This window comes from Bacillus sp. HU-1818, assembly GCF_022695965.1.
GTDB lineage: Bacteria > Bacillota > Bacilli > Bacillales > Bacillaceae > Bacillus > Bacillus atrophaeus.
The window spans coordinates 1-111,515 of sequence record NZ_JAAPBE010000006.1 but is presented as its reverse complement, the minus strand read 5'-3'; the positions used below and the strand labels follow the sequence as shown (position 1 = coordinate 111,515).

General features: G+C 38.3%; 145 protein-coding genes, 1 other RNA gene and 10 pseudogenes (1 of these 156 running past the window's edge). 28 read left to right on the top strand and 128 right to left on the bottom strand.

Going from position 1 to position 111,515, the window contains the following annotated elements; genetic code table 11:
* On the top strand, positions 1-288 hold the 3' end of the coding sequence (locus GXP75_RS19680; protein ID WP_242557682.1) for a sensor histidine kinase. It extends 849 nt beyond the left edge of the window; the window shows 288 of its 1,137 coding nt (coding positions 850-1,137); the start codon falls outside the window, past its left edge; its stop codon occupies positions 286-288.
* Positions 285-884, top strand: a complete 600-nt coding sequence (desR, locus tag GXP75_RS19675; protein WP_003325811.1) for a two-component system response regulator DesR — start codon at positions 285-287, stop codon at positions 882-884. Before GXP75_RS19680 ends, desR begins: the two co-directional genes overlap by 4 nt.
* A gap of 281 nt (positions 885-1,165) precedes the next feature.
* On the opposite strand, the gene GXP75_RS19670 is transcribed toward desR, so the two are convergent.
* The 9 genes from GXP75_RS19670 to GXP75_RS19630 all read right to left on the bottom strand — a co-directional run bounded on the left by GXP75_RS19670 (position 1,166) and on the right by GXP75_RS19630 (position 8,844).
* Positions 1,166-2,755, bottom strand: coding sequence for a solute:sodium symporter family transporter (locus tag GXP75_RS19670; RefSeq protein WP_242557681.1), 1,590 nt, complete (start codon positions 2,753-2,755; stop codon positions 1,166-1,168).
* A gap of 179 nt (positions 2,756-2,934) precedes the next feature.
* Positions 2,935-3,786, bottom strand: a complete 852-nt coding sequence (locus GXP75_RS19665) for a LysM peptidoglycan-binding and 3D domain-containing protein (protein ID WP_242557680.1) — start codon at positions 3,784-3,786, stop codon at positions 2,935-2,937.
* 246 nt (positions 3,787-4,032) lie between these two features.
* Positions 4,033-5,811, bottom strand: coding sequence for a DNA helicase RecQ (gene recQ / locus GXP75_RS19660; protein WP_242557679.1), 1,779 nt, complete (start codon positions 5,809-5,811; stop codon positions 4,033-4,035).
* Between the two features lie 132 nt (positions 5,812-5,943).
* A non-coding RNA gene (gene ssrS, locus GXP75_RS19655) (6S RNA) lies at positions 5,944-6,130 on the bottom strand.
* Between the two features lie 204 nt (positions 6,131-6,334).
* Entirely contained in the window at positions 6,335-6,961 is a 627-nt protein-coding gene (locus GXP75_RS19650; RefSeq protein ID WP_003325805.1) for an FMN-dependent NADH-azoreductase, read from the bottom strand.
* A gap of 154 nt (positions 6,962-7,115) precedes the next feature.
* On the bottom strand, positions 7,116-7,607 hold the full coding sequence (locus tag GXP75_RS19645; protein WP_061573109.1) for a TraR/DksA family transcriptional regulator: 492 nt from the start codon (positions 7,605-7,607) through the stop codon (positions 7,116-7,118).
* A gap of 141 nt (positions 7,608-7,748) precedes the next feature.
* Positions 7,749-8,093 (bottom strand): PH domain-containing protein, encoded by a 345-nt coding sequence (locus GXP75_RS19640; RefSeq protein WP_088117378.1) that lies wholly within the window; start codon positions 8,091-8,093, stop codon positions 7,749-7,751.
* Between the two features lie 334 nt (positions 8,094-8,427).
* Positions 8,428-8,571 carry a DUF4025 domain-containing protein gene (locus tag GXP75_RS19635; RefSeq protein WP_117588374.1) on the bottom strand — a complete coding sequence of 48 codons (144 nt, stop codon included), beginning with the start codon at positions 8,569-8,571 and terminating at the stop codon, positions 8,428-8,430.
* Positions 8,572-8,640: 69 nt separating this feature from the next.
* Entirely contained in the window at positions 8,641-8,844 is a 204-nt protein-coding gene (locus tag GXP75_RS19630) for a DUF6501 family protein (RefSeq protein ID WP_003325801.1), read from the bottom strand.
* A 231-nt stretch (positions 8,845-9,075) separates the two neighbouring features.
* Between GXP75_RS19630 and GXP75_RS19625 the strand changes: the two genes are divergently transcribed.
* The 3 genes from GXP75_RS19625 to GXP75_RS19615 all read left to right on the top strand — a co-directional run bounded on the left by GXP75_RS19625 (position 9,076) and on the right by GXP75_RS19615 (position 13,404).
* Positions 9,076-10,563, top strand: coding sequence for an aldehyde dehydrogenase family protein (locus tag GXP75_RS19625; RefSeq protein ID WP_242557678.1), 1,488 nt, complete (start codon positions 9,076-9,078; stop codon positions 10,561-10,563).
* Positions 10,564-10,672: 109 nt separating this feature from the next.
* Complete coding sequence (locus tag GXP75_RS19620; protein ID WP_242557677.1) at positions 10,673-12,562, top strand: terpene cyclase/mutase family protein; 1,890 nt, start codon at positions 10,673-10,675, stop codon at positions 12,560-12,562.
* Positions 12,559-13,404: a superoxide dismutase gene (locus tag GXP75_RS19615; RefSeq protein ID WP_214918510.1), complete on the top strand. Its 846-nt coding sequence runs from the start codon at positions 12,559-12,561 to the stop codon at positions 13,402-13,404. Before GXP75_RS19620 ends, GXP75_RS19615 begins: the two co-directional genes overlap by 4 nt.
* A 31-nt stretch (positions 13,405-13,435) precedes the next feature.
* Here GXP75_RS19615 and GXP75_RS19610 read toward each other — a convergent pair whose 3' ends face one another.
* A complete protein-coding gene (locus GXP75_RS19610; RefSeq protein WP_061573105.1) occupies positions 13,436-14,773 on the bottom strand; it encodes a sodium-dependent transporter in 1,338 nt (445 codons plus the stop codon).
* A gap of 257 nt (positions 14,774-15,030) precedes the next feature.
* Here GXP75_RS19610 and GXP75_RS19605 point away from each other — a divergent pair, with 257 nt between their 5' ends.
* Entirely contained in the window at positions 15,031-15,996 is a 966-nt protein-coding gene (locus GXP75_RS19605) for a bile acid:sodium symporter family transporter (protein ID WP_242557676.1), read from the top strand.
* 41 nt (positions 15,997-16,037) lie between these two features.
* On the opposite strand, the gene odhB is transcribed toward GXP75_RS19605, so the two are convergent.
* From odhB to cdaS, 8 genes are all read right to left on the bottom strand, one after another.
* Positions 16,038-17,291: a 2-oxoglutarate dehydrogenase complex dihydrolipoyllysine-residue succinyltransferase gene (gene odhB, locus GXP75_RS19600; RefSeq protein WP_242557675.1), complete on the bottom strand. Its 1,254-nt coding sequence runs from the start codon at positions 17,289-17,291 to the stop codon at positions 16,038-16,040.
* Between the two features lie 15 nt (positions 17,292-17,306).
* The gene (gene sucA / locus GXP75_RS19595; protein ID WP_242557674.1) at positions 17,307-20,147 is read right to left on the bottom strand and encodes a 2-oxoglutarate dehydrogenase E1 component; all 2,841 of its coding nucleotides are present in this window, start codon (positions 20,145-20,147) and stop codon (positions 17,307-17,309) included.
* Positions 20,148-20,374: 227 nt separating this feature from the next.
* The gene (locus GXP75_RS19590) at positions 20,375-22,291 is read right to left on the bottom strand and encodes a vWA domain-containing protein (RefSeq protein WP_242557673.1); all 1,917 of its coding nucleotides are present in this window, start codon (positions 22,289-22,291) and stop codon (positions 20,375-20,377) included.
* A 10-nt stretch (positions 22,292-22,301) separates the two neighbouring features.
* On the bottom strand, positions 22,302-23,216 hold the full coding sequence (locus GXP75_RS19585; protein WP_214918501.1) for an AAA family ATPase: 915 nt from the start codon (positions 23,214-23,216) through the stop codon (positions 22,302-22,304).
* Positions 23,217-23,277: 61 nt separating this feature from the next.
* A complete protein-coding gene (locus tag GXP75_RS19580; protein ID WP_061573100.1) occupies positions 23,278-23,868 on the bottom strand; it encodes a superoxide dismutase family protein in 591 nt (196 codons plus the stop codon).
* An 81-nt stretch (positions 23,869-23,949) separates the two neighbouring features.
* Positions 23,950-25,206 (bottom strand): C40 family peptidase, encoded by a 1,257-nt coding sequence (locus GXP75_RS19575; RefSeq protein ID WP_242557672.1) that lies wholly within the window; start codon positions 25,204-25,206, stop codon positions 23,950-23,952.
* Positions 25,207-25,632: 426 nt separating this feature from the next.
* Positions 25,633-26,850, bottom strand: coding sequence for a macrolide family glycosyltransferase (locus GXP75_RS19570; RefSeq protein ID WP_214918497.1), 1,218 nt, complete (start codon positions 26,848-26,850; stop codon positions 25,633-25,635).
* Between the two features lie 246 nt (positions 26,851-27,096).
* Positions 27,097-27,708, bottom strand: coding sequence for a sporulation-specific diadenylate cyclase CdaS (gene cdaS, locus GXP75_RS19565; RefSeq protein WP_396022498.1), 612 nt, complete (start codon positions 27,706-27,708; stop codon positions 27,097-27,099).
* Between the two features lie 279 nt (positions 27,709-27,987).
* Between cdaS and GXP75_RS19560 the strand changes: the two genes are divergently transcribed.
* A complete protein-coding gene (locus tag GXP75_RS19560) occupies positions 27,988-29,346 on the top strand; it encodes an MATE family efflux transporter (RefSeq protein WP_242557671.1) in 1,359 nt (452 codons plus the stop codon).
* A gap of 25 nt (positions 29,347-29,371) precedes the next feature.
* Complete coding sequence (locus tag GXP75_RS19555; protein ID WP_214918493.1) at positions 29,372-30,214, top strand: STAS domain-containing protein; 843 nt, start codon at positions 29,372-29,374, stop codon at positions 30,212-30,214.
* A gap of 63 nt (positions 30,215-30,277) precedes the next feature.
* Here GXP75_RS19555 and GXP75_RS19550 read toward each other — a convergent pair.
* From GXP75_RS19550 to xylA, 3 genes and pseudogenes are all read right to left on the bottom strand, one after another.
* Positions 30,278-30,881, bottom strand: a pseudogene (locus GXP75_RS19550) (transposase); the annotation flags it as partial.
* 253 nt (positions 30,882-31,134) lie between these two features.
* Positions 31,135-32,634 (bottom strand): xylulokinase, encoded by a 1,500-nt coding sequence (gene xylB / locus GXP75_RS19545; protein ID WP_242557712.1) that lies wholly within the window; start codon positions 32,632-32,634, stop codon positions 31,135-31,137.
* 157 nt (positions 32,635-32,791) lie between these two features.
* The gene (gene xylA / locus GXP75_RS19540; protein WP_242557670.1) at positions 32,792-34,129 is read right to left on the bottom strand and encodes a xylose isomerase; all 1,338 of its coding nucleotides are present in this window, start codon (positions 34,127-34,129) and stop codon (positions 32,792-32,794) included.
* 271 nt (positions 34,130-34,400) lie between these two features.
* On the opposite strand from xylA, the gene xylR reads away from it, so the two are divergent.
* Positions 34,401-35,555: a transcriptional repressor XylR gene (gene xylR, locus GXP75_RS19535; protein ID WP_063638431.1), complete on the top strand. Its 1,155-nt coding sequence runs from the start codon at positions 34,401-34,403 to the stop codon at positions 35,553-35,555.
* Between the two features lie 175 nt (positions 35,556-35,730).
* Here xylR and xynB read toward each other — a convergent pair whose 3' ends face one another.
* From xynB to GXP75_RS19520, 3 genes are all read right to left on the bottom strand, one after another.
* Positions 35,731-37,332, bottom strand: coding sequence for a xylan 1,4-beta-xylosidase (xynB, locus tag GXP75_RS19530; protein ID WP_242557669.1), 1,602 nt, complete (start codon positions 37,330-37,332; stop codon positions 35,731-35,733).
* Between the two features lie 41 nt (positions 37,333-37,373).
* Entirely contained in the window at positions 37,374-38,765 is a 1,392-nt protein-coding gene (locus GXP75_RS19525; RefSeq protein ID WP_061573091.1) for an MFS transporter, read from the bottom strand.
* A gap of 628 nt (positions 38,766-39,393) precedes the next feature.
* Positions 39,394-39,678, bottom strand: a complete 285-nt coding sequence (locus GXP75_RS19520; RefSeq protein WP_242557668.1) for a permease — start codon at positions 39,676-39,678, stop codon at positions 39,394-39,396.
* A 541-nt stretch (positions 39,679-40,219) separates the two neighbouring features.
* On the opposite strand from GXP75_RS19520, the gene GXP75_RS19515 reads away from it, so the two are divergent.
* Positions 40,220-40,450, top strand: a complete 231-nt coding sequence (locus tag GXP75_RS19515; protein ID WP_242557667.1) for a hypothetical protein — start codon at positions 40,220-40,222, stop codon at positions 40,448-40,450.
* A 12-nt stretch (positions 40,451-40,462) separates the two neighbouring features.
* On the opposite strand, the pseudogene GXP75_RS19510 reads toward GXP75_RS19515, so the two are convergent.
* The 7 genes and pseudogenes from GXP75_RS19510 to rarD all read right to left on the bottom strand — a co-directional run bounded on the left by GXP75_RS19510 (position 40,463) and on the right by rarD (position 45,668).
* Positions 40,463-40,859 (bottom strand): annotated as a pseudogene (locus GXP75_RS19510) (UPF0715 family protein).
* Between the two features lie 566 nt (positions 40,860-41,425).
* A pseudogene (locus tag GXP75_RS19505) lies at positions 41,426-41,602 on the bottom strand (DinB family protein); the annotation flags it as partial.
* A gap of 448 nt (positions 41,603-42,050) precedes the next feature.
* On the bottom strand, positions 42,051-42,692 hold the full coding sequence (xynA, locus tag GXP75_RS19500) for an endo-1,4-beta-xylanase XynA (RefSeq protein ID WP_063638434.1): 642 nt from the start codon (positions 42,690-42,692) through the stop codon (positions 42,051-42,053).
* A gap of 697 nt (positions 42,693-43,389) precedes the next feature.
* The gene (bshB2, locus tag GXP75_RS19495; protein WP_214918478.1) at positions 43,390-44,055 is read right to left on the bottom strand and encodes a bacillithiol biosynthesis deacetylase BshB2; all 666 of its coding nucleotides are present in this window, start codon (positions 44,053-44,055) and stop codon (positions 43,390-43,392) included.
* A 19-nt stretch (positions 44,056-44,074) separates the two neighbouring features.
* A complete protein-coding gene (locus GXP75_RS19490; protein WP_150223388.1) occupies positions 44,075-44,425 on the bottom strand; it encodes a YojF family protein in 351 nt (116 codons plus the stop codon).
* A complete protein-coding gene (locus tag GXP75_RS19485) occupies positions 44,422-44,700 on the bottom strand; it encodes a hypothetical protein (protein ID WP_003325779.1) in 279 nt (92 codons plus the stop codon). The genes GXP75_RS19490 and GXP75_RS19485 overlap by 4 nt, the downstream gene beginning before the upstream one ends.
* Before the next feature lie 74 nt (positions 44,701-44,774).
* Entirely contained in the window at positions 44,775-45,668 is an 894-nt protein-coding gene (gene rarD, locus GXP75_RS19480) for an EamA family transporter RarD (RefSeq protein WP_214918476.1), read from the bottom strand.
* Positions 45,669-45,766: 98 nt separating this feature from the next.
* On the opposite strand from rarD, the gene GXP75_RS19475 reads away from it, so the two are divergent.
* Positions 45,767-46,222, top strand: a complete 456-nt coding sequence (locus GXP75_RS19475) for an Hsp20/alpha crystallin family protein (RefSeq protein WP_094232192.1) — start codon at positions 45,767-45,769, stop codon at positions 46,220-46,222.
* Between the two features lie 33 nt (positions 46,223-46,255).
* Here the strand turns inward: GXP75_RS19475 and GXP75_RS19470 are convergent, their stop codons facing one another.
* From GXP75_RS19470 to GXP75_RS19455, 4 genes and pseudogenes are all read right to left on the bottom strand, one after another.
* Positions 46,256-46,495, bottom strand: coding sequence for a hypothetical protein (locus GXP75_RS19470; RefSeq protein ID WP_214918475.1), 240 nt, complete (start codon positions 46,493-46,495; stop codon positions 46,256-46,258).
* A 166-nt stretch (positions 46,496-46,661) separates the two neighbouring features.
* Positions 46,662-46,964 (bottom strand): annotated as a pseudogene (locus GXP75_RS19465) (GntT/GntP/DsdX family permease).
* 551 nt (positions 46,965-47,515) lie between these two features.
* Positions 47,516-48,034 (bottom strand): DinB family protein, encoded by a 519-nt coding sequence (locus tag GXP75_RS19460; protein WP_242557711.1) that lies wholly within the window; start codon positions 48,032-48,034, stop codon positions 47,516-47,518.
* A gap of 588 nt (positions 48,035-48,622) precedes the next feature.
* A pseudogene (locus tag GXP75_RS19455) lies at positions 48,623-49,120 on the bottom strand (GntT/GntP/DsdX family permease); the annotation flags it as partial.
* A gap of 491 nt (positions 49,121-49,611) precedes the next feature.
* On the opposite strand from GXP75_RS19455, the gene GXP75_RS19450 reads away from it, so the two are divergent.
* Positions 49,612-50,001: a tautomerase family protein gene (locus GXP75_RS19450; protein WP_242557666.1), complete on the top strand. Its 390-nt coding sequence runs from the start codon at positions 49,612-49,614 to the stop codon at positions 49,999-50,001.
* Between the two features lie 341 nt (positions 50,002-50,342).
* Here GXP75_RS19450 and yodB read toward each other — a convergent pair whose 3' ends face one another.
* Positions 50,343-50,678, bottom strand: a complete 336-nt coding sequence (gene yodB, locus GXP75_RS19445) for a transcriptional regulator YodB (RefSeq protein WP_242557665.1) — start codon at positions 50,676-50,678, stop codon at positions 50,343-50,345.
* A 125-nt stretch (positions 50,679-50,803) separates the two neighbouring features.
* Here yodB and GXP75_RS19440 point away from each other — a divergent pair, with 125 nt between their 5' ends.
* Positions 50,804-51,412, top strand: a complete 609-nt coding sequence (locus tag GXP75_RS19440; RefSeq protein WP_242557664.1) for a nitroreductase family protein — start codon at positions 50,804-50,806, stop codon at positions 51,410-51,412.
* Between the two features lie 46 nt (positions 51,413-51,458).
* Here GXP75_RS19440 and GXP75_RS19435 read toward each other — a convergent pair whose 3' ends face one another.
* Both GXP75_RS19435 and GXP75_RS19430 read right to left on the bottom strand, forming a co-directional pair.
* A complete protein-coding gene (locus tag GXP75_RS19435; protein WP_242557663.1) occupies positions 51,459-52,061 on the bottom strand; it encodes an alpha/beta hydrolase in 603 nt (200 codons plus the stop codon).
* Positions 52,062-52,985 carry a ring-cleaving dioxygenase gene (locus GXP75_RS19430; protein WP_242557662.1) on the bottom strand — a complete coding sequence of 308 codons (924 nt, stop codon included), beginning with the start codon at positions 52,983-52,985 and terminating at the stop codon, positions 52,062-52,064.
* Positions 52,986-53,168: 183 nt separating this feature from the next.
* Between GXP75_RS19430 and GXP75_RS19425 the strand changes: the two genes are divergently transcribed.
* Together GXP75_RS19425 and GXP75_RS19420 are read left to right on the top strand one after the other, a co-directional pair.
* On the top strand, positions 53,169-53,369 hold the full coding sequence (locus GXP75_RS19425; RefSeq protein ID WP_242557661.1) for a DUF3311 domain-containing protein: 201 nt from the start codon (positions 53,169-53,171) through the stop codon (positions 53,367-53,369).
* Positions 53,369-54,859: a sodium:solute symporter family protein gene (locus tag GXP75_RS19420; RefSeq protein ID WP_010788951.1), complete on the top strand. Its 1,491-nt coding sequence runs from the start codon at positions 53,369-53,371 to the stop codon at positions 54,857-54,859. The genes GXP75_RS19425 and GXP75_RS19420 overlap by 1 nt, the downstream gene beginning before the upstream one ends.
* A gap of 36 nt (positions 54,860-54,895) precedes the next feature.
* On the opposite strand, the gene ctpA is transcribed toward GXP75_RS19420, so the two are convergent.
* Positions 54,896-56,296: a carboxy-terminal processing protease CtpA gene (gene ctpA, locus GXP75_RS19415; protein ID WP_242557660.1), complete on the bottom strand. Its 1,401-nt coding sequence runs from the start codon at positions 56,294-56,296 to the stop codon at positions 54,896-54,898.
* Between the two features lie 156 nt (positions 56,297-56,452).
* Here ctpA and GXP75_RS19410 point away from each other — a divergent pair, with 156 nt between their 5' ends.
* Together GXP75_RS19410 and GXP75_RS19405 are read left to right on the top strand one after the other, a co-directional pair.
* On the top strand, positions 56,453-57,154 hold the full coding sequence (locus tag GXP75_RS19410) for a class I SAM-dependent methyltransferase (RefSeq protein WP_214918917.1): 702 nt from the start codon (positions 56,453-56,455) through the stop codon (positions 57,152-57,154).
* An 86-nt stretch (positions 57,155-57,240) separates the two neighbouring features.
* On the top strand, positions 57,241-57,507 hold the full coding sequence (locus GXP75_RS19405; RefSeq protein ID WP_061670161.1) for a hypothetical protein: 267 nt from the start codon (positions 57,241-57,243) through the stop codon (positions 57,505-57,507).
* A 43-nt stretch (positions 57,508-57,550) separates the two neighbouring features.
* On the opposite strand, the gene GXP75_RS19400 is transcribed toward GXP75_RS19405, so the two are convergent.
* Together GXP75_RS19400 and deoD are read right to left on the bottom strand one after the other, a co-directional pair.
* Positions 57,551-58,375: a M15 family metallopeptidase gene (locus GXP75_RS19400; protein WP_242557659.1), complete on the bottom strand. Its 825-nt coding sequence runs from the start codon at positions 58,373-58,375 to the stop codon at positions 57,551-57,553.
* 83 nt (positions 58,376-58,458) lie between these two features.
* Positions 58,459-59,157 carry a purine-nucleoside phosphorylase gene (deoD, locus tag GXP75_RS19395; protein WP_061573071.1) on the bottom strand — a complete coding sequence of 233 codons (699 nt, stop codon included), beginning with the start codon at positions 59,155-59,157 and terminating at the stop codon, positions 58,459-58,461.
* A gap of 192 nt (positions 59,158-59,349) precedes the next feature.
* Here deoD and GXP75_RS19390 point away from each other — a divergent pair, with 192 nt between their 5' ends.
* On the top strand, positions 59,350-59,475 hold the full coding sequence (locus GXP75_RS19390; protein WP_003325758.1) for a hypothetical protein: 126 nt from the start codon (positions 59,350-59,352) through the stop codon (positions 59,473-59,475).
* A gap of 38 nt (positions 59,476-59,513) precedes the next feature.
* Here the strand turns inward: GXP75_RS19390 and GXP75_RS19385 are convergent, their stop codons facing one another.
* The 3 genes from GXP75_RS19385 to GXP75_RS19375 form a co-directional block, all read right to left on the bottom strand.
* Positions 59,514-59,834 (bottom strand): YodL domain-containing protein, encoded by a 321-nt coding sequence (locus GXP75_RS19385; RefSeq protein ID WP_003325757.1) that lies wholly within the window; start codon positions 59,832-59,834, stop codon positions 59,514-59,516.
* Positions 59,835-59,865: 31 nt separating this feature from the next.
* Positions 59,866-60,504: a phosphatase PAP2 family protein gene (locus GXP75_RS19380; protein WP_242557658.1), complete on the bottom strand. Its 639-nt coding sequence runs from the start codon at positions 60,502-60,504 to the stop codon at positions 59,866-59,868.
* 66 nt (positions 60,505-60,570) lie between these two features.
* Positions 60,571-60,747, bottom strand: a complete 177-nt coding sequence (locus GXP75_RS19375) for a YozD family protein (RefSeq protein ID WP_003325755.1) — start codon at positions 60,745-60,747, stop codon at positions 60,571-60,573.
* A 119-nt stretch (positions 60,748-60,866) separates the two neighbouring features.
* Here GXP75_RS19375 and GXP75_RS19370 point away from each other — a divergent pair, with 119 nt between their 5' ends.
* A complete protein-coding gene (locus GXP75_RS19370) occupies positions 60,867-61,010 on the top strand; it encodes a hypothetical protein (protein ID WP_242557657.1) in 144 nt (47 codons plus the stop codon).
* On the opposite strand, the gene GXP75_RS19365 is transcribed toward GXP75_RS19370, so the two are convergent.
* The 12 genes and pseudogenes from GXP75_RS19365 to GXP75_RS19310 form a co-directional block, all read right to left on the bottom strand.
* Positions 61,007-61,687, bottom strand: a complete 681-nt coding sequence (locus tag GXP75_RS19365; protein WP_003325753.1) for a hypothetical protein — start codon at positions 61,685-61,687, stop codon at positions 61,007-61,009. The two genes, GXP75_RS19370 and GXP75_RS19365, sit on opposite strands and share 4 nt — an antisense overlap.
* A 162-nt stretch (positions 61,688-61,849) precedes the next feature.
* The gene (locus tag GXP75_RS19360; RefSeq protein WP_003325751.1) at positions 61,850-62,074 is read right to left on the bottom strand and encodes a YozE family protein; all 225 of its coding nucleotides are present in this window, start codon (positions 62,072-62,074) and stop codon (positions 61,850-61,852) included.
* Positions 62,075-62,159: 85 nt separating this feature from the next.
* Positions 62,160-62,438: a YokU family protein gene (locus GXP75_RS19355; protein ID WP_106044313.1), complete on the bottom strand. Its 279-nt coding sequence runs from the start codon at positions 62,436-62,438 to the stop codon at positions 62,160-62,162.
* Positions 62,435-62,857: pseudogene (locus GXP75_RS19350) on the bottom strand (lysine 2,3-aminomutase); the annotation flags it as partial. The pseudogene GXP75_RS19350 and the gene GXP75_RS19355, both read right to left, overlap by 4 nt.
* A gap of 31 nt (positions 62,858-62,888) precedes the next feature.
* Positions 62,889-63,038, bottom strand: a complete 150-nt coding sequence (locus GXP75_RS19345) for a hypothetical protein (RefSeq protein WP_242557656.1) — start codon at positions 63,036-63,038, stop codon at positions 62,889-62,891.
* Positions 63,035-63,622, bottom strand: a complete 588-nt coding sequence (locus GXP75_RS19340; protein ID WP_242557655.1) for a hypothetical protein — start codon at positions 63,620-63,622, stop codon at positions 63,035-63,037. Before GXP75_RS19340 ends, GXP75_RS19345 begins: the two co-directional genes overlap by 4 nt.
* Before the next feature lie 385 nt (positions 63,623-64,007).
* A complete protein-coding gene (locus GXP75_RS19335) occupies positions 64,008-64,235 on the bottom strand; it encodes a hypothetical protein (RefSeq protein ID WP_242557654.1) in 228 nt (75 codons plus the stop codon).
* A 35-nt stretch (positions 64,236-64,270) separates the two neighbouring features.
* Positions 64,271-64,447: a hypothetical protein gene (locus GXP75_RS19330; RefSeq protein WP_242557653.1), complete on the bottom strand. Its 177-nt coding sequence runs from the start codon at positions 64,445-64,447 to the stop codon at positions 64,271-64,273.
* Between the two features lie 30 nt (positions 64,448-64,477).
* Positions 64,478-64,837: a hypothetical protein gene (locus GXP75_RS19325; RefSeq protein ID WP_242557652.1), complete on the bottom strand. Its 360-nt coding sequence runs from the start codon at positions 64,835-64,837 to the stop codon at positions 64,478-64,480.
* A gap of 2 nt (positions 64,838-64,839) precedes the next feature.
* Complete coding sequence (locus tag GXP75_RS19320; RefSeq protein ID WP_242557651.1) at positions 64,840-65,061, bottom strand: hypothetical protein; 222 nt, start codon at positions 65,059-65,061, stop codon at positions 64,840-64,842.
* 45 nt (positions 65,062-65,106) lie between these two features.
* A complete protein-coding gene (locus tag GXP75_RS19315) occupies positions 65,107-65,349 on the bottom strand; it encodes a hypothetical protein (RefSeq protein WP_242557650.1) in 243 nt (80 codons plus the stop codon).
* The gene (locus GXP75_RS19310; RefSeq protein WP_242557649.1) at positions 65,339-66,166 is read right to left on the bottom strand and encodes a metallophosphoesterase family protein; all 828 of its coding nucleotides are present in this window, start codon (positions 66,164-66,166) and stop codon (positions 65,339-65,341) included. Before GXP75_RS19310 ends, GXP75_RS19315 begins: the two co-directional genes overlap by 11 nt.
* 152 nt (positions 66,167-66,318) lie before the next feature.
* On the opposite strand from GXP75_RS19310, the gene GXP75_RS19305 reads away from it, so the two are divergent.
* Positions 66,319-66,534 carry an alpha/beta-type small acid-soluble spore protein gene (locus GXP75_RS19305; RefSeq protein ID WP_242557710.1) on the top strand — a complete coding sequence of 72 codons (216 nt, stop codon included), beginning with the start codon at positions 66,319-66,321 and terminating at the stop codon, positions 66,532-66,534.
* Between the two features lie 110 nt (positions 66,535-66,644).
* Here GXP75_RS19305 and GXP75_RS19300 read toward each other — a convergent pair whose 3' ends face one another.
* From GXP75_RS19300 to GXP75_RS19275, 6 genes are all read right to left on the bottom strand, one after another.
* Positions 66,645-66,929 (bottom strand): hypothetical protein, encoded by a 285-nt coding sequence (locus GXP75_RS19300; protein ID WP_242557648.1) that lies wholly within the window; start codon positions 66,927-66,929, stop codon positions 66,645-66,647.
* A 136-nt stretch (positions 66,930-67,065) separates the two neighbouring features.
* The gene (locus tag GXP75_RS19295) at positions 67,066-67,419 is read right to left on the bottom strand and encodes a hypothetical protein (protein WP_242557647.1); all 354 of its coding nucleotides are present in this window, start codon (positions 67,417-67,419) and stop codon (positions 67,066-67,068) included.
* A gap of 40 nt (positions 67,420-67,459) precedes the next feature.
* On the bottom strand, positions 67,460-67,726 hold the full coding sequence (locus GXP75_RS19290) for a hypothetical protein (RefSeq protein WP_242557646.1): 267 nt from the start codon (positions 67,724-67,726) through the stop codon (positions 67,460-67,462).
* A 236-nt stretch (positions 67,727-67,962) separates the two neighbouring features.
* On the bottom strand, positions 67,963-68,802 hold the full coding sequence (locus GXP75_RS19285) for a thymidylate synthase (protein WP_242557645.1): 840 nt from the start codon (positions 68,800-68,802) through the stop codon (positions 67,963-67,965).
* 17 nt (positions 68,803-68,819) lie between these two features.
* Positions 68,820-69,188, bottom strand: coding sequence for a hypothetical protein (locus GXP75_RS19280; RefSeq protein ID WP_242557644.1), 369 nt, complete (start codon positions 69,186-69,188; stop codon positions 68,820-68,822).
* Positions 69,189-69,283: 95 nt separating this feature from the next.
* Positions 69,284-69,586, bottom strand: a complete 303-nt coding sequence (locus tag GXP75_RS19275) for a hypothetical protein (protein WP_242557643.1) — start codon at positions 69,584-69,586, stop codon at positions 69,284-69,286.
* A gap of 157 nt (positions 69,587-69,743) precedes the next feature.
* Between GXP75_RS19275 and GXP75_RS19270 the strand changes: the two genes are divergently transcribed.
* The gene (locus GXP75_RS19270; protein WP_242557642.1) at positions 69,744-69,965 is read left to right on the top strand and encodes a spore coat protein CotU; all 222 of its coding nucleotides are present in this window, start codon (positions 69,744-69,746) and stop codon (positions 69,963-69,965) included.
* Positions 69,966-70,191: 226 nt separating this feature from the next.
* Positions 70,192-70,428 carry a hypothetical protein gene (locus GXP75_RS19265; RefSeq protein ID WP_242557641.1) on the top strand — a complete coding sequence of 79 codons (237 nt, stop codon included), beginning with the start codon at positions 70,192-70,194 and terminating at the stop codon, positions 70,426-70,428.
* Positions 70,429-70,531: 103 nt separating this feature from the next.
* Here the strand turns inward: GXP75_RS19265 and dutA are convergent, their stop codons facing one another.
* The 4 genes from dutA to nrdF all read right to left on the bottom strand — a co-directional run bounded on the left by dutA (position 70,532) and on the right by nrdF (position 72,668).
* Positions 70,532-70,960, bottom strand: coding sequence for a dUTP diphosphatase (gene dutA, locus GXP75_RS19260; RefSeq protein WP_242557640.1), 429 nt, complete (start codon positions 70,958-70,960; stop codon positions 70,532-70,534).
* Positions 70,961-71,034: 74 nt separating this feature from the next.
* Entirely contained in the window at positions 71,035-71,397 is a 363-nt protein-coding gene (locus GXP75_RS19255; protein WP_242557639.1) for a hypothetical protein, read from the bottom strand.
* A 42-nt stretch (positions 71,398-71,439) separates the two neighbouring features.
* The gene (locus GXP75_RS19250) at positions 71,440-71,682 is read right to left on the bottom strand and encodes a thioredoxin family protein (RefSeq protein WP_242557638.1); all 243 of its coding nucleotides are present in this window, start codon (positions 71,680-71,682) and stop codon (positions 71,440-71,442) included.
* On the bottom strand, positions 71,682-72,668 hold the full coding sequence (nrdF, locus tag GXP75_RS19245; RefSeq protein ID WP_242557709.1) for a class 1b ribonucleoside-diphosphate reductase subunit beta: 987 nt from the start codon (positions 72,666-72,668) through the stop codon (positions 71,682-71,684). The genes GXP75_RS19250 and nrdF overlap by 1 nt, the downstream gene beginning before the upstream one ends.
* Before the next feature lie 125 nt (positions 72,669-72,793).
* Here nrdF and GXP75_RS19240 point away from each other — a divergent pair, with 125 nt between their 5' ends.
* Entirely contained in the window at positions 72,794-73,216 is a 423-nt protein-coding gene (locus tag GXP75_RS19240) for a hypothetical protein (protein WP_106034950.1), read from the top strand.
* 137 nt (positions 73,217-73,353) lie between these two features.
* Here the strand turns inward: GXP75_RS19240 and GXP75_RS19235 are convergent.
* The 17 genes and pseudogenes from GXP75_RS19235 to GXP75_RS19155 all read right to left on the bottom strand — a co-directional run.
* Positions 73,354-74,310, bottom strand: a pseudogene (locus GXP75_RS19235) (ribonucleotide reductase large subunit); the annotation flags it as partial.
* A gap of 283 nt (positions 74,311-74,593) precedes the next feature.
* Positions 74,594-75,736 (bottom strand): annotated as a pseudogene (locus tag GXP75_RS19230) (ribonucleotide reductase N-terminal alpha domain-containing protein); the annotation flags it as partial.
* Positions 75,699-76,094: a class Ib ribonucleoside-diphosphate reductase assembly flavoprotein NrdI gene (gene nrdI, locus GXP75_RS19225; RefSeq protein WP_242557637.1), complete on the bottom strand. Its 396-nt coding sequence runs from the start codon at positions 76,092-76,094 to the stop codon at positions 75,699-75,701. The pseudogene GXP75_RS19230 and the gene nrdI, both read right to left, overlap by 38 nt.
* Positions 76,094-76,435 (bottom strand): hypothetical protein, encoded by a 342-nt coding sequence (locus GXP75_RS19220; RefSeq protein ID WP_242557636.1) that lies wholly within the window; start codon positions 76,433-76,435, stop codon positions 76,094-76,096. The genes nrdI and GXP75_RS19220 overlap by 1 nt, the downstream gene beginning before the upstream one ends.
* An 18-nt stretch (positions 76,436-76,453) precedes the next feature.
* Positions 76,454-76,603, bottom strand: a complete 150-nt coding sequence (locus GXP75_RS19215) for a hypothetical protein (protein WP_242557635.1) — start codon at positions 76,601-76,603, stop codon at positions 76,454-76,456.
* A 64-nt stretch (positions 76,604-76,667) separates the two neighbouring features.
* Entirely contained in the window at positions 76,668-76,868 is a 201-nt protein-coding gene (locus GXP75_RS19210; RefSeq protein WP_242557634.1) for a hypothetical protein, read from the bottom strand.
* 40 nt (positions 76,869-76,908) lie between these two features.
* On the bottom strand, positions 76,909-77,103 hold the full coding sequence (locus GXP75_RS19205) for a hypothetical protein (RefSeq protein WP_242557633.1): 195 nt from the start codon (positions 77,101-77,103) through the stop codon (positions 76,909-76,911).
* A 19-nt stretch (positions 77,104-77,122) separates the two neighbouring features.
* Complete coding sequence (locus GXP75_RS19200) at positions 77,123-77,257, bottom strand: hypothetical protein (RefSeq protein ID WP_014721253.1); 135 nt, start codon at positions 77,255-77,257, stop codon at positions 77,123-77,125.
* 13 nt (positions 77,258-77,270) lie between these two features.
* Complete coding sequence (locus tag GXP75_RS19195; RefSeq protein WP_313897127.1) at positions 77,271-77,465, bottom strand: DUF1653 domain-containing protein; 195 nt, start codon at positions 77,463-77,465, stop codon at positions 77,271-77,273.
* A 32-nt stretch (positions 77,466-77,497) separates the two neighbouring features.
* Positions 77,498-77,689, bottom strand: a complete 192-nt coding sequence (locus tag GXP75_RS19190) for a hypothetical protein (protein ID WP_242557632.1) — start codon at positions 77,687-77,689, stop codon at positions 77,498-77,500.
* 57 nt (positions 77,690-77,746) lie between these two features.
* Entirely contained in the window at positions 77,747-78,427 is a 681-nt protein-coding gene (locus GXP75_RS19185; protein ID WP_242557631.1) for a hypothetical protein, read from the bottom strand.
* 34 nt (positions 78,428-78,461) lie between these two features.
* Positions 78,462-78,587 (bottom strand): hypothetical protein, encoded by a 126-nt coding sequence (locus GXP75_RS19180; RefSeq protein ID WP_242557630.1) that lies wholly within the window; start codon positions 78,585-78,587, stop codon positions 78,462-78,464.
* 13 nt (positions 78,588-78,600) lie between these two features.
* The gene (locus GXP75_RS19175) at positions 78,601-78,948 is read right to left on the bottom strand and encodes a hypothetical protein (RefSeq protein ID WP_242557629.1); all 348 of its coding nucleotides are present in this window, start codon (positions 78,946-78,948) and stop codon (positions 78,601-78,603) included.
* A gap of 14 nt (positions 78,949-78,962) precedes the next feature.
* On the bottom strand, positions 78,963-79,358 hold the full coding sequence (locus GXP75_RS19170; protein ID WP_242557628.1) for a hypothetical protein: 396 nt from the start codon (positions 79,356-79,358) through the stop codon (positions 78,963-78,965).
* Positions 79,359-79,390: 32 nt separating this feature from the next.
* The gene (locus GXP75_RS19165; RefSeq protein ID WP_242557627.1) at positions 79,391-79,570 is read right to left on the bottom strand and encodes a hypothetical protein; all 180 of its coding nucleotides are present in this window, start codon (positions 79,568-79,570) and stop codon (positions 79,391-79,393) included.
* Between the two features lie 31 nt (positions 79,571-79,601).
* Complete coding sequence (locus GXP75_RS19160) at positions 79,602-80,075, bottom strand: hypothetical protein (RefSeq protein WP_242557626.1); 474 nt, start codon at positions 80,073-80,075, stop codon at positions 79,602-79,604.
* Positions 80,076-80,265: 190 nt separating this feature from the next.
* Positions 80,266-80,472, bottom strand: a complete 207-nt coding sequence (locus GXP75_RS19155) for a hypothetical protein (protein ID WP_242557625.1) — start codon at positions 80,470-80,472, stop codon at positions 80,266-80,268.
* Between the two features lie 232 nt (positions 80,473-80,704).
* Between GXP75_RS19155 and GXP75_RS19150 the strand changes: the two genes are divergently transcribed.
* On the top strand, positions 80,705-80,797 hold the full coding sequence (locus tag GXP75_RS19150; protein ID WP_082786716.1) for a YjcZ family sporulation protein: 93 nt from the start codon (positions 80,705-80,707) through the stop codon (positions 80,795-80,797).
* 612 nt (positions 80,798-81,409) lie between these two features.
* Here GXP75_RS19150 and GXP75_RS19145 read toward each other — a convergent pair.
* The 6 genes from GXP75_RS19145 to GXP75_RS19120 form a co-directional block, all read right to left on the bottom strand.
* Positions 81,410-82,168, bottom strand: coding sequence for a hypothetical protein (locus GXP75_RS19145; RefSeq protein WP_242557624.1), 759 nt, complete (start codon positions 82,166-82,168; stop codon positions 81,410-81,412).
* A gap of 187 nt (positions 82,169-82,355) precedes the next feature.
* Positions 82,356-82,553 (bottom strand): hypothetical protein, encoded by a 198-nt coding sequence (locus GXP75_RS19140; protein WP_242557623.1) that lies wholly within the window; start codon positions 82,551-82,553, stop codon positions 82,356-82,358.
* 14 nt (positions 82,554-82,567) lie between these two features.
* On the bottom strand, positions 82,568-82,795 hold the full coding sequence (locus GXP75_RS19135; protein ID WP_242557622.1) for a hypothetical protein: 228 nt from the start codon (positions 82,793-82,795) through the stop codon (positions 82,568-82,570).
* Positions 82,796-82,833: 38 nt separating this feature from the next.
* Positions 82,834-83,199, bottom strand: a complete 366-nt coding sequence (locus tag GXP75_RS19130) for a hypothetical protein (RefSeq protein ID WP_242557621.1) — start codon at positions 83,197-83,199, stop codon at positions 82,834-82,836.
* 2 nt (positions 83,200-83,201) lie between these two features.
* On the bottom strand, positions 83,202-83,420 hold the full coding sequence (locus tag GXP75_RS19125) for a hypothetical protein (RefSeq protein WP_242557620.1): 219 nt from the start codon (positions 83,418-83,420) through the stop codon (positions 83,202-83,204).
* 42 nt (positions 83,421-83,462) lie between these two features.
* Positions 83,463-83,672, bottom strand: a complete 210-nt coding sequence (locus GXP75_RS19120) for a hypothetical protein (protein WP_242557619.1) — start codon at positions 83,670-83,672, stop codon at positions 83,463-83,465.
* A gap of 276 nt (positions 83,673-83,948) precedes the next feature.
* On the opposite strand from GXP75_RS19120, the gene GXP75_RS19115 reads away from it, so the two are divergent.
* Positions 83,949-84,293, top strand: a complete 345-nt coding sequence (locus GXP75_RS19115; protein ID WP_242557618.1) for a BLB8/JUQZ-1 family protein — start codon at positions 83,949-83,951, stop codon at positions 84,291-84,293.
* 57 nt (positions 84,294-84,350) lie between these two features.
* Here GXP75_RS19115 and GXP75_RS19110 read toward each other — a convergent pair whose 3' ends face one another.
* The 23 genes and pseudogenes from GXP75_RS19110 to GXP75_RS18995 all read right to left on the bottom strand — a co-directional run bounded on the left by GXP75_RS19110 (position 84,351) and on the right by GXP75_RS18995 (position 103,633).
* On the bottom strand, positions 84,351-84,848 hold the full coding sequence (locus GXP75_RS19110) for a deoxynucleoside kinase (protein ID WP_242557617.1): 498 nt from the start codon (positions 84,846-84,848) through the stop codon (positions 84,351-84,353).
* Complete coding sequence (locus tag GXP75_RS19105) at positions 84,845-85,003, bottom strand: hypothetical protein (RefSeq protein WP_242557616.1); 159 nt, start codon at positions 85,001-85,003, stop codon at positions 84,845-84,847. Before GXP75_RS19105 ends, GXP75_RS19110 begins: the two co-directional genes overlap by 4 nt.
* Complete coding sequence (locus GXP75_RS19100; protein WP_061571759.1) at positions 84,996-85,211, bottom strand: YorP family protein; 216 nt, start codon at positions 85,209-85,211, stop codon at positions 84,996-84,998. Before GXP75_RS19100 ends, GXP75_RS19105 begins: the two co-directional genes overlap by 8 nt.
* Positions 85,212-85,327: 116 nt before the next feature.
* Positions 85,328-85,486 (bottom strand): hypothetical protein, encoded by a 159-nt coding sequence (locus tag GXP75_RS19095; protein ID WP_242557615.1) that lies wholly within the window; start codon positions 85,484-85,486, stop codon positions 85,328-85,330.
* 118 nt (positions 85,487-85,604) lie between these two features.
* On the bottom strand, positions 85,605-86,327 hold the full coding sequence (locus GXP75_RS19090) for a 3D domain-containing protein (protein ID WP_242557708.1): 723 nt from the start codon (positions 86,325-86,327) through the stop codon (positions 85,605-85,607).
* 21 nt (positions 86,328-86,348) lie between these two features.
* A complete protein-coding gene (gene dnaE / locus GXP75_RS19085; protein ID WP_242557614.1) occupies positions 86,349-90,275 on the bottom strand; it encodes a DNA polymerase III subunit alpha in 3,927 nt (1,308 codons plus the stop codon).
* A gap of 12 nt (positions 90,276-90,287) precedes the next feature.
* On the bottom strand, positions 90,288-92,018 hold the full coding sequence (recJ, locus tag GXP75_RS19080; protein ID WP_242557613.1) for a single-stranded-DNA-specific exonuclease RecJ: 1,731 nt from the start codon (positions 92,016-92,018) through the stop codon (positions 90,288-90,290).
* Positions 92,018-93,154 (bottom strand): hypothetical protein, encoded by a 1,137-nt coding sequence (locus tag GXP75_RS19075; protein ID WP_242557612.1) that lies wholly within the window; start codon positions 93,152-93,154, stop codon positions 92,018-92,020. Before GXP75_RS19075 ends, recJ begins: the two co-directional genes overlap by 1 nt.
* Positions 93,155-93,169: 15 nt before the next feature.
* Positions 93,170-94,684: a replicative DNA helicase gene (locus tag GXP75_RS19070; protein ID WP_242557611.1), complete on the bottom strand. Its 1,515-nt coding sequence runs from the start codon at positions 94,682-94,684 to the stop codon at positions 93,170-93,172.
* A gap of 14 nt (positions 94,685-94,698) precedes the next feature.
* On the bottom strand, positions 94,699-95,169 hold the full coding sequence (locus GXP75_RS19065; RefSeq protein WP_242557610.1) for a hypothetical protein: 471 nt from the start codon (positions 95,167-95,169) through the stop codon (positions 94,699-94,701).
* Between the two features lie 44 nt (positions 95,170-95,213).
* Positions 95,214-96,185, bottom strand: a complete 972-nt coding sequence (locus GXP75_RS19060; protein ID WP_242557609.1) for an ATP-binding protein — start codon at positions 96,183-96,185, stop codon at positions 95,214-95,216.
* 81 nt (positions 96,186-96,266) lie between these two features.
* Complete coding sequence (locus tag GXP75_RS19055) at positions 96,267-97,187, bottom strand: hypothetical protein (protein ID WP_242557608.1); 921 nt, start codon at positions 97,185-97,187, stop codon at positions 96,267-96,269.
* A 21-nt stretch (positions 97,188-97,208) separates the two neighbouring features.
* A complete protein-coding gene (locus GXP75_RS19050; protein WP_242557607.1) occupies positions 97,209-97,577 on the bottom strand; it encodes a hypothetical protein in 369 nt (122 codons plus the stop codon).
* A 163-nt stretch (positions 97,578-97,740) separates the two neighbouring features.
* Entirely contained in the window at positions 97,741-98,055 is a 315-nt protein-coding gene (locus tag GXP75_RS19045; RefSeq protein ID WP_242557606.1) for an XkdW family protein, read from the bottom strand.
* A 70-nt stretch (positions 98,056-98,125) separates the two neighbouring features.
* A complete protein-coding gene (locus GXP75_RS19040; RefSeq protein WP_242557605.1) occupies positions 98,126-98,509 on the bottom strand; it encodes a hypothetical protein in 384 nt (127 codons plus the stop codon).
* Positions 98,510-98,574: 65 nt separating this feature from the next.
* Positions 98,575-98,862 carry a hypothetical protein gene (locus GXP75_RS19035; protein WP_242557604.1) on the bottom strand — a complete coding sequence of 96 codons (288 nt, stop codon included), beginning with the start codon at positions 98,860-98,862 and terminating at the stop codon, positions 98,575-98,577.
* A gap of 100 nt (positions 98,863-98,962) precedes the next feature.
* The gene (locus GXP75_RS19030; RefSeq protein WP_242557603.1) at positions 98,963-100,708 is read right to left on the bottom strand and encodes a right-handed parallel beta-helix repeat-containing protein; all 1,746 of its coding nucleotides are present in this window, start codon (positions 100,706-100,708) and stop codon (positions 98,963-98,965) included.
* A complete protein-coding gene (locus tag GXP75_RS19025; protein WP_242557602.1) occupies positions 100,705-101,526 on the bottom strand; it encodes a poly-gamma-glutamate hydrolase family protein in 822 nt (273 codons plus the stop codon). Before GXP75_RS19025 ends, GXP75_RS19030 begins: the two co-directional genes overlap by 4 nt.
* A 21-nt stretch (positions 101,527-101,547) precedes the next feature.
* Positions 101,548-101,907, bottom strand: a complete 360-nt coding sequence (locus tag GXP75_RS19020) for a type II toxin-antitoxin system RnlB family antitoxin (RefSeq protein WP_242557601.1) — start codon at positions 101,905-101,907, stop codon at positions 101,548-101,550.
* Positions 101,908-102,019: 112 nt separating this feature from the next.
* Positions 102,020-102,163, bottom strand: a complete 144-nt coding sequence (locus tag GXP75_RS19015) for a hypothetical protein (RefSeq protein WP_216394158.1) — start codon at positions 102,161-102,163, stop codon at positions 102,020-102,022.
* A gap of 33 nt (positions 102,164-102,196) precedes the next feature.
* Positions 102,197-102,469 (bottom strand): hypothetical protein, encoded by a 273-nt coding sequence (locus GXP75_RS19010; protein ID WP_069322676.1) that lies wholly within the window; start codon positions 102,467-102,469, stop codon positions 102,197-102,199.
* Positions 102,459-103,308: pseudogene (locus tag GXP75_RS21695) on the bottom strand (hypothetical protein). Before GXP75_RS21695 ends, GXP75_RS19010 begins: the two are co-directional and overlap by 11 nt.
* A 103-nt stretch (positions 103,309-103,411) precedes the next feature.
* Complete coding sequence (locus GXP75_RS18995; protein ID WP_242557707.1) at positions 103,412-103,633, bottom strand: hypothetical protein; 222 nt, start codon at positions 103,631-103,633, stop codon at positions 103,412-103,414.
* 67 nt (positions 103,634-103,700) lie between these two features.
* Between GXP75_RS18995 and GXP75_RS18990 the strand changes: the two genes are divergently transcribed.
* The gene (locus GXP75_RS18990) at positions 103,701-104,375 is read left to right on the top strand and encodes an SOS response-associated peptidase (RefSeq protein ID WP_242557598.1); all 675 of its coding nucleotides are present in this window, start codon (positions 103,701-103,703) and stop codon (positions 104,373-104,375) included.
* 69 nt (positions 104,376-104,444) lie between these two features.
* Positions 104,445-105,257 (top strand): ATP-dependent DNA ligase, encoded by an 813-nt coding sequence (locus tag GXP75_RS18985; protein ID WP_242557597.1) that lies wholly within the window; start codon positions 104,445-104,447, stop codon positions 105,255-105,257.
* Between the two features lie 79 nt (positions 105,258-105,336).
* On the opposite strand, the gene GXP75_RS18980 is transcribed toward GXP75_RS18985, so the two are convergent.
* The gene (locus GXP75_RS18980; RefSeq protein ID WP_242557596.1) at positions 105,337-105,768 is read right to left on the bottom strand and encodes a hypothetical protein; all 432 of its coding nucleotides are present in this window, start codon (positions 105,766-105,768) and stop codon (positions 105,337-105,339) included.
* A 138-nt stretch (positions 105,769-105,906) separates the two neighbouring features.
* Between GXP75_RS18980 and GXP75_RS18975 the strand changes: the two genes are divergently transcribed.
* Entirely contained in the window at positions 105,907-106,227 is a 321-nt protein-coding gene (locus GXP75_RS18975; RefSeq protein ID WP_242557595.1) for a DUF2513 domain-containing protein, read from the top strand.
* A gap of 144 nt (positions 106,228-106,371) precedes the next feature.
* Here the strand turns inward: GXP75_RS18975 and GXP75_RS18970 are convergent, their stop codons facing one another.
* From GXP75_RS18970 to GXP75_RS18900, 15 genes and pseudogenes are all read right to left on the bottom strand, one after another.
* On the bottom strand, positions 106,372-106,827 hold the full coding sequence (locus GXP75_RS18970; protein WP_242557594.1) for a hypothetical protein: 456 nt from the start codon (positions 106,825-106,827) through the stop codon (positions 106,372-106,374).
* 36 nt (positions 106,828-106,863) lie between these two features.
* Entirely contained in the window at positions 106,864-107,019 is a 156-nt protein-coding gene (locus tag GXP75_RS18965; RefSeq protein WP_242557593.1) for a hypothetical protein, read from the bottom strand.
* 14 nt (positions 107,020-107,033) lie between these two features.
* On the bottom strand, positions 107,034-107,249 hold the full coding sequence (locus GXP75_RS18960) for a hypothetical protein (protein WP_242557592.1): 216 nt from the start codon (positions 107,247-107,249) through the stop codon (positions 107,034-107,036).
* Between the two features lie 189 nt (positions 107,250-107,438).
* The gene (locus GXP75_RS18955) at positions 107,439-107,600 is read right to left on the bottom strand and encodes a hypothetical protein (protein WP_242557591.1); all 162 of its coding nucleotides are present in this window, start codon (positions 107,598-107,600) and stop codon (positions 107,439-107,441) included.
* Positions 107,601-107,666: 66 nt separating this feature from the next.
* Entirely contained in the window at positions 107,667-107,861 is a 195-nt protein-coding gene (locus GXP75_RS18950) for a hypothetical protein (RefSeq protein WP_242557590.1), read from the bottom strand.
* Positions 107,862-107,914: 53 nt separating this feature from the next.
* A complete protein-coding gene (locus GXP75_RS18945) occupies positions 107,915-108,367 on the bottom strand; it encodes a YoqH family protein (protein WP_242557589.1) in 453 nt (150 codons plus the stop codon).
* An 81-nt stretch (positions 108,368-108,448) separates the two neighbouring features.
* Complete coding sequence (locus tag GXP75_RS18940) at positions 108,449-108,706, bottom strand: hypothetical protein (protein ID WP_242557588.1); 258 nt, start codon at positions 108,704-108,706, stop codon at positions 108,449-108,451.
* 1 nt (position 108,707) lies between these two features.
* Positions 108,708-108,869, bottom strand: a pseudogene (locus tag GXP75_RS18935) (hypothetical protein); the annotation flags it as partial.
* A 34-nt stretch (positions 108,870-108,903) separates the two neighbouring features.
* Positions 108,904-109,236: a hypothetical protein gene (locus GXP75_RS18930; protein ID WP_242557587.1), complete on the bottom strand. Its 333-nt coding sequence runs from the start codon at positions 109,234-109,236 to the stop codon at positions 108,904-108,906.
* Positions 109,237-109,396: 160 nt separating this feature from the next.
* Positions 109,397-109,849 carry a hypothetical protein gene (locus GXP75_RS18925; protein ID WP_242557586.1) on the bottom strand — a complete coding sequence of 151 codons (453 nt, stop codon included), beginning with the start codon at positions 109,847-109,849 and terminating at the stop codon, positions 109,397-109,399.
* Positions 109,849-110,478: a helix-turn-helix transcriptional regulator gene (locus GXP75_RS18920; protein WP_242557585.1), complete on the bottom strand. Its 630-nt coding sequence runs from the start codon at positions 110,476-110,478 to the stop codon at positions 109,849-109,851. Before GXP75_RS18920 ends, GXP75_RS18925 begins: the two co-directional genes overlap by 1 nt.
* A gap of 67 nt (positions 110,479-110,545) precedes the next feature.
* Complete coding sequence (locus GXP75_RS18915; protein ID WP_242557584.1) at positions 110,546-110,725, bottom strand: hypothetical protein; 180 nt, start codon at positions 110,723-110,725, stop codon at positions 110,546-110,548.
* On the bottom strand, positions 110,725-110,907 hold the full coding sequence (locus tag GXP75_RS18910; protein WP_242557583.1) for a hypothetical protein: 183 nt from the start codon (positions 110,905-110,907) through the stop codon (positions 110,725-110,727). The genes GXP75_RS18915 and GXP75_RS18910 overlap by 1 nt, the downstream gene beginning before the upstream one ends.
* Complete coding sequence (locus GXP75_RS18905) at positions 110,904-111,128, bottom strand: hypothetical protein (RefSeq protein ID WP_242557582.1); 225 nt, start codon at positions 111,126-111,128, stop codon at positions 110,904-110,906. The genes GXP75_RS18910 and GXP75_RS18905 overlap by 4 nt, the downstream gene beginning before the upstream one ends.
* The gene (locus tag GXP75_RS18900) at positions 111,125-111,436 is read right to left on the bottom strand and encodes a hypothetical protein (protein WP_242557581.1); all 312 of its coding nucleotides are present in this window, start codon (positions 111,434-111,436) and stop codon (positions 111,125-111,127) included. Before GXP75_RS18900 ends, GXP75_RS18905 begins: the two co-directional genes overlap by 4 nt.
* Between the last annotated feature and the right edge of the window lie 79 nt (positions 111,437-111,515).

Here is a 111,515-nt window from a genome sequence, read left to right as displayed (position 1 = left end):
AGCATGTGTTTAAAAGAAGCCGTCACAAATGTCGTTAAACACAGCGGCGCCACGACTTGCCGTATTGATGTTCACCAACAATTGAAGGAAGTCATCATTACCATTACAGATGATGGGTGCTTCAAAGGCACAGAACAATATTTTTCAAAAGGACATGGACTGCTCGGCATGAAAGAACGCCTTGAATTCGCAAACGGAAGCCTGCAAATTGACACAGAAAACGGCACACAATTAACGATGAAAATGCCAAATGAATCAAAAATCAAAGAAAAGGAAGGATCAAAATGATTACAATATTTATAGCGGAAGATCAGCAAATGCTGCTAGGCGCTTTAGGATCGCTGCTTAATTTAGAAGATGATATGGAAGTTGTAGGAAAAGGAACAAGCGGACAGGATGCTGTGGATTTTGCCAAAAAAAATCAGCCTGATGTTTGTATCATGGATATTGAAATGCCCGGAAAAAACGGCCTTGAAGCTGCTGAAGAACTAAAAGATCTCGGCTGTAAAATTATCATTTTAACAACGTTTGCCCGTTCCGGATATTTTCAGCGGGCAATTAAAGCCGGCGTCAGCGGTTATTTGTTAAAGGACAGCCCAAGTGAAGAACTCGCAAGCGCCATTCGCAGCGTGATGGACGGAAAGCGCATCTACGCTCCTGAATTGATGGAGGATATCTACAGCGAAGCCAACCCGCTTACAGAAAGAGAAAAAGAGGTGCTTGAGCTTGTAGCTGACGGCAAAAACACAAAGGAAATTGCCAACGAGCTTAGCATTAAAAGCGGCACCGTCCGCAACTATATTTCTATGATACTCGATAAGCTTGAAGTGAAAAACCGGATTGAAGCCATTACCCGGTCAAAGGAAAAAGGCTGGTTTAAATAAAAAAAGAGCATCTTGGTCATGTCCGAGATACTCTTTTTTATTGAATCAGCCTTTTCTTTTTATTTAGGCCCCTGCTTCAAGTGTCATCTGCACATCAAAATAAGGGCTGTATTCTGATTCAATAAGGTAAGTCTGGGCTTCCCCTGTCTTTGCAAACAAAACGGCTTATAATCTCTGTTTTTCAGCCTCATAAAGATATAAGCAAAAGCATTCCTTTTTAGGGGGTTAACCCCTTTTCGCGGTTCAGCTCCATCTCCCCCCTTTCTATTTAGAATTTTGTTTTAACCGGCAATCCCCCACGGAGAAAAGACAATATAAATGACAGACACCATCACGAGAATAATACATGACGCAAGTTTTACATGCTTCCAAGGTTTCAAGTCCACTTGAGGATCATGGTTAAGACGATACTCTTTTTCTCTGGGCTGAAGCCTACCGACAAACAGCATCACCGCCACCGAGAACGGAAAGAGAACAGCCAGGATATACAGAAAATGAATGTGTCCCATAAAGATTTTAGATAAGCCATACAGGACAATATGAGCCGGTATCGCAATTTTAACGGCTAAGGCGGGTACTCTTTTAGAAAAGAACCCCACCACAACTGCAGCTAAGATGGGCACATTAAAAAAGCCAAACATTTCTTGAAGATAATTATACAAGCCTGATGGCGCATACAAAATAAATGGCGCAATGATAATGGAGACCACGCCAAGAATTGCTACAAATATTCTGCCTGTCTTTACAAGATCAGCATCATTTGCATTTGGTTTAAAAATCGGCTTATAAATATCAAGTGTAAATAATGTAATCGTACTATTCAATGAACCGTTAAACGAGCTTAAAATAGCGCCGAATAAAATAGCTGCGAAAATACCGGTAAGCGCTGTCGGCAGTAAATCTACGATCAGGCGCGGATAGACACTGTCGGCGTTATTGATTCCACCTCCATAAAGATGAAAAGCAATAATGCCCGGCAGGACTAAATAAAAAACCCCGACTAATTTAAAAAATCCTGCTAAGAGCGCCCCTTTTTGCCCCTCAGCCAAATTTTTAGCGCCTAATGCACGCTGAACGATCGCCTGATTGACAGCCCAGTAAAACAAATTATTTACTAAGAGGCCCGTTAAAATGGTTGGCCATGGCACTTCTGCGGAGTTGCTGATATCGATTGAATTAAGCTTTTCTGTATGTACGGCCGTTAATTTGGCAACACCGCCTCCAAAGTTTCCGTCACCGATAGCTAATATACCGAGCACCACAATCAGCAATCCGCCGCAGATCAAACCGATTCCATAGATGGCATCTGCTGAAGCCGCAGCTTTCAAACCGCCGAAGAAGATATAACAGCAGCTCGTTATGCCGATGATAAATGAAATGATCAATACGGCTGTAAAAGTGCTGATTCCAAAATTATCGGTAAAACCGAAAACCTGATCTAATACAAGTGCCCCGGAATATAAAACAGTTGGAAGGAATGAAACCGCATAGCCGATGATTAGCAACAAAGAGACAATTTGTCTTGTTTTTTGATCAAAGCGCTTTTCAAGAAAATCGGGTATTGTCGTTATGCCTGTTTTTAAATATCGCGGAAGAAAAAGTAATGCGAAAAATATCAAAGCAATCGGCGCACTCGCCTCCCAAGACATTGCAGTCATCGAACCGGCGTAGCTTTGACCGTTTAATCCAACCATTTGTTCTGTCGATAGATTGGTAAGCAATAACGAACTCCCTATATACAACGCAGTAAGACTTCTCCCTCCGAGAAAATAGCCGTCAGACGTATGTAAGTTCACATCCTTCGTTCTTAGCCACGAGAACAAAAATATGCCCATATTAATGAGTAAAAAAGATAAGATAATCCATAACAAGTTTCTGCATCCCCCTTTTTTCAAAACATAAGACCCTTATTCCCTGTTTTCGAACAGAAAAAACACGAGGAGCACATTCGAACTTTTCAGGATATAATGGTTAGGAAAGAGAAAAAAAGGGAAGAAAAAAAGGACACGAGCTTACGCTCAGTGTCCCTGATTTAAAAACCGATATATGACTAGTTAAGAACTTTTACCTTTACAGTTCTGACGCCCCAGTTATGTGCGTCACTTGTTTTAGGTACAAATACATCTATTTTATTTCCTTTTATTGCGCCGCCAGTATCTGCTGCAGTTGCTTCTCCGTAACCTTCAACGTAGACTTTTGAACCAAGCGGAATCACTTTAGGATCCACCGCAATTACTTTTGCGTTAGGGTTCTTATTCAAGTCCACACCTGTGGCCGTAACGCCGGAAATGCCGCCGTCGTTAGCTGAATAAGCAGTTGCAGTAACTGTTAGTTCTTTTTTAGCACTTTGATCGCTTGTATTTGATTGAACAGGCTGTTCCTCTGTTTTCTCAGAAGTTTCTGCTGTAGCCTTCGATTCTTGTTTAGGTTGTTGTTGGACAGTTTCTTGTTTTGGCTGCTCTGTTTGCACCGCTTCTTGTTTTGGCTCAGCTTGAGGCTGGCTCTCTTGAGCTGTGTTTGAAGCTGATACCTGACCTTTAACCGCAAGTGTTGTTCCTGCATAGATCATGTCAGAGTCTAGATTGTTCCAGCTTTTAAGGCTGTTGATTGAAATGCCGTATTTTTGAGCAATCTTCCAGAGGCTGTCCCCCTCTTTAACTGTGTATTGCCCAGCGGTTGTTTCTTCTTCTGAAGAAATGGTCAGTTTATCTCCTGCAATGATTATATCAGTAGATAGCTGATTCCATTCTTTTAAGTCCTTTAGGTTCACTCCGTTTTTCTGAGAGATTCCCCAGAGCGTGTCACCCTTTTGCACCGTGATTTCTTTCGCAGAAGCGTGAGCTCCGAATGCAGTTGATGAGATTGCTGCAACTGCGACAAAGGACATAATCGTCTTCTTCATAAGTAAATCCTCCCTTGTTAGCTTTTTATTGGCGGCTAACAGGGGATATCGTAACATATGTAAATGTCATTTCAATAACAAAACGATTTGAATTAGATTACAGTTCCTTTACATGAAAGATTTCTCTTGGTTGGAAAGACTTGCTGAACCCTTGGTATAAAGCGGTTTTGCAAGTATTATTTGCATGGCTTTTTCCGCTCTGGACAAAATGTGTTTTCTCCAAAAAAACTTATCTTTTTTGCTTTTTTATACTGTTTCACTTACGTAAGCTTGAATTTCTTCTAAAAAAAGCTTGCCGTATTTCACCCTTTTTTGTTCTCCCACTCCTTTAATTGAAAGAAGATCCTCTTCATTCGCAGGCTGCTTGCCTGACATTTCTTTTAGCGTTTGATCAGAAAAAACGACAAATGGCGGGACGCCTTGTTCTGCCGCAATTTGCTTTCGAAGCATACGAAGCCGCTCAAACAAGGCATCATTTTCAGTAATCGCAGCCGCTTTGAGCGCTTCTTTTCTGACAACGTCCTCTTTTCCAAGCAGCACGTTTCTTCCTTTATTGGTTACAAAAAGAGTCGGAAACGTACCGTCTGACATTTGAATAAAGTCATCAGAAATCAGGAACTCGATAAAATCGCTGATTTCAGATACAGATTGATGCTTTAAAATCCCGTATGTCGATAGCCGGCTGAATCCGTTATCCAGCACTTTTTTGTTTTTTGAACCCGCCAGCACCTGAGCGATCATGGTTTTGCCGAATCGTTCATTCATACGTATCATACACGATAATACCATTTGCGCTTCTTTGGTGACGTCATGCGCTTGCCTTGTATCTGTACAGTTGCCGCATTGTCCGCAGGCTGCCGGATCACTCTCACCGAAATATTTAAGAATAAATCGCTGCAAACAATCTTCTGTGTGGCAATAATCAACCATTTGCCTTAGTTTCTTCAGATCCTGCTTTTGCTTTCCTTCATCTGATGCCGATTGTTCGATTAAAAAGCGCTGCACCATAATATCCTGCGGTGAAAACAGAAGGATACATTCACTGTCAAGCCCGTCACGGCCTGCCCTTCCCGCCTCTTGATAGTAGCTTTCCATATCTTTTGGAATTTGATAATGCAAAACAAATCTGATATTGGATTTGTCGATGCCCATACCGAAAGCAGACGTTGCGACCATCACTTGGATCTGGTCATTAAGAAACTGCTCCTGCTGTTCCTTCCTGATTTCATCCGGCAATCCGCCATGATACCGTCCCGCGTTTATATGCTGCCGTTTTAGTTTTTCACAGATCCGGTCAGCTTCTTTTCTTGTCGCAGTATAAATGATGCCTGCTTCAAGCTTATTTCTGTTCAGGTACTCTTCTATAAAGCGATCTTTATTTTCGCCTTTTGCTACTTTAAAGGTTAAATTGCCACGGGAAAACCCGGTATAAACCGTATTTTCCTTTTCAATATGAAGCTGTTTGCAAATGTCCTCATGCACCTCAGGAGTAGCTGTCGCGGTTAATGCCATAATGACAGGCTTCTCTTTTAGCTCACGAAATAGAATTTCAATATTTCTGTAGCTTGGCCTAAAATCGTGCCCCCATTGCGAAATGCAGTGGGCTTCATCAATAGCCACGAGCGGGACGGTGATGCTTTGTAAAATCCGAATGAATTCCGGTGAGGTTAAACGCTCCGGCGTAATATAAAAGAGATGATAAGAGCCGTTTTTCAAAGCGGCTAAGCGGCTCTGAATGTCTTGATTGGATTGTGTGCTGTTAATATACGCCGCTGCGATTCCGGCTTCCTCAAGGGCATCGACCTGATCTTTCATTAAGGAAATCAAAGGAGAAATCACAATCGTCGTTCCTTCAAACAGCAAAGCCGGAATTTGATAACAAATAGATTTTCCGCCGCCCGTCGGCATAATACAGGCCGTGTTCTGTTTGGCTTCTGTTACTGACCGTATCGCCTGCTCCTGACCGGGGCGCAGCTTCTCATACCCAAAATAATGCGCTAATAGCGATCGGGCTTTCTCTAACATAACGTCTAAAACCTCGCTTTTTCTTCGTTTCTCCCATCTTATCATAAAAAGAAGCCTTTCTATTACCGGTCGGCTGAAATTGAATTTTCAAAAGAAAAAAGCAAAATAAAAAGCCATCTCCAAAAGGAAATGGCTTTCGCTACGTATTGCCGTATGCACGTAAGAAAGTTTTAAACCACCACTCCTCAAAGTGGGTGTTTGCAGAAGCGTTCCTGTCGTCCTCTATCTTGGAGGCATGACATTCCGGCTTCGATGTAAAACTCCCTATTACAGCTTAAAGGTTAAAACTTAATTATCAATACGAACAATGTAGCTTCTATTAAAGAATACACGATTACTGACATTTTTTCAAGTGCTTATGATATTACAATAAAAAAACTTTTTTCTGAGCTCAGAAAAGACACTTTACTGAGACAGCGTTAACACATTCAGTTTCTTCATTATATAAATATAATAAAATAAAGACAAATTTCCATAAAATAAAAACCCCCGGCTATAAAAAGCACGGGAGTTTCCATCAATATTAGAATTTAGCAGCAAGGTCTTTTGCTTCTTGTAGTCCTTTTTCAACGATTGTTTGTGCGTTATCCGGGGCTGCATTATGGCCTTCAATCACCACGGTATGCAAATCTTGTACGCCCCAGAAGCCAAGAACTGTTTTCATGAAGTTAAGAGACATTTCAAGAGCAGCCATCGGTCCTTCAGAATATACACCCCCGCGTGCGTTAAGAAGGGCTACTTTTTTGTCTCCCATTAAGCCTTTTGGACCTTCTGGCGTATATGTGAAAGTAACACCCGCACGAGATAGGTAATCAACATAAGTATGAAGCACAGCAGGCACTGTGAAGTTCCAGAGCGGGAATGCAAAAACAACTTTATCAGCTTTTACAAACTGGTTAAGATAAACGTCAGCCGTTGACGCTTGTTTTTTCTCTTCTTCTGACATTTCAATGCCTTTAGCAGCTTTGAATGTTCCATTAATCATATCTCTTCCAAGGTAGGGAAGGTTTTCTTTATGAAGGTCCAGTTCGATCACTTCATCATTTGGATTATTTTCTTTATAAGCAGCTAAGAAAGCTTCATATAATTTTACTGAAACACCTTCTTCAGCTGTACGATCGCTTGCTTTAACAAATAAGACTTGAGACATTTTTATTCCTCCCGGTAATCTTTTTATATTTACTTACAAATAGTATGTTACTTTCTTTTTTAAATAATGTCAATCCATTTATTTCGAATTCGAGATTTTTTTGCGCAAAAAAAAGACAAGTACCGCAAAACCTGTACTCGCCTTCTTGAAACTTTTATTTTGAGTCCTGCTCCCGATCTAAAACTTCGTAAGTAGCGGAGCTTTTTTGATCAATCGTTTCTTTATTCGAAAGGTCTTTCACCTGTGCATGAAATTCCTTTTCAACCGCAGGTGCATTAGGCTCTAGAGCCTCTTCCCTGTCAGCCTGAGCCTCAACAGTCATTCTTGCGTACGGCACAGCATCGAGCCTCTCATAAGGGATTTCTTCTCCAGTCGCTTCACATATTCCATAAGTTCCGTCTTTTATTTTTTGTAAAGCATTGTTTACTTCATCTAATAGTTCCCTGTCTACTTCCTTTACTGTTTGGTCTGTCATTCTGTCCGTATACAGGCTGCCGTGGTCTGCCATATGGTTATCCACTCCGTTAGACAGCTCACCCGCTTCTTCTGTCATAGATTCCGTTGCTTTTTTCGGGCCGGACAATTCTTTTTGCAGATCTAGCAATTTATGATAGAGATGCTGAGTTTGTTCTTTAGTTAATGCCATGTGTAACCACTCCTTTCTTCTTTCTTTCCCGTTTTTAAAAAGAACAAACCTTCCAATAAAACACCTTCGTTTCCTCTGCTTTTTCACAAAAAAAACCGGCCATCATAAAGACGTCCGGTGTCCGCTAAGCTGTGAAGCGCTTTAGCTGCATAAATGTTTTGTCAAAATCGCCTGAACTTCACTCAGGTCGGTGTCTTTCGCAAATTCTAAATCGAAGGTCTTGCTTCTTGTCATCAACAAAAGTCCAGTATCAGGGTCAAACATTCCCGCTTCCTGAATAGCAAAGCTTTCAATTGTTTTATAAGGAAGAAATACACGCACTTTCTTTTTGGAGAACATTTTATTATCAAAAAATATGATGCGTTTATTTGTAAAGCAAATTTGGTCAACCCGGAGCTTGTATATAGATTCTATTCTTTCCCCTTCAACGAGCAAAGCTTCAAGTTTCTTTGCGTCAGTTGGTCTGCTAACAGAAAAAATACCCAATTAAGAACCCCTCTTCCTGCATTTATCTATTATTTTTATTATCAATACGTAAAATAAGTTCTATATCCCTATATAAGAATACGACATGGACGTCATTTAAACCATTACGAATAGATTACATTTTCTAAAAATCCGATCCAATCATTTTAAAAACCGTGCGCTTATTTGCTGTCATAACATAGTACGTGCAGATATAGATGAAAGTTTCATTTTTCAGGGGCATTTTCAGATTATTTTTTAAAAAATTTCGTTTATTTTTGATAATTCGGTTTTATTTTCCATTTATCTGAACGAAGAAAAAACCGCAGTTCTTTGCCTGCGGTTTTAAGATTATCTAATCCCGATCCGTATCTTCAATCGTTCCCTCATAATACGTATCTGAAATTTGTTCCCTTGTGACATCCTCGCCTTCTGTCGGATGCTTTTGTTCTGGGAAGTTCTCTGTTTCTTCTTTTCCGTTATTGCCTTGTCTTTTCATTATGCATTCACCCTTTTTTCTTTGATCATTCTTTATTATGGATGATGCATGACATATTCATTCGGTCAATCAGACCTCTTCAAAGTACTCTTTATAAAATCCGCCAACTTTATTGGAATTGTCTACGACAAACAGGAATTCTTCTGTTTCGTTTTTAACTTCATATTCTTTCCCCGGCGTTAAAACGCGGTTTACGATGTATTTTTTTGCATTTGTTTGAACACATTTTACTTTTCTCACTGTTTCTTTCTTCAGCCATGTTTTATGAATCATTCTAAAAGCTCCTTTTTCTTGTCGATATGTTCATTGTAGCTTTTTTCTCTTATCAATTGCAATAATGGTTATTCATTGATTTTGCTATCCCCTCTATTATAAAATCATTGTATACGCTTACTAATTCCACAAACTTCGCAGTCTAACCATTCCAAACCAACGCACCAACGAATCGACTATCACCAAGAATCTCAGTGCAGACCATTACAAATTACAGGAGGTTTGTTACAAATGAGTTCTTTAACGATGCAAATCAGTAAGAGGCTGGAGACATTTTTACAAGGGACCAAAAAACTGTACATTGACGGCAAATTTGTTCCGAGTGCTTCAGGAGCAACCTTTGTCACCCCAAATCCGGCAACCGGTGAGACGTTGATGACACTCTTCGAAGCACAAGCCGAGGATGTTGATAAAGCTGTAAAAGCCGCAAGAAAAGCCTTTGATCAAGGTGAGTGGCGCACGATGCCGGCAGCTTCCAGAAGCAGATTGATGTATAAATTGGCTGACCTGATGGAGGAGCATCAAACAGAACTCGCTCAGCTTGAAACACTCGACAACGGAAAACCGATAAGCGAAACAACAAACGGAGATATTCCGCTGGCCATAGAGCATATGCGCTACTATGCCGGCTGGTCTACTAAAATAACCGGACAGACGATACCTGTTGCGGGTTCTTATTTTAATTATACCAAGCATGACCCTGTCGGAGTCGTTGGTCAAATCATCCCGTGGAACTTCCCTCTTCTTATGGCCATGTGGAAAATGGGCGCTGCGCTTGCGACAGGATGCACCATTATCTTAAAGCCCGCTGAGCAAACGCCGCTTACGGCGCTATACTTGGCGGAATTAATTGATGAAGCCGGTTTTCCTGACGGCGTCATTAATATCATTCCCGGATTTGGAGAAACCACGGGAGAAGCGCTGTCCAATCATGAGGAAGTGGATAAGATCGCCTTTACAGGTTCAACTGAAATCGGCAAAAAAATTATGGAAACAGCCGCAAAATCAATTAAGCGCGTAACATTAGAACTTGGCGGAAAGTCTCCTAATATCATCTTGCCTGACGCGAACTTGAAAAAAGCCATTCCTGGAGCCTTAAACGGTGTTATGTTTAACCAAGGCCAAGTGTGCTGCGCGGGTTCACGGGTCTTTATTCAAAAAGACCGATACGATGAAGTGGTCAGCGAGATGGTTACTTATGCGGAATCCCTTCGTCAAGGTGCAGGCCTGCACAAAGATACACAAATCGGACCGCTTGTAAGCAAAGAACAGCACGAACGTGTCCTTTCCTATATTCAAAAAGGCAAGGATGAAGGAGCGAAAGCCGTGACAGGCGGAAGCTGCCCGTATGAGGAAGGTTATTTTGTATCACCAACTGTATTTACTGACGTGGAAGACGGCATGACAATTGCAAAAGAAGAAATTTTCGGCCCGGTTTTAACTGCCATTCCATACGATACGGTCGATGAAGTGATCGAACGGGCAAACAATACCGAATATGGCCTTGCAGCCGGATTGTGGACCGAAAACCTGAAACATGCTCACTATATCGCTGACCGCCTGCAAGCCGGAACCGTCTGGGTGAATTGCTATAACGTGTTTGATGCCGCATCCCCATTCGGCGGTTACAAGCAATCAGGACTTGGAAGAGAAATGGGTTCATACGCCTTAAATAATTACACGGAAGTAAAAAGCGTGTGGATTAACTTAGAGGATTAAAAAGAAGATTTTGAAAAACTGCTGCCCTGACAGCAGTTTTTTTGTTTTTTCTTTCTGTAATGCCGTCGAAAGAGCATGAATATATATGTTTCTGAAGGAGTTGAACGCGATGAGCACACTTCAGGAGCAGGTTGCAAGCTGCCAAAAGAAAACCATAACACAGCTGAAAAACATACAAAATGCTGATGGTTCATGGTCTTTTTGCTTTGAAGGCCCAATGATGACGAATTCATTTTTCATCCTCCTTCTCACCTCACTTGAAGAAAAGGGTAATGAAGAGCTGATTGAAAAATTGGCAAAAGGCATACGGGAAAAACAGCAGCCGGATGGAACGTTTATCAATTATCCCGGTGAAGAAAAAGGGAATGTGACAGCCACTGTCCAAGGATACGTCGGAATGCTTGCGTCCGGATTGTATCTGAGATCTGACCCTCATATGATACAGGCAGAACGTTTTATTATTTCTCAGGGCGGTCTCAAAGATGTTCATTTTATGACAAAATGGATGCTTGCAGCCAACGGGCTTTATCCTTGGCCGGCGACTTACCTCCCGCTGTGTCTCTTGGCTATTCCCCCAACGTTTCCGCTTCATTTTTACCAGTTCAGCACGTACGCGCGAATTCATTTTGTGCCCATGGCCGTGACTCTTAATCAAAGATTCTTTCTGAAAAATCCAAATATCCCCTCTCTTAAACATCTCGATTCGCATATGTCTAAAAATCCTTTCACATGGCTCAGAACAGACGCGTATGATCAGAGGGACCGCACTTCTATTCTGGCCTATTGGAAACAGCTGCTGAACGTGCCGTTTTCTTTACATCAGCTTGGCTTTCGTACAGCCAAAACCTATATGCTTGATCGTATAGAAAAAGACGGGACCCTGTACAGCTATGCCAGCGCGACCATTTTTATGATCTACAGCCTTCTGTCCCTTGGCATGTCACGCCATTCTTCCATCATTCAGCGGGCTTTGAACGGGGTTAAAACGTTGGTTGCGGAATGTGACGGCATTTCTTATTTAGAGAATTCTACATCTGCTGTTTGGGATACCGCTTTAATCAGCTATGCCCTTCAGCAAAGCGGTGTGCCTGAGAAGGATTTGATGATAACCGGAGCCGCAGACTTTCTGTCGGAAAGACAGCATAAAAAGAAAGCAGATTGGTCTGTCAAAAATCCGCACGCTGCACCCGGCGGCTGGGGCTTTTCAAAAATTAACACCAATAATCCTGATTGTGATGATACCGCAGCCGCATTGCAAGCGATTCCGCGCTCCCTGTCTCCTATGTCTTGGGATCGGGGGCTGAACTGGCTATTGTCTATGCAAAACAAAGACGGAGGATTCTCTGCCTTCGAAAGAAATGTGAACCACCCTCTTATCCGTCTGCTTCCGCTTGAGTCGGCTGAGGACGCAGCGGTTGATCCTTCGACACCCGACTTAACCGGACGCGTGCTCCGCTTCTTAGGTGAAAAAGCAGGTATGACACAGGATAACGGGCAAATAAAAAAAGCCGTCAACTGGCTCATCGATAACCAGGAGGATAACGGATCATGGTACGGCAGATGGGGCGTTTGCTATATTTACGGAACATGGGCCGCTATAACAGGAATGCGTGCCTGCGGTACAGAAGCGTTTCACCCTGCTGTAAAAAAAGCGGTGCATTGGCTGAAAACAATTCAGCATGATGATGGCGGCTGGGGTGAATCCTGCAGAAGCGCCGAAGTCAAAACGTACGTACCTTTACGATATGGAACGGTAACCCAAACAGCCTGGGCGTTAGATGCTTTATTGCAATATGAAGAACCTGAACACCCGTCTATTACAAAAGGACTCGAGTTTCTCATTAACAGCAAAAATCACAACAAGCAGAGTCTTGCCTATCCAACAGGAATCGGACTGCCAAAACAGTTTTATATTCGGTATCACAGCTACCCCTTTGCCTTTTCTTTGCTGGCTTATTCAAGCTATATGAAATCTATTGAAAAGAGGGAGATGAAATGAAACGCCATACGTACCAAACCGAGATGATCAATTGGTGTGAGGATTTGAAGGAACAGGTCCAAAAACGAGGGCAATATAATCATTTTGAGGCTCGATTTAAAAAGGTACTTGATAAGCTTGAGGATGAACAAGCGACAGAAGTAGAATGGTACCGGGAGGCCGCCGCATTATACCGAGATATAACAGAAGAAGACGGAACAAGCGAAAGAAAAACCTACGTGCCGATTGGAAAGCATGTTCTGCCAAAGCTTCCTTACCAGTATTCGGCACTTGAACCCTATATTTCTCGTGAGATTATGACACTTCATCATACAAAGCACCATCAAAGCTATGTGGACGGTTTAAATAAAGCAGAACTGGAGCTAAAGAAAGCAAGACAAACGAAAAACTATGAGTTAGTCGCCCACTGGGAACGAGAGCTTGCTTTTCATGGAGCGGGACATTATTTGCACAGCATTTTTTGGTTCTCGATGCATCCAAACGGAAAAAGGCGCCCTACCGGAGCATTGTTTCAAATGATAGATTTGTCGTTCGGCAGCTATTCTGCCTTCAAAGAGCACTTCACACAAGCGGCTAAAAAAGTGGAAGGTGTCGGCTGGGCCATTCTCGTTTGGTCTCCGCGCTCCGGACGGCTTGAGATCCTAGCTGCGGAAAAGCATCAGCTCTTCAGCCAATGGGACGTCATCCCCTTACTGCCCCTTGATGTATGGGAACACGCCTATTATTTACAATATAAAAATGAGCGGGCAAAATATGTTGATAACTGGTGGAATGTCGTTGATTGGCGTGAGGCGGAAAAACGTTTCGAAAAAGCGCGAAACGTAGTATGGCAGCTTTATTAAAAAGCCCCCGATGATTGGGGGCTTTTACTATTTAAAATAGGCCGATCACATGTAAAAACACAATAATAATAGCTACAGGAGAAAGATAGCGAATCAGTAAAAGCCAGACGGCAAACCATTTTTTCTTTATGCTTGATCCGCTCTTCAGCTCCTCAAAAAGCGCCTGTTTCGGAATTTTCAAAGGCACAAATATCGAAATCATCAGTGCGCCAAAGGGCATCAAGACATTGCTGACCAGAAAATCAGCAGCGTCAAAAATAGATAAGTGAAAAATAGAAACGTCACTCAGCACACCATATGATAGTGCGGACGGCACCCCGACAGCAAAAATGGCAATCCCGCCTGCCCATGCGTACCGTTTTCTTTTTTTCGGATCTCCTTTTGAAAGCACCGCCACCAAAATTTCTAGCATTGAAAAAGCAGAGGTAAGGGTTGCAAACAAAAATAGAATTAAAAAGGCTAATAAAAAGACAATACCAAACGGCATTTGGTTAAAAATAGTCGGCAGCACGTTAAACAAAAGCTGCGGCCCCTGATCCGGTTTCAGTCCGAATGAGAATACTGCCGGAAAAATTGCGATCCCCGCCATAATTGCCACAAGTACATTCAGCACCGTTACGGATACAGCGGATTGAATAATATTTTCTTCTTTTGCTAAATAAGCACTGTATGTAACCATAACGGAGACTCCGACGCTTAAAGAGAAAAAGGACTGGCCCATGGCATAGAGAATTGTATTCGCGTCAATGGAATGAAAGTCAGGCGTCAAGAAAAACTTGATCCCTTCCATTGCTCCGTCAAGCGTCACAGACCGTATCATTAAAATAATAAATAACAGAAAAAGAGCGGGCATTAACACTTGGCTTGCTTTTTCAATTCCGCTGCTCACGCCTCTGGCCACTACTAAAATGGTTAACACGATAAACAGGAATTGTCCTCCTACAGCGGCATACGGATTTGATATGGTATCTGCAAATAAAGTATCAAACCCTGAAGTAAGCGACAAACCGCCTGAAAAGCCTTTTATGATGTAGATTAATATCCAGCCGCCCACCACGCTATAAAAGGATAATAGAATAAAACATGTGACAATCCCAAGATAACCGATCCAATGCCACTTGCTTCCCGGTGCAAGCGCTTTATAGGATTCAACGGCATCTTTTTGGGTTTTCCTGCCGATGATAAATTCCGCCAGCAGTAAAGGCAGTCCGATTAAGATAGTAAATAAGATGAAAATTAATAAAAATGCGCCTCCTCCGCTGGTACCCGCTACGTATGGAAACTTCCATATAGCGCCAAGCCCAATTGCTGAACCGGCGGCAGCTAAAATAAATCCCAGCTTTGATGACCATTGATTAGCGTCTTTCACTCCAACACTCCTTTATTCATTCCTATTAAACGTATAAAGGTTCATTGTAAGAATATCGTACTATATAGTCAAGAAAGAATTTACGAATAATCTATCAGTTTACATAATATAATTATTGTATTCAAAAAATTTTTCTTATCATAATGAAAAATAAGTTTCAATATTGAATTATTCAGAAAACTCATTATAATAAGAGAATGTCAAAAAAACTGTAAGGTTTTCTGCTATCATTTTTGATTTTTGTGAGGAGAGTGCTTATGGAGAGCATCAAAAAGATCAGTCAATTTGCGGGGCAGACCTTTGGGATTTGGGTTATTGTCTTTGCTGTGTTAGGTTTTGCTTTTCCGCCTTTGTTTATGTGGATCAGCACTTATATTACGGTTTTTCTGGGTATCATTATGTTCGGCATGGGACTTACGCTTCAAGCGGATGACTTTAAGGAGCTGATCAGAAAACCATTGAATGTGCTCATAGGTGTAATTGCGCAATATACCATTATGCCGCTTGTTGCAGTCGGTCTGGCATATGGTTTGCGCCTTCCTGCAGAAATTGCGGTCGGAGTCATTCTGGTCGGCTGCTGTCCGGGCGGGACATCATCAAATGTGATGACATTTTTGGCTAAAGGGAATACAGCACTGTCGGTGGCTGTCACGACCATTTCAACCTTACTGGCGCCTATCATGACACCTCTTCTGATCATGCTGTTCGCCAAGGAGTGGCTGCCTGTTTCCCCAAGCTCCTTATTCATTTCCATTATGCAAGCTGTCCTGTTTCCGATTATAGCAGGCCTGATTGTAAAAATGTTTTTCAAAAAACAGGTTACACAAGCAGTCCATGCTCTTCCGCTTGTATCTGTCATCGGAATCGTGGCCATCGTTTCAGCAGTCGTCAGTGCCAATCGCGACAACCTGCTTCAGTCCGGCTTATTGATTTTTTCAGTCGTCATCCTTCATAACGGAATCGGCTATTTGCTCGGATTCCTTGCTGCAAAAGTACTAAAGATGGATTATCCCTCGCAAAAAGCGATTGCTATTGAGGTTGGAATGCAGAATTCAGGGCTCGGCGCAGCGCTTGCAACAGCTCATTTTTCACCTTTATCAGCGATTCCCAGTGCGATATTCAGTGTTTGGCACAATCTTTCCGGATCAGTGGTCGCTTCTTACTGGTCAAAGAAAGCAAAGGCTTCCGCTGCTGAATCGGACACTTCCAAACTGCCTGCATAAAAAACACCGCTTTGAATTTCTCAAAGCGGTGTTTTACATTCTTATCCCTCTAATAAAAGCTGTTCAGGATCTTCGAGCAAGTTTTTCACAGTCACTAAGAATCCGACCGCTTCTTTTCCGTCGACAATCCGGTGGTCATAAGATAATGCGATATACATCATCGGACGGTTTTCAAAGCGTTCTTCGTCAATTGCAACAGGACGCAGCTGGATTTTATGCATTCCTAAAATTCCAACTTGAGGGCTGTTTAAGATTGGCGTAGATAGCAATGAACCGAATGTTCCTCCGTTTGTAATCGTGAAGGAACCGCCTTGCAGCTCACCAAGCGTTAATTTGTTGCTTCTCGCTTTTTTCGCAAGTTCACCGATTTCTCTCTCAATTCCGGCGAATGAAAGACGGTCAGCATCACGGACAACAGGTACAACAAGACCTTCGTTCGCCGCAACTGCAATACCCACATCATAGAATTTCTTAATGATCAGTTCATCACCTTGAATTTCAGCATTCAATAGCGGGAACTTCTTCAGGGCCGCCACAACTGCTTTTGTAAAGAATGACATAAAGCCAAGCTTTACTTCATTTTGCTCCAAAAATTGATCTTTGCGGCGTTTTCTTACATTCATAACCGCTGTCATGTCTACTTCATTAAATGTTGTCAACATAGCAGATGTCTGCTGCACCTCTACCAGACGTTTGGCAATGGTCTGTCTTCGGCGTGACATTTTTTGCACTTCAACCGGCTTTTCAAAGTCTTGCTGTGATTTTTGTGCCTGCGGCTGCTGTTTTGGCTGAGGCGCAGGTTTTGCTGATGGTTTTTCATAGGCTTCTACATCTTGTTTGCGAACTCTGCCGAGAGGATCCCCTGTTGGAATTTGTGACAAGTCAATTCCTTTTTCTCTGGCTAGCTTGCGTGCTGATGGAGATGCCACTGTTCTTGACTTTGATTCTTCTTGCGCTTCCTGGCTGACTTGCTGTGCAGCCGGTTCAGCCTGCTTCTCTTCTTTTGTATTTTCACTTTTTGCAGCGTTATCTTCAGACGCAGGGGCAGAACTTTCTCCCGCACCTTCTGTAATCGTGCCGATGATTTCTCCAACTTGGACGGTATCACCCGAATCTTTCAATACCTCTTGAAGTACACCCGATTCTTCAGCTGTCAGTTCCACATTCACTTTATCCGTTTCCAGTTCAAGCAGATACTCACCCTGTTCTACATAATCCCCGGGCTGCTTTAACCATTGGGCTATTGTTCCTTCTGAGATTGATTCTGCTAATTCAGGTACCTTAATTTCCGCCATTTTTCAATTTCCCCCTTAGTTTTTGCGAGTCAAGCTATCAGATACAATGCGTTCTTGTTCTTTTTTATGAACTGTCGGATCGCCCTCTGCCGGACTTGACCGTCTTCTCCGACCAATATATTGAACACTTACTCCCTCTGGTGCAACTTCTGATAAATAAGGACTGATGTAACTCCATGCTCCCATGTTTTGCGGCTCTTCCTGAACCCAGACAATTTCTTCAAGATTCGGCAATTTAGCGAAGAGCTCTTTTATTTCTTTCGCAGGGAATGGATACAGCTCTTCGACTCTCGCAATGTGAAGCCAATCTTTCCCTTTCCCATCTTCCAACTTATTAAAATGATCACTGATGTCAATGGACACTTTACCGCTCGATAAAACGAGACGCGTTACTTTTTCATAAGCATGAGAAAGTCCCGACTGTTCATAGACTGGCTGGAATTTGCTTTCGCTTAGTTCCTGGACTTCTGACACTGTATTCGGATTACGAAGAAGACTTTTTGGCGTCATGATCACCAACGGACGAATTTCCTCGCGGAGAAGCATTTTCGCCTGTCTTCTTAAAATATGGAAGTATTGGGCAGCGCTTGTCAAGTTGGCAACCGTCCAGTTATTTTCAGCCGCAAGCTGAAGGAAACGCTCAATTCTTCCGCTTGAGTGTTCAGGCCCTTGTCCTTCATAACCATGCGGAAGAAGCATAACTAAGCCGGATTTTTGGCCCCATTTCGCCCGTCCCGCAGAAATGAACTGGTCAAAATACACTTGAGCCGCGTTGGCAAAATCACCGTATTGGGCTTCCCAAATCACTAAAGTTTCTGGTGAATACACGTTATACCCATATTCAAAACCGATAACGGACCCTTCTGAAAGCGGACTGTTGTGTACGGCGAAGGATGCTTCGCAATCGGATAAATGATGCAGCGGCACAAACTCTTTGCCTGTCTCACTGTCATGAAGCACAAGGTTTCTTTGTGCGAACGTTCCGCGTTCAGAATCCTGTCCCGTCAAGCGGATCGGTGTTCCGTCTTTTAAAATAGACGCAAATGCTAGTGATTCCGCCAGTGACCATTCAACTTTGCGGTCATCATCAAATGCTTTGGCCCGTCTTTCAAGAATGCGTTTCAATTTGCCAAATACGTTAAATGATTCCGGCCAATTGACCAGCTCTCCGTTCAGCTTGCGCAGCACATCAAAATGAATGGATGTGTCAACATCCGGGAAGCCGTTTGAAACAGGTTCCGGAAGTTCAATTTCGCGGACAGCATCTTCTTTTTTCGCAGGTACCTTTTGATAGGCGTCCTCTATTCTTTTCGCTACAGATTGCTCAATGTTTTGAACCGTTTCTTCGCTGATCTGCCCTTCTTTTATCAGCTTTTCTGCGAAGATCTGTTTCACGGTAGGGTGCTTTCTGACGGCGTCGTATAACATCGGCTGAGTCGTTGACGGCTCATCCATTTCGTTGTGGCCATAACGTCTGTACCCGATTAGATCAATCAAGAAATCTTTATTGAATTTTTTGCGGTATTCAACTGCAAACTTCACTGCTGAAAGACAAGCTTCAGGATCGTCTGCGTTCACGTGGACAATCGGGATTTCATATCCCTTTGCCAAGTCACTGGCATACTTCGTTGATCTTGATTCATCGCTTTCTGTCGTAAATCCGATCATATTATTGGCAATGATATGAATCGCTCCGCCGACTTGATAGCCATTAAGCGAACTCAAATTCAACGTTTCTGCCACAATTCCTTCTCCAGGGAACGCTGCGTCACCATGGATAAGAATAGCAAGTGATTTCGTTTCATCCTGCTCAGGATACCCGCTTTGTGTTCTTGTTTCTTGAGCGGCCCGCGTGCTGCCTTCCACTATCGGATCAATGAATTCCAAGTGGCTCGGATTGTTCGCCAGCGTGATCCGTGCAGACTTTGTTTCAGCGTCTTTAAGATGCCTTTTTGCGCCCAGATGGTACTTGACGTCCCCTGTCCATCCGTAGCTGATTCCGACAGATCCTTCAGACGGAACTAGTTCTTTGTTTGGCGCATGCTGGAATTCCGAGAAAATGATTTCATACGGTTTGCCGAGCACATGTGCCAGCACATTCAGGCGGCCCCTGTGCGCCATCCCGATATTAACGCTTGTTGTGCCCGCTTTGACGGACTTCGCAATAATATCATCAAGCACCGGCACGAGAGCGTCCAGTCCTTCGATCGAAAAACGCTTTTGGCCGACGAAGGTGCGGTGTAAAAACTGCTCAAGGCCTTCCACTTCTGTAAGCCTTTCTAAAACGGCTGCCAGCTTTTCCGGTGAATTCTTTTGAAACAATTCGCCTGACTCAATCATATTTGTGATCCATTCCCGCTCTTCGAAATGATGCACATGGTCAAATTCAAATGAGATTGTTTTTTTATAGGTGTTTCTTAAATGTTCGATGGCTTCTATGCCGTTCGTAATGTTTTTAGGAGCGTCTTTGCAAATCACGGACGCCGGTATTTCTTTTATTTCCTGTTCTGTCAGCCCGTAATCGGATAACGGAAACAACTCCCGTTTCTCCCGGTCCTTTCTGAGCGGATTAACGGAAGCGTTTAAATGGCCATAGGTTCGTATATCTTCTGCAAGTTTAACTGCTGATGCGATCTTTTGTATCAGATCGGCTGTGATGCGTCCCGGTTCTTTAGTTCCCGATGCCTCTTTTATTTGGCTCGGCGGAGCTCCCAGTTCATCAAACATGTCCTTAAGATCCGGGTCGATACTCTTCGGATCTTTAACATATTGATCGTAAAGCTCCAGCGCGTAGCCGAGGTTCGGACCGTAAAATTCTTCCCAATTCATTCTTTGTTTCATACTATTTTGAAACATTTGAACATTACCCCCAACCTAGATAATCAAGTGATTGATTCACTATCTTGAAATAACTTTCGAACGCTGTGCCCAAATTTATGTAATAAAAACGCTTCCAACGATATTTTACCACTCTTTGCAATTTGATTCTACCTTGATTGTTCACAAAACAGTAAAAAAATCATCGTAAAAACAAAAAATTTAAATCATTCATAAAATAAAAGCAAAAAAGCATAGAATAACGGCTATCCTATGCTTTTATGGAGCAATTTTTTCAAGAGCGGATAGAGCACATCCGGAAGCTGGTCTACATCCGGAACGAAAATACTGTATTTTCCGTACATATCCTGAATGGTTTTCATTTGGGACTCTTCAATTTCAGTGTTGGACAGAAACACATTAATCACTTCTATCCCTCTTTTTCTTGCTTCAATGACCGCTTCACTCGTATCCACAATTCCGTTTTGTTCATAACCGAACGCAGCCGGTTCTCCGTCAGAAAAGACCAGTAAAAATTTTTGCGCTTCGCGGCGCTGTAAAACCTGTTTGGTCATTTGCCTGATGGCGTAGCCGTCCCTGTTGTCTTCCTCCGGTTCGAGCTGCATAATGGCAGGCCCCGCTCCTTTTTGCAGGGAATCCTGAAAAGGAATTACCGTATTAAAATAGTTCGGCTGGCTGGTTTCGGTCGCATCGTTCGTGTCCTCCCAAAAACCGACAATCTGATGCGGAACGGATACGGATTTCAATGCTTCATGAAACAACACGATTCCCCGTTTCGTTTCCTCCATTTTATCAAACATACTTGCAGAACAATCGACAAGCAATGTAAATACGGCATCAATTTCAGAAGACGGCTCCTGCTTTTTATAGAAAAGACGTGGATTGCGCTCTGTAAAATATCGAAGCAGCTTATTATTCAGACGGCCCGCATGTAAATCTGTCCGGGGAAGCGTCTTTTTATGCTCAAGCGTTTTTTGAATCATTTGCTTCAGCCGCTTTTGATACGATTCAATCGACTTCGTTTGCTGCTTATAATTAAGCTCCTCTTCCCGGGAAACAGGCTTCGGCTCTTTATAAATCGGAAAGGCGAATCTGTTTTCTTTTCCGTCCGTCAGGCTGCCCCCGTTCGGTTCGTCTTTTCTTGATTCCAGCGCCTCCAGCTTGGAGTAGTCTTTTCTTTTTGTCTCTTGGGCTGAACCTTGAACAGAACCAAGGGCCTGATCCCCGTCATCCCCTTCTCTGGCGGCGTCTTTCCCCAAGTCTGATTTCGCCCCGTGTTCAATATCAAATTGCAGAAAACTTTTAGAGGGCGCCTCGGTTTCACGATGCCACGTCGGCATTTCCTCTTCATGAATGTCCTCATCGCCATCCGACTTTTTCGGAAGCTTGAGATCATCGCTCAATTTCGGCGCTGTTTTTATATCTTCAAATAACGGCTGCTCCGCGGCTTGCTCATAATCAAGCTCAGGAAGAAAGAAATAGGTGTTCAGCATGTCCTTATCCAGCACTTCTTCCAATCCGTCCATAATTTCTTTGACAACGTTTAATACCTGGCTTGTGGATTCTGCTTCGTATACACGGATCAGCCGGCTTTCTATAAAAGGTATCATCAGATCAATATCTTCACGCATGGCAGGAATGCCTTCCAGCGGTGACTCTGCTGTCAGCTTGACATATAAGGCACAAAATAATGCATCGGTAAAAATGCTTCGTTCTAAATTTAATGTCAGCTGTGTCGTGAAGTATTTTCTGTACATGTTTCTTCTTTTCGAAAAGATCCGCTTAGTTCCGGGGCGCTCATGTTTAATGAGCTCTTCAATTCTCATATCCTCAAGCAGCATAAACAGCTGTTTCGCAAAGCTCTTATGAGAAATATGATGATGCGCAAACTCCAAAAGGCTTGCAAACTCATGGTACGAACTGTAATTCGTTCCGATTGAGCGCAAATAGACGTCGCTTTTCAGCCCCGCTTCCATATCCTCAGCTGCTCTGTCTTTCCAAAAATGGCTCATATAGATTTTCTTTTCGAATGGATTGTAATAAGACTGGACTCCGTATTCGACTTCGACTTCTTCGCTTTTGGTAAGTGTTTTAGCCAGGTCGGTCAGCATCATAAACAAAAACGAATCTATGGTGCTGTCATTAAACTTAATAAACTTCATCTCTTTACCCTCATTCAAACAGAGTTTCTGCGATATTACGAACCGCTGCTTTTTCGCGGTCATCGTCAAGCTTTTCCACAATTCCTCTTTCGATAGCCCGAAGAGGCGGAATATAAGCCGCTAAGTCACATGTATCAATCAAAGCTCTGATAGATGCCGCTTCCTCGGATACCTGGCCGTTATGAGCTTGAACGATCAAATCGGAAGAAAGCGTAATAAACCTGTTGATCAGTAGTTCATCTTTTAAAGCTGACTGCGCTGTCAGCACTTGCTTCAGCAAGTCACCTTTAATATAAGGAACGTCTATGATGACAAAACGGTTTTTCAATGCTTCGTTCAGGGGCACTGTACCGACATAGCCTTCATTGATTGCGGCAATTACGCCGAAACCTTCTTTTGCCCGAATCACTTCTCCCGTGAACGGATTGGTCATCATTTTTCTGTAATCCAACACGCCGTTTAAAATCGGAAGCGTTTCCGGCTTTGCCATATTAATCTCATCTATATAGAGAAAATGCCCTTCGTTCATCGCTGTTGTCACAGGCCCTGAAACAAACTCAATCGTTGCCTGTCCTGATTCGTTTTCGATGGTTTTGTAGCCGACAAGAGCTTCAGCGTCAAGATCAACCGAACAGTTTACACTGTGCATCGGTTTGTTGAAATAGCTGGACAGCGTTTCAGCAAGCTTTGTTTTACCTGAACCGGTAGGGCCTTTTAATAAGATGTTTTTTCCCAGAGCTAAAGAGATTATCGCATCAAACAAAATCGCTTCATCCTCTGCTGCATAGCCTGATGACCCGATAAGTGTCTGAAATTCTTGAGGGATCGTCTGTTTTTTATATGATAAAAGCTTGTTTTGAATGTCTTCCGGAAATGATAGATGCTGCAATTGAGATGTCATAGATAGGTTTCCTTTCCAATTCATATTCCTTTAACGAGTATACTAAAAAAGCCCTTGTATTCTCAATACAAAAGGGCTGTGCCAATTATTGTTTTTTAGTGTTGCCTGAGAGTGCTCCGCACACGATCCGGTCCCCTGAATTTCCGCTCGGATTGGTTAAATAATCATCCGCCTGTTCATGAATCACAAATGCGCTTCCGTCCTTATCAAGGATATTGAGCTTACTTCCTTCCTTTAAAGAAGTTTCGGGCGCATTCATAATCACATCCACTTTTCCGTTGGCACCGACTTCAAGGTTGGGCAGATCACCGGCGTGATGCCCCATTGGGTTGTTAAAACCGTGTTCTTTATTAAGCGGATTAAACGGTCCTCCCGCCGATTCAAAATCCGGCTTCACGCAAGTTCCCTTTTCATGAATGTGAAATCCAAGGGAAGCGCCCGGGGGAAGCTGGGTTGCTGAGATATGAAAATCTAAGCCTTCTTCGTCCGACTCTTTTATTTCAATAAAGCCGATTTTCTTGCCTTTCGAATTGACCAGCTGTACGTCGTAAAGAAATGCCGACGTTTCAATCGCTTTACTATCAGGCTTAGTGTTTGGGTGATCTGAGGCTCCCCCTTGTCTGCACCCGCCAAGTCCCAGTGCCCCCAGCATGATAAGCAGTAAAAGACGATGCATGCTGTCTCCCCCTTGTTTTTTCATACAGTCTGGTCAAAGGATTCACGGAATAAACAAGAAAAAAAGCCTTAAAGGCTTTTTTTAAAAATAACTTCTGGCTCCCAAGTAGCGCGGCTTCCAATATGAGTTGCTCAAATTTGAAATCTCTACGCCTGATGAGCTTGCATGAATAAAATTACCGCTGCCTAGATAAACCCCCATATGAGAAGGACCCGATTTATATGTTGTAAAAAAGACAAAGTCTCCGACAGATGGCTGGCTGACTTTCTGCATCGTATTCCAATATCCCGCAGTGCTTAACCTGGAAACAGAGGATACTTTATTAATGAGATAATAAATATAACCGCTACAGTCAAAACCCGCTGGCGTGTTGCCGCCCCAGCGGTACGGAACTCCGACATATTTTTTTGCTTCAGTTATCATTCTGTCAATCTTTGAACCTATTTGCACATTTGAGTCCGATTTATCTGTTGTTGTATGATCTGTAGTTTTATCAGAACCGTTTGATTTTGATGTCCCTGAAACGGTCAGAACCTGTCCGATTTGCAGTACATCTGAGGACAAATTGTTTTTTTCCCTGATGCTTTGAACGGTTATTCCCAGCTGATTGGCAATCTTCCAAAGAGAATCGCCTGATTTGACCTTGTATGTAGATGTTTTTACAGTATCATTACCTGAGGCTGGGGGCTTTTTCGACCCGCTGCTCCCGCTGTTTGATGAGCTTGTCCCTTTAACTTTTAACACTTGCTTCGGATAAAGGGTATCTGACTTTAAGCCGTTTAATGTTTTTAATTCGGCAACCGTCATATGTAACTGATTAGCGATCTTCCACAACGAATCGCCGAGTTTTACTGTATAAGTTCCGTTTTTGGAACTTGAGGAATTTGAACTGTTATTTGTTTTTTCACTCGAATCGCTTGAAGATTCCTTTGAGCTTGTCCCCTTGATTTTCAGCTTTTGTCCGGGACGGATTAAATCACTGCTCAGGCTGTTTAAACTTTTTAGCTCAGAGATACTCATATTGTGGTTTTTGGCAATCATCCACAACGAATCGCCGTATGTAACTGTGTAGCTTGATGTTTTGTTTGTGCTTTTTGGTGATGACGTGCTTTTCTTTCCGCTCTCAGGTATTTTTAAGCTCTGCCCGGCATACAGCATGCTCGTTTTCAACTGGTTTTCGGATTGTAGAGCTGCAATACTCGTATTATACTGGCGCGAAAGCTTCCATAAAGAGTCACCGCTTTTCACCTTGATGGTTTTTGCTTCCACAGGAGCCACAACCATAGATGAGCCGACGACAGCAGTAGCGGCCATTCCGGCTACTATTGTTTTTTTCATATTTCCGATCAACCTCCTATTTTTCTGTTATAACGCTGGATTCAAAAATAAGAACTGCTAAAAAAGGCCATCTTCTTTTTTATCGGCACTTATTCAGTTTTATCAACAACTTCACAATAGATTGGCGACGTTTCAGTCTCAGGTGACCGTATCACTCTCACAACAACACCGCTTATTTTACAGAAAAGGAACTTCACGCTCAAAAGACTTTGGAACTATTTGGATATTCATGCTGTAATTTGTTACTTTCTATCTAATCAAGGTAAAGCTTTTAATGAGAGAAACGGTTTTCCCCCTCTGCTGACTGTTTCACATACAATTCTCCAACAGATTGCAAAATCCTCCTTAAAACCGTTTTTATGACGAAATATCTCATTCAGAGCAATAAAAAAAGCCTGCTTCATTTTCATGAAACAGGCTGGTTCATTACATATCTGCTGTTTGCGTGCTTGTTTTGACTTGCTCTAGAATGCAATCTGCAGCACGCTTAGAGCCTCCGGCTGCTATCAGCGATTCTCCGATTTCGTTTGCTTTTTCTGAATAGCGGGCGTTTGCTGTGACTTGTTCAATGGTTTCTTGTAACACTTCAACAGATACGTTTTCTTTTTTCAAAACCTTTCCCGCACCTACTTTTTCAACTTGACTGGCCACCATAAACTGGTCTGCTCCCATAGGGATCACAATCAGCGGCGTTTTGTAATACAAACCCTCGCTTGTACTGTTCATCCCCCCGTGAGTAATAAACAGATTCGCCCTTTTTAATATTTCAAGCTGAGGAACATAAGGCTTCACAATAAAATTTTCGGGAATTTCGTTCAGATCGCTTTGTTTGAGCTGCTTGCCGATTGCTAACACTACCTTGCCCTCAAAGCCTTTACATGCCTCTAAACATTGATTAAAAAACTCTTTTTGATTATTGAAAATGGTTCCCATAGATATAAACAGAACATTTTCATTTTCTATCTCTTCAAATGGGAAATCAAAGTTTCCTGGACGGTCGGCAATTGAAGGACCTACAAATAGATAGTTCTCTCCAAATTCAACAGCATTTGGCTGGAATTCTTTTGAAGTAAAGACAATGGTCAAGTCCCCTTCGCAAGAAAAGATATCAAACGGCTTGTTGATTCCCGCTGCAAAATCGGCATTTAATGTTCGGACAATCTCTTGATAGGATGAATAATAAGGAGATTCCTCCATTGGCGAGTTGAGGTTAAACTGACTGATTTGCTTCACAAATTCCTCGTTCATAGCGAAAGTTGAGCATAATGAAAATTTCGGCAGCTTCAGCAAATTAGACACTATTTTTCCCGCTATGAAATGATGGTCATACAACACATAATCATATGATTCATGCTTTACTTCTTCATAAATACGAGAGGCTATATCCCCGCATTCTTTTAGAAGATGGTAGAGCAGTTCAGTGACATCTCCCCCTTCATCTCCGGTTTTATTCTTTCCAAAGGTATCGTCGCGAAAATCGCTATATTCACGGTATTCTACACCAAGCCCGGTGATTTTTTCTTCATATTCCTTTACTGCGTAATAGGTAATCGTTTCTCCTCTGGATTTCAGCTCTTTTATAATGCCTAATGACGGATTGATATGGCCTTCACCCGGAAAATTGATCATTAATACCTTAGCCATGTCATCTGCTCCCTTCCTTCTAAATGTATGTAATATTTTACACAGTACTACAATTACTTATATAGGTAAAGTATTTAACTTAATTAATATTAAACGTATGTAACTTTTTTACTACGTTTAGATAGCTGTTTTCATGAAAAACAGCATTCAATACAGAGAGAATGCTGTAAAAAGGGTGAAAATCAGGTCTTTTGTTTCATGTGAATGACATGTCCGGGAACATTTCATTATTTTTTATGTGCACAGTCATCTCGGTGAGATAAGCGGGTACAGTACGCCGTCCTTGGCGAAAGACATTTTTCCTGTTTCTTCAGACACAACAAGAACAAGCGCATCGGTAAAACCTGAAAGCCCAAGAGCCGCCCTGTGACGTGTTCCGAGGTGGATATCTACTGTTTTAGTTGTTAAAGGAAGCACATTTGCCGCCGAAATAAGCTTGTTTTCTTTCACGAGCAGTGCTCCGTCATGAAGCGGATTGCCAGGGTAAAAAATGCTTTCAATTAAGGATGCACTGATTTCTGCATGTAGTGATGTCCCTTTTTGGATAAAGCCGTCAAGGGCATCCCCTCTTTCAATCACAATTAATGCACCATGCTTCTCGTCAGCAAGATGCTGAATGGCTTTCGCAAGCTCTGTAAAAGAAGGTGTAAAGTGTTCCATATAAGCCTGTAAATAAAAGGACGAAGCAATCGCTTGCATGTCTTGAAATGTATGTCCGAGATCATCCAGTTCACATAAAAGGCATTGGTCCTTTTCGTTGAGTGTCCGCAATATAACAGACGTATCCTCAAGAATCTGTTCCAAATAGGTTTGTATTTGAGTTTTAAACATATGTTCAGTCATCTGTTCGTTTCGCATTGCCAAAACCATCTCTCCTTGTCAAATTTTCTCTTTCACGCATGCTTATCAATATGGTGCGCATCCTATTTGTGAAAGGAGGCTGTCTTAAGCATGGAAATCGAAAGAATTGTTCAATATACTTGCACCTTCCTCGGGATCATAGCTCTTTCTTTTATTTATGCCCAAATGTTTAAAAAAACGAAGCCGCCAAAGAAAGATTAGGTCAGGGGCTCATTGCTTTTTATACATAAAATGTTATAATTTCTCTCGTTATGTTAAAGAAACGGGGAACGAATAATGAGAGAAACAACAACTATCAATCAGAAAGTTAAGCAGCTGATTCACATTTTAATTCCGATTTTAATTACTCAAGTCGGCCTTTCTCTTATTACATTTTTAGATACCGTCATGTCAGGAAAGGTCAGCGCCGCTGATTTAGCAGGTGTTGCCATCGGCTCAAGCCTTTGGACGCCTGTCTATACGGGGCTTGCCGGAATCCTGATGGCCATCACGCCGATTGTGTCACAGCTTTTTGGCGCCGGTAAACGCAAAGAGGTTCCGTTTACCGTGATACAGGCCATTTATGTGGCGGCGATTCTGAGCATTTCCCTTATTATGATCGGTTATATCGTAATTGATCCTATTCTCGGCAGCTTAAACCTTGAGCAGCATGTTCAGGAGATTGCGAAACATTTTTTAGGGTTTTTATCGCTTGGGATTTTTCCTTTATTCGTTTATACGGTTTTGAGATCGTTTATTGATTCTCTCGGAAAAACAAAGGTTACAATGGCGATAACGCTTTGTTCGCTGCCGATTAATTTCATACTGAATTATGTGTTTATTTTTGGGGAATTCGGGATGCCGGCATTAGGCGGAGTCGGTGCGGGGCTTGCTTCTGCCCTGACATATTGGTGCATTTGCGGGATCAGCTTTTTTATTATTCACACATCTTCTCCGTTTGCCGAATTCTCAATTTTCCGCAAGGCCTATATGTTCTCATTATCAGAATGCAAAAAACTTCTTACTATTGGTTTGCCTATCGGCTTTGCGATTTTTTTTGAAACCAGCATTTTTGCGGCTGTCACTTTGCTGATGGGTCATTTCAGCACTGTCACCATCGCTTCGCATCAAGCGGCGATGAATTTCGCTTCCCTTTTATATATGCTGCCGCTAAGTGTGTCCATGGCCTTAACGATTGTTATCGGCTTTGAAGCGGGAGCAAAACGCTATGCCGACGCACGGACGTACAGCCACCTTGGCATTACGATCGCTGTTGGTTTTTCTTTATTTACGGCCGCTTGCATCCTGCTGTTCAGACAGCAGATTGCCGGAATGTATACTGGAGATCCGGAAGTCCTGCGTTTAACTCAGCACTTTTTAATATATGCGCTGTTTTTCCAGCTATCTGATGCAGTGGCCGCGCCTATTCAGGGAGCGCTCAGAGGATATAAGGATGTAAATTATACGCTGGCGGCTGCTTTTATTTCTTATTGGATTATCGGCCTCCCAGTCGGTTACGTCACCGGCACGTATACAAGCGCCGGAGCTTACGGATATTGGATCGGTTTGATTGCGGGGCTTGCTGCCGGAGCCGTCGGCTTATTTTTCAGATTACAGCGGCTTCAAAAACGCAATTCATTGAAACAAATAATATAAGAGATGAAGAACAGGGGGAATAAGAATGCCTTCAAATAAGCGATTATATGATTATCTGTCTCGGCATGCCGAAGAAATCAGTTCAACTTGGTATCAAAACATCGAAGAAAATGATCCAAACTCCATCTACGCATCGACAGATCCTGTTATTATTGAGAATCTTAAAAGTCAAAATCTAGCTTTTAACCATCATATAAATCGTATTTTTATAGATGAGGAACATATTTATTTACCTGCTCTGAAAAATTGGGCATTTCAAGTGGCACAGGATCAGGAGCATTTGAAAACACCCATCCATTATATTATTCGGGAGTTTGTCAGAGTCAGAGACTTGTATTTAACGTATGTAAAAGCATTTATCCGTCAGGAAGAAGCAAATTGTGAGAGTGCGGAAGATATAAGTCATACGCTTATGAAGGCATTTGACCTTGTTATTCATATTTTCATCGAAGAAATGTATAAAAACACAAATAATCAGCTTCAGGCGCAAAAAGAAATGATCAATGAATTGAGTTCACCTGTCATCGTTTTGTTTCACAATGTTGCCTTGCTTCCTTTAATCGGGACCATTGACACAGCTCGTGCCAAAATGATTATAGAAAATACGCTTGCTCAGTGTGCCGCAAAAAAGGTGACTCATCTGTATATAGACCTATCAGGCGTGGCCATTATTGATACGATGGTCGCCCAGCAGCTCTTTCATCTGATAGATGCGCTGAAATTGCTGGGCGTTAAATCTACATTATCAGGGATCAGGCCTGAAATTGCCCAAACTGCCGTTCATCTCGGGTTGTCTTTTGAAGACATCTCGGTGAGATCGACGCTTGCTTCCGCCATCGCTTCCGATTTGAAACTAAAAAAGGTATAAGGCCTGCGCCTTATACCTTCAGGTTGTAGAGAAACTCATGTTTTTCTACAATCTTTTTTATTTTTAGCGTATGGATGATGGATGAAATTTATTGAAAAAGGCCTCCCACACACCTAGCATAGCTAGGTGTGTGGCAATCTTCTTCATGTTCTGACACGCAGCTGTGAGAAGAACTTGCTCACTCACATTCTGTTTTCCCCTCAACCGGCAGTAGCGAAGCCCGTGCAGTTGTTTTGAATCTGCAAAGCTTCGCTCTATTTTTTCTTTTCTTGTTTTATATAGCTCTTTTCCAGAGGCAGACAGACGATTTTGTCTGATCTTTTCTTTATGTTCTTCCCACACGTGTCTTGAGATCACTTTTTGATGATTTTTCGACCTTGTGCAGCTTTCAAGGAAAGGACACGATGCACATTTTTTAGGATCTGATTTGTAGAACCTATAACCTTTTCGATCAGTTGTCGTATATAAAAGCTTCTCACCACTTGGACATATGTAATGATCATGTTCAGAATCATACTGAAATTTCCAATCCTCTTGTTGGATGAAAACGTCTGTGTGCGATAACACCAAAAATACGGCGATCAGATAAACCTTTACAGATTGGCGTTGTTAAATAACCAGAATCAAGGGCAACAGCTTCTACTTGAAAACCAAATCGTGCGATTTGTATTCTTCCTGCTATGCTATCCCCCTAAAAATTCAGCTTGGTAATGTAATAGCTTTGTGTTTTTTGATTATAAATAGAATTGCATTAAATGATTTTTTTGATATCGCTTTCAATTTACAGATATATAAACCTAAACTTCTATGAGGCAACTGTAGTTATATGATTAAAGGGGGCTTATGATCATGATGAGTCGTTAAACGTTCTTTCATTAATCTCCTGGAAAAAATAAACGCTTAACGACCCTCACTAATCATTAGTTTGTTCGAAAGCTCTGCAAAGCTGTATTGAGATCCTTAGTGTGAGTGTAAATTTTCTTATATAAATCGAATAGCGTTTTATATTTTTGAACATTTTGTTCCTTGGGATAAAATGTAGAAGCCTTTTGAATAAACTGCTCTGCACATTCTTCAAGGGATTCAAACCACCCACTTCCAAAAGCAGCTAGCATAGCAGCCCCCATGGCTGGGCCTTGTTCATTTTCTAACTTAATCACGCTCGCATTGAAAATATCAGCTTGCATTTGCAGCCACGTTTCATTTTTAGCTCCCCCACCAATAGAAACAACAGTATTTACTGATTTTCCCGCTTCGCGGAATAGCTCAATTGATTCCTGTAAAGAGAATGTGATGCCTTCCATTATTGCCCTCAAAAAATGCTCTCTTTTGTGGGCTCCATCCATTCCGATCAAGCTTCCCCGAATAGAAGAATCAGCATGTGGCGTTCTTTCACCAACCAAATAAGGAGCGTATAGCAGTCCATTGGCTCCTATCGGAATAGATTCCACTCCCTGCAATAATTGCTCAAACGATTCGTTTGGTGCAAATGTTCTTTTAAACCAGTCCAAGCTGTACCCTGCAGCGAGTGTGACTCCCATTGTATAAAAAGAATCCTTTTTTCCATGATTAAAAAAGTGCACTTTTCCTTTAAAGTCTCTTTCTTTGTCTTCTTCGTGGGAAAGTATGACCCCTGACGTCCCAATACTGCATAGTGTTTTTTCGGAAGAAAGAATACCCGCTCCAATAGCACCGCAAGCATTATCAGCTCCCCCGGCGTACACTTTTGTTTTTTCCAATAGCCCTGTCTCCGCCGCAACGTGCGGAAGCAGCGATCCTACACAATCATGAGATTCAACAAGCGGAGGACAAATATCTGCAGAAATACCAAATTGAGTACAAATATCATCGCTCCACTCTTTGCGAGTAATATGTAAAAGCAACGTTCCTGCTGCATCTGAGTATTCGGTATGAATGGCACCAGTCATACGGAATCTCACATAGTCTTTCGGAAGCAAAAAAACAGCCGTTTTTTTAAAAAGTTCAGGTTCATGTTCCTTCACCCATAAAATTTTAGGTAATGTAAACCCTTCTAAAACTCGGTTTTTTGTGATGTCAAGCAGATAATCGCCAAAATTCTCAGTCATCCAGATACATTGAGGCGTCGTTCTGGTATCATTCCAAAGAATCGCATGACGCAACACCTTTAAGTCTTGGTCAAGCAGGACTAACCCATGCATTTGTCCTGAATAACTTATCCCGTCAATATCCTTGGCTTGAACATTGGATATGGAAACCAATTCAGCCAATGCATCAATTGTTTGCTGCACCCAGTCTTCGGGATTTTGCTCACTATACCCTGCCTTCTCTTGAATGAGCGGATAACTTTTCGACGTTTCTGCACAAACCTTTCCGTTTTGATTGACTAAAATCGTTTTAACAGCACTCGTTCCAAGATCTACTCCAATGACATACTTCATTTTTTCACCCCTTACCCTTATAAAAAAACCATTCACTCAAAATAAAGCCCAATTATAGAAAGTACCCGTCATAACAATAAGCAAAAGGTAAGGAATCATGACGGGCAGTCTCAGGTAACTTGGCTATCATGTCTTTTATCGTGGTTCTCTTTATCTGTTATACTTCTAAAATGTATTGGTTCAATATAGCTTTTAATCGCTCCTGTCTTCCTGATTCGTTTTGAATTGATTTATTATTAAGCGCATATTGCTCAAGAGTATGGAAATTAGCTCTTCCTTCTGTAATATCAAGACCAATTCCTTCAGTAAAGCTGCGATAACGATGTTGAATCACATCATCAAACACACGATCTTCGATCAATTTATGGGCTACTCTCAATCCTCTTGCAAATGCATCCATCCCCGCAACATGGGAATATATTAGATCATCAGGCTCAAAAGAAGATCTTCTAACCTTTGCGTCGAAGTTTAATCCACCGCTTCCAAGGCCGCCATTTTGCAGGATTTCGTACATTGCTAATGTCGTAGAATATAAATCCGTCGGAAATTCATCTGTATCCCAGCCTAAAAGAGGATCACCCTGATTCGCGTCAACAGAGCCAAGAAGACCATGCACTCTTGCCATGCGTAATTCATGTTCAAATGTATGTCCGGCTAATGTGGCATGATTGGCTTCGAGATTTAATTTAAAATGATTGTCTAAGCCATATTGCTTTAAAAAGGCAATGGTTGTTGCTGCATCTGTATCATATTGATGAGTGGTCGGCTCTTTTGATTTTGGTTCAATCAAAAACTGTCCTGTATATCCGATTTCCTTCGCATAATCCACTGCCATATGCATGAATCTCGCCAAATTATCAAGCTCCAATTTTAAATCGGTATTTAACAATGTGTCATATCCTTCACGGCCGCCCCAAAATACATAGTTCTCGGCGCCAAGCTCTTTTGCTGTTTCTAACCCTTTTTTTACTTGTGCTGCAGCATACGCAAACACATCTGCATTGCAGGAAGTAGCGGCACCATGGACAAAACGGGGATTCGTAAACATGTTTGCAGTATTCCATAATAGCTTAACGTTGCTATTGCTCATGTATTCTTTAATCATGCCCACGATGATATCTAAATTTTGATTCGTTTCTTTTAACGTATTTCCTTCTGGTGCAACATCTCGGTCATGAAAAGCAAAAAATGGTGCATCCAGTTTTTCAAACATCTCAAATGCTGCTTCTACTCTCGCCTTCGCCAGATCCATTCCTTTATAGTGATCCCATGGTCTTTCCATCGTAGCTGCCCCAAAAACGTCTGTGCCATCAGCGGTAAATGTATGCCAATAGGCAATAGAAAATCGCAAATGCTCTTTCATCGTTTTTCCGCCGATTACTTCTTCAGAATTATAATATTTAAATGCTAAAGGATTAGTGGAATCTTTCCCTTCGTAAACCACTTTGTTTACGCTTCCAAAATAGTTGACTGAACTAGAATGAGTTTGAGCCATCTTATTTCCCCCTTAAAAATAAATTCAAAACATGATCATACAAATACAGCATTTTTATTTCATAATGTAAGTAAGTTGCATATTAGTTTGTTGCTCAAACAAACTAACTTATTTTAATTTTATATAACCTCATCAGTATTTTCAATATTTTTTTAAGTTTTTCATGAACACATTAGATATAATAAAGGTAAGATTAGCTATGTACTATGTCTCATACTGAAAACGAAAAAATTTAACTTAATATAAAGTTTATACAATTGGAGTGGATGAAGTGGATATCGCTGATCAAACCTTTGTCAAAAAAGTAAATCAAAAGTTATTATTAAAAGAAATTCTTAAAAATTCACCTATTTCAAGAGCAAAATTATCTGAAATGACTGGTTTAAATAAATCAACTGTTTCATCACAGGTAAACACGCTTATGAAAGAAAGTCTTGTATTTGAAATCGGTCAAGGACAATCAAGTGGCGGAAGAAGACCTGTCATGCTTGTTTTTAATAAAAAGGCGGGATACTCCATAGGAATAGATGTTGGTGTGGATTATATTAATGGCATTTTAACAGACCTTGAAGGAACGATCGTTCTTGATCAACACCACCATTTGGAATCGAATTCTCCAGAAATAACCAAAGATATTTTAATTGAAATGATTCATCACTTTATTACGCATATGCCACAATCTCCGTACAGGCTTATTGGTATAGGCATATGCGTGCCTGGACTCATTGATAAAAATCAAAAAATTGTTTTCACTCCGAACTCCAACTGGAGAGATATTGACTTAAAATCTTTCATACAAGAGAAGTTCAATGTGCCCGTTTTTATTGAAAATGAGGCAAATGCTGGCGCATATGGAGAAAAAGTATTTGGTGCTGCAAAAAATCACGATAACATTATATATGCAAGTATCAGTACAGGGATAGGGATTGGTGTTATTATCAATAATGATTTATATAGAGGGATAAGCGGATTCTCCGGAGAAATGGGACATATGACAATAGACTTTAATGGTCCTAAATGCAGTTGCGGAAACCGGGGTTGCTGGGAATTGTATGCCTCAGAGAAGGCTTTATTAAAATCTCTTCAGACTAAAGAGAAAAAAGTGTCCTATCAAGAGATTATAGACCTCGCCCATCTGAATGATATCGGCACTTTAAATGCATTACAGACTTTTGGATTTTATTTAGGAATAGGTCTTACCAATATTCTAAATACATTCAATCCACAAGCCATCATTTTAAGAAACAGCATAATTGAATCGCATCCTATGGTACTAAATTCAATTAGAAGCGAAGTGTCGTCCAGGGTTTATTCCCAATTAGGCAATAGCTATGAATTATTACCTTCTTTCTTAGGAAAAAATGCACCAGCATTAGGAATGTCCTCCATTGTTATTGATCATTTTCTAGATATGATTACAATGTAATCTGTGATTAAAATATACAAATCCCTGTGTTCTTCGCTCATCTTTAAAGATGAGCTTTTTTGTTTTGTTATTTTAATGCTGAATTGGAGTATTTCTGAAGGCATATTTACATATGACACCTTCTAATATGAAAAAAGGAGTTCTAAAATAGAAGTCTCCTTTTTTCATGCAAAAATTATTTTTCTTTATAGCGAAAATATCTAAAGTCGGCCGGAATATGATTACCACTGGTATCTTGACATTGCATCCCTACAAAGGCTCCTGTGAAGAACCCTCCCCCACGAATGTAGTCATCAGATAATTTTTTCGATTCCAATGCAATGTCAATTTTGTGCCAATCTTCTTTGTTAAAAGAATAGAAATAATAATACTTTTCCTTTTCAATATTTACTCTTAAATATACATACTTTACTTCACGAGGAATAGCAATTTTATTTTTTAATGGTTGTGAAAAAGAAAAGTTATCACATATTGTTAATTCAAGAATACGGCCAAGTTCTTCATCATGCGTGACTTGAAGAGCCGTCCAGTTCTCTGTATTGTAATAGTTCACCAATCCAGCGGCTTGTTGAAAATTCTCCGGATAAAACTCTACAGCAGTTTCCGCTTCAAAATGGAGACTTTGCCAACGTCTGGCTACAAATGCCTGAGTAAATGTCGAGGTTAATGATTCATGACCGTATAATCGTAAATGATTTGACACCTGAGTCAAAGAACCTAATTGATTCGTAAAAGGAATCCTTAAAGTTTGAAAATTTATATTTAATGTTGAATCCTCAAATTCATCAACTTCCGGGTACGTTGCTTCAAACATTGTTTCAGGTATAGAAGGTGCTTCTACCTCCAAGCTTCCTTCTTTTCCACCTGCTACATAAGGCCATTCATCTCTCCAATAGAGTTTTTGAATAGCAGTTTCTCTGCCTAAAGGACAATATCCTCTCTGCTGAAAAATGGAATCATCATCAGGATGAATAGGACGTCCCGTTAAATGAGCTAAATACCACTCACCTGTATGTGTTTGAACAATCGATGCATGTCCGCATTTTTGCAGTGGATTTCTAGGATCATGCCATGACGTTAAGATTGGATTATCGGGATGAACTTCATATGGGCCATCAATATTTGTAGAACGGGCAATTGTAGCAGCATGTTCGAACCGTGTTCCTCCTTCTGCAGTTAATAAATAATAATAATTCCCAATATGATAAAGGTGCGGAGCTTCTGTTAGTTTTCTATCAGTTCCTTTAAATATAACTTTCGGTTTACCAATTAATTTTCGCTCCTTATCAGAATACTCCTGTATGACAATTCCTCCAAATGAATGCCGATCAATACGCTGATCCCATAACATATTTAATAAATATTTTTTTCCATCCGTATCATGGAACAAAGAAGGATCAAACCCCGAACTATTTAATGTAATCGGCTCCCCCCAATCACCATCAATCGTTTCACAAGTAACTAAATAATTATGACAATCTTTCCAAGCGCCATCTACTACCTTAACATCCGTATAGATCAGCCAAAACTTTCCGTCACTATAACTTAAACATGGCGCCCAAACCCCGCCTGAATTAGGGTTTCCTTTCATGTCTAATTGTGAAACTCTCTGTAACGGATGTGCGACTAAACACCAATTCACTAAATCTTTTGAATGGTGTATCTGGACACCTGGAAACCATTCAAATGTAGAGACAGCGATATAATAATCCTCCCCTGCCCTACAGATACTTGGATCGGGATTGAATCCTTTAAGTACTGGATTGATAATCTTCATTTGAACTCCTCCTCAGCTATTTTCTTTTGACTTATTATTTTTTAAGCCTTGAAATCATCAATATGATCCAAATACACTTTATCTCTATTCTCTAATTCTCGTACCATGTTTTTATATTTTTTCTCATCTAAATTATAAAAATTAATATCAATCAAGGCTAGTACCAGTAAGAACACGGGAATAATGGTAGTTGTAATTAAAATTCCCGTTAATGCCTCCGGAGTTTGTGCCTGATTTGCCACGTATCCAAACTTATCTAGAACCAGCCCAGGTATAATCCCTCCCAATGCCATACCGAATTTAAAGAAAAACCCGATAATAGCATAAATGAGCCCACCCATTCTTTTCCCAGTCCTATACTCTCCATATTCTATTGTTTCAGGAATGAGCGCCCACATGTATCCTCCGGCAGTAAGACTTCCAGCAGCAGCAATTAATCGAAAGAAGAGGATTAGATATATATTACTTGGCGGAACAAATAGTAAAGCTAAGAGGCCGATAATATTCAGTAATAATGCATAGTTTAGTAGTTTTTTCTTCCCCAATAATTGATGAAGCCTCGGAATAAACGGTAAAATGACCAATGCAGGCAAGCTTCCTATCAAACCGTACCACTTCACTAAATCCTCTCTTCCTAAGTTATACGTCACATAATAGATGCCAACTGAATTACTTATTGAATTCACTCCGAAAATTATAATAAAGAAAATACTTAATACAACAAGCGGACGATTCACATGAAATTGCTCAAATATATCAGATAATTTAATTTTTTCTTCAGATTTTTGAAGAGTGACACGCTCTTTTGTGCTTTTAAAACAAAAGATTAAAAGGCACCCGCCTATCATTCCCAAAAGGCCCATGGTTAGCTGCCAGCCAAGAGATTCGTTGCCGGAAGTATCGCTTAAATAAGCAGCCAATAAGGGAACAAAAAATGCAACGACAAGTCCCCCAAGATTCGCAAATAACATACGGACAGATGTTATACTAACAACTTCTTGATTATTTCTGGTCATTGCAGAAGTTAACGCACCATATGGAACGTTTATGGTTGTGTATGTAAGCGACAAGCCAACATAGGTAATATAGGCATATATTAATTTCCCCATATCTGAGAAATCTGGAGTTGTAAAACAGAGTATTGCAAGTACTACAAACGGGAAAGCTCCAAATAAAAGATACGGTCGAAAGCGTCCAAATTTGCTATTTGTTCTGTCTACTATTGTTCCAATAAAAGGATCAGCGAGAGCGTCAATGATTCTAACCACTAAGAACATGGTGCCGGCTGCTGCAGCCGATAAACCAAATACATCGGTATAGAAGAACAAAAGATAAGTAGACACCGTTGCATAAATTAAATTACATGCAAAATCTCCAGAAGCATAACCAACTTTTTCAGTCATGCTAATCTTCCTTAAATTTTCACTGATCATGACTTTTCCTCCCTTTTCGATCATTAAATAAGGAACCGTATGAAATGGTTTAAAAATTTCTCAATCACATCGGCCGGAAAGTGTTTTATTAAAGCGCTTTCAAAAAATCACAAAGTGGTTTAATTTCACAGAGCATTTTTCATCGTCCAAAATGGTCTGTATCAGCAAACAGTAAATTCATTCTTTTTCGTAATATCTCGTATAATTGGGAAAGAATTTAAAGATTCACTCTTTCGTGTTATATATTGTTTAGCTCCAATTGGATCGAGCCTCTTATTCCCCCTTTGTATTTAGTTTTCTTATGGAACTAATAAAGCACCCTTCATTAGTTTGTTGATTGGACAAACTAACTTGACTTCATATTATATAATCCTATTCACTTTTTCAATGCTTTTTCAGAAAATTTAAATCACTCTGCAGCAAATGTTGATGATTGCCTTCTTTTTATACACTCAGTTTCTCAAATATCCTGATGATTCTCTTCAAAAAAACTGACAAAGTAATAATCATACCGCATACCATTTTGTTTAATATCTAAGAAGCCTGTAAAATTTTGAATCTAAACTTCACTTTAAAAGGATTATTTTATTCCTGCAATTTTCCATGGTAGCCCTAAAAAAAAAGCAGTCTATTCAGGCCTGCTCCTTACGTTCTCTTCTTTTAACTTTTTGTTTAGCTTGAAACCAATTATGACATTGATAATCGCAGCTGGAACATATAAAATTCCTGCTCCCATTATTCCTAACGCTGTGCTTGAACCTACTATAAAAGCCTGCATTTCTGTATTTCTTGTCTTCAAACTAAGTAACACGAGCATACCCGCTAAAACCCCTATAAACCGAGCAATACCTGGAATAAAGAAATCAGTTAGGATACCAAATATTTGTCCAATCATTGATAACACAATCCCCATCAAACTGGATAACACAACTAATGTTTTGATAGCTTTTCACCCCTTTTTAAATCCGTTCCATTATTAAACCGCTTTTGATACAGGTCTACAAGTATAGCAGACCACTCTACAAACCCTCTCAGCTGCCATGCTTTCTGACTCACCATCCTCTTTCCGCTCTATTCCAATACAAATAAATACTAATTACCTCAACAAAGGCGATTAGGTTTATTCAAAAGCCTTTGTAAAGAGCGCTGTATTCTTACGTGAATGCCGGAGATGTAGAACGGAAAAGAGCATTAAACTTAATACTCCTTAAGAATCTCACAGTCCATTTCCATAAACTTATATCATTTACTTTTCCTGTTCTTTCTTTTCATTCCTTTTGTAACCTGCATAAGAGCCGCCAAAAATAGCGATAAACATGGCAATTCAAATAAAAATGTTCAAGTTAAATCCCCCAATTTTAAATAAAACACTTCTTTTATCATGACCCCTTTGCCTCTCCCACTAAAAGCTCATACCGTGTTATGGTTTAATAAAACTTCCTAGGAGTGGTTCTTTGCTTAAAGCTTCAAAAATTTTGATCTCATGTGTAGCTTTAATCCTATGCGTGTATTCTTTATATTATCAAAGTGCTTTCCTCTTGTTTTCTCTCCAAGTATTGGTTGCACTTCTCTTTGTTTTAATGGGAGTGGAGACACTTTCAAAGAAACAAACAAGGTCTGCGTATTTGTTGTTCGGATCAGCGGCTTTTATACTTGTTGTGAACGTTGTGAAATATATGATTTAAATTGTAGATAAACTACTTCTGCAGGCATATGGAATCCCAGAACCAATAAATTAACGCAGCAGCAATGCTCATTATGTAATAATTTAAGCTCCTGAACACTGTAAGAGCACTAGGCGGATAATCAATAAACCAGACCACGAACACAGCTAAAAAAGCTACTGCAGTATAAATTAAAAAATAGATCAAACTGAACCTTTCTGGAATTTCTTCTTAGTAATAATTGTAAAGGAAAAGCAAATATTAAGTAAGTGATAAAAGAGCAGAATGCAATGATACCTATTGTGATTAAGGCGATCGCCATAAATCCTAAATAAACAAACATATACAAGCCAAAGACTAGACCATATGACAAACTGGAGAATACCAGAGTATAAACATAACTGTTTAACGTCTTTTGATTGAGGCTCAAATCAGCACCCCCTACCATGTATCCTTTTTAACCAGTTATCCAATTGTTCAAAATCTTCATCGATTTTCACGTCATTTTAAAAATTAGACTCCGGATAACAAAGTTCCCCTATTAACCAAAAGAAAGGGAATAGAAACAAAACTGAATTTAAGTGATTCCCCATATTGCCCACCGTTTACTTGTCTTTATTGAAGCTAATGCCAACATTATCTTTATAGGTGAGAGTAATAAAGGGAGCAATACCAGCATTCCATGCACGGCATTGATATATGAAGAGTAATGAGTAACTTTTGATCATTATTCAAAGAAATCACCTTACGAATTTTTAGCATTTTAATGTGTGTATCAAAACAATTAAAAAAGAAATTAGAAAATTACCAGACATTATTTCTGCTGTGAATAAAAAAAAGAGCGTGTTTTGGAAAAATTGATCAACACAGCTTCATGAGTTAACTTCTTTATAAAAAAGTTTGCATACATTTGCGGGGGTTCTAAACCAAATGTTGTCCATCGCCTGCTAGTCTCATAAGAACAGTCATTTGTCGCCGGTGGTGATTTTGATGTTAAATCAAAAACATCAAAGAACCATCTGGCAATGGTTGACCAATAAAGTAGATACGTTCTTGAGATGTATGATCAGTCCGCTGGGTTTTCAATGCCTGTACAAACGCATTACTGGCTTGATGATAGCTGACTGCTATAAACTGAGCCGAAGTAGGGACAGGATAACCTTCAGCAGGGGCACAATTTTGTGATATTTGTTTAAGTGATTCATCAATTAGACTATTTAGAAGTTTCTGTGTATCAGCTTCGAACTCTCATGATCAAAACAAACTGTTAACAAGATGAGTTTGAACTCATTGGAACAGCAGATCACGCTGACTAAAAAATATCGCTGTTAAACAAAGAATTGATAGCGCTCTCATTTTTATACTATTACATTAAAATTATAGGGAAAGTTATAAAACCTGATGGGTTATACCCTACCTCTAGCAATGCCAAGGCCGTTCGCCTAATAGAAAACGACCGTTAACCATAACTAACGATTTTAATAATCTTTTACGATACCCGAGGCATATATTAGGATTCCACCTAAAAGTCGCCTCTTAGTAACTCACAATCACAATGTTTATAAAACTTCTCAAGGAACGATCAGCAGCCCGTTAGCTACCCCTGGTTAAAGATGATCTGTTACCACACTGTTACGTTAGAACTTCCACTACTTTGATATCCCTCTGTCGCTAAGACTTGGTAAGACCAATTACTACCCAGATTCATCCCATATCTCTTCCATGCGTTAACGTGATTGCTGAAAGTGATTGTAGCGTTGCTTCCAGTTGGTCTCTTCGACTGGCGAACACTCCAGTACTGCGTAAAAGTAGTTTTATCGCCATCAATGGAAGGTGCATTATAACGTGTAGTTGTATATATGTCATATGTACCCCCATCACTGTTTACAGTACCTTTATACGTTCCAGTAGGTCTATAAGTCCCCCATGAATCCACTACATAATATTCTATAAGCGGTGATCTCGTCCAACCATATAAAGTCAAATATGCATTGCCATTCGGCGCCCAAACTCCGGCATTATAGTTTATTGTCCTAAATGGCGAACCTGTAGTCCAACCTTTACCAACAACGAAATTTCCGGTATTAGACCAATTCACACTGTAATTCCCGCCAGATCCATTTACAGAATTAACCATTCCTCCCCCATCAGTCCAATTTTGCCAGTAGTCTGTGCTAGCTGCAGAGGCCGTTGCCGAAAACAAGCTAATACTCATTAAAGCTGCCGTTAATCCAACTAAGAAATTCTTTTTAAACTTAAACATATGTTACCTCCTATAATATTTTTTCTGACTTTGACATGAGGCAGCACTCGTATCTATTTAAAACATTCTTAAATACTACCGCCAAAGCTTTTGATCGTCCCCTTCAATATAATACCATGAATCCACGAGTGAATATTATGAATATTCTTAATTTGATTACAAGTGCCCAAAAATTACATTATAAGTAAACTTGTTCCACCATAACCTAATTCTTTTTTCCGTAGGATCGCAATTCTTGTTTCTAAATCTGATGGAGTTGTTGGCTTATCTAGGCCACCAATAATGAGCAATATCGGGTAGAGAGAATTTCTAACTCTTTGTATAGCAATGACAGCGTTTACGTGGAAATCACTTTTGGAAATACTCAGGAAGTGCCATTGCTACATGGGCGGGGAAAAAACCAACTATTAGAACATTAACTTGGACAGAAGGTCTATACCTAACAAACAAAAAAGGTATGTTCTTCCCTGTCTATACTGACAAACAATCAGGATTAAATCTATTGGCACTATCACATGTTTTTTGGAAAAAGATTCCCTCGGAGAAAAGAGTTAAATGGAGAAATAAAGAACGTACAGCGTATAGAAAACGGTGAAATTTATCCAGTATATTGTGTGGTTGAAGTTCAAAAAAGGCTGTCGTAAGTTCTCGACAGCCTGAAGGTATAAGGCCTGCGCCTTATACCTTTTTTCTCCGATTAGTCATTCCACTGATACGTCCAGTATACTTCTTCTTCGAACCATGTTGCCAAAACCGGTTCGTTATTTTTCAATTTCGCTTCAAGCTCTCTCAGCATACCTTCCGTTTGGGTGCGGTGGGCTTTTAAGGCATTCATTTTGATATCTGCAACTTCTTTGATATCAAGAACGACATCAGGCTCGCCGAGGCTTTCTTCTCTATCCCGGGTAATGGCCATGCAAAGAGTGCGAGGGCGATCTTCTTTCTTTTTCCGGTAAAGCGCACGGATCACCGCTTCCCCGCATGCGTCATGATCAGGGTGAACCCCGTACTCCGGATAAAATGTAACAATCAGGCTCGGTTTGACATCATCAATAATGGCTTCCATCATATCAGCCAAATACTCATCATTTTCAAACTCAAGCGTTTTATCACGCAGTCCGAGCATTCTCAGATCATTAATATCCATCGCTTTACAAGCATCAATCAGCTCCTGCTTTCTTAACAAAGGCAGTGTTTCCCGATTTGCAAAGAAAGGATCTCCCATGTTCCGTCCCATTTCACCGAGTGTCGCGCAGGCATAGGTGACGGGAACTCCTTTTTTTCTGTTTAAAGCAATCAGCCCCGCCACTCCGTATGATTCATCGTCAGGGTGCGGCAGGATCACAAGTACATGTTCTTTCATCATTCTTCCACCCTTTTCTTTAGACTGTGAACGGCTTTTCACTGATTTGAAGCGAAATCGCCAGCTTTCCGCCCGGCAAGTGTCCCGCCATTAACAAGCGGTTCTCATCATCTATCGTATATTCTGTCAGGCCTTCAGCATAAATCCAGCCTTCTTCTGTTTTCAAGCCGACTCGAAATGGGCCGCTTCCTTTTATTTTCGCCTCGTGATACGTGACTTTCGCATTGCGGATATAAGCCACAACCGTCATGTTTTTTTCGTTTAAATGAGCTGAATAGGAACCTGTTGTCGTCTCCAAATGGATATATACAGGGCGATCCGCATATTGTTCTAAAGAAGATTGCACTTCTTCTTTTATGATTTCTTTCATAACTGCTCCCCTCTTTCTTCTCTCAAGTGCTGCAAGCGTTCTGTATGCAGCTCAACCAAGCGGTACTTATCAACCGGATTCAGCTGAGAATTCACAATGCGCTGCATGGCGGAAAAATATTTTTCCAGTAAAGGTTTACGAAGCCTCGGATGCGTCATTTTATCCAAAAGCTCAAGATCAATGGCCTGCCGCACCGCATCTATGCCGGCGCCGGCGAGTGAACGGTTGTTCCAGAGCGCGGTGTAAGCTGCCGCTATCTCTTTATCATTGTCCATCGTACAGCTCCTTTATGTCATACATACATGAAATGATTATACTCATCTAAGCTGCCGCTGAAAAGCCAAAGGACTTAATGGCTTTTCGATATCCGCTTCCATTTCACTTGTGAAAACGTAAACAAAAGCAGTGCAGCCCATATACAGGCAAACGTAAAGGCTTTTGCTCCCGTAAATGCTTCATGGTAAACAAACACCCCAAGCAGCAAGGTAATCGTCGGTGCTATATATTGCAGAATTCCCACTTGATAAAGTGGCAGGCGTTTCGCCCCTTCAGCGAACAACAGAAGCGGCAATGCTGTAAATATGCCGGCAAAAAAGAGAAGCAGCCAGGTTCCCCCGCTGACCCCACCTGCAGACTGATGGGCGCCCAGCAACAAATAACAAAGAGCCGCCGGGGTGATCAGTAATGTTTCCAGAGTCAAACCGATTGCGCTCGGAAGACTTGTTCTTTTTTTACATAGTCCGTACAAGCCGAAACTGAATGCTAAGAGAAGCGCAATATAAGGAATTGAACCGTATTGGAACGCAGAAATAATGACAGCCGCCGCTGCAATAGACACGGCCACAATCTGCAGCCGGTTCAGTCTTTCTTTTAGAAATAAAATGCCAAGCAATACAGATACAAGCGGATTAATATAGTACCCCAGACTTGCTTCAAGCAAAAAGCCGTGATTCACAGCCCATATGTATACAAACCAATTGATGGAAATTAAAACAGAGGCAAGCAGAAGCGACAAAAAACCGCCTTTCTTTTTTAAAGAAAGAAGTTCCTTCCAGCCCGTTTTCCACTGGCGCAAAACAGCCAGCACTATGCACATAAACACAAACGACCATATGATGCGGTGGGCTAAAATATCAAGTGCGGGAAGATGCTCCAACAGCTTCCAATAGAGCGGAAATAATCCCCACAGCACAAATGAAACCGCTGTATAAATGATCCCTTTTTTAGTTGAAGAATTGTACAAATCAACCCCCTGCCTTTCTTTAGAGCAGCTTATATTATATCACGTGAAAGATCGAGTGGGCATATACTATTTTGTCCGTTAAGAAAGGCTGTGATGAGATGTTTGAATGGAACAAGTATTTCCCTTTCCAAAATCAATTTTCAAAGGAAGCTTTAAAAAACGCAGATCCAAAAGATGTAGAGGACTATGTAAATCGCGTCATGGAAAGCGTGTTCGGTTCCAATCATGCGGCACAATTTCCATTTCGCGATCCGCTTCCTAAAAAAGAAAAATCAATGGACGCCGCGCCGGAGATAGATATTTTTGAAACAGCAGATCATGTTTTTGTAAAAATCCCCGCCGCCAAAGAGCAGATTGATAATATTAAAATCAAGCACACTTCACAGGCGCTGTTCGTAGAGAATTTCCACCAAAAGGATCAGCAAAAAAAGGTGGTCCTCCCAAGCCTGGTGAAACGCAAAGGCACAAAAGCGGTATATAAAGACGGCCTGCTGGAAGTCATGTTTTTAAAGCACGATGATTACAATCTGTCCGAAGTTGAAATCATGAGGTAAAAAACGGTCTGCATAAAATGCAGACCGTTTTTACTAATAATAAGAGGGATAGCCTCCGCCGCCGTATGGCACGCCTGGCCCCTGGCCGTAGGGGACGCCTCCGTATCCGTATGGAGGCGGATAAGGATATGGCCTTGGATAGTTAAACAGAGCACTCCCGAGAAAACCGCCTAACAAACCGCCGACTAAAGGAGCGCCAAACAAAAAAGGATTTCGCGCCGGATAACCTGCAGGTCCTGGATTCCCGCGATAATATGCATGATGAGGGTACATCTTCTTTTCCTCCTTTATGTCTGCCTATATTAAAGGTATTCATACAGGAGAAAAAACGATTGGGCGAATCTTCATAAATCATTTTTTCGTTGAATTTTGAGCTTACTCGCCAATGGTTCAAAACAACCCGGACCCGTTACAGGTATTCAGGTATAAAGAAACATCCCTAATAATAAAACATAGCCGAGTCCGTTTCTGAAAGGACTGTTGTCAGCAAAGTCCACGTTTGAAACGTTTCCTTCAAACTCAGGCCGAAAAATTCTTTGACCATCCAAAAGCCAGCATCGTTTACATGGCAGGCAATCACACTTCCAGCTCCGGTTGCAAGCACCATCAATCCCCGGATTGACTGTATTTGCCGCCATCAATGGCGCTACCATCCCGGCAATCGTAAGCGCGCTACCGTTGCAGACCCTAAGCAAAGCCACAGGACAGTGGCAATTATCCATGCGACCAGCAGAGGAGACATATATGTTTGGCTGAACAAATATGCCACATAATCACCGCCACCTCCGTCCACAAGCACTTATTTAAAAGCAGCGCCGCCTATGGTTAATAGCATCTTGGCAATTTTGAAAGAATGATTGTGATAATGAATGTCCGATATCCTGCATTGAAATCTTACGAGCATATCCCACTGTATAAATTGCGAGCAAAAGCTAAAACATCAACCCCCAACCTCCACTTCTTTGGGGCTCCCTCGCCGATAGGCAGGACAAAACAAAGTTTTGTCAATGCCAGAGGGTCTTGGCAAATATCAACTCCTTAATGCCCCCTTCGGTCCGCTTACCGTTGACAGACGCCAAATGTGGAAGCACTCCTTTTTACGAGGAGTATGGCCGTATTTATAAAAGTAAAAACACCGTTCCCATTATGCGAACGGTGTTAAAAATCTTAATCTTATAGAACTAACGCACCCGTTAGTTGATGAAGAAAAGCGAACCTTATGAAAGAATCGTGCCCGATTGCGAAAATTAGATGCATACTTTATTTATCTTCCGGATAAAAGTTTAGGAAAAACTATTTCGTTGAACTGATTTCATAAAGATAGAAAACATAATCAGTGGGTACACTTGAGTAACCTTGTTGATGTATCATCGCCGTGAGATTTCCGCGATGATATGTGCCGTGGTTGACAACATGCTGAACCAATTCGGAAAGATGAGTATCTAAACGCCCAAATTGAGGATGTTGGGGGGAAATCTCTTTATCTAAATCACTTTCATTGTTAAGAAATATTTGATACTCTTCTGACAAATAACGAAACAGCTTCTCCATTTCCTCAAGACCCTTATCCTTGGTCTTCTCTTGTGCCTGAGCGATGGAAGCTTGAATCTCATCCATACTATTCTTCCGCATTACACCAAGCCATATTGTATCTCCCCTATAAGTATGAACGAGCGTCTCTGCAATCGAGGGAAAAACACTTTGAATTTCCCGATCATAAATGTCCTTCGGCAATTCTTTCAATCTCCCGAAAAACTTGTTGTTCGCCCAAACATGATAATCATACAACTGTAACGCACGATGTTTTTTCAGCAAATATTCCTCCTTCTTTTTTCTTCGAATTACATCGATATGGTAAGACAACTCTGGACAAATGACCGTCAGTGATAACCATCTTTTTTGTAAGTTTGCCGAACCACTCCATTCCACTACAACTTCCAAGTGAATGTGCTTTTTCACTTCAGGTGGTAAAGATCTCCCTTTCAAGGTATTCTCCTTACTCTACGAGATTCCTTCCCTTTATTCTATAATCTGACCCCATTGTTGAACAAAGTTTAAACAGCACTCTTCAACTATCCTGCCCCGTTAGTTTAAGTAGGAAACTTCACAATCTCAATAGAGTAAAGCCTATTGGTACATAATCAAATCACCTTTAAATTAGACTTCATCATGTCTCATAAAACTTGTATCAAAATGCTTATCGTTGTAAATCCTCGCTGTCTTCAGGCACTTTTTTATTGTTTCGCTTTTAAATATACTTTTGTTATATTGTAAGATAGAAATATATTAGCATTATATCGCCAATATAAAGGCAAGAGGTGAACGTTATGAGCGACACCAAAACCGATTTTGACATCCTAGTTGATGTAATAAATATGCAGACTTATCCGATATTAGCGCATATGCAACCGAGATTGCGGTAGGAGCCGGATGCGGCGGGAAGGAACCGTGAGTCACATTTAACGCAGCTGCCATCGGGATGCCAAGATAGAGGAAAGGAACTTTTAATTCTCTTGATACGGCATAGATAATCGGAATTAACAGGACAAGACCGACTTCAAAAAATAAAGCGATGCCAATAATAAAAGATGCAATCACCGCTGCAAATTAAATTTTTCGTCTGCCAAATTTATTGATTAATGTAATCGCTATCCGATAACCTCTTCCGGCATCTGAAACAAGCTTACCAATCATCGCACCGAATCCAGACACTAAGGCCAAATGCCCCAGCTGTCCGCCGATTCCAGTTTCAATCGAGAGTACAATTTTGTTTAGATCCATTCCCAGACCAATCGCAACTAAAAATGAGACGACAACGAGCGATACAAAGGTATTTCATTTTACTTTGATAAGAAATAAAAGAATTAGAACCCCTATAGCGACAATTAGAATAGGCATTAACACGACCTCCAGGCACTCGCATCCATATTTTGATTGATAAAGATCGTTTGATTATATGCATTCTGCTCTTACATCAGATGAAAAGACTGTAAAAACAAGGCGTTGAACCTCCTTTCAAATATATCAGTCATTGGCGGTGTCACGCCTGATAGACAGAACCTTCCAAAAGAATGCGCTTTCACACTATTTAAAAAAGAAGTTATTAGCATATTTAAGTTATATTTTGATCATCTTTTGGTTTTATACTAAAATCCTCACGAGAAGTTGCCAACAAATCTTTAAAGGATCATTATTTATTCGTATAGATTGTTTATTGTATGCTGAGTTATAAACCACCCAAATAGTAATGTGTTGATTAACTCTTGGTTATGTGTTATATTTCTCATCAAGTTACTGCAAAAATAGGATGTTATGTTATGAGTTAAGGACACGCTAAGAATGTTTTTATCCATTCTATTATCCTATAACAATCGGGGAGGTTAACAAATATGCCATTATTACGTTTTGATTTGATAGAAGGACGCGCTGAAAAGCAATTGAAAAAGTTATTGGATGCTGCCCATAATGCTATGACAGAGGCGTTTGCCGTACCTGAACGGGACCGTTATCAAATCGTTCACCAGCACCCGGCGAATGAACTCATTATTGAAGACACGGGTCTTGGTTTGAAAAGAAGTAAAGATGTAGTCATTATCAGCATCGTCAGCAAGGCTAGGATTGAAAGCCAAAAAGAGACTTTATACGCTTTGCTGGCACAGAAACTTGAAGCTGAGTGTGGTATATCACCCGATGACCTAATGGTTTCCATCACAGAAAACGGTGACGCTGATTGGAGTTTCGGGCTGGGTGAGGCTCAGTTTTTAACTGGAAAACTCTAATAAACAGGACCGCTTTGCAGTTAGCGCATTATTCATGGTTAGTTATTGAAGTCTGGAAGTCAATTATAAAAATCGCCCGCACGATGATTAAGAAGAAATGTTTTGCCTCCTCTTCATCGTCGTGTTTATGGGCAAATAAAAACGTTTCCACCAAGGTGATGGAAACGTCACGAATCAATTTTGGATTGTCCTATGCCCTTAATTCTGAAGGTTTCAAAAATCGCATTGCCGACTCGCCTTTTCAGGTCACGTTCTTTCATTTGAACGGTGTCCCTCTGTTCAGCACGTTACAACGTGTATAATCTGCTTTTTAGCTCCTCCGGTTTATTCCTGCTGTATATTTATTTCTCATGGTGACCAGTCTCTTCCGGCTCACAAAACTTATCCGCCCATGTTTGCATTTCTTGAAAAACAGCTTGCAGAGCTTTTCCTTTTTCGGTTAGATTATAGATCACTTTCACAGGGGTTTCCGGCAGCACCTGCCGCTCAACGATCTTCATTTGTTCAAGCTCTTTCAGCCGTTCAGCCAGCATTTTTTGGCTGATCATCGGAATCGTTTCAGTTATCTCTTTAAATCGTTTTGGGCCGTCCATTAATACATGGATGATAAGGCCATTCCATCGCTTTCCTAATAAAGAAAAAGCAGATTCCATTTTAGGGCACATTGTAAATCCCACATGTCTTCATCCTTTCATTTATTGACAAGAATTAAATGATCAATTAAAATGAGTTCTCAAGTTACATTTAGTAAGTTTCTAACTTTTCTACTATCATACCACGTTTAATTGGAGGAGGAAATACTATGACGAATACACTGGATATTTTACAACAGCGTGCATCAGTAAAAGAATACGATAAGAATGCAACGATTTCGAAAGAAGAAATGACTGAGCTATTGGAGCTTACAACGAAAGCGCCATCCGCTTGGAACCTTCAGCATTGGCATTTCACTGTGTTCCACAGCGATGAAGCAAAAGCAGCCCTATTGCCGGTAGCCTATAACCAAAAGCAAATCATCGAATCATCTGCCGTCGTTGCTATTTTAGGCGATTTAAAAGCAAATGAAAACGGTGAAGACGTATACGGAGAATTGGCAAAGCAAGGTCTCATCACAGATGAGATTAAACAGACGCTGCTCGGACAGATTAACGGCGCTTATCAAAACGAACAATTCGCCCGTGATTCTGCTTTCTTAAATGCTTCATTGGCTGCTATGCAGCTTATGATTGCCGCAAAAGCGAAAGGTTATGATACTTGCGCAATCGGCGGATTTAACAAAGAGCAGTTTCAAGAGCAATTTGACGTAAGCGACCGCTTTGTTCCGGTCATGCTGATTTCAATCGGCAAAGCAGTAAAGCCTGCTCATCAAAGCAACCGTCTGCCTGTATCAGAGGTTTCGACGTGGCTGTAAGCATATGAAAAAAACCTTAGCCCGGCCATGCCGGACTAAGGTTTTTTTATAGAAAAGCGTCTTGGTACCACATCCGCGCCTGTTCCGCTTCCTGCTGTGTAAGCTGATGTCCTCCTTCTTGCCAATAAACGGCAGTAGATGCCCCCGCTTCATTCAAATATTGCTGAAGTTCCTCTGTTTCTGCTCTCGTACATAAAGGGTCATGCTTACCCGCTCCGATAAATACAGGCAATCCTTTCATATCCGGAAGTTCCAATCCGCGAATCGGAACCATCGGATGGTGAAGAATGGCTCCCTTTACTGCTCCGCCAAAGTGAAAGAGCAGGCTTGCGGCGATATTTGCACCATTTGAATATCCAGTTGCAATAACGTTATTCCGATTGAATTTAAGCGTCTCGGCCGCTTCGTCGATAAAATCCTTTAATTCTTTTGTCCGTTCAACCAAATCTTCCTCATCAAACACACCTTCACTCAGCCGTTTGAAAAAGCGAGGCATACCATGTTCAAGCACTGAGCCCCTGACACCGAGCAGATGAGCGTCCGGGTCTATGAAACGTCCGAGCGAGAGAAGATCATGCTCATTTCCTCCGGTTCCGTGCAGCAGCAGCAGTACGTTGTCAGATGTTCCTTTTTCATAAATATATTTCATTTATATATCCCCCTTAATGCCCGGCAGTATGTCAGTAATTTGTTTTCGGTGCTTTTCCAGCCATTCCGGAAGCTTCAGCGAGGTGCCAAGCTCTTCAAATGTCTCATCTGTCATAAATCCCGGATCATCTGTCGCCATTTCAAATAAAATGCCCCCTCGTTCCCGAAAATAAATAGATGTGAAATATTCTCTGTCAAGGATTTCTGAGGATGAAAGGCGTTCAGCCAGAAGCACGTCCTTCCACTTCGCCTGTTCCTCACTCGTTGTTCGAAATGCCACGTGATGAACGGTGCCATAACCGCCTGATCCTCTTTTTTCAGGACGAAGATGGACATCGATGATATCGCCTATATCCGCGGAGGACTTGAGTCTTACAATTTGATCTTCTTCCTGGATTTTATTGTATCCAAACTTTTCAATCAAAAATTGAATGGTCGCTTCTGGGGCGTAAGAATAAAGCAAAGCCCCTTTCATCCCTATGATTGCCTCGTTTTTTGTTAAACCTTCTGCCGTCCATTCGCTTTTTTTGCTTTGGGCATCTTCCATAATGGCGAGCGGGAGGTCCTCCGTATCATGAAACAAAAGAATTTGTTCAGACAATAATGTTTGTTCCGTTACTTGCATTCCATTCTTTTCAAGCCTTGTTTTCCAGAAAAAGAGCGACCCTTCCGGCACTGAAAAATAGATTCTTCCCGCCTGGCCTTTGCCTACAGTCCCCCGGCCGCTCCCTTGGAAAGGAAAGAACGTGATGATCGTGCCAGGCTCACCGTTTTGGTTGCCGAAATAAAAATGATATGTTCCGGGATCATCAAAATTGACTGTTTTTTTAACGAGGCGAAGCCCCAGCACCTCTGTATAAAAACGCAGATTCTCTTGCGGATCTTTTGCAAATGCAGTGACATGATGTAATCCTGCTGTTTTCATTTTCTCACTCCCATTTATCTTGATTTCGAGATATTTATTATTGTAATTTTATTTTTTTCGGAATGCAAATAATGTGTTTGAATAAAGTAATTTAAAAAATCACTTTTTTCTAATAATTATCTTGTGATCTTATCTTACAACTGCTATGATAGTGAGCATTATCACGTTTCAGGGGGAAAGTAAATGGTAAAAAAAGCACTGATTATCCTTCTTATTCTCTTACCCTCCGGTCAGCTCGCGCTGCTTCCGCTGGTTAACCGGATTGAACCGATTATGTTCGGGCTTCCTTTTTTCCACTTTTGGCTGCTGCTGTGGATTGTCATTACGCCATTATGCTCATTGTGTATTTATAGGTTGCAGAAAAAAGATGGAGGAATTGAATAATGCAAGGTAATTTAACCGCACTTCTTATCACAGCCGTTATTGTTTTAACTGTTGTCTGTATCGGTTTTGTCGCCGGAAGAGACAAATCCTCCAGAACATCTGTTGAAGAATGGTCTGTCGGAGGCAGACGTTTCGGCGGGCTTCTCGTCTGGTTTTTAGTTGGGGCAGATTTATACACCGCCTATACATTCTTAGGGCTTACTAGTACCGCTTATACAGGAGGCAGTGTCGCCTTTTTCGCCATCCCTTACTCTGTCTTAGCGTACTTTATCGCTTATTTCTTTTTGCCGAAACTTTGGAAGGTCGCAAAAATCCACAAATTAACCACACTTGCCGATTATGCGCGGGAACGCTTCGACAGCAAACTTTTGGCAAGCCTTGTCGCCATTGTCGGCGTGTTCATGCTGATTCCGTATATTTGTCTTCAGCTAAGCGGGATACAAGACACGCTTCAGGTTGCAGGAACAGGTTATATTAACGTAAAGTTCGTTGTGATTATTTCATTTATTCTTGTAGCTCTTTACACATTTTTCAGCGGAATTAAAGGACCTACATACACTGCTATTATTAAAGATATTTTAGTATGGGTGATTATGCTGTTTATGGTTGTGTCTCTTCCGATCATTCACTTTAACGGCTGGACCCCGATGATAGATACGCTGGTGAAAGAAGCGCCGCAAATGCTGACGATTCCGACAGAAGGCCCTAAAGGCATCCCGTGGTTTATCACAGCCTCTATTGTGTCCGCTTTGGCGCTGTTTATGTGGGCCCATGCCGCCACTGGCGTTTTTACGGCCAAAAGCGCTGATGCCGTCCGGAAGAACAGCATGTTTTTGCCGCTTTATAATATCGTGCTGATTCTTGTCATTTTTCTTGGCTTTATTGCGTTTCTTGTTTTGCCTGAGGATACAAATCCGAGACTGGCGCTTCTTCATTTAATTCAAATGTCGTATGGCGGCGTCGCACAAGGGTTTGCTTACTCTACCATTGCCCTTGCTTCACTTATTCCGTGTTCCATTATGGCAATCGGGGCGTCTAATTTATTCGCGAACAACTTATATCGCGACTTGCTTCATCCGAATGTTTCTCAAAAGAAACTGACGATGATCACCCGATCAATGGTGTTTGTCGTAATCGGGCTTGCTTTACTTTTCGGAATGCTCTTCCCTACTGCGCTAGTGACGCTGCAGCTTTTAGGTGTTTCCGGCATGGTTCAGATTTTCCCGGCCATTGCCGTGAGCCTGTTTTGGAAAAAGCAAACGAGAGAAGCGACGATTATCGGTTTATTAGCCGGACTCGCTGTTACTTTTACTGTGTATATCACACAGTCTTCACACGGTATTTACGAAGGATTCTGGGGCTTGGCAGCAAACGTCGCCGCTGTTGTGATCCTCAACCCGTTATTTGTGAAAAAAGCAGGGACTAACCCTGTAATTGAAGGCTTATTTAATAAGCAGCGACCTTCAAATCCAAATCAAAAAGGCGCATAAAAAACCATACGCGGGTCTCCGCGTATGGTTTTTTCTTTACATCTTTTTCTTCAAGGTTTCGATTGCTTGTTTCATTTGAGTATCATTGTCGGACAGTTTTCCTTGCAGTTCCATCATTAATTTTGTCGTTGTATCTCCAGTAAGAACGCCCGTTTCTTTCAGCTTTTCTTTTGCTTGGAATTGTTTCACAACCGATTCGAACGCTTTGTCATATGTGCTGTTGACATTCACTTTATAACCAAGCGCCTTCAGCATTTGCTGGGCAACTTTTACGTTATTGCCGGAATCACCGGATTTATATGTTTTATCAGCGTCCAAATACGGCAGCTTCGCATAATCAGGGAGTGCCGCTTTCACCTGAGGCGTAATGCCTTTTTTGTGAATCCATTCTCCGTCCGCTGTCAGCCATTTGGCCATCGTCAGTTTGACTGTTGAACCGTCGTCATATTCTTTAGCCGTTTGCACGGTTCCTTTTCCAAAAGTTGTCTCTCCGATCAACGGAATCCCTGACGATTCGTGAAGAGCCGCTGCCATAATTTCTGCGGCGCTTGCTGTGCCGTCATTCACGAGAACAACAGTCGGTTTTGTGACTTGGCGGTCTTTTTTTGCTTTCATGACTTCTTTTGTTCCATCTTTATACTCAACCTGCATGATATTTTTACCCTTATCAATAAACAGGTTGCTCATTGTAATGGCCTCATCCATCAAGCCGCCCGGATTTCCTCTCAGGTCCAAGATATAGCCTTTGGCGCCTTTTTTCTCCAAACTGTCGATCGCTTCTGTCAGTTCTTTTGAAGTTGATTCTGAGAATGATGTGATTTGAATTTCTCCGATGTTGTTTTCTTTCATCTCGGAGTATACCGTTTCTACCGGAATGGTATCTCTTTTAATAGATAGATCAATTTCTCCCACACCGGCTCTGTTCAGCACTAGTTTGACTTTTGAGCCTTTTTTGCCGCGGATTAAAGCGACAGCCTCATTCACATTCATGCCTTTGACGCTTTTGCCGTTCACTTTTACGATTTGATCCTTCGGTTTTACTCCCGATTTTTCGGCAGGCGATCCTTTTATCGGTGATACGATTAAAATCTCACCGTCTTTTTCCTCTACTTGAGCGCCGATGCCCTCAAAGGAAGAGGAAATGCTTTCTTCAAATGATTTTCCTTCCTCTTGATTCATATAGGTTGAATATGGATCGTCCAGGGATTCAATCATTCCTTTAATTGCTCCGTCTACTAATTTGTCGTCATCTGTTTTTTTGTAATAATCACTTTTGATCTGCTCATATGCTTTATTCAGCTTATCGAATTTGCTATCTCCGGTACTGGCTGATTTCTCGCCGAGAATGGAGGAATTGCCGGTAATAAACAAAGTAAGCGCCGAGGCGACGACCGCTGTGATCAGCACGATAAAAAACAGTTTAAGTTGCCGTTTCAATTAAACACCACCTTTTTATTCTTACATTATTATCATAGACGAACCTCTATTCGTCAACTCGAACCCTAAAATGAAGATTCGCGCCTTTCTTTCCCTTATAGGTAAACCTATGTTTTTCTCTCAACATATGCTGACGCAGAAGGGAGGAATCGAACTTTGAGCCGCTATTTAGAAATGCTTGCCTTATTCGGCGTTGCGGGAGCACATCCGGGCGGGCTTGCTTTCACGAAAACCGTATTACAGAAGGCCGCTCTGCCCTCTAACCTGCCGATCCTTGATGCCGGGTGCGGAACCGGGCAGACCGCCTCATATTTGGGACATTTATTGTATCCTGTCACTGTAATTGACAAAGACCCCGTCATGCTGGAAAAGGCAAAAAAAAGATTCGCAAGTGAAGGACTGTCAATTCCCGCTTTTCTCGCTAATCTTGAAGAGCTTCCCTTTTCCTCTGAAACCTTTTCTGCCGTACTTTCGGAATCTGTTCTCAGCTTCTCTCATATTCCATCCTCGCTGCCGGACATTTACCGGGTGCTGAAGCCCGGCGGAATGCTGATTGGAATAGAAGCAGCGCTGAAAAAACCTCTGTCCGGAACAGAAAAGAAAAAAATGATGGATTTCTATGGTTTTACCGAGTTATTTGATGAGGCTGAATGGAAGCAAACGATGATGCAGCATGGCTTTCGAAAAACAGAAACAATTGAACTTCATCAAGAGAATACCGATCTTGAACCGACAACTGAAATGGATTTGTCCCTTTCAATTCCGCCGATTTACTATGACACGCTGCAAGCCCATTATGAGCTCATGCAGACATACAGCGAGTATATGGGGCACTGTGTCTTTTTCGCGTATAAGTAAATCGGCGTTTAACCTCCTGCTTTCGTCCAACCTTTTTAGAAAATCTATCATAAGCTGATAGAAAGGCAGGATAGGAGGGAATCATATTGGAAAAGTATTATCATCTCTGCCGCCAGCATCAAGGAAAAGTTGCTAGAATTACAGAAAAAAACGGCAGGGTTCACGTTGGCAGAATTACCCGTGTCACAAACAGCAAAGTCTTCATCACACCTGTTCATCAATCCGGCCCAGGAGGCTTCGGACTTGGATTTTATGGCGGCTATTACGGCGGCTATGGGTATGGATACGGAGCGTATGGCATCGGCCTCGGATTTATTGCCGGTGTGGCACTGGCAGGATTGTTCTTTTTTTAATGCAGAAAAAAGCCCGCTTGAACTGTTGCAAGCGGGCTTTCTCCTATACTTTCTTCACTTCATTAAAATATTCTTCCAGCGTTAAACCGTGATCATGGATGACTTTGGCTGCTTTTTTGCCTACATAACGTAAATGCCATGGTTCATATTCATATTTTGTGATATCTTCTTTACCTTTAGGATAGCGGATGATAAAACCGTATTCATACGCGTGATTCTGTACCCATTTGCCATCGTCTGTACCACCAAACGCTTCATTGAGTTCAAAACCGTTGCTTCTGCTGGAAATATCCATCGCAAGCCCTGTCTGATGCTCGCTTTGTCCAGGATAGGCAACCGCTTCCTTCGCTTTCTTTTCGCCTTTTTGACTGACTTCATTGTTAAAAATCACTTCTTGTCTGTCATAAGCACGGTATCCTGATACAGCAGCAAGCTCGTAGCCTTTCTCTTTTCCCGCTTTAAACAATTCTTCTAACGCTTTAGCCGCTTCTTTTCTGATATATCTTTTTTGGATTTTTTCATCAAAAGAAAATTTTACATTCGGGATGACGAGATCACTAGGTTCATAGGTTCCCGGCAGTGCGTATTCCTTATTCACAAGCGCCAGGGTGTTGTCCGGATTTTGGATCGTTTCCAGTCCGTTGACTTCCTTGATATTATTAAAGTATTTGCTTTCGAGCAAAAACTCCTTGTCCGTTGTGTTTGTTGCTGTTTTGCTGTTTGGTGAATTCTCATCTGACTGTTTGGTTTCGGCAGAGGATTGCGTATCCTTTTTATCGTCTCCGTTAGAGATACTGCAGCCCGTTCCGACAATTGCCGTTACACTGAGCGCGGCGGCCAGCGAGAACCATTTATTGGTTTTTTTCATTACACCATTACCTTCCTTTTTCCGAATCATGCTTTACCCATAAAGAAAAGGCCGCTGCTTCCAGCATGCCTCTTTTTATCCAATTAAGATACAGAATGTAAAGCCACTTCTATCATATCATGAAAAGTTGTTTGGCGCTCTTCTGCCGTTGTCTCTTCACCTGTCAATACATGATCGCTCACAGTCAGGATAGAAAGTGCTTTTCTGTTATGCTTTGCCGCTAATGTGTACAAAGCTGTCGTTTCCATTTCTACACCGAGCACGCCGTATTTTGCAAGCTTTGCGATTTGTGAATCTTCATTGTAAAATTGATCGGCTGTAAATACGCTGCCCACTCTTACAGGGACACCGTTTTGTTTAGCCGCTTCATATGCATGATTGAGAAGATCAAAATCTGCGCACGGAGCAAAATCAATGCTGCCGAAAGCGACCCGGTTCATTTGTGAATCTGTTGAGGAGGTCATCGCCAAAATCACATCGCGAACTTTAACATCTTCACGGATGGCACCGCAAGACCCTACTCTGATTAAATTCTGCACATCATAGCTCTGAATCAATTCATTCACATAAATTGAAATAGACGGCACACCCATTCCTGTTCCTTGAACGGATATTTTTTTCCCTTTATACGTGCCCGTAAAGCCGTACATGCCTCTTACTTCATTGTAGCATTCCACATCTTCAAGATACGTTTCAGCGATAAATTTGGCTCTGAGCGGATCTCCCGGCAGCAGCACTGTATCGGCAATCTGCCCTTTTTCCGCACCTATATGTACACTCATGTTTTATTCCTCCTGCACTACCATTATGTCGTCCCTTTCATTTTACAATGAATGGAACGATGAGACAAACTTCAGCATTGATTATAAATGAATGGGTGAAAAAAAGAAAATGATTCAGGCTTAAAAGTCGGCGGTTACGGATAATTCAAACGGTTACATGAAAACCTAATAGCAAAAGGAGGGGTGTAGAACATGGGCAAAAAACAGCGAAACCGAGTAACCGGACAAAAAAAGAATAACCATGTGCCAGCTGAAGATGTCATTGCGGCTGAAGAAGCGCATGGAAAAGAGCATTCCGCTGCTAAGCGAAAGCCTTAAAGATAAAGAAAAACTGCGGGCGTCCGCAGTTTTTTTCGTTATGTGGCTTGTACAATCAGGCGGTTAATCTTGCTCCAGCCTGTGGAAAGCAGTTTATAATAGGTTTTGCCTCTTTTACCTTCATCAATCAGGATCACATCTCCTGTCGCCATAAACCTTGCCTGATAATCATTTGGGACTGTATCAAAAACATTAAATGTTGAAAATGCCCTTTTCAGCACTTCTTGATGATTGCTGCCGTCAAGTTCCGTCCGATAGACGACTTTATAACCTTTTTTCTCACCATAGCGGGGTGTTTGAAAAATTGTCACATCATAAGCACAAGGTTTCTTTTTAAATACAGACAACGGTAATGGCATCAAGATCCCTCCCTCTTATTTCTTTATAGTATTAGCGTTTTTCCCCGGTTTTCCTCTCTCTATTTTTGTCGAATGGCCTATACTTTTCGTCAAAAAGTTTCAAGAGGAAAAACAGCATAAATCCTACACTGAAGCCCCCGAGAACATCTGTAAAGAAATGCGCGCCAAGATAGATTCTGCTTGCGCCGACAAGGGCGACAAGAACACAAATAAGAGTGTAAACCGCCTTTTTGCGGGCAGTCAAAAAAGGGATATGCTTCACTAACAGATACGCGATAATAGGATACACGCACGCCGCATTCATGGAGTGTCCGCTCGGAAAGCTGTAGGACGTTTCGCGTACGAGCGGTTCAAAGGCGGGCCTCGCCCTTTCAATCCAATCTTTTAAACCGCGGTTCAAGAGACGTTCACAAAGAAACATGACGAGTAACAAAATGCCGTCCCACGTTTTGGCGTACGCCAGCAGCACTGCTCCAACTATGATAATCAGAGGCAATAAAAAAGCTGACGAACCAAGCTGGGTACACCATAACATGACATGGTTCAGCCAGGGCTGCCTCATATGAGCCGCTGCCTGCATCACGGTATCATCAAAGAATTGGACAGCATTGATATGGATCACTGCTGTTAAAAAGATAAACAAAACAAACAGACTGACCGGCTTGTACAATTTTCTTCCCCTCCTGTTTCATAGGCCGTATAAAAAAACCGGAGCTGCCTCACTCCGGTTAGACGTTTAACATTCATCATCCAGCTCTTCATCTATCATACATTTTTCTAATAAATAATCAAAGGTGATATCGGCTATTTCAAATATCTCCTCTTCACATGGTATGTAGCCCCGTTTAGCGAGTTCTTTGTAAAAAAATTCAGCGATTTCTTCTGTATCAATCACAAGATCTATTTCTTTCATGACAGTACCGCCTCCTTTTTTATGTTTTATGAAATGGCCGGCCAAATTATACCGGGTTGTTCTAAACAATTCTTTTACTCATATACATGAATAAAAAAACAAGCATGGGGGCATGAGTAATGATCACAAAAATGATGGCTGCATTGGACGGAGATGGATTTGATCTGATGATGGAAAAGGTGCTGAAAACAATGACTTATATCATGCTTATAGGCTGCTTTCCTTACTCCTTATATGTCGCCGTCCGTTTTTTAGCAGGCTAGCCGAAATGCTCCTTTAAACTATCCAACACAAAATTCATCATATCTTTATATTCTTCATCCTGAAATATTTCATACAGGATTTTATAGTCGTTATAAATGTCTAAAAGCTCATCCACAATAGATACAGCCAGAACGTGAAGGTTATCTTGGACTTCAGCATCGCCTTCAAACTGAAGAAGAGCGGTCGATATGACATCCTCGCCGATCTCATGAGCTGTTTCTCCGACATAATGGACAAACAAAAGCTGATGCACAAACTGGTCCATTTCATATTTTCTCAGGACCAGTGTGAGATCCTCTTCCTCCGTTTCAAGCCACTCTCCATCCTTTAAGCGAGTCAGCTCATAAATAATATCTTCCCACCCGTCTTCCAAATATCTCCATATCTCTGTTCTATGGCCGATAATTCGAAACAGTTCCTTTCCATAGTCCTTTACATAGACGACATCACCAATGAGAAATTCATATTCAATATCCAGTTTCTCCATATCTACAATGACGCCTTCATAATCTTTATAAAGCTGAATGGACGTTTCGAAATATAATACTTCATTATGGTTGACTTCATAAAGAAAATGTTTTTCAATCTGATGTACCTTCGTAATCGTTCCGACTGTTCCGTACATCACGACAACCACGATATCTCCTACTTGGAATTTCGGTTTGTTTTGCTTCATGCTGTCTCCCCCTTGCCGCGACTTTCTCATACGCTATCGTATGCCGGCTGACACAAATTCGCATGGGCATGAAAACCAAAGGAAATATCCAATTATATTCAAATGCCGGACATCAAATCCGCTCACAAAAAAACCGCATGGGGATGCGGTTTTAAAACATGTTTATATTTGAGGCACCTCAGTCTCGTATTTTTCCCAAGCTTCATCAAAAGTGGCCATCGTTTCCAAGTAGTCAGCATTCAGTTCTAAATAAGAGCTGATCTCATGATAATCGCTGGACATCTTTGGGAAGCTGTGGTCTTCATATGCCTGATTTGCAAACTCACTGATGCTGTCCTTCGGTTTTGGATTTCTGTATTTCATCAAGTAATGGTAAAAGGATTTCATGGGTTTCCCCTCCTGTTGTCTGTCTTTTGTTGTTCTATTATACATTTCAGATATGAAATTACAACAAAAGAATACCAAACACACTTTAGGAGAAATCAAAATAATTGCGCTTCAAAATCCGTTCTGTTTGCATCAGCTGCTGAAATGTTATCGTATAAGGAAGCTTTTTTGTGTCAATTAAAATCAATTGATCTTCAATTTCTTTTATTGTCAGTTCCTCTTGATAGACCATATCGCAGTCAGCGCATGACAAGGCGGGTGTCTCTGTAATTTCTATCGCCTTTGTGCCGTCAGGAAGCTCCCAGTAAACGGCGGTCACGCAAGGGGAAGCTTGAAGCCCGCCGCACCATTCACATGTCTTCATGATGAATCTCCCCCGCTTTCCGCCCCCTCTTTTTCTTTCTTTTGCTGGGCCAGAAATTTCTTTTCCTTCAGTTCATCCCTTTTGTCCCTGCGGTTTTTTAATGTTTCGTGCTCTGGGTTCGCCGTGTATGCTTCTCTTCTTTTGATGCGGGATACGTTTTCAGGTGTGAAGGAAACCTCCTTGTCTGCAAAAATAGCGCTCAATCCGATCGGTTCTTTCTGTTCGGAAACTTCAGGATACACAGACGCAAAGTAGGCGTTCGCCTGGTTCGGAATATAATGTTCCGGCTCGGGATAGGACGTGATGACTCCTTCAAAATTCCGCAAAATGACTTTATCAGGGCTTTGGGATAAAACATAATTAGGCTGCAGAGCGATTTTTCCGCCTCCGCCCGGCGCGTCAACGACAAATGTCGGTATGTCATTTTTTATTGTAAGTAAAAAGACTACCTTATTCGGCAGTCTCCTTTTTTCTTTCTAGATAAAGCTTTCTTTTAAAATCCATAAAAGCTTTCGCCATCAATTTAAGATTCGGCTCATTTCTATATTTTACAGTGCAATTTTGAAGGTTGTACTTTTTGTATAATTCATCTATTGTCATTTTACCACCCTCCTATTGACAGGTGTATGACTTTCGGAGTTTGTCCTATTCGAAAATTTCTCAATCAATTCATTGCATAGCTTGTTCAAGTAATATGTATAATTGACTTTCTTTTTCATCCAGTGAACTTCGGTTCCAATCTCTTCACATATCGCAATCGGGATACTGGACTTATTAACTTTATTCTTATATGTATGTTCTAACTGATTTTCAGCTATGTTTTTATATTCTAAGAAATCATCAATATGTACGAAATAAACCTTATTCTCAGGATCTCTAAATTGAAACAGGAAGCCTGGGATTATGTTTGGGTATTGAGTTGCTTCTTTTAAGTATTTAATCTGTTGTGCTTTTATAATCTTTTCACTGAAGGAAATGGACTTGCTCTTCGTTGATTTAAGCTCAAAAGGGAACAAGTACCCCTTAAAGTGTAGGAAGCAATCATATTTATTTTTTGATACTGCAGCTCCCCTTTTCAAAAACATCGGATTAACATCCTTAATCCTGTAGAAGAACAACTTTTGGTCTCCAGCAGATTTTTCAATGTTCGCTTCAAAAACTTTCCCTTGATTTGTTGTTGCCAATCAATCACTCTCCTAATCTATATTGAAGGTAAAATATGGATATGTTATTATTTGTTTTGCATTAGTATTATGAATGTTAATAATCTGGGAAGGTTGATGAATATGAACCTTTATTTAATTCCAGCGCTCATTATTTCACTTTGTTTGAATGTTGTTTTATATATTCAATTAGCAAAGAATGAAACTGATGAATCCACTAAAATAAGATGGAAAGAAAGAATTGGACTTAACAATCCCTTCACCGCTTTGATTTGGGCTTTTCTTTCCATTTCGATAGTGCTAAGTCTCTTTGGCTTATTAGTTGGACTTTTCAATTCATAAAGCACTTAACTAATCCACTAATTTTATTTTTACTCTAAATAAAAGACCGATTTTATTAAGTTTCTTAATTCTTTTTAAAATACTCTTCATAATCTTCCGTTGTAGCCGCAATACGGTTAATCTTTAAATCATCGTCCCACTCAAACTCTGCTGACTCCTTAACATCTGCAACATGAACATATGCCGATCTGAACGTTGGCGATTCTTCAATTTTTTCTTTAATATCATTAATACCCTGAAATTCATCGTTGATATCCGCAATATAAAATTCTGCTTTATAAACTTTAGCCATACTCTCACTCCGATCATTTTTAAATGAAGCTTTTATTACATTGTTTTAGCATTACGTTCTAACCACTCAACAGTGTTCTTTACTTTTTTATCATACTTCTCATAACTATCTGACCAATCATAAAAACTGTCTCTAGTCTTTATTAAATTTAGCAGTTCTCTAACATGTATCAGTTTCACATATTTGTTTTCAATATCATTTATCTCATTCATTCAATCAACCCTTTCAATAAAATCAACATTTTATCTGGAAACGTACTTGCAACACCCATCCGATACCTTTTTCAATAAGTATCTTTGTCCCCAAACACCCCACGTGTCTCTATCTCCTGTATGCCATCCACCGTCGCTTGTAGGATAATGGTCGAAGAACAACATATTTTCTTCTTCTTTTGTCAACTCAACCAAAGGAAAGTTAAAACCCTTCGGGAAAGAATTTAAGACCTCTCCTAATGTTTCATATTCAGGATGCAAAGGACGCGCATGAGAAGGTACTTTTCCAAACTTGTTTAAACCCAGTGAATTATATGTCCCATTAGGATTCTTATAAATAATCCATGACTCAACTCTATTTTGAATCTTCTTCTTTATTCTCTTATTCAAAATCAAAACTCCCCTTTTTCAATCACTTTAGAGATTAAATCGCAATCATTTTGTACATCTAAATATTTTAGATCATCATTCTTCAACCTTTTCTCTATTAGGTTTTTTAGAGTTAACAATGCTTTCTTTTCTTTTTCCTCTTTAGATGTGCTAGGCAGACAAAACACAAACACTTCCACCTTAATATTTCCACCTAAAGTAACTTCAACATCTTCTCCATACATAAAGGTGTCATCCCTTTCTTAATAAAATTAGAATTTCATTTGCTCTTAGTCAGTTTTAATTAACCTCCCTTGGATTAAATAGACCCAGTCTAAATGAATATGCCCAACGACTTCTTCCTTTTCATTGACTAACTGAGTACCGTTTGATTTTTCAATTGCCTGTTTTGCAGTCTCCGCATCTGATTTGGAATAGTATGAATAAGACTTAGGTTCTTCATCATGATCTTTATACACGACTGTCCATACATCGTCTAAATCTTTCTTCACGGTTTTCACCTCAAATTTCAAATGTCTTTAGCTCAAACGATTTATATGAATCTACTTCATCACCAGGTATCACATTGACACTCGGATAATTATCATAGTCATACGGGTATCCAATACAATTCATGTGAAAGCTCGTGTCCTCTTTAACAAACTCAGCTTGTAAATGTTCATGACCACAAATCCAATGTTTAGCGTTAATGAACGGTACATCAACCATGTAGCATGTATTAGGCTCAAATGGAGAATAGGGATTGTGAACAGGTGGAACATGAGAAACAAATACATCAACTTGGATGTTTTCTAAAGTTTCATACCAGTCCATTGATTCTTTCCACATTGCTCTTACTCCATCTTCTTTACTGTATCCATTGAGGCTGATATAGTTTGAATCATTAGATACTCCTTTAAAGAAATCCCATCCTTCGATTCCTTTTGGAAGGTACCACATTACATCTCCTGCAAAGACTTTCCCTTTGTATGTATCAGTTGACTTAATTAATGGAGTAACATTTTTTATTTCTACAGCCTTTTTGATTAGATCATTCAACCTACCTAATGAGTCTGAGTATTTTCTTTTTTGGTTTTTACTGAGTAAGTAAAGATCATGATTTCCATATGTAAAGTAAACCTTCTCGTATTGCTTTGCTGCTTCTTCGAGAACCCATAACGTTTGTTGATTCCACTCAGTGAAATCTCCAGCAATGACTAATACCTCGCCACTTCCATTTGAAATTAACCTTCTGACAATCTCCCTTGTCCGGTTTTCCCATTTGATTTGGTTGATGTTCCAAGGTATCCAATGGTTGATATGGAGATCAGAAACGTAATCAATTTTCATATTGTCCCCCTTCCATTAAACATTAGTATTAAAGAAATCAATTATTCATCCTCGAGCAATAGTCATTTTGAAATCAAATGTATAATCTCAGAAAAACTCTCCATAATATGATCGAACAAGCTTGTTTACATATTAATTTAGGAGATGATCACATGCCTCAACAAAACAGATCAAACAATAATAATGAGTTAGTTGTACCGCAAGCTGCAGCAGCAATAGAACAAATGAAATTCGAAATTGCTCAAGAGTTTGGTGTTCGATTAGGAGCCGAGACTACTTCTAGAGCCAATGGTTCTGTTGGTGGAGAAATCACAAAACGTTTAGTTCGCTTAGCTCAACAAAGCATGAACGGTGGACAGTTACATTAATTTATGAGGGGATTCCTCCCCTCTTTTTATGCTCTTCTTCCAAATCCGTAAAGAACTAATGGCATTGTATTCACCTCAGAAACTCTCACATTACCACCTCGATCATCAATCTAAAGCCTACAACATTCTTCTCTCAGCCATTTATAAATGTTTTCTCCGACCTCTGTGTCATTCCATCCCCATTCTTCTACAAACAAATGAATATCTCTTGGCAGGTGTTTATGTATTTGAACCACATATGTTGGGTCTGGTTTTTTGCCATAGTAATCATAATAACAATCGTGAATCTGGTCATACGCATCTTCGTCTATCCACAAATAATGACAAACAGCACATCCTGAAATCCCCTTAGGACAAGGTATTTTAATCCTATACCTGCCATTGATTTTCTCCATAGCTCACTGCTCCTTCCCATAAAATACAGATTTCATTTAGATTATATCCAGCGCTCCGTCACAATAAGGACATTTGCCACTACCGTCTTCACATGTACACACATTTTTCACCTCCAATTTCGCTACCGACAACTCCTCAGATATCATTTAATTCTTGTTTCAGTTGAAAAAATTCATCATGAAGCACTTTAAATTCATCCTTATTTATGTATGCTTTGTCTTCATTAAGCTCAAAAAGATCCAAATAATTTCTTTTATTTCTTCTAATAATTCGTAAAGCAATCGTGGAACTTACCCATTCTTCATTTTCTAATTGTGTTAAGACTTCACTTAGCTCGAATAACAATTCAAGCTTCGCTTTGTTTTGCTGTGTTTCAAGTCTTAACAAATCCCTCTGTTTTTCGAGTAGCTTTGTTTCGATATGATATTTCTTTTCTTCTAATGCTGCTATTTGATCGGTTGCATTATGTATTTTGTCTCCTACCTCCAATGAATCACCTCCTTAAAGTTTTTGAATGATATTCGTTCTATTAAGAACCCTTTTTATCACTTTCTAAATGTGCTTTAAAACGTTTAATTGCTTCTTCATATGCGACCAATTTACTTAAATAAGCATCAAGATATACTCCATTACCTTGTATCCCATCAGATGCGTACAGACTTTGGTTGTTATTCAGCTTGTATTCCAAACTTTCCAAAGCGTTACGAATGCTTTTTATTTGTTCTTTTAAACGTAGTTCAGCTCTTTCTTTTTCTGCCTCAAGTATCATTAAGTTATTGTTTAGTTCATTCGGCATAATAAACCCTCCCCATTCTAGATAAAATATTAGTTTTAACCAAAATATTTATTATTCTTATTTTTTACTTTTGTTGTTTTTTTCTCTTTTAAAAGTAAAAAGATCAGGTTAGTATCCTACTCATATATTATACTTATTTTTTATATTTGTCTATAGGTGATTTAAATATTCCGTGTGTTATATAATCTGAATCCCAATGGCCAATGATTTATCAGAGCAAACAATTAGAGATAGCATTATACTGCTACCTCAAAAGAAAGCTTGTCTCCGTGCTTATAGTCAATTAATTTGAAGTCATCAATGGTGAAATCATAAAAGTCTTCAACCTCTGGGTTAATCCATAGCTCTGGTGCTTCATATTGCTCTCTTTCCATTTGAATTTTCAAATTGTCTATATGGCGAGTGTATACATGACAATCTCCAATATTGAAAATGTACTCACCTAGCTCATAACCAGCAACTTGAGCAATCATACGCTGCAATACATTATACTGGAACACATTAAACGGATTTCCGAGCGCTAAATCATTACTACGACAGAAGACCTCTAAGTGTAACTTCCCACCTTTTACAAGCCATTGAGTGCCATAAACACAAGGTGTTAATGCCATTGAGTCCAATTCATCTGGATTCCAAAGCATTGTAATGTGCCTACGTGATGATGGATTGTTCTTTAACTGATGGAGAAGATAATCGACTTGGTCAACTCTTTCACCATTTAGATTTCTGTTTTTCTTACCAAGCTGATAACCATATGCCTTACCGATTGTGCGGTCTTCTTGTTTCCATTGATCCCAGATATGCACACCCATTTTATTTAATTTGTCAACATTATTAGATTTAAGTTGCCAAATCCAAAGCAATTCTTTAATTGCAGTTTTCCAGGCAACTTTTTTAGTCGTTAAAATTGGAACTTCGGAATTATCAAACCTCATTTGTTTGCTTATAACGCTTAGTGTATGAGCTGGTGTTCCATCTGTGTCCCATTTTGTTCTTACATTGAATTCTTCGTCAGATACTCCATTTTCAATAATGTCATTTATGATTGTGTTGTATTGTTCATCAAATTGACTCACGTTTTTCATTCCTTCCTCTATTTCAGACATACTAGAATAAAGTTAATTACGAAGACAATATTACCGCAAACAAACAGCATGTACACAAACTTATTTTGGATATTTTTTGTGTCACCATCTAATACATCCAGAACCTTAAACATTGTTAATCCGCTATAAATTAATGCAAAAGCTGTCCATGTTAGCATTAGTAAGTTACTATGCGTAATCAATCCAATAGTAGCCAAGGGGATAATAAAAGAAATCCCCTTGAACAATGTCATGACATACACTAAGTTCTTATTCCTCTTCAGCTCATTATACGGCGAACTGATTAACACATCTGAAACTTTAATATAGACGTTTTGTTCACCTCGAACAATTAATCTGATTTCGTTTATATTCAATGCAAACAAGTATGCTGTTAGAAAAAATGCAAAGTATGTAATCCTAATACATCTCCTTATTTTATTTTTATCACTAATACACTATCTATTTAGCTTTATTCAAACAAATCAGCTTTAACATTCTTCATATCATTAATTTGTTCACTCACGCTTTCTTTTATTGTATGTGGCAGCTGATCAATCCCTTTTTCAATTCTTTTCTGTCCAGTTTTTCTGATTTCTGTAGTCATATCTTTAAATCCCTCTAAAGCAATATCAGCAATTTCATCATATAATCCTTGAATTTTCACCAATAAGCTTAGGTATTCTTCATCATCTTCTTCAAATAAAGATAACCCTTCTTCAAGCTTACTAATCTTCTCAATACACTTGGCAATATTATTTTTATACTTTTTCACTGTGATTGAATCCTTTCTCAAAACTTATTTTAATAAACGGTTTATTCATTTGGTTATCAGGATCAGCCTCTTTTTATAATTATTATTTCATTTGACCATACCATATAATTTAAACTTCATATATTAATTTCGATTAAGACAAAAAGGAGGATGAAATATGGGTTATTATAAAAAATATAAAGAAGAATATTACACTTGGAAGAAAAAGTATTACAAAAAGTATTATGATCATGATAAAAAGCATTATGATTGCGACAAGAAGTATTACGATCATGACAAAAAGTATTATGATGATCACGACTATCATTACGACAAAAAGTATTATGATGACGATGATCATTATTATGATTATGTCAAATCGTATAAAAAACACCACTAAATCTCTTAAACATCTATTTACTTCCCCGGTATGTCACCGGGGCTTTTTTATTTATGAAAACATGTCATTGAACTTTGCTTGTAAATCACTGTCGTTAGTATGTTTTATCTGCCCTCTCCTTCTCACAAATTACGATAAAAGTCTTCTTTTATTTGAATTACGTTAAATACAAACACCTTCCTGAATGTGATAGAGTAATAATAACACCAGTGGTAGGAGTGATTTTTTGAGTAAAGCATTAAAGATTGTTTGCCTTATCGGTCTAATCATTTTAGCGTTTTTATTATTTTATTCTTTCTTCACTCATAATCAAACAATTTTTATAGCTGTACAATTTATTTTAGCTGCTCTTATTGTTGGCTTTGGGATTGATGCTTTTATTAAAAAACAGAAATATCATGGATTCCTATATCTCATCATTGCAATAGGTACAGTCGTTGTTAATATTCAACAGCTAAGTTAAGCAAGTATAAACTATCCACTAAATACATAAGGTAATATGTACCTTGGCTGAAACCTCCATTGTTCAAATCATACAGCATGAATACAGCCAAGGTTTTAATTATTTACTTAGTTCCTGTTGAACCTAATCCTCCTCTGTCGTCATTCCCTAAATGGGCAACCTCAACTAATTCAACTGTCGGCATTTTCTTCATGATTCTAAACTGACATATCCGATCTCCCTTTTTAATTTCAGTATCACGTAATGCATAAGCTGGGAAGAACCAGAAATCGTTGTCTCCTTTGTATGACTCATCAATTACACCCATTGAATTTGTCTGAATGACACCAAAATTCTTATATGTACTTGATCGAGGGACAACATGTGCTTCATATCCTTCAGGTAACTCCATTGCTACTCCTAATGGGACAAGTTTAAATTCATCTTTATTGATCGTTACATCATTAGCAGCTCTAAGATCAATCCAATCTCCTTGCTCAATTTTGCTGATTCTTGTTTGTGTTTCGTCTAGATATTTGATTTTAATTTGCATTATGTATTAACTCCTTTTGTTTCTTAATGTATGTATAATCTTATACTGTTTTATTCAGTTGAACAAACAACTCATTATTGTTCGAACTTTGCTTTCAACTCCTCATAGCGTTTACGTTCTCTTTCTTCTTGCTCACTGAGATACTTCTCTCTTTCAACAGCTTGCTTCTTTTTTAGCTCATTCTCGTACTCTTCCCACTCTGATTCATCAATCACACCTTTTTCATGCAACTCTCTTTTCAGAGGATGTAAGATTTTTTTAGCTTCGTGCGCGTATAATATTCTTGTCTCATAACCATCGTCCCAGTCAGCTTGTTGACTAGCCATAAATACGCCTCCATCCTTCGTAATAATTGTTGTTTGCTCACAAAATTGATTTGCCCATACATATGCAACTTCCTTACCAATTAAGCCTTCTTGATCTCCAATGAAATACATTCATTATCTCCCTTTATTTTATATTTATTTAAAATTACCCTTTTATTGTAATTCCTTTAACAACTGTTCAAGTTCTTCAGGTTTAAAACCAATACTACGTTTTACTTCCTCACCTTGGTCATTAAGCAAAATAGTTACTGGTACTCCCATAACACCAAATCTAGCTGCTACTTCTGGTTCCTGTGTCACATCGATTGTTTCATATTCAATATTTGCTTGATTTAAATAATTGGACACCATTTTACACGGATTACAATTTGGCTGCTCTAATTTAATCAGTCTCATTAAATACACCCTTTCTCGTTAAAAATGAAATCAGAATCCTTTAATGACTCAACTGTTGCTTTTTTATACCCATTTCCCTTAGTCGAAAAGAAGTCGTGTGACTTTGTCTTAGTGCTCAATCCATTAATAACAATTGGATTGACATCTTCTTCTACAAAATAATGATCAAATCCCAAGTTATTCATTGCCTTGTTTGCGTTGTATCTAATGAATTTCTTAACATCAGTTGCTAAACCAACCTGATCATAAACATCCTCTGTGTAGTCCAATTCATTTTCATATAGATCTTGGAGCAAACTTAGAGCCCATGCATACAGTTCTATTTGCTTCTCTGGTGTTTGCTTCTTATAAATCTCCTGAGCTAACAATCCAATGTATGTTCCATGAATCGCTTCGTCACGGATAATTAAATTTATGATTTCCCCACTCTGCATTAACTTACCTTGTCCATAAAAATAAAGTGGGTAATAAAAACCTGAGTAGAAAAGAAAACTCTCCAAGAACACAGAAGCGACCATTCCTTTAAATAAGGAAATGTCATCATCTTTCTTGATTGATTTATAGATTGAGACAATCATTTGTGCTTTCTTTTGTAAATATTTATTGTTCTTAACCCATTCAAACACTTTGTTAATCTTCTCTGTAGAAGCTAGTGTAAGAAAGATGTTGCTGTAGGACTTAGCATGAACTGCATTCTCCATCATGGCCATAAAGTTAAGTACGGCTTTCCTTTGGTGCCCTTCTACATGCTCCGCAATAATGGGAATTCCAGTATTACCTTGTTCAGTGTCCAATAATGTTAAGCCAGCCAATCCTTTCATATAAGTGTCCTGTTCATTATCACCAAGGTACTTCCAGGTTAGAAGATCGCCGTTTAAAGCAATCTCCTCTGGTAACCAGAATTGTTTAACGTTTTGGTTATAAAACATCTGTGTGAAATCATCTTCATGTTGCGACCAGTTAGCAGCAGTAAAGAGATTGTTAATTTGTGACAAACATATGTCCTCCTTGAATTTTATTTGCCCTTCCTCCTCGAAAAAGAAGGGAATATTTATTAAATATTGTAAATTATATACTGTATCAATCTCATTATTAAGAGGGGGAATAAAAAATGAAAAAGAAAGTCATTGCTGGAGCTATCGCAATTGGACTAATTCCTTTTGTTGGAGTTGCAGATGTATCCGCAAAACCATTACCGAATCAAGTAAAAACCGTAAAACCTATGAGTTGGGCATGTGATAGTCCATATTTAGTTTGTAAAACTTTTTCTGGAAACAATAAAGAAATTAAATTCAACTACAACGGATCTAATCAAGATCAAATCAGAGTTTTCGTAGCAAATGATGGGAATAAAGCTTTCAATTTTTCACTTTATTATCCTAATGGAAATATCCTTCTATCTTCAACAACGTTAGAGGCGGGAAAAACAATCGTTAAGACGTTTGATGTTGATCAAACAGGCGAATATAAATTCTATTATGATAATGGAACTGGTGATAGTAATACTGGTTTCTTCAGAGTAGTTGGACTTTAAAAATATTTAAGAAGTCGGCTAAATTTGCTGACTTCTTTTCAATCCCAATGATTAATCTGAAGTCTTTTATCCCACACCTCATTTCATGGTTAAGTAACATTCTGTTTATTGCCTCTACCCATCAATAACTTCATCATTTAAACCATGCACGACAAGCATCCTTCCTGTCCCGTATCTTTTGTTCTTGCATAGTAAAGAGTCTTTATACCCTTATGATGTGCGTAGAGGTCTATCTTGTTTAGGTCTCTCGTTGTCATCGTATCCTTCAGAAACAGCGTGAACGAAATACCTTGATCAACATGCTGCTGAATTGTTGCAATAAGATCAACTACCTTGAACATATCCATATCATAAGCTTCTTTATAGAAGAACCAATTCTGAGGTGATAAGCCAGGCATTGGATAATATGTCTTACTGTTTCCGTATGTGCGTTCCTCAATCCTCTCCATAATTGGCATTACACCAGCTGTAGATGATTGGACATATGAAATACTTCCCGTAGGTGCGATTGCTTGTCTATAGGAATGGTAAAGTCCATACTCCATAACCTGTTCTTTCAATTTTCTCCAATCAGATTGATCTGGGATATGTTGATCTCCAAATAGCTTCTGAACCTTTTCACACTTAGGCTTAAAGCTATTATCTTCATATTGCTTAAAGTACTCTCCTGATCTGTAAGTTGAGCCTTCAAATTTGTAATATGTCTCCCCTGTCTCTTTTGCTATTTCCATTGAACGCTGTAGGGAATAATAATTGACCATCATAAAGTACGTATTAACAAAATCCTTAGCTTCTTCACTTTCATAAGCAATATTATTTTGAGCTAAAAAGCCATGAAGATTCATCTGTCCTAACCCAATTGATCTCATTAGTGTATTTGCTCTTGCAACTGCTGGAGCATTTGCAATGTTTGTTTTTCTTGTTATGGTTGTTAAGGAATCAATAGCCGTTTTCACTGTTGAAGCAATTGATTGATTACTCATTACGTTTACAATGTTCATTGAGCCAAGATTACATGAGATATCTAATCCAATTTCATCTTCCTGATTGTAATCTGTGTAAACTGATACTTCAGATGATTGGAGGACTTCTGACTTTATATTCAACGAAAGTCGCAACACTCTCGCCCGTTCTCTAATGAACTGCTTACGGTCACCCGCAAGAATAGACTATATCATCGACCCAAAAGGCCGCCCACCGTTTCCATCGCCATAAACTTGCAATGTACTCTACTCCCTTCCGCCGAAGCGTGGTTTCGATAGTCGTTCGGCATTTCCGCAATATGTACGGTTTAGCACGGTATTGTCTATTTTGCATAGAGTTTCACCGTTTAGACGGGTTTGCTACAGCCATTACTGACTGAAGGTGCTACAGTTAACACAAGTTTGAAAACTTCACTTTTGAAATATGTTCATTAGCATGAACCTTGTTTACATTATCAGCAAACATGATATAAGGATATCCTGATTCATATCGTAAAATTGCCAACTTCTCTAATAACTTACGAGGATTTCCTTTTGCTTTTCTAACTTTAGGATTTTCAACAAGCTCATCATACATTTCATTGATGTCCATCTCATCAAGATATCGACCATACTCCTTGTATACTGAATGAGGATAGAACATGTAGTAATCCTTATCTTCTCTTGCTAGTTCAATGAACTTATCAGGAATAATAACACCAATAGACAGTGTTTTAACCCGGACATCTTCATCTGCTGATATTTTTTTAGTATCCAGAAAGTCTGTAATGTCTGGATGGAATACACTTAGATAAGCCGCTCCTGACCCTTGCCTTTGTCCCATCTGATCTGCATATCTAAAAGCATTATCCAATAGCTTCATAACACCTACGACACCTTTAGTAGCATTCTCTACGTCTTTAATCGCTTCACCTTTGGCTCTTAATTTGTTTAGATTTAGCGCTACACCACCGCCTAGCTTAGAAAGCTGCATGGAGATATCAATGGCTCTAGAGATAGCATTCAAACTGTCATCCACTTCAAGTAAGAAGCAGCTCACCATTTCACCTCTTCGCTTACGTCCAGCATTAAGGAAAGTAGGTGTTGCCGGCTGATACTCTTGTTTCATCATGGTATGTACTTCCTCAATAGCTTTCTCGTAATCACCATCAGCACAATATAGAGCTACAATTGAGACACGATCCTCATACCTTTCCAGGATCTTTGTTTTATCGTTTGTCTTTAATGCATAGTCATTGTAGAACTTAAAGGCACTCATAAAAGATGGGAATCTAAATTTGTAACTGTAAGCAATCTTATAAATTGATTTAATCTGTTCAAATGTGTATTGTTCCAAGAATTCTTCTTCGTAATAATCATTTTTAATCAGATAATCCAGTTTCTCTTTTAAATCATGGAAAAAGACTGTGTTTAGATTAATGTAATCAACAAAGTAACTATGTACGGCCTCCTTATCCTTCTCAAATTGAAACTTCCCATCTTTCTGAATCATGATCTCATTATTGAGCTTGATCCACTTTGGTATTGTGTTTGTCAATAAGTTGTACCTCCTGAATGATCTTCTGTAAGTCTTGTTTCGTTCCACTAAGTTCAAACTTTAATAACAATGGTGTGTGGAACTTAGCTGAAAGCTTGTCTCCAGCTAAACCATAGTTATCACCCCAAACCTTGTTACCACTAACAGCAACTCCTCTGATTTTATTTTTATTCTTATTGATAAAATTCAAAGTCCTTTCAGGTACTTCCCCAAAGCCTATCGTATATGTAATATGTATAAACTCTTGTTTGATGATCGTATCATCAGTAACTTCGACTACCTCAACGTCTAACTCTCGTTGCAGCGCTTTTACAAACCTTCTTACATTGCCTGTTTTACTTTCATATGTAATGATCACTAATCGTTATATGCCCCTGTAATTAAATCTGTAGTTACTGTTTCAGCTTCATTTTCAGCTTGGTTGAAAGCTTCCGACATCTCAAGATTAATCGCAGACATTTCAGCATATCCTTGTGCCATCTGAGCTTCTAAATCAGACATTTTTTGAACAGGGATGTAATTATCCTTTTGACTTTGTGGTATAACCATTTGATTTCCTTCTAAGTCAGTTGCAATAAGCTCTCCTCTAAAAACCGTAAATGATTCACCATTTTGCATATGTATTTTCGTATTATCTTCAGCCTCATTTAAAATCACCAGGTCACTACGCTTCACGTATAATTGTCTAGCAGCTCCCATTCCACAACTCCCTTTTCTTTATTTTTTATTTTTGACTTTATAATATTTAGCATCTAATTCATCCATATCATTAAGAATATGGTCGATAACAACATCACTGAACTTTCCAAACACCTTATAACCAATTAATTTACTTCGGAGGTCTTTCCACTTTCTTGCTGCACTCATATAGCTTCCCCTCTCTATGAAACTGTGATTTTATCTAGATTTAATCCGTATATACTTGCCCTTCTTACTCTTCTTCGATCGTCCATCCGTTCAATCTTGCGTACTTTAATTTCCTTGAATGTCTACGTTCCCACTCATCCCAATCCTTCTTCTCTTGACCTGACGTTAGTGAGCCTCTGTACTGATTTTGTCTTCTTTTCTTGTCTAGCTCTAGTATATCGCCAACCCATCTAGGAACTGACGGTTTATAGATATTCTCATCCATCTATTCGTCCTCCAATTATAAATTTCTGTATCTTCCTTTGTTATTGTTTTGGCCAGCCCTCTCCAAGGAGCTTTTTAGCTTCTTCAACATCTGTGAATCTTTCAATCTTGTGTCTATAGTCATCGATCCATCGATAAACACATACTGCATTTTCTTCAACTTTCATGACAGTGTACTGCTGCATAGAATCTTCTAAAAGGTGAAGTTTCTGATCTTTATAAAATCCTTGAATCATTTAATGTCCTCCTCTTATTTTATTGAATTTCTCTTACCTCATGTGGTACTCCACTTTCTTCTTGAGCATATACAGCATCATTATGAGCCTCAATAGCATCATCATAAGTATTAACAAGTGTTCCCATGCAATAAAGTCCGTATTTTTTATTCATTTTCATCATCCTTTTAGTTTATTTTTGTGAATCTCTTAATCTCTTTACCATCAACAACCACTTTTCCAAAGAACATGTCTTTAGGTCTTGCCCAAAGAACTCCGTCATGGTCTTCATATGTAACCAGCTTTTCTTCTGTTTCAGTGTGGATAGCCTCTCCAATAACCTTGTAAATGCCACCTTTATAGTGTTTAAAATAACATCCGATAAAATCAAATGTGTCTATTGTAGCTTTCCTCCTTAAACTTCCTCTAAATGCAACACAAGAACATTTTTATATGGATCTAATTGAATCTCATCCCTTGTTTCTTCACTATCAATCCTGAAGTTAACTGGTGTGTCGCCGTAAAAATCAAGTTGATCTTGTAATGCTTTAATTACATCACTTACTTTTGGGTTAATTAACTTGCCATTAATCTCATCATAAGCCACGGGCTTTCCTCCTCTTTCTTTAAAATCATCCTTTTATTGTAATTCCGTTTTACAGTATCAATCGTATTCTGGGTTAGAGAACGTCGTCTCATAATTATCAATAATCAACTTTGCTTTACGAGTCCACATTTTGAAAATACTCTTATCAACACCATATAATCCACCCATGATTACTTTATTGTCAAAGCTCTTTTCATCTATTTCCGCTCGTTCGACGGTCAAATCATCTTTATTTAGCACAAGCCTGTATTTACAATTAAACCAATCTTTATCTTCCTCTGGATCAATATAAACGTACTTGCTACTATATTTATCTTCAACAATCACTGTGATTTCTTTATATTCATCGTAATCCAATTCATTTAATTCACAATCATACTCAACAATCTCGTTTATAAGCTCTGAAAGTTTATATTCATCTTTCCCTGTACCTAGAATTTCTTGAAGGCTCTCCTGAATACGTTTTGCACCTTCCTCGTGAACAGAACGTTCTAGTTCACCTTTAATAGTGTTAATTACAACTTGATTGTAAGAAGGTATATCTAACCTATCCAAATTAATTTTCATCTGATTTTGTACTTGCTGTTTTAATTCCTTGCCAAAATCACTCCAACTTTTAAGTGTGTCATTAATAATATCTTGAATAGTGTCTTCGATTTGTTTCTTTACGATTTTCTCAACGTAACCATCTTCATTTAATTCGGAAAGAGTCTTGTTTACGATTAAATTTAAATCCATTATGTATCCCCCTTATTTGAATAAAATAAAACTTTTATTTAGATTTGTTATCGTTTTGCAAAATACATTCAACAGGTAAAGTTGTTACTTTCATTTCGCCAACTGTTTCACCAGTTGATATCTTTTTGATAATGATTCTTACAGCATTGTCATCACTCATCTTGAGTGCCTCCTTAGATAAACAGTGCGCTCACATATAGAACGATCAATGCTAAAGCAGAATGCAGTAAAGACTTACCTGCTTTCTTGAAGATGTTTTCGTCTTTTTCTTGATCTGACTGTTTTACACCTTTGACAAATATATTAAGTAAAACACCAATAACAAATGCATGAGGTAAAGTGGTATGGACATTTTGTACGTTGTATGTATCAAAAAGTAAAGGATTTAACACATGATTCAATCCGTAATAAACAACTAGTGACATAGTCAACGCTTCAACAAAAATGAGTAATCCAACTACAATTAACGAACCTGATCCGATAAAGAAACTGTTCCAAATCTCTTTTGTATCCTTATTCAATAAATATCTCCCCTTTAATTTTTATTCATTATCCTCTTCCACCATGGATCTTTTATAAGTTTTTGTTTTAGACCATCATTACTTTTTACTTTCTTCTCATTGAGTTCTTCGCATTCCTTCAAGCTCTTTTCGTCAATAATTGTCATAATCACTCTATCAGTTTGGTATGTCCATTCGTTATGTATGTTTCGTTGCCTGTCAGTCACTATGACATATTCATTAAGTCCAGGGATATAAACTTTACCTCCAATTTCTATAGGCTCAATATCTATATGCCCCTCAAAGATTGATTCAGTACGACAAACTTTGGTCACTGGCTGAGTAATCCACCTATCTTTACCTGGTACACGGTGAACGTAATAACTTTCTTTCATTACCAATCCTTCAAACTTTGCTTTGTGTCTTCCCACTTATCCACCTCCTAAAAAGATTGTTTTTAACATTACATTTCATTAAATGCCTTTATAGCTACCAAAAGTTTATTAGCTTCAACTTCAGCCATTTGATCTCCAATTTGAACTTGAACCCAAGTATCTGGATAATCAATGCTTTTTGTTGCTTTGAGTTTCAGTATCTGTCTGTTTACTCCTCTAAATGTGAATTCAGATGTAAGGTCTCTCATGGTTTTCCCCTTTCTCCATAAAAATTGAATTTTAATCTAAATGCTCCATTACAATTTTCAGATAATCTTTGAAGTCGATAGGCGTAGCTTCTTCACCTTCTACACGTTTCTCATCTCTTACGCCAAAAAACCATCTATCACCTACCCACTGGCTTGCAGTTATATTATTTCTCCCAAATACATCACGACCTTTGAAAGGATTTACCTCTTCTATTTTCTCTAGCATAGACTTTATCTCTGTGAAATACTTAGAACGTTTTTTAAATGCATAGAAGCCGTTTTTTGCGGGGTTTTTCACCACTTCATCTTTAAAGAGGTCATATGCTTCTGTTCCTGCACGAACCCCGAAATACCCAGAATGATAAAACGAAAAACCTTCCTTGATCCCATACTTTTCTTCAAATGTATCAAAGAATGTGTTAATGTCTTCTTTTCGTTTCTTCTCAGATTTATACCATTCACTCTCCTGTTTAACTTCGTAAATCGGTGCATCTAAGGTTTGCATGCTCTCATTCTCCTTTTAATTTAAAAATTTATAGATATTGCTGAGAATCAATAAGATAGCCGCACTTATGAACGCTGAACCAGCAATCGCTAATATCCATGTAGCGATTAGAGGTTTTATTCTCCTTTTCAATCCATATGTATCTAGTGAAACTATTCCAATCAACAAAAGACCCATGATCTCAAGAATGTTAATGACTAGCTGCAATATTTTCACACCCATCCAGTTTTGCAAGCTTGCACCATACTCCTAAAGAACCTCCTGCTTTCAGTTCTTGAGCTGCAGTCATTGCTTGCTCTCCTTTATCAAATACTGCTACCTTTCCATCTAAGCCAGTCATCTTTCCAACGAATTCTTTTCCTGCATAGACCTCAACTACCCAGTTTTCTTTGTTCATAATTAATCTCTCCTAATTATTTGTTCTAATTTGTCGTATACTGCGCTTGCCCGGGAAATCATGAAAATTTCCGTTGATTATATTTCCCCCTAACCCTTCATAGGTAGCACTGAATGATGAGGAACATTTTACTTAGACTAAGCAATCATTTTAAATCAATTAAACTAGCCTCCCTATCGAACTAGTTTAATCGGCATATCATGTACTATCCTCTTAAAAAGGAGGTGGCTATATGGGATACTCAAATGGTTATGGTAGCTCCTTCGCATTAATCGTGGTGCTATTCATCTTATTAATCATTGTTGGGGCAGCTTTCTTCGGTTAAGAACTCTTTTTTCCTCCGCTGCCGTATTAAGAGTACCTCCATGTTCTGTTAGACGCCATAAGAAACCTTTATGGCGTTTCGTTTTGTTGATTTTAAGGTTTATATTGATGTTTAATTTTCCTCCTCCATTCTCGATAAAAGGAATATTTTATACTCTATTTTTATTTTTGAGTTAAAGTCCTAAATAATTTAGAGTCTTCTTAACACTTAATTTCCTACACTCATTTTTCACTCTTTCGAGTCTTCATAAGTTTTTCACCGCTGATTCTAAGACAAAATTGGTTTTCCGCTTATGTACTCTTTACAGATGTCATATATATGTTCATTAACACTCTCCTTTGCCTGTAATGTAAATTAATTATATACTTATTTTTTATTTTTGTCTATTGTTTTTTTAACTAATTTTTAAGAGTAGGAGAGTTTCCTCCCCTACAAAACAATACGGTTGCTGCTAATGTTCATTAGTTCGTTTATGAAATACACGAACGATTATTGCCGCTATGAAGAATAAGGCGAACAATCCAAAAGCCATTGATCCATTCTTTAAAATAATCCCAAAGATCAACAATGCGCAACCAGACAATATAAATAGTATTTTACTTAAGATATTGATCATTTACACTTCTCCATACAATCAAAGAATGCATTAACACCAATAATACCAGCAGTATTTACACAAGCATAGCAGGCAGTTCCTGCTGTTGCTGGAACACCGGCTGTACATGCAGTTCCACATAAAATAGCTAAACCAGTGATTGCCCATTGGCTAATATTCTTATCACCTAAGCAATCTGATACACACCCAGTCCAACTCTGTGTACTCATCATGTTTGATGAACTTGTTTCATCTTCTGAAGATTTTTCTGTTTCAAAGACACCAGACTTGTCTTCGTCCTTGGCTCCATTAACCCAATATGTCATTTCGTTTTGAGTACTGCTGATTTTCTTCATATCAACTTCATAGTATTCTTCAATATTCATATCGGTATCAAATGATACATTGAATGAACTAACTCTATCTACTTTTTCAGTGTCCACGTATAAATAAGAAACTGAATAGGTTACTGTGCCGTCATCGTATTTGATGGCTCTTACTGATTCATTATCAAATACTTTTTCGTTTGATTTATGATACTTAATGTCTCCGTCTTCAATTGCCTTTTCTGCCTTTGAAAGAAGCTTTTCCTTAGTCTTATTGCTCACATCAATGGTGTGATCTGCAATAAATTCTGCTTCTGATTTTACTTTATCCTTGTCGATATTATCTGTTGAGATTGTACTCTTTGCATCACTATTTTGTGGAAATGTTGCAAAGGCCAGCACAAATACGGCAACTAATGCTAAGATCGTTCGAAAAAAAGACTTGTTCATTAAAATAACCCCTTTGTAAAAATATAATTCTCATCTGGCAACAATACCTATCAAACAGACAATTACATAAATCACCTTCTTTCTTTAATAAATGCTACCAATCATATAAATAATTGTTAAGAAACAAAGGCGATTTTGAATAATAAGTATCACAGATGTCAATAACTCAAAGGGATTTTGTTCACATTTATAAACAGCTTATGTAATTTTGTAATTCGTTGGATTTAGTAAAAACCTCACCGAATTTTTTGTCTATAGTTTTCCATTGTATTTCATTTGTGGAAGGCAACTCATTTTCGAGGTAAATGAATAACTCATCCATTTTACTGCTAAGCTGATCCATATTTTGCACAAGTGTTTCTTTTATTGGCTCAGATATATACAAGTAGATGACCTCCCTTATGAAAAAATAGTAATAGCCTTGCTGTTGTCGTTTTTTATGTACGGAGAATATTTTCTCTCTAGATAATTCCTTGACGTTCCTTCTCCTAAGCTTACATTATAAATAGCTCTAGCTTTATGTACTTCATTTGCTTGTTCTTTTGCCTGTTCAGGTGATAGCGCCTCAATAACTAGAGAAGCATTTTCACCTTTGCTGTCTTTACACCTTACATAATACTTTTTCAATAAACATCCCTTTATCCTTTCTTTATTCTTGAAGCAATTTAATGAATCAAGCCTCGATATGTATTTGGTTTAATATTGTATAGATCAATTAGTTTGGTTAACCGCTCGATTTCCTTACTCATCGCAAAACACTGATCAACATAAAATTTCTTTGGCATAATCACAAACAAACCATTTTTAAATCCTCCCGCATCAGCTTCTTGCATTGCTGCAGGAAAGATATCGATCAGATTCCCTTTTTTAAAGTTCTCAATATACTCATCTACTGAAATAGAATGCAAAACTTTATGTAATACTTCATTAGTCTTTTCATCGTTATGTACATAAATGCAATGTGTATGTGGTTCAATTACTATAAAATCAAGAGCGTTTACTAAATCAATTTTTTCTTGATCAGTTAACATACTCACTCCCCTTTTAAGTACGGCTTGAAAAACTCACTTAAATTAGCGACCATTGCTGCAGCAACTTCAGAATAGTGTTTATGTCTTTTCTCCTCAGATTTTAAAAACTCAACTGTCGTTTCTGCAATTTCCTTAATCTTATCTTCTCTAAAATGTCCATTCCTAACTCTGTCTTTAATCTCCTCTGTCTCTTTTTTTAAAGACTCAGGGTAGCTATTCATTGTAAATCACCTCTTATTTTATATTTATATAAAAGACAAATTTTATACAGAAATCAATCTATAGTGCCCTTGCTCCACGTCTGACACAGGAACGTAGTCAACCTTTCCATCACTTTCAAAACGAACTTTATAACACAGTCTAGATTCATGGTTTTTAGGCTTATATCCAACAAAACCAATGACAATTCCTAACTCATTCTTTCTTTTGAAAGCATAAGACGAAACTGGATTTATAAACACTTTACTTTCCATAAGCCACCCCCATATTTAAATAAAATTGATCTTTTATTTAAATTTATTTAGCACCTTATTAATTTCTTTATTTGCTTCATTCATTCTTTGATAAGCTTTGTGATGAATTGTAGACTTACATGCTACAGATAACCTTTTTAAAAAACTGTTCAATTAAATCCTCCTTTTCTTTAAAAGAGATATTTTAATCAGTTTCACAAACACTTCACACATTTCAAATATTTTACATGCTAGACTAGACTTATAATCACAATCACAATCTAGGAGGTAATTCTTATGAAAAAGTTTTACAAAGGATTGATTGTTTCGGCTTTATCAATTTCTGCATTGGCTCTCCCATCTTTTACAACACATGCTTCTGCTCATGAACCGGTCAATACTGGACAAGTTAAACAACTTGGCGATCCTATAGCAACAGTTGATTTTCATATGTTAAGGAATTCCAATGTCCATTTGTTAAAAGGCTATACACGTTGGGAAATAGTATCTGGCAGCAACCTGATCAGTATAAGCTCAAGTGGTATTGTATCTTCTCATTCAACTTTAGGTACTGCATTGGTATACGCCTATGACATTAACGACAATTATGTTATTTATAAAATCACTGTTAATGCTCGTTAATCATATAAAGGGGTGATTTTTCACTCCTTTCTTTAAAACGATTATTTTACCTAGTCTTTATCCAAATAAGTAAGTCAAATCCTCAACAATTTCATCGCTATCCCATTGTCCCGTATCCCATGAATATGTATATAAACCAGCATTACTCATAGCTTCTCTGTATAACTTTAAGACTGGTTCAACATCTCGATCATTTATGTATTCGTCACCACGTTCACGTAAACGCTTTTTAATAACTTTCGGATCTGCATGTAAGTAAATAACCTTGGCTTTATGTCTAATCTTCTCCTCGATCACCCTTTGCTGCTCTTCTGTTAAGATTGAGTAATCCTTGAATTTCCTCGCATAAACCAAATTTGAATATATGTATCGATCAATAATTACATTGTCTTCATCGGCAAGCTTATTAAAGTGAACGAAGAGCTTCTTATTACCGCTCTTGGCCAATTCAAAGCTGGATCCCTTTATTACTAGATAGCCCAGTTGTTTGCTAAGCTTATCTGCCACTGTTGATTTGTAGCAGCAGTCAGCACCTTCAAGAATAATTAATGTCATTCATTCCCCACCTTTCTAACCTTGTGAAACCCTACTACTTGATATGTACCATCAGAATATTCAACTTCGACCTGACTGTATTTGTAATCTACTTTTGATATGACACCTTGCTCTTCAGTGAAATCAACAATAACTTTATCATTCACTTTAAGCATATAATTCATCTCCTTGGATTGGATTTAATTCATGTTCCTTAAAGAATGTAATATCTCCTGTCTCGTCACTGACTGCGTAGTCGTATGTAGCTGAATGAAGAAGCTCAATAATTTTCCCTTTTCTTCCTACGTGATGAGGGCATGTTCGTCTTGCGTTTTCATTTATTTTCACTATTAAGCCCAATGGATATGACCAGAATTTTGGCAAGTTATCACCTCCTTTCGATGTTAATTCCTCATTCTTCAGTAAATGACAATTCAGTTTGAAGATTATTTTTCATAGTTTACCACCTTATTTTTTATTTTAAAAAAGTAAGAAGAAACTTAAAGTTGATCACCTCCTAAAATATCATCGATTTTCCGCTCATCATACGTGCCATCGTAATAGCAAAGTTCAAGACTATTTGTTTCAGGGTATATAGCTGCAATAATACCTGGCTCACCAGTCGATTTTACGTAGACTTCTTGTTCTAATTTAAACATCTATACCACTCTCTCTATGTATTATTTATATTGTCATATTTTTCTATGTATGTATTGCATCGTACGTGTTAATGAAATGTTTATATACTTCTTTCAATTGGACACATTTACCACATTTTTACCAATCGTTTTCCAGCATTTTTACACTTGCTTGCTGTCTCCCAAATGTTTTTGCTTCACTTTTTGTGTTCATTAGAATATCTATTCGGTTACTTTTGATATCCCCTCCAGTGTCAATTGCGTATGCTTGAAAGCTCCCTCCTTTATAACTGACTTCAACCAAAGAATTTAAAGGAATAAGGCTTGGATCTACAGCAATAATTCGTTTTCCTCTGTAATACGATGTATTTGAAACATCGTAGCCTGTCCTAGTTTTGCCGATGCAGCCTGTTGAACAAAAAGCAGTGTACGCAGTTGCCACAACATTAATAGAATGATTGTTACTTTGCTCTTCTTCACGTTTCGTTACTCTTGTTTTTTTAAAATGATTATTTTTTACTTTTGAAGTTGGATTAGTTTGTGTTTTCGTAAATTTTTCTTTCTTTGGGTAAGAAATTTTGAATTTCTTTTGGCTTTCTTTCTGCTTATCAAATTTACTTTTTAATTTCGGAAGCGTGAAATTCCTTTCTTTTTTATGTGTAATCCTTTCAACAGTCTCTTTTTTGTTTTTATAAAATGACTCTTTTATCGAAACTTGGGTGTCTTCTTCATCATCTTTTGCGATATTTTTAATGTTGAATACAACACCGCCTGTTAAAACAATAATGCTGGCTATAATTGTTATATTGTTAATATTATAATATACATATTTTTTATATTTGTCTATGAGTTTTTCGAAAATTTTTATCACCCCATGATTGTTTTAAATTTCTACTCTCTGTGTGGTTAAACTAATGTTTCCTTCATCATTAACTTCATCAATACGGCACACAGTATGATTATAAATGCTGTTCTTATAGACCTTTGGAATAAAGTTATTTCCTCTTCTAAAGCCGGTAAACATTAAAAGTGTTCCTCTTGTATACCAAGACTTCTCTACAACTTCTTTCTTGCCACCTCCAATAGAACGGGAGATTTGTTTATTATAATGACTGAAACTGCCTGACCACTGTTTTACAGTAACCACTCCTGTTGGTGTGAGAAGAGTGATTGTGTGCTTGTTTTTATCTCTATCTAAAACGGTGCCTATAATCCTGGTTGTTTCATACTCATACAAAGTTTTTCCTCTCCATTGATATGGTTTGCCTTTTATCGGTTCTTCTGGCAACTCATAAAAATCAGAGATGTCATATTTGGCATAATTAACAGCAGATAACTCGTGGTCATTATAATAATAGCTTAATGAATCCATTTCCCATTTCCCAAGAGATCCATCAGCATATTTAATCCATTCTTTTCTTAGTAAACAATCGTTAAGCTGACTCAATGCTTCTCCAGTCGATATCCAGGCTTTAATTTTAGACATTTTGCTATCATATTCTTTTTTAAATGCTTTTTCAGAAACAATAAGCTGTCCATTAATCATATCAACGATCCCATTCTCACTGAAATGCTGATTATAAAAGGTGGCCGATACATCATCTAATAAGAAAAGCTTGTCTTTTGGAGACTTCAATGTTTTGTATACCTTTTTGCTAATGTACTCTTTGAAACGGAAGAACCTAATCTCCAAAGCAAATTCTGAGGGAACAATATTGTTTTCAATTAGCATTTTCAAATTAGACAGAGTAAGCTTCGTTTTCGGCTCTGAAATTAAACCAATAAAGCACTTCATTAGCTTATTCCTATCCCCAAAGGAATCAAAACAACCTCCCTTAATTAGTTGAATCATTTGTCCTTTTTTAATTATTCCGCTCTTAAACATTCGCTCGATAAAGTCCCTAAAATCAATATAAGGTCTATTTGATATCACCTGATGAACAACATCATCACCAATTCCGTTCATCCCTTTTAATCCGAATAATATTGAATTTCCTTCTATATCAGCTTTAAATCCGAAATTAGCTTTATTGATATCTGGAAGATCTACGTTTATCCCTCTATGTCTAATACTTCCGATAGCAGAAGCTACTTTTCCATAGTTAGTAGATGCGGTTTTCTTTTTTTTATCTTCAATTTCATTCTCTTCATGATCAACTCCTCCGCTGTTTACTGTCAGGCAGGCTGTATTCCAATAAAGAGGATTATATTTGTAATTTAGATTCTGTTCCTGTAAAGCTATTACTGAATATGCCAATGTATGGAGCAATGAAAAGCTGTAACCAAACTGACGTTTAAACTGAACATTCCATACATATTTCAGCATCTTTTCTGAGGTGCCCAAATCATTCCCCTTGGAGAAAAACAATTTCTCAACCTTCTTTAATACGTCTTCTTTCTTTTTTGCTATAGATTTTCTAAGATAATTGCTTTCTTCAATTGTGAAACCTGCTATATCCTTATCCATAGCCATTTGCATTACTATTTCTTGTGTGTCAGCAACTCCATAAACACTTTTAAGGTGCCGTTCTAATACAGTGATTTCATGATCAGACAGACCATAATCATGCATTTCCTTATTCCATTGGCTTAGGTTTTCCTTATATCTAACATATGTATCGACAGGCTGTTCTCCACCATCTGCCATCAACCTCATAAGCGAGTTTGTTACAGCAGCTTCAAGTAAATTTCTTGGCGCAACTTTTACAACTGATTGGTGTCCTATCTCAGTTGAAAATTGAAATAAGTCCATTATTTCACCTTTTGCGACCATATCCCATAACCTTTTATCATCGTATTCAAGTACATCTGGATGAATATATTTATTGTATGTGTTATTTAGATTGCCCTGTCGTTCAATCTCTTCATTTTCAATTAGCTGGTCTAATGTTACTCTGATCTTATCTAATGCCTCTATAGTCAACATGTCGTATTTAACTGATCCCATGGCTTCACTGTCGCCCATATTGAACTGTGTTATATAAGCACCTTTAGGAGTTTTCATCATTGCATTTGACTTAGTATACTCGTCATTAAAAATGATAACGCCGGCTGCATGAGAGGAACGCTTATTGGTTAACCCCTCAATTTTCAAGCAAGTCTCTTTTAAGTTTGGATGGTCTTCAACCTCTCTGATAAATTCTTTTATTGGTTTTCTGCCCAGTTCTTCATTACCAAAGAAACAATCAGACAAAGACCAGTTTGCTCCACGTTCAAAAGGAATCATGCCACTCAAATATTGAGAAATGTCATTATCAATCCCAAGACCTCTGCACGCCGTTTGTAATGCTGACTTGGATTTTTCTGTGCCAAAAGTACAAATCTGCAATACTTTTTTTTCTCCAAACTTATCTCTTAATGCTTTTAAAATTCTTGGTCTTTTAGATCCTTCTGTATCAATATCTATATCAGGAAGGTCAGGTCGTGATTTATGAATATGCCTCCAATGGGGTAAGTCATACTGTAAAGGATTTATTTGAGTAATGTCCAATAAGTAATTAACCAAGAATCCTGCAGCACTCCCCCTTGCTACCCCAACTAAGCTATTTCCTCCACACTCATCGTCCCAAATTGTATTGATAATTTCTCGAACCGTTACGTAATAAGATGACATGGATTGTTTTAACTTTTCACTAATCTCCCATAGTTCCTCAAGTTCTACATCAATCCTCTTTAGGATCGAATGAAATTCTTCTTTGCTCATATCCTTTCTCATAAGCTTATCTTTAAATCCTTCTTCAATAAGCTTTAATAAGTATCTGTCCTGATCTTCATTAGATTCAGCCATTTGCTTAATATACTTATAATTTTCATATGCTGGTTTAAACAAATGTGCTAATTCAAACTCAGGTAAAGCCATTTTTGGAATAATTGGCTGATGTTCTATAGTGTAGTCCTCAATCATCCTTCCAATTAACAATGTGTTCTCTATGGCTTGTTCAACGGTTGCTTTATCAAGATAGTTCAATCTTTCAAGAATTTCATCAACATTTTGAACAAAACATGCTTCATAAAAGGAATCAACTTCCCTTTCTCCATCTTTGGCATTTAAAAAGGCTTGATGGATCGCTCTGTCTTCTGGTCTAAGAAAATGAGCATCTGTTGTAACAATCATTTTCAAGTCATATCCATTAGCTATATCAATTAGCTTCTTATTACAGTAAACTTGCTCTCCACTTAGCGCCGGCTGGAGTTCGATAAAGAACTTATCTCTTCCAAAAACTTCAATGCACCATGTGATAAACTCGTGAATTTTTAATTTGTGTTTTTTGATTGAATCAGTATCTCCGCTTTCTTCGTATCCTTTGATTTTAAGTAAATGAATGTTTACCTCAGAACCGAGACAAGCTGTTGTAGCAATAATGTGACCTGGATCTTTGCTAAGCAGTTCTTCTACATCCTTTTTAACTGTTGGCACTCTTTCCATTGTTCCTGTGTAAAATGAATTTTCCCAGGCTTGTGAAGACAGTATTCTTAGCTGTTCATGTCCTTTTGGATCAATTGCTAACATCAAAAAATGCGGAAACTTTGTCTCTCCAGATTTGTAGTTATCTCTAACCTCTTCTAAGGAATCGACTAAGTAAGCTTCATTACCTAATATTAATTTGAAGTCTTCAGGCATATCGCCATCCTTTTTCATCTCTCTGACTGTTCGTATGGCTTCTAAATGCGCTGAGAGTACTTCATGGTCTGTAATAGCTAGTCCTTTATACTTCATTCTCACTGCAGTTTTCAGCAGCTCTTTAACTGAGTTTGTTGAGTCTAGGAGCCTTATGTTACTTTTATCAGTGTGGCAGTGACATCCTATCAATTTTCTTCCCCCTTAAAACACAAGTTCTTTTTGTTTTGTACGAACCACCTCCAATTCATAAATTTCTATTTGAGGTGTTTTCTTGCCTTTGTATTCATTTGCCTTTGCTTTGCCAATTGCATTAATGACTAAAGTTCCATTTGACTCTGTAAGCTTATTGAAGTAATCCACATCACTTTTAAATCTTATGTATTCAATATCATTGTGCTTAAATTTTACAGTTGTCTTATTCTTCTTCCCTAAATGTTCAATTTGATCACTATCGATTTTAAGATCAGTAATAGCGATAAATGGCTCCTCGACTTTGTAACCCCAGTAATCTTTGTAACTATCAAGCTGAAGGACGAATTCTTTTCTTAATTGTTCGGCCGTTATCTCAAAATCAACACCCTGAACATCTTCCACAGTATCCATGTCTTTAAATTTATGATTAAGCATTTCATTTACAAGGATTAAGTTCTCTCTTTTAATTGCAAATCCAGCAGCATTTGGATGACCTTCAACAAACTCAAACATTCCAGTTTCTAAAAGCTCATTTTTAAAGTCTTTAATAACTCCCTTGTCATAGCCTCTTATAGATCCACTCAAAATTCCTTTGCCTAGATATGGATCATTCCTAGCTAACAAGACCGGCTTCTTATATTGATCTGCTAACTGGTTAGCTACTAAGCCAGTAAGGTTTTTATCCAGAATCCCTTCAATGTAGACAATTAGAACTTTGTTTGCTGCTAAATTCTTATACTCAATTCTTTGTTTTATTTCTTCGGTTGCTGCGTCAGTAATTCGTTTCTGCTTAGCCTTTAAATTTCCCAGAATCCTAACAGTGTCATCATGAATTGAAACAAGGTCAGGTTCGCTTTGCCCACGTTTTTTGTAAGAAACCTTTTCCTCAGACAATAGGAACGATCTCATCATTTGAACTTTTTCATCATTGGTTCCTACTCTTATAGCCGCATTAATTAACGGATTAATAAAGAACTGTGTGCTTTGTATGTTCTTGTGTCCCTTAGTTGAAAACTCTTGCTTCTTAAACAATTTCTTGATTAATGGATGCTTAATATTACGTAACCCTTCATCCATATAAAACCTTGTCTCAAGATTTCGTGAGTCAGCTGAATCAGCAATATTCCCAATAGAAACTAGATCCAAGAATTTATCAGCTTCATTTTTCCCTAATTTGTCATCCATTGCCTGACAGAACTTATAAGCCATCCCTGCTCCTGTTAATGTCTTATTAGAGTACATCGGAGACAACTGGTTATTGACGACAATTGCGTATTCAGACTCTTGTTCGCATTCATGGTGGTCAATAACGATTACATCTACGCCTTTATTATGAAGAACTTCATGTACCTCGAATTGACTTGATCCTGCATCTGGGATTATAACTAAGTCAACATCATCAGGAATGGTATCTAAGATAATTCCGTGTTCCTTCCCATCATGTATTCTGTAATGTATGTAAGCTTTCGGATAAATCTTTTTTATGTAATTTATTATGATTGAGCTAGATGTATATCCATCAACATCACTGTCCACCTGAACAAACACTTTGTTCTTATTCTTTAAATGCTTAATCAGACAATCTGCAGCTTTATCAATATTATTGAGTTTTGAATAATGAATAACTGAACTTTGATCAATATTAGCAAACAGCTTTGGATCGTCTATGCCTCTATTTTTTAAGATTGTAGCTAAAGGATCAAAATTATAATCGTTGTCACCAATCAGTCTATACGCCATTAAATTCCCCCTTCATCTGTGCCGATCTCAATTTTTCTTTTCATCAGCTCCTCTAGAATTTCCTTTCCCTTATCAACAGGGCTGTCCTTATAATCCAGTAAATCTTCATAATCCCACAAAACAAATACACGAACATAAGGAGTAAATTTTGCTGCAAGTTTTAGAATTTTCTTCTGATATTCAACCAGTTTTTCTTGATATCTCTCCTCTGTTTCATCCTCTTTTAGTGGTCGGTATTTATCAAAGGCAATAAAAACTTCTTCAACACCAAGAGACAACAATATGTCACGGTGAAAATTAGAGATATTGCTTGAACAGACAGCACAAGTAAAGTTTGCTTCTCCATAAAAGTCCTGACATTTCAATACAGACTTTTCAGATTCAAAAATTAGTGCTTTCTTAAGCCTTCCTATAGAACTTTTTGTTTTATTTAATCCATATAAATTCATCATGGTTTGATGATTATATAAGATGTTCCCAACCTTTAGAGGCATGTATTTATATCCCGCTTTAACTTCTTCCTGAATCATAGAACGTTTACGGATTCCAACTAACCTATTATTTAAATCACGATGTGGAATAGTTATGCCTTCTGTATGAGATCTAAAATAATATCCAATCTCAAACTCTTTTAATGTCTTGTGGCTTATGCTCTCATCCAACCATGATTGATGAGGATAAGGCATAAAGACATCCAGGACAGTTTCTTTAAAGCTGGGAAGCTCAATATTTATCCTTTTCTTCTTTTTGAACTTCCTTATCCATTCCCAGTCATCGATTAAGTCATTGTTTATGTATGTTGTTCTATTGCCAAAACCAAATGTTTTCCCAACTGCCTTAGCAACATACTCGATCGCTTGATTAAACGATATGTTAACCCCTTTTTGACCCTTTGCTCTTATAACAAGCTCAAAAACATCGAATGTGTCGCCACATTCTGTATAGCAATGAAATTGTTTTGCTTCGTGATAATAATACAGCTTATAGCTCCCACCAGAAGCATTGTGACAAACGGTTCTATATATTGGGTTTCCTTGTTGATCCCACTGATTGTTTTCACTACCCAAATCTTTTAATATCTTATGTATATCCTCAATGGCCAAGCTTTCTTTAACTTTGTCTTTATCATACTTCAAAGGGCGCTACACCCCTCATCCTGCTTTAATGTTCAATTTTTCAACTGTGATTAATTCATTATCAAGATTTGTTGTGAAACAGTCTTTTATCCGCATGTTACCCATATTGATATGGGAGAAGACTTTAACTTTGTCATACTCATTTCCCCTATTTTTAAATACATGCGTAACAAAATTTGGCTCTGGATAAAATCCTGCTTTTAAGATTGGATCAATTGCATCCTTCTCTTTTTTACTTAACGGAAGAATAATCATAGCAGCATCAGTCTTATCTGCAATAGCCTTACTTCCTCTCAAATAAGAAGCATCTATTACTTGTCCTTTTAACCATGCTTCTTTCCAATCACCATTTAATTGAGTTGCACTCATCATATAGACATCGTATTTATTACATAACCCCTTTAACTTATCCGACATAAGCAAAAGAATTTGATCTTCCCTTAAATTAACCCCACTTTTTTTACTCATTTCTGAAAAAATTGTTACTGATGAGTGAATGTAATCAAAGTAAACATACTCAACATTGTTTTTGATGACGTTCTTTTCAATTGTCCTTTCTATCTCCTGAATATTAAAATCAGGGAGATGTTCGAACCAAATGTTAGAGTCTTGAAGAATTTTAGCAGCCTTACGCACAAGCTGTTTTTCTTGTACGTTTATTGTATTTCTAAGGATTTTTTTCTCCTCTACGCCACTTATATAGGCAAGTGCTAAGCTTTGCAATTCCTCGGCCATCATTTCTGTTGAGATAACCGTAGAACTTTTTCTCCAAGGGTTTGCCACCCATTCCTTCTTTTTAGGATCATATAGTTCAGTTGCACTTAAGCAACAGGCATCAGCAACCATATTTCTTGTTTTTCCGCCACCTGTAATACTTGAACGTAGATAGAACTTTTTCTTACGAGATCCACGAAAAATTGACGTAAGCATTTCACTATTTAATGGCACTCCAATATCTGGAGACTCTTCAAAAGAATCTAATAATTCGTCAATGCCCTCTCCCCCTTGAATTCCCACACTTTCAGACGAGGTTCTGAACTTTTCTTTTATGTCAACAATCTTCATTTCATAAGCTGCTAAAATTTCGTCGATAGATTTCTTGTCAAACTGTTCTTGCATCTTCTCCTGTTCTTTTGGGTCAATTAAAGATTCATCGTATATCTCCTTAATATCAAAGCCTAAGCCATCCATTTCTCTAAGCAAACTAAACTTTTTTAGCCTTTTATAGTGGTAATCAAAATTTTTGACAACTGCCAGCTCTTGAATTCTTTCAATGTATTCAAGACCGTTATTATCATGAAAAATTTTATACTGAATGTCGTAATCCTTTAGATATCCGTCTATCTCAACCTCATTTAACACTTCAGTTCCTTGTTGAAATAGGTTGCTCATGGCAAAAAACAATATTGAATGAAACCTTGAAGGAAAATCATCAGAAGTAATCCTATATTTATTGCTTTCTGACAAGATTGTGGGATCTTTGAGTATGCTCCCTAAAACTTGAATAATTGCCTTTTTGTCTTGTAGCAAATGGACTCTCCTTCCTACAGCGTTGAAATATCAACTAGTCCTCTTTTCTTTCTCATTCCTTTTTTTATGGTTAGTGTAATTTCTTCTCTTTTGTGATTCTTTGGATCTTCCACTGACTTTTGAATGGCCTTTTGTCTTATATAATGCCGCTTTGCTTCCTCATAAACAAAAGGAACGATCCCAATGCCATCTCCTTCTCTTGGTTGATTCTCTAATATTTCGTAAAAGTATTTAAGCGCTAGCTCAATCCCTTTAAGCTTATAGCTATATTCCTCTTGAAACTCTTTAATTTGTTTCAACATCATACCGGTAGGAGATGTAAGACCGTATAAATTGCATATGTATTGAATTAACTCTTTTCTGTGATTTGCTTCTTGCTTCCAAGTGTTAAAACACTGCCCATGATAATATCTCTTCTTATAAGTGATCGCTAAGTCTTTATCTAATTTTGTCTCACAATATGGACATTTAACTTGTCTTCCCAAGTAAATCACTCCCAATGAGAAGGAGAGAATAATCTCTCCCCCTGTTAATCAGTTAAAAGGTCTTTCAAATCATCAAGAATCACCGACATCACATCTATTTGCTTACGACTACACTCAGTTACTTTTACACCCTTACCTAAATGTTTTTCTGTAATTTCATTTACTTCTTCCAATCGGCCTTCTCCATTAAGCTTAATTCCAATTTCTTTGATTTGCTCCATCATTGAATCGTAATCAAGTTCTTCTGAAGCGTTATTTTGTTTTTGCTCTTCGTATGTAACAGCAACAATACCTTCTGCTTTCTCCTGTCTTTCAACTGCCTCGATGATGGCTTTTTCCAGATTCTCCGCAGTAAATTCAGGAAGGTATGTGTCAATGTAATCAAATCGGCTACGCGCAAAATGATCATCAGTCTCAGCCAACCAAGCACTTGATTTAATAACCTTTCTATCTTCATCAACACCATTAGAACTTAGATAAAGTACAATATCACTGTTATCAATTACTGGAGCTAACACTCGTTTATCGCCCTTCGGGTATACTTTTCCTTTTTTGTCTTCTGCGGCATGAGCAATAAAGATCACTGTAAACCCAACACCAATTAATTTATTAATTTCTTCCCAGACCTCAGTCTCATACTCTTTCCAAAGACCAAAGCCATCATTTCCATCTTTAATCCGATCTACATCATATTGCTCACAGACATATCTAGTTGCATATTTAGCAAAAGCATCTACTTCGTCAACAATGATTGTCTGATACATTTCTTTAGCCTTTTCAGCATTTTTAGTTAACTGCTTGTTTACCTTTTTAAAATCAGCCCAACTATTGATAGCCATGAATTGGACACCGGCTATAGCATTCAATCCTTTTTCAAATGGAAGATATAACGGTTTTTTCATCCGTGTACTTTGCTTTGTTTTACCCAAGTTATTAGAACCATAGATTGTGATAACTTTTCCTTCTAATCCTTTTGCTACTACTGAAATTTGTGGGTTGAAAATATCGATTGCCATTTAAGCTCTCCTTTAATTTTGAATTTGTTGGGTGAGTCGAAGCTCACCCCAATTATGTATTAGATTATTGTAATTTTATTTTTAAAAAGGAAGATCATCATCTGAGATTTCAACTGGCTTAGAAGGTTTGTTATTAGGAGCACTTCCACCAAATCCGGATTTCTTATTGTTTTCTTTACCGCTTTCGCTTTTCTTCTTCATCTCTTCTAAATAAACTTCTCTTTCAGTCAGTGCTTTTTTAATTGTGCCTGAATTAAAAGCATTATTACTATCCTCATCATAAGGATCATCACCACCTGTAACTAGATACTCCCTTTTTGTAATGGAAGTGATTTCTTTCTTGTCTTCTCCAAATGCCGCTGCTTTAGTTGTTACTTTCTGTTCTTTGTAGTTAATGATTTTACCAAAGACGTTAACAGTAGCGCCTTTTTCGTAATTATCTTCAACATATTGAGAACCTTCTTTTGATACTACAAATGTAAAAGGAATTACTTTCCCGTTATACACAGGGATATAGCCATTTAAATTAACTCTACCTGTTTCTTCTCCTTTTACTTTTTCTTCGGTTACATTTTTTACAAACAGCTCAACATCAAATTCTGCTTTAGGATTGAATTCTTCATTAGCATCTAGTCTGTTCACAAAGTTAGTCGTTAATTGTGGGTATGACTTTAAATTTCCTTGTGTGTAATACTCATTTAAACCGATTTTCCCTTGAGTAATTCTCACTTTGTCAGCTTCATCTCTGCCGTGCTCTGCAATTGACTTATACTCGCTAACAATGGTCTGATATCCTTTTGCAATTGCGTTATCAGTACCATCATCTTTCTTATACTTTGAAAAGCCTTTTACTGTATGTACTTCGTTGGGTGCAACCTCAATATCTAATTCAATGTTTAGTCCATTTCCGTTTTTCCATTCAGTGTGTCGTATTTCAGCTAATGTTCCTTCAATTGTTACAACGTTATCTGCTTCACGTAATACCGTTTTGTTTTCACTCATTTATAAATAACTCCTCTAATTTTATTTTTGTTTATTTTGCTTTCTTGAATATGTAGTCTTAGTAAACTTACAGTCTTTGATTCCAAGTTCTTTATTAAGTTCTATGTATCTCCTCTTAGGGAATTTCCAATCAGGATCATAACTTTCATCGCCCGACTTATTGATAATCTCAAACACTTGCTTTTTTCTGTTTACTTTAATCAACATATTTCCATAGGCATATTGAGTATGTAACAAACGTTTTTTAACTCTTTTAGGATGAGTTTCTTTGACAAGCCTTACATTCCTAATCATCTTTAGAAAAGCTTGATCAGGGTTAATTGATTTATTGCCTTTTACATTGTCCTTATAATACTCCAGCGCCTTTTCCGTAATCCCTAATACCTCCATTATGTCGCCTCCTTCCCTTTAACTTGATTTTAATTATATGCTTATTTTTTGTATTTGTCTACTGTTTTTGAAAATAAATCTCCTTATTTTTTATTGTTAAGAAATTTTACTATAAAATGATAATTTTATTTAAAAAGAAAAGCCCCTTATAAGGGACTCTTTGTTAGTTTGTTCCTTCAACCTTACTTGTTAAGTAAGCTACTTGTTTTTCTAAATCAGCAACTCTTTCTTCGAGAGTTTTTGGCTTAGGTGCATTTTTCTTCTCTTCAAGCTCAATTGCTGCTTTTTCAATTTCCTCTACTGTAGGAATAGGTTCACTTTTTCTCCATTCAGTAAAAATATGTCTCCCATTATCATAAACGAATACCCAATGATAAGATTCGTCTGAATGAGGGAACATATATTTTAAAACTTCCGGCAGAATCGATCCATGAATATTCCAAATTTCTGTTACGTCTTGTCCAACTTTAAGCTCCACAAAAACATCTCCTCAATTATCAAATTCTTCTATATAATATCATATTTTCTTAATATAGGTAAACAGTTTGCTATTTTACAATTTCACTCCATAGCCACATATCCATTGTCTGCAAAGCAAACCCTTCCGGTAGCTGCTTCATCTTCACATTAACATTGAATCTCTTGTCGGTTGTTTTATGTACAATAGCTAATTCTTCGCCCTTAAAGAAGCGTACGATAGCCTCATTAAACTCAATAGGCTGATTAACCACATAGCCTTCTTTTAAAGCTCTGATAAACAAGTATGGATCTTTTTTATATAGCTCATAAAGAATGTTCGCATATTTTTCGTGCTTGTCTCGAAGGAGGTCAAAATTGATCAACGGTATGTATAAGTCTTTATCAGATAAGTTTAATTTGTTTCTAAAAAATTTGATTGCTTCATCTTGTTCTTTAGAAATAATATTTGGCATACAAGCTCTCCTTTAAATTCTGTATTGCTGGGTCAATCATTGACTAACCCAGCATTTTTCTTAATTTAGCTTTCAAGTCCATAGTCTTTAGCACCTTCGGCAATTAACATATATGCAGCTAAAAGATGCTCTTTAATTTTCTCTTCTGTGTCTTTTCCAAATACCCCGTACCCTAGTTTTACTTCATTTGCAAAATCAATTTGTCTAGATCCTACTTGTGCTACATTTTTCTTTGAAACAAACATATCAAACGAACCATTGACCACTTTTCCTAAATGTTCTTCTGTAAATGGATCATAATCATCGAAGACTTCATAGGATATCCTTCTAATATCAAGTTTTTGTTCATTCATTGTCTCATCCCCTGTTTTGTAATTTTTGGTACTCTTGAATTATATAACAAAACAGATAACAAGAACAAGTGTTCTTATATATTTTTTAATTACTGCACATTTAGATTACAATATCATCTACTGCCAATCTAAGTGTGCCGCTGTTATAAGTATTATGTATTAAAGTCGTATTTGAAGATTTAAATGTGGCATATGGATGTGAAAGCACTTTGTCACCAATTCCCTGAACATCATTCCTGATTAAACGTACTTTTTTTGTGCTATCCAAATATATGCCGTATCCTTGATCCACTTCCCTGTTGAACATGATTTCATTCCCTCTGAGCATATGCTCAGATCCACCAAGTAAATGAATTGCAACTAACGCTTTGCAATTATAAATTTGGTTTTCACTAATCCTTATATTGTATAAATCAGCAGCACCAGTAATTGCAATGTTTCTTGGTTCATAAATCTCATTCCTTATTAAGAAAACCTCTGAGCTCTTATCCCAATAAATCCCGTACCCTGTTCCACTCATTAGGAAATCATTTGACTTTACTCTGACTGCTTGGGATCGTTCACAGTAAAGTCCTCCGTAAATATTTGAAAATTCATTTCCAGTAAAAGTCACATCTTTAGAATCAATTACTTTAAGAGCATATGATGAAGTTGTTCCCTTTCCTGTATTGCCGTTAACTTTAACATCTGAAGAATCTCTCACTTGAATCTGTATACAATCGCTGTTTTCTATTTTGTTTTTTGCAATAAAAACGTCTTCTGCTGTATGGGTGGCTATTGCACAATTAGATGAGTTCCCAATAGTATTATTTTTCGCTGTAGCGCCTCTGCCTCTAACCATTATTCCTATTTTAAATCCACGAACAGTGTTCCCAGTTATTTTGGCTCTATTTCCTGTTTCAGTGCTTGATACACCAATAGAGTCTATCCCGTATTCTTTTGGTTCTCCTTCATTGATTATCTTGTTTCCTTTAATGCTCACATCTGTACTAAAGCCATATGAAATAACATTGTCACAGAAATTATCTTTAATAATCACTTTTCCACTTGTGTGAGCTGTAATCGAACCACGCCCATTTTTTTTAAACCTGCAATCTGCAATAGTTAATTCATAAGGATGATCATATTTTATGCCTTTTTCAGCGAACCCTTCTAAATCAATTCCCAATTGTGGGCCAATAGTGTCACCTCCAGCTTCTTCAATATCACAGTCCTCTACAAGTAGTCCTTCACAACCGTTTGTTGCCAGGTTATTTCTTCTTCCACGTTTTAATCTGCACTTCCTTACAGTTACACTTCGTGAAGGTGTGTAAGTCCCGGCAGTGCTCATCATTCCGTCAGCAGCTATCCAAATATTATCACCAATGCAGTCTGATACACTTACATTCTCAATCAATATATTTCTGCTACCGTGTACGTGTATACCATATCCCCATTCATGTGTTTTCTTTATTGCGTTAATTTTGGAGTAATCGTGCTCATAGCGATCCCCAATAATGCGCCCGCCACGTATAGTCACATTTTCTGCTTGTCCAATGTAGAAGCAAGAATATCCTTGGTATCCATTAGGATTAACTCTAAATACTGCTTCTGGGTGAAGAATCAACTCTATATTAGAAGGAATCTTTATACCACCGCCAAACTCAGGTAACCGTTTAGATGTATTCACTGCATCAATCAAATAATTACCCTTTGGCACTTCAACTACAGAATATAAGTTAGACGCAGCAGACTGAAGAGCATCATTGAATCCCTTAGTGGTTTCAATTGGGTTTAAACCTTCTGGATTGATACCCCACTGATCAAAATCAACATGAAATCGAAGAGATTTGTCTATTATGATCATGCTGCCTCACCTGCCAAACCACCTACATTTTCATCTATGAACTGTGAGACAGCGTTTGCAAAATCGTAAAACATTTCATTCTTAGTCCCGTCACGTCCTTTTAATGAAAAAGTGTTAAACATTGATCTACGCTGCTCTGTGCTTATCTCAAGCTGAATACTCATTCCAGTCTTATTCTTATTAGCAATGTTATTTGGATTTGTTCCAGCTAAATGAGCTCCAACCGGTAGCAGTTCAGCAGAGAAACCGGCATCATTTAGTACGGCTGTCATCTGCTCAGCTTTTTCTCTGTCGGTACCCCCAACTAATGTGTGTTTCTCACTAGACGCATAACCATGAAGTGAAATGGTCAAATCGTGATTGTTCAGTATTTCTAAAGCTTGTGGCTCGTCAAAATTTGCACTGCTGATATGTAGGTCAGATGATCCTGAAGTTTTCAATGCTTCAAACAGATAGGTAGAGTGGGATTTACTCAATTCCATGGCTAATTCACTTGTACCTCCCTCTATTCCACCACCATGAGGAGCAAGAATTAACACTGGTGTACCTAGGTTATTTGTGAAAATGTTATAGCTAAGTGGTGATTCATTTGCTTTTAACTCCTTGAAGTTCTTGTACTTATCTGCTGCTAATACACTGCATGGATTCAGAAATGAAGACAACGCTGCCAACAATGGAAAAGTCTTCTTAACTGTGATATACTTATGTAGCTTCGTAACCTTGCGAAGTACCAGGTGAAGAAGGGATTGCCGTCCAAAGCTGCCCTTCTTTGCCCCAAATATCTTGTTTGGACTTTCCTCTATTCTGTTTTTATTCATCAATAATAAAACACTCCTTTTTTATATTCCTATTCCTGCGCTCAGCAACCGTTTTTGGATATTAGTCAAAGTAGATGATTCGACTAACTGAGGATTATTCATAAGAAATCTCCCAACTTTTTTTCTAATTTCACTTTGCTTTTCAACAGATACAACCTTCAACATCGACCAATTAACTTTTTCATGTTTAATTTCTATCTCGTAAAAACGATCATATGTATTTCCTGCATGAAACAAAGTATCAAGCAGTACTCTCCCCTCTATATTTTCTCTTGCAATAAACCTTTCCAAATCAACCTTCATACTGTGAAGGGACTCTTGTGATTGAATTAGTACACAGTGAGAGTAATTTTCCCTCTTTAACTTCATTACCTTAAACATAAAACGCCCACTTTCTTATATACTTTCTTATATTCCACTTTTAAGCAACGATATGAATTACATTAAGAACACCCCCTTTGAATAAAAAATTACTTTTATTTAGACATACAAGTTAAATCCACGACACAATACTACCGCATTCTAAATGCACGTGTTCCCAATCTCCTTCCCAAGGCCCTTCTACCAAGTCAACCTCATAATCAACTTCATCTTTTTCGATTACTTTTTCACATTCGTTGCAGAAGCAGGTAAACATTTTCACTCCTCCTCTTTCTGTAAAATATCGTTTTTATTGAGATTCTTTTCTTATCCATTTTCTAACCTTCACTTCTTTTAACTCCACTTCATAACAATCCACTTGATCTTCAAATTCCCAAGGGCTTTCATACTGGTTTTCAGTTGCGCCTTTGCTATAGAAAGTTTCAAAAAAACGACCTTGATATGAGAACACAATTCTATAGTGAATGCTCCACCTAGACGTGTCAGTGATTTCTTCTAAAATTGAGGATTCCGGCAGTCCCAATTCATTTACCATGTAATCTTTGTCTAATTTAATTTTCATTTAAAATTACCCCTCTTCCTTTGCAGCATTTACATTCGACTAAAGGCTCGTTAATTTTAGCCATCAGATCATCTAAAAACTTCTTAATATTACACTTCAAATCCTCAACGTCCTTACCACTAAAAGGCTCTACAATTGGGTAGCTCTGATAGGCTTTAGGTGCAACATTGTAAATTTCAACTTCCCGCTTTGTTTGAAATCTTTTCTCAAGTTTAGGCTTTCTCCGTTTGTACATTGCATTAAGATCAACTACTATATACTCGTGTGGTTTGTAAAGCTCCAAAACTTTGACCACAGTTAAACAGAAATCATAATCACTCGTGATTCTTGAATTTAGGGTTTATATTGGCTTTAATATGGTTTCTGATAATCTTATAGCTTTCTTCTCGGGACAAATAACACGGCTTTGTTTCAAGAAGCATTGGATGAGTTTGAATTCTATCCAGTAAGTTATAATTCAAGTTAAAATTATGACTTTGCAACTTAAGTTCTCCATCAATTTCTTCAATTACGTTCATTTCAAACTCAATTTTTTCATTTTGTTGTGGGACTTCTTCAAATTTCAAATCATATAGACCTTTTACTTCGTAGTATTCACTTTCTTCATCTATGTAAGAAACATTAATTACTTGTGGTGTCAGATCAGTTTCCTGGAATCCCTCTTTTAATTCATACCTATGATTGATTTTTTTAGCTGGCATTTGCTTTTCGATAACACTTGGCTCCTTATCTAGCTTAAACCAGTCTGACTTATACGTTTCAGTTGCTCGTTTCCCATCGAAAAGCAATTCATCTAATTGACTATGAAAATATCTCTTACCCTCAATATTGTCAGACATCAAAAAACAGTTATTTGTTTTAATACCAATTAGCTTCATGGAAATTCCCCTTTTTAATTTTATTTTTATCTTTATAAAATCTCTGTTTTAATCAGATTTCTGTTCACTTACTTCTTCTAATTTTATTTTTATCCAAAAAATCAATTATGTAAGTCTCATACATGTCATCCCAATAAGGATCTGTTCTTGCTATGTACTTCTTTATTCTCCCGTTCTCCTCAATCATAAAGGTTTGCCCCTTTTGAATATCAGTGAACTTTTTCTTCCTCCAAATTCCCATGATCAACACTTCAACTTCTTTAACCTCTACTGATTGCTGCATCACATTCCTCCTTTTTGATTTTCGTGTATCAAGCCTGTACAATATTCAAAAACCCTAAAGGATGATGAACATGTGTGGCAGGTTCACTTTATTCTCTGAGTTTGACGAAATTATTGAGCAATTCAACATAGATCAATTCTTACCCGAAGATGAATATCACCCAAGCTATAATGTCGCTCCATCGCAAAACATCCTGACAATAATCAACGATGGGTTAAACAACCGTCTGGGCAAACTTAGATGGGGTCTTATCCCTCCTTGGGCTAAAGACGAGAAGATAGGCTATAAAATGATCAATGCTCGTGCTGAAACATTGGCCGAAAAACCAAGCTTTCGTAAACCCCTTGTCAATAAACGCTGCATCATTCCAGCCGACAGTTTTTATGAATGGAAACGCCTTGATCCAAAGACTAAGATTCCTATGCGGATTAAACTTAGATCATCCAATCTCTTTGCTTTTGCAGGCTTATACGAAAAGTGGGACACTCCTGAAGGCAATTCTCTATACACTTGCACAATCATTACGACAAAGCCCAATGCCCTTATGGAAGATATACATGACCGAATGCCTGTTATCCTGACTCCTGATAATGAACAGGAATGGCTCAACCCTAAAAATACCGATCCTGATTATCTACAAAGCTTACTGCAGCCTTATGATGCTGATGAAATGGAAACATACCAGGTATCATCTTTAGTTAATTCACCTAAAAACAATTCACCAGAGCTCATTGAATCCCATTAAGTACCACTGCCATATCGCTTTATATATCACCTTCGCTTAGCTATTATGTTCTAAGTAGGAGGTGATATTTTGTTTGTATCCCCAATGTTACTGCATTCGATAAAGGAACCTTTCGATGACGAGAACTATATCACTGAGCTCAAATTTGATGGAATCAGACTCATTCTTTCTAAGTTTGATAATCAGATAAAGCTTTACACTCGTCACAACAATGAAGTGACAAGCAAGTTTCCTGAACTCTTGAATTTAAATATCCCAAACGGTACTGTACTCGATGGTGAAATCATTGTAGCTGCCTCAGGCGGTGCTCCTGACTTTGAGGCTGTAATGGAACGTTTCATGTCCAAAAAATCAGCTCATAAGATTGTTTACTGTGTCTTTGATGTTATCTTCAAAGACGGTCAGTCAATTGCAACTAAGCCGCTCACTGAGCGTAAGACCGTTCTGAACTCACTTGAACTGAATCATCCTAATGTCTTTGTAATCGAAGGAATTCAAGGGAACGGACACGCTTTCTTCAATCTTGCCAAAGAAAAGAACTTAGAAGGAATCGTTCTTAAGAAAGCTGACTCCCCTTATGAAATCAATAAACGGTCACATAATTGGCTCAAAGTGATCAATTATGATTACACTGAAGTTCTCATAACCGGCTACACCAAGAAGGATATAAAATTCCTTCTGTCTTATCCTGATGGAACTGCAGCTGGATTTATGGAATTTATGCCTCATGCAGAACGTGGCAAGTTTCATTCTATGAAACAAGTAAAGTCTGAAACTGATGAATATGTATTTATTGAACCTATTTTATGTAAGGTTAAGCACAGATTTAAGACTAAGCACGGTAAACTCCGCATACCTTCCTTCGAATCTTGGAGAGTTTAATCTCTCCGTTACATAGCTCCTTAATGCCCAGCCGTTAAAAGTTTAATGAAAATTTAGTACATGGATCAATTAGTTTAAATTAGTTCAATTTAGTTTTCATCCATTCATCGAAGCTATAGGGATAATCGGCAGTCTCTATAAATCCGATCTCCTTCGCCTTCTGACGGATTTTCATACATCCCTCATAGCTGTAAGCCCAGATTTCCTTATAATCTCTTAATTCACCGTATTTCCCTGTGATTATGAAACGTCTAAAGCTATTGATTAGCTGCCACACGTTGCCTCCGTGTGAGAAACCGTTTGGATCGTGACCTAATTCATATGGGTAAACGTCTTCACCTGTGCAATCATCAACAAAGAACAGCTTTGTCCTGAATTTGAAATAAGCTATTTGATTGAGCTCCCCTGAAATGTTTTCTGATCTGTAGAAAATACGTCTATCAATGCTTGCGATAAGCTTTATCAGGTCATTGATATCATTCATGCGTTTTATTTGCTCTTGATTTGGCATTTTCATTGCCTCCTTTCAATAAAGTAAATATTTTATTTTGATTGTTATTACCCTATCTTCATGGGAACGAGAGTTCTCTACTCTTTTCTAATAAAAACTGAGATAATCCACTTACTAACCAATGAAAGGATGAGTTTTTTGGAACTCAAACCTGAAATAGTAAGAGATCTATTGTTAACTATTGAAGCAACAAAACCACGAAATAAAATTTTAAAACTTAGGGACTTACATAGTTTAGCTGTTTCAAAAAAGTACATCCTTGATGATGTTATTTACACGGTTGAAAAATTAGTTGAAGCTGAATTTATAAAAGCCGATCTAAATAAAATAGAGGTTGGTCAAATGTCATATCAAGGTCATATGTTCCTAGCAACAATAAAGGATCGAAACATCTGGGAAAAGACAAAAGCTGCTGTATCAAAGGTTGAAGGAGTCTCCCTATCTATTCTACAAACGTAGCATCGAGCATTTTGACATCTCATTTAAAAGTTGATTAATTACTCAGATATTTTGTTCAACTTTCACGATCGCTTACTATACATTAAATATAGGCGAAGTTTAGTCATAGCGATCGTGTCACTTTAACAACTATCTAAATAAAAACTATCTTTTATTTAGACTTAATGGCATGAAGTCTTCTTTATAAAACTCTTCCCATTCAGCAATTAAGTTTCTATAATAGTTTTGGTTATCATCGTTTGGCATGGATTTAATATTGTCAAAACCATTAATATCAACATCTAGCTCTGCTGTCACTAATCCCTGGTAAAACTGCTTGTAATTATTTCTAACTGTTTTGAAAAATTCAATATCAAAGAAGTCCTCATATTCAGTTGCTCCACTCCAGGAATCATAGGATGACTCAACACGATAATTAAAAGCAACCAAGACCAGCTCATCTTTTACTTCTTTTGATATTTGCTCCATTAATTGATTTAGTCCTTTACTGGCATTAAAATCTACAGTGTCTAATCGGAAGTCAATCCAGTTGACAGCTTCATCTTTTAACCTTCCTTCTCCGTCTGAATTTACTTCAATTAATACATATCCGTCAGCCATAATTTCCTCCTAATTTGTTTAAAATCACGATTTCATTTAGACTAATGCTTTTTCTTGCTGTCTTTCGACCAACTTTCGTGAAATTTTTTGAATTCTTATTCTACGTTTTTCCTCAAGTATCTCTCTTTCGTTGGCTTCTAACATCTTCTTAAGGCTCAGGTTTTTCCTAATAAGCTCTTTCATTCTGTCCAATTTCTCATCCCCTTTTAAGCAAGATATTTCTTTCTATGCGGTCTCTTATGTATGAAATCAAATGCAATATCAACTTTCTCAGTTTTCTTGTCCTCTATTACTCGCTGCTTAACAACAATTAGTTGGCCATTTTCCTTGTGATCAATGCTCTGGACTAAATAACCTTTAGCAGCGTAATATTCTCCAATAATCTCATCAACGTGGTTGCTATGCAGATTCCTCTTTATCACTCTTATAACCTCCGCTTATTTTATTTTCACCCTTTAAACATTTATATGTATTCCACCCGCAGCCATCGAATACACTTATGTCAGCTCCAAGGTGCCATTTAAACCAAACTAAGTTAAACCATGCTGTTTTAATTATGTATTTGAAGTAACCTATCCTTTTACCCTCCCTTTCTGAATAAAGTAATCCTTTTATTTTAATTTATATTCCAATGCTTTTAACTCCTCTTCGTATAGAGGAAGAATAGCCTTTTCAGCTTCAGCCTCTGACACACCATGTTGTTCCATATACGTTACAATATCCATACCAATGTTATTCTCTAGTTCAGTTTCCCAAACAATGTGATCTGCCATAGCAAAATATCCGTCCATTAAGTTCACCCTTTCTTTAAAACAGTCCTTTTGTACAGATCCATAAGTTTATTCGTATACAACAACGACCTCATCATTGTCTACAAACAGATCGTCCCCATTTGATAAGTGCACCCAAAAAGCTTCCTCTGGTTCTTCTCTATAGTCATAAATTGCAATTACCTTTTTATTTGATTCTTCGCTTATTGGTTTTCCGACAGTTATTTTTGTATTCTCTTCAGGAAAAATAATTGATTTAATCATTCACTTCAATCCAATCCAAGTTTATTTTACACTGTTGTGCCCTCAAATAACTTCTAATCACAAGATTGAATATTATTCGTTAATACACTTGGTCCCAACTGTTGAGTTCTAGAATTAGAAAGACGTACTTGAACTTTAACATTCTTCATTTCAGCTGTAATTAAGTCAAATCTTCCCGCCCAACTAGGGCTCTCTTCCTCAGGAGTAGGATAAAGTTTAAAACGCCAACTAATCTCATCTGGTTTAGTAGCAAATCCTTCGTAACTGTCGTAATTTCCAAAAGAAGAAGGTGCAGGAAGATGGACAGAAAAAATGCTTATACTGGTTCTGGCAGCACTCGGTGGGTTCAATTGCACCTTATAGATTAATGCTACACCTTTAGCATTTTTAAGATTTTTATCTACCGGTTCCAGTATTACACTGCAAGGCATTGGACTGGCGTTTGTTTTAATGGGATAGGCAACAATAATACTCATTAAGGATAAAACTAAAATAAATCGTTTCATTGAATGTTCCTCACAATTTTTTAGTTAATTTTCCTTATTTTTGGATTGATTATTCATATGTATTTGATTAAAACTTCAATTTTATTTTGATTTAATTTCAACAGTTAAACTGTCTGGATAGCTTTTCAAATCCAGTGCATTTACATGACAATGACCTACATATCCTTCTTTATCAACGTAATTATAAAAGAACTTTTCCCCATTATTGATGATAACTTCGCCATGATGTGTGTACTCCATCTCTGATCCCTTGTACCAAGTTACTTTAACTTTTGTACCAGGTTTGATTTTATTTAGATCAAATACTGTTATTTCTTTTAGCAAGTTCATTTCCTCCATTTTTATTTTTGATCTTTCTAATTTCAAAACGCCATTTGTACGCATCTGTACCAATTCGATCAAATAACTTTTTTCTTGCTTTTGTTTTTGAAGGTTCTGTAATTCCAAAGCAAAACTTTCGTGACCTAGTACTGTAAACTCCGTATAAAACATCATTCTCCATCTTCCATCCTCCGATTCTCTTTAAAATTTTACTTTTAATCTAATTCCCTCATGTCGTCCCGTTGCTCAATATATTTTTTAAAGTCCTCCCAATCCATATCAATCTCTTTAACGCTTTTATCAATAAAGGTTTCTGCAATAGTTGGATCAATCAGCTTTTGAAGAGAAAGATGGTACATAAATTCAATTTTTGATATCTTATCTAAAAATGACTGAGCGTAACTTTTCGCACAATTTAAACGATATTGATTCATTCCATGTTTTGATTTCATACTCTTTACCTCCATTTTAAAAAATCTTGCTAAACTCAAAACGTTCATCCTTAAATCCATAACTGTCACTGAAAAGCATATTGCCGTACCTGTCATCATTGTCTGACCAGTGTTTAATTCTATCGGAAACTTCCACGAAGCGGTTCAACCCTGCAGCATCAATCACTGTGTAAACAAACCAATAATCAGATTTCCTTGTTGCACTACCCGAAAGCATAAAAAACTCACTTGCTTTTTCTGGATTAAAATCCTTTCTCTATCCATTGATAACTTTCCATTCACGCTCAAAGGCCGTTATAGGTTGATTCTTTTTAAAAGGCTGCTTTTTGAAACCGGTTGACTCTTTAGTAAATCCCTTTGCATCGATTTTATCTCTTTCATACCTTTGTTTCTTAGCATGTTTTAATGGGATATCTCTTAACTGATCACTGCCTGTTCTTTGAAGCTCTTCTTTGCTAATAAATGCAATAACCTTTCTGTTTTTTAAGACCACATTTGGCATAAATTCTGATTTGCAGTTTGAACATGTCTCATTAAACCAATCATCTTCGACATATAAACCTTCTTGCGCTCCTGGAACAACATCCCCCAACTCGTAGTCCAATAGTAAGCATTCACTCCATTTAAACTGAACTTCTGTGTTTTGTATTGCAGCGCAATTAGGACATTTCATTTGACCATTAAAGGTATCAAACATTCCCATATCCATCACCCCATACCCTGTTCTGACATAGATTTTATTAACGTATTAATTTGTCCACCAACAACTGTGGATGCTGCTCCCTTTATTACATCTTTTAAAATATTTAGAAACATAATAAGCTTGCTCCTATCCGGCGACTCATTACCTATCTCTCTTTCAATCCCCTTTATGGTATTTGAGGATAAAGCAGCTTGATCAAATTTCAAGTTTAAAGTTTCATACTCCTTTTTAAATAACTCTATAAGGTTAGCTATCGATTCTTTAAAATCATTAACATTATAATTACTGCCTTGATGCAATTGAGAATTATGCATGTACTGTATGTTTGTTGTGTAATTATTTTGCACAATGTATTGCTTGTCTCCCTCCGTCTTCATATATGATGAAAGTTCTCCCTTCATAAGTTCCCGGCGATAAATTATTTCTTCGTAAAAAATTTCTTCTACTGAAAGACCTAGCCCTCTACTAATTTGTAATGCAGTATTAATGCTCATAGGACATCTAACACCTGAAGCATAATCACCTAATTGTTGTACATTGATACCGGTTAAAGACGACAGATCATGTAGAGTTAATCCCTTTTCAATTAATATCTCTCTAATTCGATTTCTTATAGTAGTCTCAACTAACTTCAATTATTAAGCCACCTCATTTTCTAATTAAAATGCATCTTTTATTAAGATTGACTTTTTCAGTTAGCACCTAAAAAGCATCATAATAATATGTTTGATCAAACACGAATTCTTTCACTTCTTGATATCTATCCATATGCTCCGAGATGAATTCACTCGCTTCTTTAATTGTATGTCCGGTGAATTTTACGTTTATAAGTTCTTCCATTCGTTTGATTAGACTTAATTGTTTTTCCGTTGCCTGTCTCACTACACGCCCTCCTCATCTTCTACATATTTGAAACAAGTACAATCTTCTATTTTCAATCTTAATTTTCGATTCTCTTCCTTCAGCCGCCGAATTTCTTCCTCATCAACCCTAGATTTCCTTTTCAGCCGCTGGACTTCGTTGAATAAATCTGCGTTTATTTGCTCTTGCGACAAATTACTCACTCCGCGCCCTCCCTGCTTTCATCACAGAAAAAGATTTCATATTCCTCCCAATCGTCACAGCAACAACAATCAAGTTCATTTGATTCGGGTGATAGTGGACAATCACACTGTGTAAGATTGGAGACTAGATCGTCTTCGTATGTCTCTAACAATTCCCTTCCGGTGTAAACCTCCGTTTTGACTTCTCCTGTTTTTTTGCTTTTTACTGTTACTGCAATCACTCCGCGCCCTCCCACTTAAATAATTCTTTCCACTCGTCCACTGACGACTCACCTTCGAACCAATCGCCATCTTTCAAAGTTAGCCGCACCAACCCAGATGGCTGTTCCTCGACAGATTCTATGTCGGCTTTATCAAAAGCAAATACGACGCTATCACGTAACCAGATTTTAAATTCTTTATCTGTGCCGTTTAGGTGATCTAGAAGTATCTTCTCGGCTTCTTCTTTCATTTCATCAAAGTTGTACAAAGATTCTTCCGGTAAAGGTTTGAACATCAAGGAATTGCCTTTGTGCTCTATTTTCATCACTCCACGCCCTCCCTTAATACTTTAGAAATCTTATCCCATACCGAATGATAAGCTTTATGCGATTCATAATTTTTTTCGC

What these genes read in the sequence shown, in the direction of transcription:
- desR (WP_003325811.1), top strand. Translation starts at nt 285, where the DNA reads ATGATTACAATATTTATAGCGGAAGATCAGCAAATGCTGCTAGGCGCT.
- GXP75_RS19665 (WP_242557680.1), bottom strand. Translation starts at nt 3,786, where the DNA reads ATGAAGAAGACGATTATGTCCTTTGTCGCAGTTGCAGCAATCTCATCA.
- recQ (WP_242557679.1), bottom strand. Translation starts at nt 5,811, where the DNA reads ATGTTAGAGAAAGCCCGATCGCTATTAGCGCATTATTTTGGGTATGAG.
- GXP75_RS19650 (WP_003325805.1), bottom strand. Translation starts at nt 6,961, where the DNA reads ATGTCTCAAGTCTTATTTGTTAAAGCAAGCGATCGTACAGCTGAAGAA.
- GXP75_RS19645 (WP_061573109.1), bottom strand. Translation starts at nt 7,607, where the DNA reads ATGGCATTAACTAAAGAACAAACTCAGCATCTCTATCATAAATTGCTA.
- GXP75_RS19635 (WP_117588374.1), bottom strand. Translation starts at nt 8,571, where the DNA reads ATGAAAAGACAAGGCAATAACGGAAAAGAAGAAACAGAGAACTTCCCA.
- GXP75_RS19630 (WP_003325801.1), bottom strand. Translation starts at nt 8,844, where the DNA reads ATGATTCATAAAACATGGCTGAAGAAAGAAACAGTGAGAAAAGTAAAA.
- GXP75_RS19625 (WP_242557678.1), top strand. Translation starts at nt 9,076, where the DNA reads ATGAGTTCTTTAACGATGCAAATCAGTAAGAGGCTGGAGACATTTTTA.
- GXP75_RS19620 (WP_242557677.1), top strand. Translation starts at nt 10,673, where the DNA reads ATGAGCACACTTCAGGAGCAGGTTGCAAGCTGCCAAAAGAAAACCATA.
- GXP75_RS19615 (WP_214918510.1), top strand. Translation starts at nt 12,559, where the DNA reads ATGAAACGCCATACGTACCAAACCGAGATGATCAATTGGTGTGAGGAT.
- GXP75_RS19605 (WP_242557676.1), top strand. Translation starts at nt 15,031, where the DNA reads ATGGAGAGCATCAAAAAGATCAGTCAATTTGCGGGGCAGACCTTTGGG.
- odhB (WP_242557675.1), bottom strand. Translation starts at nt 17,291, where the DNA reads ATGGCGGAAATTAAGGTACCTGAATTAGCAGAATCAATCTCAGAAGGA.
- sucA (WP_242557674.1), bottom strand. Translation starts at nt 20,147, where the DNA reads ATGTTTCAAAATAGTATGAAACAAAGAATGAATTGGGAAGAATTTTAC.
- GXP75_RS19590 (WP_242557673.1), bottom strand. Translation starts at nt 22,291, where the DNA reads ATGAAGTTTATTAAGTTTAATGACAGCACCATAGATTCGTTTTTGTTT.
- GXP75_RS19585 (WP_214918501.1), bottom strand. Translation starts at nt 23,216, where the DNA reads ATGAATTGGAAAGGAAACCTATCTATGACATCTCAATTGCAGCATCTA.
- GXP75_RS19580 (WP_061573100.1), bottom strand. Translation starts at nt 23,868, where the DNA reads ATGCATCGTCTTTTACTGCTTATCATGCTGGGGGCACTGGGACTTGGC.
- GXP75_RS19575 (WP_242557672.1), bottom strand. Translation starts at nt 25,206, where the DNA reads ATGAAAAAAACAATAGTAGCCGGAATGGCCGCTACTGCTGTCGTCGGC.
- GXP75_RS19570 (WP_214918497.1), bottom strand. Translation starts at nt 26,850, where the DNA reads ATGGCTAAGGTATTAATGATCAATTTTCCGGGTGAAGGCCATATCAAT.
- cdaS (WP_396022498.1), bottom strand. Translation starts at nt 27,708, where the DNA reads ATGCGAAACGAACAGATGACTGAACATATGTTTAAAACTCAAATACAA.
- GXP75_RS19560 (WP_242557671.1), top strand. Translation starts at nt 27,988, where the DNA reads ATGAGAGAAACAACAACTATCAATCAGAAAGTTAAGCAGCTGATTCAC.
- GXP75_RS19555 (WP_214918493.1), top strand. Translation starts at nt 29,372, where the DNA reads ATGCCTTCAAATAAGCGATTATATGATTATCTGTCTCGGCATGCCGAA.
- xylB (WP_242557712.1), bottom strand. Translation starts at nt 32,634, where the DNA reads ATGAAGTATGTCATTGGAGTAGATCTTGGAACGAGTGCTGTTAAAACG.
- xylA (WP_242557670.1), bottom strand. Translation starts at nt 34,129, where the DNA reads ATGGCTCAAACTCATTCTAGTTCAGTCAACTATTTTGGAAGCGTAAAC.
- xynB (WP_242557669.1), bottom strand. Translation starts at nt 37,332, where the DNA reads ATGAAGATTATCAATCCAGTACTTAAAGGATTCAATCCCGATCCAAGT.
- GXP75_RS19525 (WP_061573091.1), bottom strand. Translation starts at nt 38,765, where the DNA reads ATGATCAGTGAAAATTTAAGGAAGATTAGCATGACTGAAAAAGTTGGT.
- GXP75_RS19520 (WP_242557668.1), bottom strand. Translation starts at nt 39,678, where the DNA reads ATGGGGATTGTGTTATCAATGATTGGACAAATATTTGGTATCCTAACT.
- xynA (WP_063638434.1), bottom strand. Translation starts at nt 42,692, where the DNA reads ATGTTTAAGTTTAAAAAGAATTTCTTAGTTGGATTAACGGCAGCTTTA.
- bshB2 (WP_214918478.1), bottom strand. Translation starts at nt 44,055, where the DNA reads ATGAAAGAACATGTACTTGTGATCCTGCCGCACCCTGACGATGAATCA.
- GXP75_RS19490 (WP_150223388.1), bottom strand. Translation starts at nt 44,425, where the DNA reads ATGAAAGAAATCATAAAAGAAGAAGTGCAATCTTCTTTAGAACAATAT.
- GXP75_RS19485 (WP_003325779.1), bottom strand. Translation starts at nt 44,700, where the DNA reads ATGGACAATGATAAAGAGATAGCGGCAGCTTACACCGCGCTCTGGAAC.
- GXP75_RS19475 (WP_094232192.1), top strand. Translation starts at nt 45,767, where the DNA reads ATGTTTGAATGGAACAAGTATTTCCCTTTCCAAAATCAATTTTCAAAG.
- GXP75_RS19470 (WP_214918475.1), bottom strand. Translation starts at nt 46,495, where the DNA reads ATGTACCCTCATCATGCATATTATCGCGGGAATCCAGGACCTGCAGGT.
- GXP75_RS19450 (WP_242557666.1), top strand. Translation starts at nt 49,612, where the DNA reads ATGCCATTATTACGTTTTGATTTGATAGAAGGACGCGCTGAAAAGCAA.
- GXP75_RS19440 (WP_242557664.1), top strand. Translation starts at nt 50,804, where the DNA reads ATGACGAATACACTGGATATTTTACAACAGCGTGCATCAGTAAAAGAA.
- GXP75_RS19435 (WP_242557663.1), bottom strand. Translation starts at nt 52,061, where the DNA reads ATGAAATATATTTATGAAAAAGGAACATCTGACAACGTACTGCTGCTG.
- GXP75_RS19430 (WP_242557662.1), bottom strand. Translation starts at nt 52,985, where the DNA reads ATGAAAACAGCAGGATTACATCATGTCACTGCATTTGCAAAAGATCCG.
- GXP75_RS19425 (WP_242557661.1), top strand. Translation starts at nt 53,169, where the DNA reads ATGGTAAAAAAAGCACTGATTATCCTTCTTATTCTCTTACCCTCCGGT.
- GXP75_RS19420 (WP_010788951.1), top strand. Translation starts at nt 53,369, where the DNA reads ATGCAAGGTAATTTAACCGCACTTCTTATCACAGCCGTTATTGTTTTA.
- GXP75_RS19400 (WP_242557659.1), bottom strand. Translation starts at nt 58,375, where the DNA reads ATGAAAAAAACCAATAAATGGTTCTCGCTGGCCGCCGCGCTCAGTGTA.
- deoD (WP_061573071.1), bottom strand. Translation starts at nt 59,157, where the DNA reads ATGAGTGTACATATAGGTGCGGAAAAAGGGCAGATTGCCGATACAGTG.
- GXP75_RS19390 (WP_003325758.1), top strand. Translation starts at nt 59,350, where the DNA reads ATGGGCAAAAAACAGCGAAACCGAGTAACCGGACAAAAAAAGAATAAC.
- GXP75_RS19385 (WP_003325757.1), bottom strand. Translation starts at nt 59,834, where the DNA reads ATGCCATTACCGTTGTCTGTATTTAAAAAGAAACCTTGTGCTTATGAT.
- GXP75_RS19375 (WP_003325755.1), bottom strand. Translation starts at nt 60,747, where the DNA reads ATGAAAGAAATAGATCTTGTGATTGATACAGAAGAAATCGCTGAATTT.
- GXP75_RS19370 (WP_242557657.1), top strand. Translation starts at nt 60,867, where the DNA reads ATGATCACAAAAATGATGGCTGCATTGGACGGAGATGGATTTGATCTG.
- GXP75_RS19365 (WP_003325753.1), bottom strand. Translation starts at nt 61,687, where the DNA reads ATGAAGCAAAACAAACCGAAATTCCAAGTAGGAGATATCGTGGTTGTC.
- GXP75_RS19360 (WP_003325751.1), bottom strand. Translation starts at nt 62,074, where the DNA reads ATGAAATCCTTTTACCATTACTTGATGAAATACAGAAATCCAAAACCG.
- GXP75_RS19355 (WP_106044313.1), bottom strand. Translation starts at nt 62,438, where the DNA reads ATGAAGACATGTGAATGGTGCGGCGGGCTTCAAGCTTCCCCTTGCGTG.
- GXP75_RS19345 (WP_242557656.1), bottom strand. Translation starts at nt 63,038, where the DNA reads ATGACAATAGATGAATTATACAAAAAGTACAACCTTCAAAATTGCACT.
- GXP75_RS19335 (WP_242557654.1), bottom strand. Translation starts at nt 64,235, where the DNA reads ATGGCTAAAGTTTATAAAGCAGAATTTTATATTGCGGATATCAACGAT.
- GXP75_RS19330 (WP_242557653.1), bottom strand. Translation starts at nt 64,447, where the DNA reads ATGAATGAGATAAATGATATTGAAAACAAATATGTGAAACTGATACAT.
- GXP75_RS19320 (WP_242557651.1), bottom strand. Translation starts at nt 65,061, where the DNA reads ATGTATGGAGAAGATGTTGAAGTTACTTTAGGTGGAAATATTAAGGTG.
- GXP75_RS19310 (WP_242557649.1), bottom strand. Translation starts at nt 66,166, where the DNA reads ATGAAAATTGATTACGTTTCTGATCTCCATATCAACCATTGGATACCT.
- GXP75_RS19305 (WP_242557710.1), top strand. Translation starts at nt 66,319, where the DNA reads ATGCCTCAACAAAACAGATCAAACAATAATAATGAGTTAGTTGTACCG.
- GXP75_RS19300 (WP_242557648.1), bottom strand. Translation starts at nt 66,929, where the DNA reads ATGGAGAAAATCAATGGCAGGTATAGGATTAAAATACCTTGTCCTAAG.
- GXP75_RS19290 (WP_242557646.1), bottom strand. Translation starts at nt 67,726, where the DNA reads ATGCCGAATGAACTAAACAATAACTTAATGATACTTGAGGCAGAAAAA.
- GXP75_RS19270 (WP_242557642.1), top strand. Translation starts at nt 69,744, where the DNA reads ATGGGTTATTATAAAAAATATAAAGAAGAATATTACACTTGGAAGAAA.
- dutA (WP_242557640.1), bottom strand. Translation starts at nt 70,960, where the DNA reads ATGCAAATTAAAATCAAATATCTAGACGAAACACAAACAAGAATCAGC.
- GXP75_RS19255 (WP_242557639.1), bottom strand. Translation starts at nt 71,397, where the DNA reads ATGTATTTCATTGGAGATCAAGAAGGCTTAATTGGTAAGGAAGTTGCA.
- GXP75_RS19250 (WP_242557638.1), bottom strand. Translation starts at nt 71,682, where the DNA reads ATGAGACTGATTAAATTAGAGCAGCCAAATTGTAATCCGTGTAAAATG.
- GXP75_RS19240 (WP_106034950.1), top strand. Translation starts at nt 72,794, where the DNA reads ATGAAAAAGAAAGTCATTGCTGGAGCTATCGCAATTGGACTAATTCCT.
- GXP75_RS19220 (WP_242557636.1), bottom strand. Translation starts at nt 76,435, where the DNA reads ATGGGAGCTGCTAGACAATTATACGTGAAGCGTAGTGACCTGGTGATT.
- GXP75_RS19215 (WP_242557635.1), bottom strand. Translation starts at nt 76,603, where the DNA reads ATGAGTGCAGCAAGAAAGTGGAAAGACCTCCGAAGTAAATTAATTGGT.
- GXP75_RS19210 (WP_242557634.1), bottom strand. Translation starts at nt 76,868, where the DNA reads ATGGATGAGAATATCTATAAACCGTCAGTTCCTAGATGGGTTGGCGAT.
- GXP75_RS19205 (WP_242557633.1), bottom strand. Translation starts at nt 77,103, where the DNA reads ATGATTCAAGGATTTTATAAAGATCAGAAACTTCACCTTTTAGAAGAT.
- GXP75_RS19200 (WP_014721253.1), bottom strand. Translation starts at nt 77,257, where the DNA reads ATGAATAAAAAATACGGACTTTATTGCATGGGAACACTTGTTAATACT.
- GXP75_RS19185 (WP_242557631.1), bottom strand. Translation starts at nt 78,427, where the DNA reads ATGGATTTAAATTTAATCGTAAACAAGACTCTTTCCGAATTAAATGAA.
- GXP75_RS19180 (WP_242557630.1), bottom strand. Translation starts at nt 78,587, where the DNA reads ATGAGTGATGACAATGCTGTAAGAATCATTATCAAAAAGATATCAACT.
- GXP75_RS19165 (WP_242557627.1), bottom strand. Translation starts at nt 79,570, where the DNA reads ATGAGAGACCTTACATCTGAATTCACATTTAGAGGAGTAAACAGACAG.
- GXP75_RS19160 (WP_242557626.1), bottom strand. Translation starts at nt 80,075, where the DNA reads ATGCAAACCTTAGATGCACCGATTTACGAAGTTAAACAGGAGAGTGAA.
- GXP75_RS19155 (WP_242557625.1), bottom strand. Translation starts at nt 80,472, where the DNA reads ATGAACAAAGAAAACTGGGTAGTTGAGGTCTATGCAGGAAAAGAATTC.
- GXP75_RS19150 (WP_082786716.1), top strand. Translation starts at nt 80,705, where the DNA reads ATGGGATACTCAAATGGTTATGGTAGCTCCTTCGCATTAATCGTGGTG.
- GXP75_RS19145 (WP_242557624.1), bottom strand. Translation starts at nt 82,168, where the DNA reads ATGAACAAGTCTTTTTTTCGAACGATCTTAGCATTAGTTGCCGTATTT.
- GXP75_RS19130 (WP_242557621.1), bottom strand. Translation starts at nt 83,199, where the DNA reads ATGTTAACTGATCAAGAAAAAATTGATTTAGTAAACGCTCTTGATTTT.
- GXP75_RS19125 (WP_242557620.1), bottom strand. Translation starts at nt 83,420, where the DNA reads ATGAATAGCTACCCTGAGTCTTTAAAAAAAGAGACAGAGGAGATTAAA.
- GXP75_RS19120 (WP_242557619.1), bottom strand. Translation starts at nt 83,672, where the DNA reads ATGGAAAGTAAAGTGTTTATAAATCCAGTTTCGTCTTATGCTTTCAAA.
- GXP75_RS19115 (WP_242557618.1), top strand. Translation starts at nt 83,949, where the DNA reads ATGAAAAAGTTTTACAAAGGATTGATTGTTTCGGCTTTATCAATTTCT.
- GXP75_RS19110 (WP_242557617.1), bottom strand. Translation starts at nt 84,848, where the DNA reads ATGACATTAATTATTCTTGAAGGTGCTGACTGCTGCTACAAATCAACA.
- GXP75_RS19105 (WP_242557616.1), bottom strand. Translation starts at nt 85,003, where the DNA reads ATGCTTAAAGTGAATGATAAAGTTATTGTTGATTTCACTGAAGAGCAA.
- GXP75_RS19095 (WP_242557615.1), bottom strand. Translation starts at nt 85,486, where the DNA reads ATGTTTAAATTAGAACAAGAAGTCTACGTAAAATCGACTGGTGAGCCA.
- recJ (WP_242557613.1), bottom strand. Translation starts at nt 92,018, where the DNA reads ATGGCGTATAGACTGATTGGTGACAACGATTATAATTTTGATCCTTTA.
- GXP75_RS19060 (WP_242557609.1), bottom strand. Translation starts at nt 96,185, where the DNA reads ATGGCAATCGATATTTTCAACCCACAAATTTCAGTAGTAGCAAAAGGA.
- GXP75_RS19055 (WP_242557608.1), bottom strand. Translation starts at nt 97,187, where the DNA reads ATGAGTGAAAACAAAACGGTATTACGTGAAGCAGATAACGTTGTAACA.
- GXP75_RS19050 (WP_242557607.1), bottom strand. Translation starts at nt 97,577, where the DNA reads ATGGAGGTATTAGGGATTACGGAAAAGGCGCTGGAGTATTATAAGGAC.
- GXP75_RS19040 (WP_242557605.1), bottom strand. Translation starts at nt 98,509, where the DNA reads ATGCCAAATATTATTTCTAAAGAACAAGATGAAGCAATCAAATTTTTT.
- GXP75_RS19035 (WP_242557604.1), bottom strand. Translation starts at nt 98,862, where the DNA reads ATGAATGAACAAAAACTTGATATTAGAAGGATATCCTATGAAGTCTTC.
- GXP75_RS19030 (WP_242557603.1), bottom strand. Translation starts at nt 100,708, where the DNA reads ATGATCATAATAGACAAATCTCTTCGATTTCATGTTGATTTTGATCAG.
- GXP75_RS19025 (WP_242557602.1), bottom strand. Translation starts at nt 101,526, where the DNA reads ATGAATAAAAACAGAATAGAGGAAAGTCCAAACAAGATATTTGGGGCA.
- GXP75_RS19020 (WP_242557601.1), bottom strand. Translation starts at nt 101,907, where the DNA reads ATGTTTAAGGTAATGAAGTTAAAGAGGGAAAATTACTCTCACTGTGTA.
- GXP75_RS19015 (WP_216394158.1), bottom strand. Translation starts at nt 102,163, where the DNA reads ATGTTTACCTGCTTCTGCAACGAATGTGAAAAAGTAATCGAAAAAGAT.
- GXP75_RS19010 (WP_069322676.1), bottom strand. Translation starts at nt 102,469, where the DNA reads ATGAAAATTAAATTAGACAAAGATTACATGGTAAATGAATTGGGACTG.
- GXP75_RS18990 (WP_242557598.1), top strand. Translation starts at nt 103,701, where the DNA reads ATGTGTGGCAGGTTCACTTTATTCTCTGAGTTTGACGAAATTATTGAG.
- GXP75_RS18980 (WP_242557596.1), bottom strand. Translation starts at nt 105,768, where the DNA reads ATGCCAAATCAAGAGCAAATAAAACGCATGAATGATATCAATGACCTG.
- GXP75_RS18970 (WP_242557594.1), bottom strand. Translation starts at nt 106,827, where the DNA reads ATGGCTGACGGATATGTATTAATTGAAGTAAATTCAGACGGAGAAGGA.
- GXP75_RS18955 (WP_242557591.1), bottom strand. Translation starts at nt 107,600, where the DNA reads ATGGCAGATCACATTGTTTGGGAAACTGAACTAGAGAATAACATTGGT.
- GXP75_RS18950 (WP_242557590.1), bottom strand. Translation starts at nt 107,861, where the DNA reads ATGATTAAATCAATTATTTTTCCTGAAGAGAATACAAAAATAACTGTC.
- GXP75_RS18945 (WP_242557589.1), bottom strand. Translation starts at nt 108,367, where the DNA reads ATGAAACGATTTATTTTAGTTTTATCCTTAATGAGTATTATTGTTGCC.
- GXP75_RS18940 (WP_242557588.1), bottom strand. Translation starts at nt 108,706, where the DNA reads ATGGAGGAAATGAACTTGCTAAAAGAAATAACAGTATTTGATCTAAAT.
- GXP75_RS18930 (WP_242557587.1), bottom strand. Translation starts at nt 109,236, where the DNA reads ATGACAGGTACGGCAATATGCTTTTCAGTGACAGTTATGGATTTAAGG.
- GXP75_RS18925 (WP_242557586.1), bottom strand. Translation starts at nt 109,849, where the DNA reads ATGGATATGGGAATGTTTGATACCTTTAATGGTCAAATGAAATGTCCT.